The organism is Streptomyces sp. NPDC002209 (assembly GCF_042890265.1).
Classification (GTDB): Bacteria; Actinomycetota; Actinomycetes; order Streptomycetales; family Streptomycetaceae; genus Streptomyces.
Genome location: NZ_JBIARX010000010.1, coordinates 171,796 through 278,423 on the forward strand (window position 1 = coordinate 171,796; position 106,628 = coordinate 278,423).

Sequence of the window (106,628 nt, forward strand, 5' to 3'; positions counted from 1 at the left end):
TGCGGGCGGCCTGGCCGGGGCCGACGGTGGGCAGCTCGCCGCTGCCCGCCGCCACGTCCCCGATGACCGTCAGCACCGCGGGGAACTCCTCGCTCGCGCCCTGGACATCGGCCGTGCGGACGGCGTACCCGTCCATGGAGCTGTTGTCGAAGGGCGGGAGGGCGACGGGCACGGTGACGTCCTCGACCAGGACACAGCCCTGGGCGTCGAGCAGCTGGAGCTCGATGGGCTCCAGCGGCCGGATGGCGGCGAGGACGTCCGCGAGGTGCTCGTCGACCGACCACAGGCGCTGGGCGCCGTGGCCGGTGTCCTGCGGTGCGCGGCTGCTCAAGGTGCTACATCTCCTCCGTGACGTAACGGTGAAGCCAGGTGCGGAACTCCGGGCCCAGGTCCTCACGCTCGCACGCGAGGCGGACGATGGCCCGCAGGTAGTCGCCGCGGTCTCCGGTGTCGTAGCGGCGGCCCCGGAAGACCACGCCGTGCACCGGGCCGCCCACGCTCTCGTCGGCGGCAAGCTTCTGCAGGCCGTCGGTGAGCTGGATCTCCCCGCCGCGGCCCGGCTCGGTCTCCCGCAGTATGTCGAAGATCGCGGGGTGGAGGACATAGCGTCCGATGACCGCGTAATTGCTGGGCGCGTCCGCCGGGTCCGGCTTCTCGACGAGGCCGGTGATCCGGACGACGTCCTCCTCGTCCGTGGCCTCTACGGCGGCGCAGCCGTAGAGGTGGACGTTGGCGGGGTCGACCTCCATGAGGGCGATGACGGTGCCGCCGGTACGGGCGTGGACGTCGGTCATCTGGCGCAGCAGCGGGTCGCGCGGGTCGATCAGGTCGTCGCCGAGGAGGACGGCGAAGGGCTCGTCGCCGACGTGCGGCTCGGCGCACAGGACGGCGTGGCCGAGGCCGCGCGGGTCGCCCTGGCGGACGTAGTGCATGGTGGCCAGGTCGCTGGACTCCTGGACCTTCTTGAGCCGGTCGTCGTCGCCCTTGGCGATGAGGGCCGATTCCAGCTCGTAGTTGCGGTCGAAGTGGTCCTCGAGTGCGCGCTTGTTACGCCCCGTGATCATGAGAACGTCGTCCAGGCCGGCCGATACGGCCTCCTCGACGACGTACTGGATGGCCGGCTTGTCCACGACCGGGAGCATTTCCTTGGGCGTCGCCTTCGTCGCCGGAAGGAATCGGGTGCCGAGACCCGCGGCCGGGATGACGGCCTTCTTGATCACAGGGTGCAACTGAGTCATGGGCAGAACGATAGTGGGTCGAACAGACCGCCCCGGGCTTGATTCCGGTAAATAGATCCAGCTTCGCCCCGATTTGAAGGGAAATCAGAGTCAGCTGTGGTATGGAACCCGCCGAACCCGTCCGAAAAGGCCGGACTGCGCCGAGAACTCCTGGCCGCCCGCCGCGCCTTGTCCCCCGCGTTCCTGCGCACGTCGGCCCTCGCGCTCTCCCGCTCCGCTCTCGAACTGCCCGAACTGGCCGATGCGCACACCGTGGCCGCGTACGTCTCCGTCGGCTCCGAACCCGGCACCCGCGATCTGCTGGACGCCCTGCGCGCGGCCGGGAAGCGGGTGCTGCTGCCCGTCCTGCTGCCCGACAACGACCTCGACTGGGCGGCGTACGAAGGCCCGGGCAGCCTCGCCGAGGCCGCCCACCCCGGCAAGATGCGGCTGCTGGAGCCGGCCGGGCCCCGGCTCGGGCCGGACGCGGTCACCGGCGCCGACGCCGTCCTGTTGCCGGGACTGGCCGTGGACGGCCGCGGGATGCGCCTCGGGCGCGGCGGGGGCTCGTACGACCGGGTGCTGGCGCGCCTGGCGGGCGCCGGGGCCGATCCCGCGCTGGTCGTGCTCCTCTACGACGAAGAGGTGGTCGCGCGGGTCCCGGAGGAACCGCACGACCACCCCGTTCAGGCGGTGGCCACCCCGTCGGGGGTGATCAGATTCACGGCTTGAGGGTCAGCGTCTCCGCGTTCGCCTTGTCCACCGCGTCCTTGCCGAAGGGCCAGTCCAGCAGCTCGCCCTTGGCCCACATGTCCGTCTGGTCGTAGTAGTTGTCGTGGTACGCGTGGCCCGAGGCGCCGGTCAGGTTGATCCAGCGGGACTTGTCCAGGTCGCTGAGGTTCACGATCATGCGCATCGACGGGACCCAGGTGACCCCGTACCCGCTGGAGGCGTTCCAGCCGGTCGCGTTCACGGTGGCCTCGCCGCCGCCCAGGTTCCACGGGCCGCGGTTGAGGAGCCACTGCATGAAGCCGGGGCCCTCGGTGCCGATGGTCTGGTTCTTCAGCGTCAGCTGGTGCAGGCGGCCCCAGCTCCAGGTGGACTGGTCCTTGCCGAGCTTCGCGGTCAGCTCCCAGCGGGCGTCCTTCATGGCCCGCGCGAACAGCTGGTCGCGGGTGGCGGTCGCCGGCTGGTTGCGGGCGGCGGGCGTCTGCCACCAGGCCGACTTCTCGTCCTTGACCAGGCGCCGGACCACCTCGAACCAGCGGTCGCCGCCGTCGGGCTGCGCCGAGTCGGAGTCGCGCGTACCGCACTCGCGGACCGTCTTGGCCAGGTCGTCGACCGGACCGCTGCTCGCCTCCTGGACGTTCATGCAGCTGCCCTCGATCCGCAGCTCCTTCGGCATCTTGTCGCCGAAGGACAGCTTGAGGATGTTGCGCCAGACCGCGTTGAAGTACGCGGCGGCCGCCGAGTCGGGCTCCTGCGTGTAGTTCCAGCCCTCCAGCAGCTTCTGCGCGGAACGCACGTCGGGGTCCGAGACCTCGATCTTGGCCAGCATCGGGGTGAGCAGCGCGGCGATCTCGCTGCTGTTGTCCATCTGCATGGTGCGCATGTCGTCGGTGGAGATCTTGCCGTTGTCCTTGATCTTCGCCTCGATGAGGTCGTTGATCCGCTGGCTGCGGGCGCCGTAGCCCCAGTCGGTGGTCAGCACGTACGGGTACTTGCCCGCGCCGGTCCCGCTCTCCACGACGGCCTGGTTCGCGGTGACGATGTAGCCGCGCGCCGGGTTGTAGTCGTACGGCATCTCGTCCTGCGGGACGTAGCCCGCGTTGCCGTCCTTGCCGCCCTTCCAGGCGTACTTGGAGTCCCAGCCCGGGGCCGGCATGCGGCCGTCGCCGGCGCCGCGGACCGGGATGCGGCCCGGCGCCTGGTAGCCGATGTTGCCCTTGGTGTCGGCGTAGATCAGGTTCTGGGACGGCACCTCGAAGTCACGGGCGGCGGCGCGGAAGCCCGCGAAGTCCTTGGCCCGGTCGATGCCGAACACGGCGTCCATCGACTTGCCCGGGTCCAGGGCCGTCCAGCGCAGGGCGACGGCGTAGCCGTTGCCGCGGTCGGGGGCCGAGCTGGAGACGGGGGCGCGGCTGCCGACCGTGCCGAGCTCGTCGCTGCGGTCGGAGATCAGCGGGCCGTTGTTGGTGGTGCGGACGGTGATCTTCTTGCTGGTGCCGCCCGCGATCTTGATGATCTCTTCACGGGTCGTGAAGGGGACCACCTTGTTGTCGTAGACGTAGCCCTCGGGCTTGACCTGCTCGAGGTAGAGGTCGGTGACGTCGGCGCCGAGGTTGGTCATGCCCCAGGCGATGTCGGCGTTGTGGCCGATGACCACGCCGGGCATGCCGGAGAAGGTGTAGCCGGCGACGTCGTACTTGCACTGGTTCGAGACCGCGCGGCAGTGCAGGCCCATCTGGTACCAGACCGAGGGCAGCTGCGGGGACAGGTGCGGGTCGTTCGCGAGCAGCGGCTTTCCGGTGGTCGTGTACTTGCCGGAGACGACCCAGGAGTTCGAGCCGATGCCGCTGCCGTTGGGGCCGAGGATCGCGGGGACCTTGTCCAGGGTGGCGGCGAGCGAGGTGAGGGAGGTCCGCAGGCCCGCGGTCGCGCCCTGGGCGCTGGCGTTGTCGGCGAGGCCGCTCGCACCGGAGGCGCCGGGAGCCGGGGCCGTCGAGGCCTGGGAGCCGGAGCCCGTACCCGATCCCGTGCCCGATCCCGTGCCGGATCCGGAACCCGTGCCCGTGGAGCCGGCGGCCGCGCCGCCGCCCTGCGGCGTGTACTTCCCGCCGTCGACCTTGCCGCCGTCGACGATCGCCCTGTTCCGGTCGAAGGGGTACGGCGGGTAGAGCTCGTCGATCTGCGCCTGCGTGAGCTTGTTGGACATCAGCGCGCGGTCGATCTCGTCCTGCATGTTGCCGCGCAGGTCCCACGCCATCGCCTTGAGCCAGGCCACCGAGTCCACCGGGGTCCACTGCTCGGGCTCGTAGTCGTCGCTGAGCTTGAGGGCGGAGTGCTCGACGGAGAGGTCCTTGCCGGACTTCCCCTTCAGGTAGGCGTTGACCCCGTCGGCGTAGGCCTGCAGGTACTTCTTCGTCTCGGCCGAGAGCTTCGTGTCGTACTCGGCCTGCGCGACCTGGCGCCAGCCGAGCGTGCGCAGGAAGGCGTCGGTCTCGACCTGGCCGGACCCGAACATCTCGGAGAGCCGGCCGGAGGTCATGTGGCGGCGGACGTCCATCTCCCAGAAGCGGTCCTGGGCGTGGACGAAGCCCTGCGCGCGGAAGAGGTCGTCGTCGTTGTCGGCGTAGAGCTGGGGAATGCCGTGGGAGTCGCGCTTGACCTCCACGGTCCCGGTCAGGCCGGGCACCTTGAGGGTGCCGGTGGCCTGGGGGAACGAGGCGCGGACGTTGTCCATGCTCCAGTACGTCCCGTACCCGAAGCCCGCGAGGAGCGCCAGGACCAGCACGAGCACGATCAGACGGGCGCGTCGTCCCTTCTTCTTGACGGAAGGGGCGGTTTCGTTGGCGGGCATCGCTGTCCTTAGAGGGGCAGGGTGGTCCTGGGAGTGCTGGGAGCAACCATAGGCGCAGGACCGGGTCCGTTGATCCGCCAGGGGTCGAGGTGACGAGGACAGGGCCTAACAGGCGTTTCACAATGTGGTTATCGCGTAAAGGACGCGTCAAATATTAGGTAAGGTAACGAAGTACCTGCCGATCTTGCCGGACTTGTCGCCTGGAGGAACGTTCCGCCTGGCGCCTTGAGGAAAGGGCCGCCCGCTGACCGTCCACACGCTCAATGAGCTCCTGCTGGTCTGCTCGCTCGTGCTGCTCGTCGCCGTCGCGGCGGTACGCATCTCTTCACGCAGCGGCCTCCCCAGCCTGCTCATCTACCTCGGCATAGGCATCGCGATAGGGCAGGACGGCATCGGCAACGTCGTCTTCGACAACGCCGAACTGACTCAGGTCATCGGTTATGCCGCGCTCGTCGTGATCCTCGCCGAGGGTGGTCTGGGCACCAAGTGGAAACAGATCAAGCCCGCTCTGCCGGCAGCGATCGTCCTGTCGCTGGTCGGGGTCGCGATCAGCGTCGGCGTCACGGCGGCCGGCGCGCACTACCTGGTCGGACTGGAGTGGCGCCAGGCCCTGCTGATCGGCGCGGTCGTCTCCTCGACCGACGCGGCAGCCGTGTTCTCCGTCCTGCGCAAGGTGCCGCTGCCCGCGCGGATCACGGGCGTGCTGGAGGCCGAGTCGGGCTTCAACGACGCCCCCGTCGTGATCCTGGTCGTGGCGTTCGCGTCCGTCGGCCCCGTGGACCAGTGGTACGTCCTGATCGGCAAGATCGCCCTCGAGCTGGCGATCGGCGTCGCGATCGGCCTGTCGGTGGGCTTCCTGGGGGCGTACGGCCTGCGGCACGTGGCCCTGCCCGCCTCCGGCCTCTACCCGATCGCCGTGATGGCGATCGCCGTGACGGCGTACGCGGCCGGCGCGATGGCGCACGGCTCCGGCTTCCTCGCCGTCTACCTGGCGGCCATGGTGCTCGGGAACGCGAAGCTCCCGCACTGGCCGGCGACCCGGGGGTTCGCGGACGGGCTCGGCTGGATCGCGCAGATCGGCATGTTCGTGCTGCTGGGCCTGCTGGTGACCCCGCACGAGCTCGTGAACGACTTCTGGCCGGCCGTGGTCATCGGCCTGGTGCTGACGATGGTGGCGCGGCCCCTGGAGGTCTTCGTCAGCCTGCTGCCGTTCCGGATCCCGTGGCAGGAGCAGGCCCTGATGTCGTGGGCGGGGCTGCGCGGCGCCGTGCCCATCATCCTGGCGACCATCCCGATGGTGACCGGGATCGAGGGCAGCGACCGCGTCTTCAACATCGTCTTCGTGCTGGTCGTCGTCTACACCCTGGTCCAGGGACCGACCCTGCCGTGGCTCGCGCGCAAGCTGGAGCTCGGCGCCGGCGACGAGGGGGCCGCCGACCTGGGGATCGAGTCGGCACCGCTGGAGAAGCTGCGCGGGCACCTGCTGTCCTTCGCCATCCCGGACGCCTCGCGGATGCACGGCGTCGAGGTGAGCGAGCTGCGGCTGCCGCCGGGGGCGTCGGTGACGCTGGTGGTCCGCGACGCGAAGAGCTTCGTACCGCTGCCGTCGACCGTACTGCGGCGCGGGGACGAGCTGCTGGTGGTGGCCACGGATCCGGTCCGCGACGCGGCGGAGGCCCGGCTGCGGGCCGTGGCCCGGGGCGGCAAGCTGGCCGGATGGCTCGGCACGGGCTCGAACGGGGCTTGAGCAGGGCCCGCGCGGGGCTGGAACAGAGAGTTAGAGCGTCGTTCTAATTCTATGTTTTCGGGGGTTTGCGGACCGTTTCACCCTGTTTTAGAGGCGCAAGGAAGGCGAACTTCCAGTTAATCGCAGGTGAAGGCACATTCTGTCACCGGAATCACAGGACGCTACGCGCGTACTACCTGTACGATAAAGGCACACCACATCGAACCAACTCTGCCTGACGCAGAGCTGGCGCGACCGCAAAGCGGCCGTGGCACCCTCCCGCAGTGGGCGCCCAGGTATCACTCGGTTCTGCGCAAGAGGACAGCTCTCGGGGCTCCCACATGTACGGGTGCGGTCGCTCACGAGGCGGCACACCGTCCGCAGACGGGGACGCTCTACCAGGCAGCGGAAAGGCCAGGCCGTGACATCCGCGGTCACGACCGACAAGTCCGCACGCCCCGGTTACGGGCAGCTCCTGCGCACGCCCGGCGCCATCGGCTTCGTTCTCCCGGGATTCGCCGCCCGGCTCCCCTTCGGCATGCTGACCATCAGCATCCTGCTGCTCGTGCAGCACACCACCGGTTCCTACGGCAGCGCCGGCATCGTCGCCGCCGTCACCGGCATCTCGATGGCGCTGTCCGCCCCGGTGATGGGCAAGCTCACCGACCGCCGCGGCCAGAGCGCCGTCCTGGTCCCCGTCGTCCTCATGCACTCCGCCGCCGTCAGCACCCTCGTGGCGCTCGCGCTGCTGGGCGCTCCCGTGTGGGCGCTGGCGCTGGCCGCCGTCCCGGCCGGTGCCTCCGTCCCGCAGGTCGGACCGATGGTCCGGGCCCGCTGGGCCGCCAGGCTGGAGGGCTCCCCGCTGCTGCCGACGGCCGCCGCGTTCGAGTCCGTCACCGACGAGTTCACCTTCGTCGTCGGCCCCGTGCTGGCGACCGCCCTGTGCACCGGCGTCCACCCGGCCGCGGGCCTGATCACCGAGGCCGCGCTGACGCTGGCCGGCGGTCTGGTCTTCGCCGCGCAGCGCGCCACGCAGCCGAAGCTGCACGCCCCCGCGGCCGCGGGCGAGAAGCACGCCTCCGCGCTGTCCTTCCCGGGCCTGCGCGTCCTGATCGTGGCCTTCCTCGGCATCGGCGCCGTCTTCGGCGGGATGCAGGTGTCGCTGGCCGCCTTCTCGAACGAGATCGGCAACCCGGGCGCCAACGGCTTGCTGTACGGCGTCTTCGCGGCCGGCAACATGACCGCGGGCATCGCCTGCGGCGCCATCGCCTGGAAGATCGGCCCGCGCCGCCGGCTGCTGCTCGGCTACGCCGGCCTCACCGTCGCCGCCTCGGTCCTGTGGACCGCCCACTCCATGATCCTGCTGGGCGCGCTCGGCCTGGTCGTCGGCCTGTGCATCGCCCCGGCCCTGATCACCGGCTACACGATGATCGAGTCGCTGATCCCGGCGAACGCCCGGACCGAGGCCTTCACCTGGCTGACCGGTGCGGTCGCCTTCGGTCAGGCCACCGCCGTGACCCTGGCCGGCCGCCTGACGGACGCGCACGGGTCCTCGTACGGCTTCCTCGTGCCCATGGCGGGCACCGTGCTGGCGCTGGCGACCCTGCTCGCGCTGCGCTCGAAGCTGGCCCCGAAGGCCCCGAGCCGGATCATCAGCTCGTCGCCGGGATCGGCGGCCTCCGTCGCGGGCGAGCAGGCCCCGGCTCCGCGGGCGAACGAGCGTGGTCTCGGTCACCGCGTGCCGGTGACGGTGGACTGATCGGCCGGAATACGTCACCATGGAACGTCGTTAGCACTCATAGAGTCAGAGTGCCAGGAGGAAATTCGTGCCGACCTACCAGTACCAGTGCACCGAGTGCGGTGAGGGCCTTGAGGCCGTGCAGAAGTTCACCGATGACGCACTGACCGAGTGCCCGAACTGCAACGGACGCCTGAAGAAGGTGTTCTCCGCGGTCGGCATCGTCTTCAAGGGATCCGGTTTCTACCGGAACGACAGCCGTGGCGCTTCGTCGAGCAGCACCCCTGCCTCGAAGCCGTCGACGCCTGCCGCCCCGGCCGCTTCGTCGACGTCCAGCACGTCTTCGACGTCGAGCTCGAGCAGCAGCTCCACGTCGGCTGCCTGATCTCCGGTCCCGCCCGTTCTTCGCAAGGCCCCGTCGCCCCTTCCGGGCGGCGGGGCCTTGTGCACGCCCGGCTAGGGTGGCCGCATGGCTAACGCAGAGATCGGTGTCATCGGCGGTTCGGGCTTCTACTCCTTCCTGGAGGACGTCTCCGAGGTCCGGGTGGACACCCCGTACGGGCCACCGAGCGACTCCCTCTTCTTCGGCGAGCTGGCCGGGCGGCAGATCGCCTTCCTCCCGCGCCACGGCCGCAGCCACAAGGTCCCGCCCCACAAGATCAACTACCGGGCCAACCTGTGGGCGCTGCGTTCGGTGGGCGTGCGCCAGGTGCTCGGCCCGTGCGCGGTCGGCGGGCTGCGCACCGAGTACGGTCCGGGCACGCTGCTCGTTCCCGACCAGCTGGTCGACCGTACGAAGTCCCGGGCGCAGACCTTCTTCGACGGGGAGCCGCTGCCCGACGGGACCGTGCCGAACGTCGTGCACACCACGTTCGCCGACCCGTACTGCCCGGTGGGCCGCTCGGTGGCGCTGGCGGCGGCGCGGGGCCGGGCGTGGGAGCCGGTGGACGGCGGCACCATGGTCGTGATCGAGGGCCCCCGGTTCTCGACCCGCGCCGAATCGAAGTGGCACGCGGCGATGGGCTGGTCGGTCGTCGGCATGACGGGCCACCCCGAGGCGGTCCTCGCGCGCGAGCTGGGGCTCTGCTACACGTCGATGGCGCTGGTCACCGACCTGGACGCGGGCGCGGAGACGGGTGAGGGCGTGTCCCACACGGAGGTCCTGAAGGTGTTCGGCGAGAACGTGGGCCGCCTGCGCGAGGTCCTGTTCGACGCGGTGGCCGCGCTGCCGCCGACGGAGTCCCGCGCCTGCCTGTGCACCCACGTCCACGACGGCTGGGACCTGGGCATCGAACTCCCGTAACCGGCCGCGGCGGCGGAATCCGGTGCGGGAAATCCGGTGCGGGCTGTCACGTTCCGGAGGGCTGTCCGGTCTCGGCTGGTGAAGGACCGACGAGACCGACCGACCGTCCAGGAGGCGACCGCCATGTCGCGCATTTCGCTCACCCCGCCCCGCACCCTCCTCATGCGCATCGGCGCCTGGTACTCGCGCCGCAGGTACGGCAAGGTGCTCGACCCCGGCCAGGCGTACGGGCACAATTCGCGCGTGCTGTTCACGTACGTACGCCTCGAGCAGCAGGCGGCGAAGTGGCACGCCCTCGACGCGGGGCTGGGGCACCTCGCGGTGATGGCGGCGGCGGCCCGGATCAACTGCTCGTGGTGCATGAACTTCGGTTACTGGGAGGGCCTGGAACGCGGGCTGTCGGCGCAAAAGATCGGGCAGGTGCCGCGGTGGCGCGAGAACCGCGGAGCGTTCACGGAGCTGGAGCTGCTGGTCATGGAGTACGCCGAGGCCATGACCGAGACCGAGCCGACGGTCACGGACGAGCTCGCCGCGGAGCTGATCGCGCGCCTGGGAGAGGCGGCGTACGTCGAACTCACCGCGCTGGTCGCGCTGGAGAACTGGCGCTCGCGGGCCAACCGCGCCTTCGGCCTGACCAGCCAGGGCTTCTCGGAGGCCTGCGAGGTCCCGCCCCGGCCGTGAACCGCACGATGGCGGGATGATCAGCGACAGCAGCCGGTAGCCGCCGCGGACCGGCCTCACTCCCCCGCGACGCGGAGCAGCAGCTTGCCGGTGGTGGTGCGGGTGTCCATCAGGCGGTGCGCCTCGGCGGCCCGGCCGAGCGGGAACTCGGCGGTGACCGGCAGTTCGACGCTGCCGCTCGCGGCGAGCCGGAAGGAGTCGGCGGCGAGGGTGCGCAGCGCCTCGGGGTCGTCCTGGGCGAGGGTGAGGATGGAGAAGCCGCCGACGGAGAGTCCGCGCGGGTTGAGCTCGGGCTGGCCGATCTGCCAGGGTGCGGCCCCGCCGGCGTTGCCGTAGGCGACGAGGCGGCCGTAGCGCGCGAGGGAGTCCAGGCTGCGGCGGAAGGTGTCGCCGCCGACGGGGTCGAGGGCGAGGTCGACTCCACGGCCGCCGGTGGCGCGGAGCACGTCCTCGGTGAATCCGTCGCCGACGAACACCTCGTCATAGCCGTACTTGAGGGCTTCCGCGGCCTTTTCGGGGCGGGAGACGACGCCGTAGACGGCGCGGGCTCCGGCGAGCCGGGCGACCTGGGCGGCAACGGTTCCGATGCCGCCGGCCGCGCTCTGGACGAGCACGCTCTCCCCGGCGCGCAGCCGGCCGACCGCGTGCACGAGCCCCTGGACCGTGGGCAGGACGGTCGGCAGGGTGGCGGCGGTGCGCAGGGAGATGCCCTCGGGGAGCGCGAAGACGGTGGCGGCGGGGGCGACGGCGACCTCGGCGTAGCCGCTGTGCGAGGTGAGGGCGGCGACCTCCTGGCCGGGCCGCAGGCCCTCGACTCCGGGGCCGACGGCCCGGATGCGGCCGGAGATCTCGAGGCCGGGGCGGAAGGGCAGGGCCGGGACCCGGTAGCCGTGGGCCCGGGCCAGGACGTCGGCGAAGTTGACTCCTGCGTAGGCGACGTCGACGCTCACCTCGCCGTGGGCCGGCTCCGGTACGGGGACCTCGGTGGTGTGGAGGACCTCGGGTCCGCCGAACTCGTGGAACTCGACTGCGTGCATGACTGGTACCCCCGGCTAGACTGTTCAATGAAAAGCGAACAATGCGGTGACGCGACTGTACGGTTTTCATCGAACATTCCGCAAGAGCGCGAACGCTGCAGGAAGGACCCGCGATGGGACACCGGGCCGAACCCGAGCACACCCACCCCGACGACGTGCCCGTCCAGGCGGCCCTCGCCGCACTCGCCGACCCGGTGCGGCTGCAGCTCGTACGGGAGCTCGCGGGTGCGGGCGACTGGGAGCGCAGCTGCGGCACGTTCGACGTACCCGTGGGCAAGGCGGCCCTCAGCCACCACTTCGCGGTGCTGCGCGGCTCCGGGCTGCTGGAGCAGCGCGACCAGGGGCGCGGGCGCGTCAACCGGCTGCGGCGCGCGGAGTTCGAGGCCCGCTTCCCGGGGCTGCTGGCACTGGTCCTGCGCGAGGAGAGCACCGAGGCCTGACGGGCCCTCACCCCTGCGGGTGGCGACGTTGTCCACAGGCTGGGGACCGTCCACAGGCGCGGGCGGGATTCGGCGGGGCGGCGGATCGTGAGGGGTGTCCGGGCACTGGGCCCGGGCACCGGAACTCAGCTCACTGGTGGTGGCCGTCATGTCCAGGACCTCGCGCGTCCCTTCCCTCTCGACCCCTTCCGCGCCTTGCTCCCTTTCCGCACCTTCCTCCTTTTCCGCACCTTCCTCCTTTTCCGCTCCCTCTACGTGTCCCCCTGCGCGCCCGGTCCCGTCCTTTCCCCCGCTGCGCGTCGGTCGGGGCGGGGACCGGCTGCGCCGCGCGGTGCGACGTCGGCGGCGGGCCGCGTCGGCCGGGCTGGCCGTGCTGGCGGCCGCCCTGGCGGTGGTGGGCGGGACGGAGGCCCAGGCTTCGCGGGGCGCCGCGCCGCCGGAGGTGAAACCGGCGCCCGCGGCGGTGCGGTGGGTGTCGGCGCCGGTGCGCATCGCGGACGCGGCGACGGTGCGACTGCTGCGGTCCGGGGACCGGGTGGACGTGGTGGCGGCGGAGCGCGCCGGCCCGCCGCGGGTGGTGGCCGCGGGGGCCCGGGTGGTCGAAGTACCCGATCCGGAGAAGGGCGTTGGGGACGGCGGGGCCCTGGTGGTCCTGTCGGTGCCCCGGGACACCGCGCGGGCTCTCGTGGGGGCGGGCGCAGTGGCACGACTGGCGGTGACGTTGTGCTGAATCGGACGGGAGTGCCGTCAAGTCACCACAAGACGGGCTCCGATTGGACACGCCGGGTCCGGACTGCCGTAGCTTTCGGAACCGTTGGCTCCATGTTCGGCGGATTCGAAGAAAGGCTCAGTGGTGAGCGAGATGAAGAAGGAGAGCGTCCTGGCGGGCTTCAAGGCCTTCCTGATGCGCGGCAACGTGGTCGACCTGGCGGTGGCGGTCGTCATCGGCGCCGCGTTCACCAACATCGTGAACTCGGTGGTGAAGGGGATCATCAGCCCGCTGGTGGGCGCCGTCGGCACGAAGAGCCTGGACGGCTACACGTCCTGCCTGAAGGGCCCCTGCGGCGTCGACGCGAAGGGGGACGCCATCGGCGTCAACATCCTCTGGGGATCGGTGCTGAACGCCGCGCTGACCTTCCTGATCACGGCGGCGGTCGTCTACTTCCTGATGGTGCTGCCGATGTCGAAGTACCTCGCCAAGGTGGAGCAGCGCCGCCGGGCCAGGGAGGGCGTCCAGGAGACCATGGAGATCACCGAGCTCGTGGTCCTCAAGGAGATCCGGGACGAGCTGGTCGCCCAGCGCAGCCGCAATGGGCAGGGCGGTCAGGGCGGGTACGGCGGTCAGGGTGGCCAGGACGGATATGGCGGTCAGGGTGGCCAGTACGGTCACCCCGGCTCGGGGTACTAGCAGGTCAGAGGTGGTGCGGCGGCTTCTCGTCGAGGAAGCGGGCCAGGTCGGCGGCGCTCCCGCCGGCGGGCGGCCGCTCGCCCCACCCGCGGTCGGTGTCGTCCGAAGACTGCTGGTCCAGCGGGTCGTCGAAGACGAGCCGGGGCCTGGGCTTCGCCGCGGGCGCGGCCTCGGGCCGGGATGCGGGCTGCGAGGACTGCGGGTCGGAGGCGGGGGCGGTGCTCATGCCTCCAGGGTACGGCCGCCCCCGGCCCGCCCCGCGGCCCCGCCCTGTGGCCCCGCCCTGTGGCCCCGCCCTGCGCCCGGGCACCGGCGTCGCGCAGCCGACGGGGCACGGTCCCGCCGCCCGCAGTCCCCGGGGCAGAAGGGTGCGTAGGTCAGAGGGGTCCGCAGCCCGCCGGCCGCGCGCCTCGCCTGCCGGCCGGCGTACGGCTGGTGTCCTGGCGGTATGACGTACGTACCGATGACCTCCCGCAGCCGGGACGAGGGCCACCGGGCCGCGACCCCGCTGGAACTGTTCTTCGACCTCTGCTTCGTCGTCGCGGTGGCGCAGGCCGGCCGGCAGCTCGTCCACGCGCTCGCCGAGGGCCATGTCGGCGCCGGCATCGCCGGCTACCTCTTCGTGTTCTTCGGCGTGTGGTGGGCCTGGATGAACTTCACCTGGTTCGCCTCCGCCTACGACGTCGACGACGTGCCGTACCGGATCGCGACCCTCGTGCAGATCGCCGGTGTGCTCATCTATGCGGCCGGGATCCCGCGCGCGTTCAACGACAACGAGTGGACCATCTGCGTCCTCGGCTACGTGGTGATGCGGCTCGCGCTCACCGTGCAGTGGCTGCGCGCCGCCGCCGGGGAGCAGGGTCCGGCCCGGCGCACCGCCCTCACGTACGCGATCGGGCTGGTGCTCTGCCAGGCGGGCTGGGTGGCGCTGCTCGCGGCCCCGGAGCACTCCCGCAGGTGGCTCTTCCTGGTCCTCGTGATGGTGGAGCTGCTTGTTCCGCTCCTGGCCGAGCGCAGCTACCAGACGCAGTGGCATCCGCACCACATCGCCGAGCGGTACGGCCTGTTCACCATCATCGTGCTCGGTGAGACCATCGCCGCAAGCACGGTCGCGGTCCAGTCGGCGATCGACGAGCACGAGGCGCTGGGCGAGCTGCTGCCGATCGCGGCGGGCGGCCTGCTGCTGGTCTTCGCGGCCTGGTGGATCTACTTCGCCGTCCCCGCGCACGACCGGCTGCAGGGCAACCGTCAGGCCATCCCCTGGGGGTACGGGCACTACGTGATCTTCGCGTCGGCCGCGGCCATCGGGGCCGGCATCGAGGTGGCGATCGAGCACGCGGTCGGCAAGGCCCACGTCTCGGCCCTGACCGCCAACCTCTCGGTGTGCATCCCGGCGGCGCTGTTCCTGGCCTTCGTCTGGCTGCTGCACTCACGCCACTTCAAGCGGGGTACGGCCCAGCAGCTGGTGCTGCCGCTCACGGCTCTGGCGATCCTCGCCTGCGCGTGGACCGGCGCGCAGGCGGTGCTGTGGGCCGGGCTGGTCGCCGCGGCCGCCGTCGCGGTGGGCGTGACCTTGGCCCACCGGGAGCGTTCTGGTGCGTGAGGACGGCGGGCGGCGACGGCCGCGGCGGCCCCGGCGAGCACGCCGGCGACAGGAAGAAGAAACGATGAAGGTCCCGGTACAGCGGTACGCGGACACGGGCTCGGGCCCGGCGGTGGCGGAGTACGGGGAGCTCGCCGACCCGGCGTTCTGGCAGCAGCCCCCTGCCGCGCGGCTCGCGGCGTTCGCCCGGCTGCGGGCGCTGGAGTCCCCGGTCTACGTGCCCGAGGGGAAGGGCCGCGGGCACTGGGCCCTCGTACGGCACGCGGACGTGCAGGAGGCGAGCCGGCTCCCGAAGGTGTTCGCCAGCGCGCCCGGGGTGACCACGCCCGAGCCGGCCCGGTGGGTGCGGGCGCTGTTCGGGGACTCGATGGTCAACCTGGACGGTGCCGACCACGCGCAGCTGCGCAAGATCGTGCAGCGGGCGTTCACACCGCGGCTGCTGGCGGCGGCCGAGCAGGACATCCACACGGTGGCCGCCCGGATCGTGGACGACGTGCTGGAGCACGAACCCGACGAGTTCGTCTCCGCCGTGTCCTCGCGGCTTCCGCTCGAGGTCATCTGCAACATGATGGGCATCCCGGAGCGCTACCGCGCCGAGATCGCCGACCGCGTCAACCACGCCTCGGAGAACATCGGGGTCGAGCGGGGCCTGGCCTCGCGGCTGCGGATGCCCGGGCGCGGCCTGCGGGCCCTGGCCCGGATGCAGCGGATGGTCGCGGGCATCGGGCGGGAGCGGCGCAAGAACCCCACCGACGACCTGATCTCGGCCCTGGTCACCGCGAACGTCAACGGGGCGGCCGGAGACCAGGCGCTGAACGCCCGCCAGCTGGGGGCGTTCTTCTCGCTGCTGATGGTGGCCGGCGTGGAGACCACGCGCAACGCGATCACCCACGGGCTGACCCTGCTGACCGACCATCCCGACCAACGCGACCTGCTGCTCGGTGACTTCGAGGCGTACGCGGACGGGGCGGTGGACGAGATGATCCGGCACTCGACGCCGATCATCCAGTTCCGCCGGACGGTGGCCGCCGAACACACCCTGGGCGGGCACCTGTTCCGGCCGGGCGACAAGGTGGTGCTCTACTACGCGTCCGCCAACCGCGACGAGGCCGTCTTCCCCGACCCCGACGCCTTCGACATCACCCGCTCGCCCAATCCGCACCTGGGCTTCGGCGGTGGCGGCCCGCACTTCTGCCTGGGCGCGCACCTGGCCCGGGTGGAGATGAAGGCCCTGTTCCGCGAGCTGCTGACCCGGCCGGTCGGGCTGCGGGCGGTGGGGCTGCCGGACCTGGCGGGATCGAACTTCGACAACCGCGTCCGCTCGCTCCGCTTCGCCTTCGAACGCCCGTCGGACTGATACGGCGCCCGGGACGGGGAAACCGGCCACCGGGCAGGCTGGGAGCCCGGCGGCCGGAGCGGGGGCTCGGTCCCCGGGGGCCTGCTACTGCAGGCGCCGGACCGCCAGCACGCAGTGGGCGCTGCCCGTGAGCACGGCCTCGTCCCCCGCGAACTCCTGGAGGGTCTCCGGCGCGACCGGCTGGCCCGGGACGGCCTCGGGCCAGGCGCGCGTGGCGAACAGGAAGTAGGCCTGGCCGCTCTCGTTCGCCGCGGCGACCCACTCGTCCGGGGCGGTGCAGGTCGCGTTCAGCCCGGGCAGGGTCAGCGCGACCTGGTTGTCCGCCAGCACGATCTGCACCGGGAAGGCGGCCGGGTTGCGGGTGCCGTCCATGACCACGTCACCGATGGGCAGGCCGATCTCCTCCAGCAGCCCGCGGGCGGCCTTCTCCCCTGCCTCCCGCCCCTGCGGACCGTCGCCGAGGGTGTAGGCGAGCAGGTACGGGATGTCGTGGCCCTCGGAGGGGTCGCCGATCCAGGCGAGCACGGAAAGGGTGCCGAGCTGGGACCGGTCGATTTCGGCTTGAGTTGAAGTCATGCGCCGCACCCTAGTGGTCTCTCCCGCGGCCCTTTCCGGCCTTTCACCCGGGCGGGCTAGACGGCCCAGAATCCCTCTCCGGAATTCGCCTGCATGTTCGCGTCCTGGTACTGGAGCCGCACGATGCGCGCCTTTTCCGGGATTTCGAACACCACCCACCCTTCGGCCCGCTCACCGACGGCGAGGGAATCGAAGACGAGCGGTTTGCCGGTGGTCAGTTCACCGGTCGGCACCACCGGGTGGCGACCCCCCGCGCTGTCGTACGCCCACATGCGCCCGAGGGCCCCGTACGAGGCCCCGCCGACGTTGACGAACGACATCGAGGCGGCCACCCAGCGCTTGCCCGCGGGCGGTGCGTAGTTCTTCTCCACGCTGACCGCGGGGTCGACGTACGCGGTGAGCACGGCCTGGAGGTGGCGGCCCACCTGGCGGCCGCGCACCCGTACGGAGTCACCCACATGGGCATCCTTCGCGGCGGCCGGCACCGCCCCCGGGGCCGCGGCCGCCGGATCCTCCTCGGCGCCCGGCGCGCCGTCGTCCACCGGGACGGCGGGCGCCTCGGCCGGGGCGAGCGCCGCCCCCTCGGGGGCGCCGGAACAGGCCGTGGCACCGAACAGCAGGAGGGGCAGGAGAGCAGCGGCGAGGACGGAAGCGGACTGGCGCATGCGTGATCCCTTCGGGGACCTTCGGGGACGTATTCCGGCCAGTCTCACGCGCCCGAGCGGGCAATTGCACACACCGACACGGGCGCGCGCAAGGAGTTGCCCGCCATCTGCCAGCACAATGCGTTTCGGCGCTTTTGTGCCGACCCACCCCCATGGAGGATTCATGCGCGTTTCCACCCGCCGACTGGCCGTCACCGCGCTTTCCGCACTGGCCGCGGCCACCGTGTTCACCACTCCCGCCGGCGCCCGCGCCCACGGCGACGAGATTTCCGTACAGGAATTCGGTCACATTTCCGACGACGGCCGCGTCACCCTCTTCGGCACCTACTCGTGCCGGCCCTCGTCACCCCGTGGAGTGCAGGTCCAGGTCACCCTCGTCCAGGACGGAACCCGCCTGGGCTTCGGCGGCGAGGAGGCCGTGTGCGACGGGTACGGGCACGACTGGTCCGCGTCGGCCTCCCTGGACCTGGTGCACCTGCACCCGGGTGCGGCCGGCGCGGAGGTCACGCTCCAGTCCGCGAGCCTGCACTCCGGGTTCACCTTGCGCGTGTCCCACCTGGCCAAGACGGAGCGGGAGATCCGGCTGGAGGAGAAGCACCACTGACGCACGCACCCGGCCGTCGCCGGTAGCCGCCGCTACCGGCAGGCGGGCGCCACGCCGGTCATCGACATGAACGCGACGGTCCGGCAGCCGGTATCGGGATGCGGGCGCCCCGTCGTGCGGTGCACGGCCGTGGGGACCCCGACGGCCAGCAGGAGGAGCGCGAGCAGAGCGGTCGTGGCGCCCTTGCCCGGCCGCTTGTTCAGCCGGTGCACGGCAGGATCCGTGTCCATGCGGTCGTCCGTTTCATGGACCGCATCATCACTCCACCCCCGCGGTGCCACAACTCGGCGTGACCGTCCGCTCACCCCACGCCCCCGTCACCCCATGCTCCGGACGCTGCCCGCGACGTCGAACTCGCACCACACGGCCTTGCCGTCACCCCGGGACTCCACTCCCCAGTGCGTGGCCAGCGCGTCCACCAGCAGCAGCCCGCGCCCGGTGGTGGCGGCCTCCCCCGGGGTGCGCCGGCGCGGCCAGACACTGGAGCGGTCCTTGACCCACAGCCTGATCCGCCGGACCGGCTCGGGCAGCACCTCCATGGTCAGCACCGCCCCGCCGTCCGTGTGCAGCAGGGCGTTGACCAGCAGTTCCCCGGCCGCCAGTTCCACGTCGTCGGCGAGCTCGGGCATGCCCCAGTCGCGCAGCGCCTGGCGCAGGGCGTAGCGCGCCTCCGAGAGGCCCTCCGGGTCCGCCTGGTGGATGTACTGGTGGATCCGCGGGGCCCGGTGGGTGCCCGGGTCGGGGGCCCGGCGCAGCACCAGCAGGGCCACGTCGTCGCCGGAGCCCCAGCGTTCCCACAGCCGGTCCGAGAGGTGGTCTGCGAGTGCCCCGGCCTCCTGCGGCCCGCTGCGCACGGCGTGCGCGAGGGCCTCCATGCCCTGGGTGATGGCGGTGCCGGGCTCCTCCACCAGGCCGTCGGTGCACAGCACCAGCGTCTCCCCGGGGACCAGGTCGAGCCGGGTCTCGGGGAAGTCCTCCTGTTCGAAGACCGAGGCCAGTCCGAGCGGCAGCCCGCCGCGTACGTTGGGCCAGCCCGTACGCCCGTCCGTGTGGCGGATCAGCGGCCCGAGATGGCCCGCGCGGACCGCCCGTACGCCCCCGGTCTCCAGGTCGACCTGTGCGTACATGCAGGTCGCGAAGCGCTCGGTGTCCAGCTCGGCCAGGAAGCGCGAGGCCCGGGCCAGCACGGTCGACGGCGCATGGCCCTCCCCCGCGTACGCCCTCAGTGCGATCCGCAGCTGGCCCATGATGGCCGCCGCGTGCGTGTCGTGGCCCTGTACGTCGCCCACGACGATGCCGACCCGGTCGCGGGGCAGCGCGATCACGTCGTACCAGTCCCCGCCGACCTCCCGACCGCTCCAGGCGGAGTGGTAGCGCACCGCGATCTCGCCGCCGTTGATCTCCGGGATCCGGCGCGGGAGCATCGAGGCCTGCAGGCCCGTCGCGAACTCCCGTTCCTGGTCGAACAGGAGCGCCCGCTGGAGGGACTGCGCCACGATGCCGGCCAGGCCCAGGCACAGGTTGCGCTCCTCCGGGCTGAAGTCGGTGCGCCGCCGGTAGAACAGCACGAGCCCGCCGATGGCCTTGGCCTGCGCGATCAGCGGCAGGTAGGCGGCGGCGTCGAAGCGGATCCGGCGCAGGTAGTCCGCGAGCAGCGGGAACTCGCCGGCCAGATCGGTCAGGGAGGTGACGAAGCGCGCCTTGCGGGTCAGCACCGCCTGCGACAGCGGCAGCGAGCCGTCCAGCCGGGTGAACTTGCGCTCGCTGAGGATCTCCAGCGACTCCCCGCTCAGCGCGATGATCTTGATGGCGCCGTTCTCGACCAGCCCCAGGGCCAGCCCGTCGGCGCCCAGCCGCTCCAGTGCTCCCGCCCCGGTCAGCGTGGCCGTGACGTCGTCGACCGTCACCGCCCGCGACAGGGCCTCCGTCGTCCGCTGCACGATGGTGGCCTGCTGGGCCCGAGCCGACTCCAGCTTCCGCAGGATGGTGGCGTGCGCGAGCTCGGCCGTCGCGTCCCGCACGATCCCGACGATCCGCAGGGGCCGCCCGCCGGCGTCCCGCAGGATCCGGCCCTGCGTGTGCGTCCACTGGTCGACGCCGTCGCGCCGCTGCACCGTGAAGTACGAGCCGTACGTCTCCGCACCGCCGTCCAGGGCGGCCTGCGTGGCTTCCGCCAGCCGTGCACCGTCGTCGGCCGGGATCCGCAGCCCCAGCCCCTCCGGGGTGTCGCCGAACTCCTCCCGCTCGAGGTCGAAGACCACGAGCCCGGCCTCGTCCAGCAACAGCGTCCCGGTGTCCAGGTCCCACTCGAAGCTGCCCATGGCGTTGAGCGCGAGCCGCTCACCGGGCCCGGTCACAGGGTCCCGTCGGCCCTGCTCGGATCTGTCGCGCTCCGCCGCTGCCACGAGAACACCACCTAACGGCCGGGCCAGCACGGCTGGGAGATCAGCCGCTCCCACTCCTCGTCAGGATGCCCCGGAAGGGTGCGCCCGGCCTCCTGCCAGCGCTTGACGAGGGAGAGGTAGATGGTCGGCTGGTCCGGTGCCACATGTGCGGGAGGGGCGTACGGCGAGGCGGTCCTGGGCGCGGCGGTCCTGGGCGCGGCGGGCTGCTCCGCCCGGCTGGCGGGAATGCGCACCCAGCCACGACCCTGTGCTCGCTGCTCCGCACTCATCGCGGACCCCTCTCGACCTCACCGCAGAGACGTCTTCGGATGCCCGGCACCGGCCCGGTCTGGCCGTACGGTCCCGGCGGAGCCCGCCGGCCTGCGCCGGGCGCCGAGGCGTTTTCGGACTCCTCCGACCAGTCTCCCCGCCGTGAAGCCCGCACCGTGCACGAATCGCATGGAAGGGCCGAATGAGGGAGCCGTCAGCAGCCCCGCGAAGAACAGCCCGGGCCAGGAGGACTCGAAACCGGCGCTCAGCTCCGGCGTGCCGCTGCCCCCGACGGTCTCGAGGACGGCCCGCAGCCGGGCGTCCAGCAGTTCCAGCCGGCCCAGGTGCGGGGTGAACCCGGTGGCCGCGACGACGTGCGCGACGTCCAGTACGACGGACTCCCCGGCCGCGGTGGTCAGCCCGAGCCGGGTCCGCTCGCCGACCGGCACCGCCCGGTGCAGCCGGTGCCCCAGCAGCACGGGGACGCTGCGCTCGAAGCGGTCCCGCAGCCACCAGGCCCCGGCGGGCCCGAGCGCGGTCGCGGCGATCCGCTCCCGGGTCGGCGCGGGCAGCCGGCGCACCGCCCAGGGCAGTTCCGACCACGCCCAGCTGCGCCAGCCGGTGCCGAGGCCGCTGTGCGGATCGCGCAGGGCGCGCAGGGCGGGGCGCTCCAGCGGCTGGGGCACGGTGTTCCAGTGCAGCCGGGACCTGCGGGCGACGAGGCAGGGCCGGGCCCCGTTCTCGGCCAGCAGGGCTGCGGTCTCCAGGGCCGCCTGCCCGGCCCCGACCACGGCGACCTCCCGGCCGGCGAACCGGGCCAGGTCGCGGTGGCCGCTGCTGTGCGAGCAGTGCCCGGGCGGCAGGTCCCGCAGCGCCTCGGGCAGGTGCACGAACGGCATCACCCCGACGGCGATCGCGACCGTCCGGGCGAGCAGCGGCGGCCCTTCGGCGGTGCGGATCAGGAAGCCGTCGCCCTGCGGGCTGACCTCGGTGACCGTCACCTCCTCCACCTCGGGCGCGGCGTGCCGGGCGAACCACATGCCGTACGAGCTGAAGGTGCCGATCGGGAGCGGGCTGCCGTGCTCGGCCGCCAGCCCCCGGGTGGCGCAGTACGCGGCGAGGGTGTGCCGGCCGCCGGGCGCGGACAGGTTCGAGGACCAGGGCTCCGACTTGAGGTACATGCCCTCGGGCATGTGGTCCCGCCACGAGGCCATGGGCCGCCCGAGCACCCGTACGCCGAGCCCCGCCGCCATCGCGTGCGCGGCGATCGACAGCCCGTACGGCCCGGCGCCGACCACGACGAGATCCTCCACCTGCGTCACCGCTGTCCCTCCAGTCCCATGGTCCCCCTGCCCGTGCCACTGCCTCCGGCGGTACGTGTGACGGGCCCCCGCGGCGCCGGAGTCGGGGACGGGGGCCGGGGCGGGGGCGGGTGGCGCGGCGTCATCGGGTCACCAGTTCGTCCGGTTCGGCGGGGGCGGTCGGCGGGGTCAGGTCGCGGGCACGCTGGCGCGGGGCGCGGACCACGGCCCGGGCCGTACGGCGGCCGTGCGCCGGGACCCCGCGCAGGGCGCGCGCGCCCTTCCCCGCGCCCCGGCCCAGGAACGCGGCGAGCATCGCGAGGAACGGCATCGGGTCGTCGGCGGCGAACCAGGCCGCCTCCACCCGCCCCCGCTCCGCCCGCGGCGCCACCCGTACCGGCCCGGGCCTGCCGCCCGCGGCGCGGTCCTGCCCGGCCCCGGCGTCCTGCGGTGCCGAGGGGGACGGGAGCGCCGGGCGGGCCGGGGAGCGCCGGGGCAGCCGGCGGCCGCGGAGCGACGCCAGCAGGGCATAGTTCTCCGCGACGAACACCCGGCCCGGGCCGCCCGCGGGCTCCGGGACCCGTTGCCCCGTCAGATCCAGGTACATCGCCTGGACCACGTCCAGCCCGCCCGCGTCCGTGAACAGCCGGAACTGCGCGCCCGGCCGGGGGTTGAAGTCCACGAGCCGGAAACAGCCCGTCTCGTCCCGGCGGAAGTCCAGGTCCAAGATCCCCTGGTAGCCCAGCCGTTCGGCGAGCCGCAGCCCCGCCTCCTCCACCGCCGGATCCGGCAGCCAGCGGCCCACCGCCGTCAGCCCCGTCCGCACCGGCCAGGACAGCTCCTTGCGGCCCGACCCCGCGAGCAGCGGGCGCCCGCCCCGGGCGAAGGCGCCGTGGAAGAACCAGTCGGTGTCCGTCCCGGCGGGCAGGAAGCGCTGGAGCAGCAGCCGGCTCCCGGCCTCCGGCGTGCGCTCGTACAGGCGGCGCGCCTCGGCGGCGGTGTGGACGAGCGTGGTGCTGCGCAGTCCGCCGCCCGGGGGCAGCAGCCAGGGCCGGCTCCACTTGGCCACCACCGGCAGGCCGAGGCGCCATGCGGCCTCCGCCGCCTCGGCCCCGCTCGCCGGGATCACCGTCTCCGGGTGCGGGATGTCCCAGCGTGCGCACAGCCGCGACAGCTCGGCCTTGTCCGCCACCCGCGCCGGCAGCCCGTCGGGCTGATGGGGGACCCGGAACCGCCCGTCCAGCATCGGCGCGATCCGCGCGACGGCGATGGCGCTGAGGTCGTCCATAGCGACGAGCACCGCCGGCCGGCCGATCCGCTCCGACACCCCGACCAGGCACTCCAGCAGCGTCTCCGGAGCCTCGGGGTCCAGGCCTCCGGCCGGCCCGGGATGCACGGCGTGCAGGTAGCGCGAGCGCCCCATGGGACCTCCCCCGGCCTCGACGACGGCATGGACCTCCACGCCCCTCCGCCCAAGAGATCTGACGGCACCGAGGGTTCCGTGGTGGAACGGATTCCGATCGAGTCTGAGCACTACAGCGGGCACATGGCCGTCGAACGCGTGCATGGGAACGGTGTCTTTCACCTAGTCGGAGCAAGCGGGGAGGATGCGCAGCTGCGAATGGCCTACGCAGCGGTCACCGGACAGGCCATTCGTCAGATGTGATGCCTAACGTCTTCGACAAGCACACCGATTCAGGAAAGCTCGGGAGACGCCATGCCCAGACCACACCGCCGACTGGCGAGCACCTGCATCGGTACGGTCACGGCCGGACTGCTCGCCACCGGAGCCGCGCTCGCGGCACCCGAGGGGGAGCAGCCCAAGGGCTCCGACATCGCCATGGGCGCCTTTCTCGACTCCGGTCCGCCCGGAGTCGCCCGGATCCCGAACCTGTCGCGCTGGCTGGGCGGCAAGGAGATCCGGGTCGGCCACACCTATCTGCCCGGGGACCGCTGGGCCCGTATCGAGGGCCCCGACTTCCTGGAGCCGTGGGCCGAGTGGCGCCGCGCCAAGGAGGACCGGCTCTTCATCCTCAACGTGCCCATGCAGGAGCACAACGAGGACCGGGTCCCCGACCGCCAGGTGGCCCAGCTGATCCGGGCGGGCGCACAGGGCGAGTTCGACCGGCACTTCGAGAAGCTCGCCGAACGGCTGGTGGCACTGGGCGTCCCGGACACGGTGATCGTGCTCGGCTGGGAGATGAACGGCGCCACCTACACCCACCGCTGCGCGCCGGACCCGGAGGGCTGGAAGGAGTACTGGCGCCGGATCGTCAACACGATGCGCTCCGTCCCCGGTGCGGCGTTCAAGTTCGATTACGCCCCCAACCGCGGGTCGGACGCGATCGGCTGGACCAACTGCTACCCGGGCGACGACGTGGTCGACATCGTCGGCATGGATTCGTACGACCAGGGTCCCGGCAAGACCTTCGACGAGATGGTCAGGCAGCCGTACGGGCTCCAACAGCACGTGGATTTCGCGAAAGCGCACGGCAAAGAGATCTCGTACCCGGAGTGGGGGCTGTTCCGGCACGGGGACAACCCGGAGTACGTACGGCGCATGCTGAAGTGGATCGAGCAGCACAAGCCGCTCTACCACACCATCACGGACTACTGCCCGCACGGCGTGTGGCAGTGCAAGCAGAACCCGAGGTCCGCGAAGGCCTTCCGCGCCGCGCTCGCGCCCCAGCGTCCAAACCCGGTCCCGACGCCCGTGGTGCCCACGCCGGTCATCCCGACGCCGGTCGTGCCGACGCCCGTCGTGCCGACCCCGGTCGTACCCACGCCGGTGATCCCGACCCCGCAGATCCCGACCCCCGAGATCCCCGTGCCCTCCCCGGCGATCCCGACGCCGGACATCCCGCAGGTCCCGGTGATCCCGAGCCCGCAGGTCCCGGTTCCGGTCCCCTCGCCGGAGGCCCCGAGCCCGAGCCCCGAGCCCGTGCCCGTCCCCGAGCCCGTGCCCTCGCCCGAGGTCCCGTCGCCCGAGACCCCGGTGAACCCCAGTCCGGACCCCGTCCCGGTGCCGGTCCCCTCGCCCGAGATCCCGAGCCCGGTCCCGTCGCCGGAGATCCCGGCCCCGAGCCCGAGCCCCGTCCCGCCCCCGGTCGTGCCGAAGCCCGAGCCCGTCGAACCGCCCTCCAACAGCACGACGTGGTGCGTGCCGATCAACTTCGGCGAGTGGCTCTCCAAGCTGGTCGGCAAGCAGTCGGTCTGCGTCAAGATCGACTGGGGCAAGGACTCCGGCTTCTGGCCCTGGTAGACCCGTCATCGGACCCGCAGTTCGTTGAGCCGCGCCCGCCAGTCCCTGGCGGCCGGCAGGGCCTCGCGCAGCGCGTCCACCGCCCGCTCGCGCCCCGTCACCTGCGATTCGTGCAGGCGCAGCAGGGGCGCGAGCGCCGTCCGGGCCAGCAGGAAGCGCTGGTTGACGACGGTCTCGGGCCGCCAGTGGTTCTTGTACGGCTCGTTGCCGCGCAGGAAGCTCACCACCGGGCGGCCCTCGGCGAGGGCGCGGCCCGCTTCGTAGCGCAGCAGCAGCGTCGCCACGTCCACCTTGCGGGTCCGCAGGTCCGGGTCCGCGCCGTACAGGTAGCCGCCGCTGAGCGCCCCCGACAGCAGGGTGACGTTGGCCGCCACGACCTTCCCGTCCAGCCGGAACTCGGTCAGCCTGCCCTCGCCGACCCGCACCATCCGCCGGGTGGCCCGCGTCAGGTGCTCGGCGAACCGGGGCCTCAGGTGCTCCGGGGTCACCCCGCGGCCGCGCCACTGCTTCTCGTGGAGCCGCAGCAGCGTCCGTACGGCACGCGGCACTTCCTGCTCGGTGACCTCGTGCTCCTCGATCCCGGCCGCGTCGGTCTTGCGCAGCTTGGCCCGGACCCGCTGGGCGCCGGAGGCCGGCATCCGCTTGACCAGCTCGTCGAACGGCAGCGCGGGCAGCTCCATGCAGGTGGAGTCGGCGAGCTTGCTGCGGATCCCGGGCCACTGCCAGAACAGCGCCTCGGCGGCGGCCCCGGGCCGTACCTCGCGCAGGTCGACGACCGCGCCCCGAGCGGCCCGGTGCAGGCCGCGGGCCAGCGCCGGGACGACCTGGGCGGCGTGCTCGGCGGCCACCAGGACGTCGAAGTAGTCGGTGATGCCGCCGCCGAGCGGCACCAGGAGCGGCAGTGGCCGGTGGACGAGCATCAGCGCGCACGCGCCGACGAGTTCCTCGCCGCGCCGGACGAGCACGATCCGGAGCCGCCCGTCCCGGCCGTAGGAGAGCCACCAGGAGTGCAACCAGGCGTGGCTCTGGAAGGGGGTGGCGGTGGGACAGGCCCGGAAGAGCCGGTTCCACGGCTCTTCCAGCGCGGCGAACTGCCGGGGGTCGCGGCACAGCGTCACCGACAGGGCCCCGGCGGAGCCCGAAGTCATCGCACGGACTCCTTCTCCTTGGTCTCGTTGTGGTCGCCCTGGGCGGGCAGGGAGGCGTACTCCCCGACGGCCGGCTGCTCCTCGGGCCGCCGGGTGCGGCCGGGCCGGGCCAGCAGCCACAGCCCGCCGAGCAGGCCGCCGGCGCACAGCCCGACGGCCCCGCTGACGGTGGCGGACGGCGAGGCCGGGTCGCTCGGCGCGACGGCCTGGTTGAACAGCAGCAGCTGGACGCCGGTGTTCTTGGCGGCCTGATTGCTGCTCAGCGAGAGCGCGTCGGCCACGGCGTTGGCGATGTCGGCGGCCTCGGTCGGGCTCTTCGACGTACCGGTGATGGCGATCATCGGGGACTCGGGGGAGGTCTCGGCGCGCACGTGCGTACGGAGTTGGCGGGCGCCGATGCCCGCGCGGGGCTGGGCGTACGCGAGGGTGGAACTGCTGGTGGCGATGCGCGCGTACGCCTGGGCGAAGCCGAGGGCGGTGGCCGGCTCGGTGGTGTCGTCGGGGACGGCGACGACGTAGCTGGTGGCGGCGTACTCGGGCGCCTTGAGCACCCCGTACGCCCCGCCCGCGGCCAGCCCCAGCACGGCGGCGGCGGGCAACGGCCACCACGCGGGCGGCGGCAGCAGCCGTGCCCTGCGACGACGGCGGTCGGTCTTCTTCTGATCGGCGGTGTCAGCCATCTACGTGCCTTCCTGGAGGAATCGAGTTCTTTCGGGTCCCGCGTCGGGAACCCCTTCGGCGCTGCGTGAATCAACCGGCCGGCGGCGCTTCCAGCCCCACCGTCCGCGGCGCGGGTCCGGGGGCACTGCCCCGAACGTCCGGGCCCGGGGCCGAACCCAGCCCCGCCGGCGTTTGAGGCGCGGGATCCGGGGCGGCGCCCCGGGAGTCCGGCCCGCGGCCGGCCGCGGGCCGCACCGCAGCGGGTTCCATGGCGCAGCCCGGCAGTTCCGGCCCCGCCGGCGATCGGGGCACGGGCGGCGGGACGGCCACGCCACGGGCGGACAGCGCCAGGGCGTAGACCGCGAGGAGCCGGTCCGCGCTGCCGGCGATGTCGTAGCGGCGGACCACCGGTGGCGGCGGCAGCCGCCGCACGCCCGCCTCCATGTGCCCGCGCAGGGCGGCGACCAGCTCCTCCGTCCCGGTCCCGATCCGCCGCGCCCCCGGCGCCTGCGCAGCCGGCAGGTCGTCGATCGCCGGACAGGTGACGTGCAGGACGGGCAGCCCCGCGGCCAGGGCCTCCACGACGGCGAGGCCGAAGGCCTCCTCCCGCGACGGGGACACGAAGACGTCCATCGCGGCCAGCAGCGCCGGGATCCCCGGCGTCCGCCCGTCCGCGCTCTCGCCCAGCGGGTCCCGCTCCCCCAGCAGGTGGATCCGGCTCTGCGCGCCCAGCTCCCCGGCCAGGCTGCGCAGCGCGGCCCGCTCCGGCCCGTCCCCGGCCAGCAGCAGGTGCGCGCCCGGCAGCGCCGCCACCGCACGGACCAGCGAGTCGAACCGCTTGCCCGGCACCAGGCGCCCGACCCCGCCGACCACGAACGCCCGCTCGGGCAGCCCGCTCCGGGCCCGCGTGGCCCTGCGCACGCCCTCGTCGAAGCGGAAGCGGGCGGCCTCGATCCCGTTCGGTACGACGTGCACCCGCGCCGCCGGCACCCCCCACCCTTCCAGCCGCGCCGCCACGGTGTCCGACACCGCCACGGTCGCCGCGCCCAGCCGCTCACTGGCCAGGTACAGCGCCCGCACCCCGGCCGTCAGCCGCCGGCCCTCGATCTCGCCCTCGCCGAGGGAGTGCTCGGTGGCCACGGTCGCCCCGACCCCCGCGAGCCGGGCCGCGAGCCGCCCGTACACGCAGGCCCGGTACAGGTGCGTGTGCACGAGGTCGTACTGCTCGCGCCGGATGAACCGCACCAGCCTCGGCAGCGCCCCCAGGTCCCGGTTGCCCCGCATCCCCAGGTGCACCACCCGGACCCCGTCGGCCCGCAGCCCCTCGGCCACCGGCCCGGGGTTGGTCAGCGTCAGCACGTCGCAGCGCATCGGCATGTGCCGCAGCAGCAGCCGCAGCTGCTGCTCGGCGCCGCCGACCCCGAGCCCCGTGATGATGTGCAGCGCCCGCAGCGAGTTCACCGGTGCACCGCCCGCCGCAGCTCCCGCACCCGGTGCCGCAGCTGCTTGATCCGCAGCCGCCCGGCCCCGTCCGCCTGGCTGACGTGGGTGCGCGGCAGGGCGTGCGGGCCGGCCAGCCGCCCGGGGTCGATGGCGCACGCGTACCCGTACCCGGCGGCCCGCGTCGCCGCGACGACCCGCGCGTCGAGGTGCCCGTACGGGTAGCAGAACCCCTCCGGCAGGGTCCCGGTCAGCTCCCGGATCAGCTCCCGGCTGCCCCGCAGCTCCTGCTGGAGGATGTCGTCGGCGGCCGCGGTGAGGTCCTGGTGGAGCAGCCCGTGCGAGCCGATCTCCTGCCCGGCTGCGGCGACTTCGCGGATGCCCTCGGCGGTCAGCAGGGACTTGCGCGGGCCCAGCGGGTCCCACACGTTGTCCACCCCGAGCCGCCCGGGCAGGACGAACAGCGTGGAAGTGCAGTCGTGGCGGCGCAGCAGCGGCAGCGCCCGGGTCAGGTAGTCGGTGTACCCGTCGTCGAAGGTCAGCCCGACGAGCCCGGCGCCGCGCCCGGCCGCGTGGGCCCGGAGCAGCTCGCCGACGGACACCCCGCGCAGGCCCCGGGAGCGCAGCCACAGCAGCTGGGCCTCCAGCGTGCCCGGGGTGACGGTGATGCCGTACGGGTCCTCGGCGGGGTCGGTGAACTCGGCGACCGAGTGGTACATCAGGACCCACGGCGAGGCGGTCCGGCGGGCGGGGACCGTGGCGGCGGCCGGCGCCGTGCGGGTGTCAGCGGGCATTGCGGAACCTCTGGGTCATCTGGGTGATCTGGGCGGGCAGGGCGGTGATCTCGAGCGCACGTATGGCCATGCCGCAGGCGCCGAACATGGCCGGGACGAGCAGGCAGCCGAGCGCGGCGCTGAGCAGCGGGTCGGGGATCATCGGCCCGGCGATCCAGCCGGTGACGCAGGCGCCGACGGCGGCGACGGAGAGCCGGCCGATGCTGAGCGCGACCCGGCGGACCTGGATGGCGACGATCCGCGAGCCGAGCCCGGTGAGCAGCAGGACGGCGGTGGTGGAGATGCCGGCGGCGTTGGCCGCGGCGATGCCGTACGTGCCCCACCAGCGGACGGCGAAGGCTCCGGCCACGATGTTGACGAGGAGTCCGGCGCCCATCGCGAACGCCGGGAACCAGGTGGGCCGGGCGGTCGAGAAGAAGGGCCGGGACAGCGCCCCGACGAGGCAGTGGCCGAGGAGTCCGAGGCCGTAGACCCGCATGACGGAGGCGGTGGCCAGGGTGTCGCGGTGGGTGAAGGCGCCGCGTTCGAACAGGACCTGGATGATCTGGGGCGCGTACCCGATGACCAGGGCGCTGCCCATGAGGACGGCGAGCGAGGCCAGTGCGAGGTCCTGTTCGACGCGCCGCCGGGCCTTCTCCCGCTCGCCGCCGGCCATGGCCTGGGCGACGACGGGGAAGGTGACGGTGCAGATCATGAGGGACAGCACCATCGGCATCTGCGCAACCTTCTGCGCGTAGTTCAGGTGCGAGATGGCCCCGGGCGGCAGCGAGGCGGCCAGGAACCGCTCGACCAGCACCTGCGACTGCCGGAACACGGCGAAGAAGATCACCGGGGCGATCAGCCCGAACGCCATCAGGGTGGGCCGGTCCCGGTCACGCTGGCTGCGCGGCGCGCCCTTGGCGCGGGACGGGCCGAAGCCCACGTTCCGGATGAACGCGGGCAGTTGGACGAGCACCATCAGCAGCCCGCCGGCGGCGACCCCGGCGGCGGCGGCCCGCACCCCCCACGCCGCGTGCAGCACGACCATCGTCCCGATGATCCCGACGTTGTACGAGACGTAGATCGCGGCCGGTGGCACGAACGAGCGGTGCGCCCTGAGCGCGGCGCTGAAGTACCCCGCGATGCCGAACGACAGCACGGTCAGCGCCGTCATCCGGGTGCACTCCACGGCCAGGTCCGGGTCCGGCAGTCCGGGCGCGAGCACGGCGACGACGAGCGGCGCGGCGACGACGAGCAAGGAGGCGACGGCGGCCAGGAACACCGCCAGCCGCGGCAGGGTCGCCCCCACGAGCAGCCGTACGGGGTCCTGCGCGCGGGCCTCCTTGCGGGTGAGCCCGGCCCGGCCCGCCGCCCGCCGGGCCAGGGCGTGGCTGAACGCGGGCACCATCAGCAGCGCCATGGCGTCCTCGATCAGCAGGGTCGAGGCCATCTCGGGCACCGTCCAGGCGATCAGGAAGGCATCGCTGTCGTGCCCGGCCCCGAAGAGGTGCGCGATGGTCTGGTCCCGGACCAGCCCGAACACCGCCCCGGCGGCGGTCAGTCCGGCCGTGACGGCGGCGGCCTTGGCCAGGAACCGCCCCAGCGGAGCCGGCGCCGTGCTCCCGCCCGGGAGGCCGGCCCCCCGGGGTGGGCCGCCCGGGTCGTCCCTTCCGGGCCCCGGCCCGTCGGGCAGCTCGCGGCGGGCGGCCCGGGCGGGCGCGCCCGGGACGCGGGCGGGGCCCGCCCCGGCCGGGGGGCCGGAGGCGGGCCGCCAGGGCGTCGTATCGGTCACCGGCCGTCCGCACCCGGAACGGTGCGCAGTGCGGCCGCGGAGCCGGTGCGCCCTCCCGCGGCAGCAGCCTCGCCCGGACCGCGTCCCGCGCCGAAGGCCGGGCGTGCCCCCGGCCCGCCGGAGCCGCCGGGAACCGCATCACCCCCGGAGCGCGACGGCAGGGCCCACCAGGCCGCCAGGCCGATGATCACCCCGGTCAGGACGGTGGACGGCCCGCCGATGTCCGCGTACAGGAAGTCGGTGAGCTGCCAGACGAACAGCCCGATCGCGATCAGCCCGCAGTCCTGGAGACCGGAACCGCCCGTGGCGCACCGCCGCAGTCCCGCGACCAGCAGCACCGCCCAGCCTCCCGCCAGCGCGATCAGCCCGACCAGGCCCTGCTCGCTCAGCACCAGCAGGTACATGTTGTGCGGGGAGAGCAGCGGCTGGCGGATGTACGCCTGCCCCGCGCCGGCGGTGTCGCTGCCGGAGGACAGCCCCAGCGAGGAGTGCCCGTCCCGGTTGGCCGGGAAGCCCTTGAGGCCCACCCCGACCGCCGGACGCTCGCGCCACATCGACTCGGCGGCGGCCCACATCGTGTAGCGGTCGGTCACCGACTGGTCGGGCGCGCTGGAGACCTGGGTGATCGAGGTCAGCCGCTCCGCGACCATCTCGGATCCGACCCCGAGCCCGCCCACCAGGACCACACCGGCCGCGGCCAGCGCGAGGAGCACCCTCAGGGCCCGCCGGATCCCGGCCAGCAGCATCACCAGCACCGCCGCACCGGCGGTGGCGATCCAGGCGCCCCGGCTGAACGACAGCACCAGCGGCACCACCAGCGCCAGGGCCGCGCCGCCCGCCAGCTGCCGTACCCGGCGCGGCAGCCCCGGAGCCAGCGCCGCGGCGGTCGCCACGACCAGCCCGTACGCCACCACCGTGGCCATGCCCATGACGTCGCCGGGGCCGAAGGTGCCGACGGCCCGGACGTCCTCGCCCTGGTACGAGGCCCCGGTGTGGGTCGCGTACTGCACGACCCCGACCGCGCCCTGCACCAGCGCCAGCACCACGAAGCACCCGGCCGCCAGCCGGAACTCGTCGGCGTCGCGCACCAGCAGCACGATCGCCGCCGGGACCAGGACGAACACCTGGAGGTAGCGCACGAACCCGGGCAGCGCCGCGTACGGGTCCCCGGCCGTCGCGGTCGCGACGGCCAGCCCCACGGCGGGCACGCCCAGGACCAGCACGCCCAGCGGGCTCAGTTCCCGCACCCGCCCGCGCAGCGCCTGCACGGTGCACACGAACACCAGCAGCAGCGAGGCGGCATCGGCCGGACCGACCTTGCCGGAGGTGCTCGCGTCGCCCGCCGCGATCGGGGCGAGGAGCAGCAGGACGGTCGCGGCGAGCGGCAGCAGCGGCCAGTGCCGCCGCAGCATCGCCGCCGCACCGGGCCGGTACCCGGCCGGGGATACGGCGAGGGCCATCAGCTGCCCCCCAGCCGGAAGCGGAAGAAGGAGGCCGCCGTGCGGGCGAGGATCCACAGGTCCTGCCACAGCGACCAGGTGTCGATGTAGTGGTTGTCGAAGCGGGCCCGGTCCTCGATGGAGGTGTCCCCGCGCAGGCCGTTGATCTGGGCGAGCCCGGTGATGCCGACGGGCATCCGGTGCCGGGCCTCGTAGCCGGGGTGCACGGCGGCGAACTTCGCCACGAAGAAGGGCCGCTCCGGCCGCGGGCCGACCAGACTCATGTCACCCCGTACGACGTTCCACAGCTGCGGCAGCTCGTCGAGCGAGGACTTGCGCAGGAAGGAGCCGATGGGGCTCATCCGGTGGTCGCCCGCGACCGTCCACCGGGTGGCGGACTCGTGCTCGTCGGCGCGCAGGGTGCGGAACTTCAGCAGTGTGAAGGAGCGCCCGTACAGGCCGACCCGCTCCTGCCGGAAGATCACCCCGGGCCCGTCGGAGATCCGCACGGCGAGCGCGCACAGGCCCATCACGGGCGCGGCCGCGATCAGCGCGATCGCGGCCAGCAGCCCGTCGACGGCCCGCTTCACCAAGCGCTCCACCGGCCGGGACGGGCGGGGCAGCAGCGGCTGTACGGCGTACCCCCACAGCTGGTCGGCGGGCTGAGCCACCCGCATGCCGGTCACCTTGGCGGTGCCTGCCGGGTCGGCGAGCCAGAGCCGGCAGCCGTGGTCGTGGAAGAGCCGGACGAGGGAGGCGGTGCGCTCGTCGGCCTCCGGCGGACGGGTGAACACCGCGTGCCGGACCGAGTTCTGGATGACCGCGCGCCGGATGTCCTCGTGGGTGGCGAGCACCGGCACGCCGGCGCCGCCCTCCTCGGCGGCTCCGGTGTCGGCGAGCCCGACGGGCCGCAACCCGTACTCGGGGCGCCCGTGCAGGGCGGCGGCGACCGCACTCGCCCCGGCGCCGGGGCCCACGACGAGCGCGGAGGCGGGCCGGAGGCGGGCGGAGCGGCGGCGGAGCCGGTTGGCGAACCCGCGGCCCGTGCACGTCAGCAGGAGCTGCAGGCAGACGGCGCTCAGCAGCGCGGACCAGCCCAGGGCCTGGCCCGGTGCCGCGGCGGCCACGACGGCGGCGACCCCGCACCACAGGACGGCGGCCCGCCCGGCCAGCGCGGGCAGTTCGAACAGCGCGGAGGGCGCGAGCCGCGGCCGGTACAGCCCGGCCTGCGCGTGCAGCGCGGCGGCCAGCACGGCGATCGGGGCGGCCGCCTCGGCCGGCAGCGCCGCACCGGGCCGGGCCAGGGCCGTCGTGGTGAGGACGGCGGCCAGCGCATCGGCGGTCAGCAGCGGGAGGACCCCGTCGCGTCGCCGGACCCGCTGCGGCCGCACCAGGTGCCGGGCCGGGTCGGCCCTGGGCCGGCGTGGGGGGTGGATGGCGGTCACGGACCGTCGGACGGCTGCGGTGCCGGCGGTGCCGCCGGCGGGCCCCGTGCCGCCCTGCCCGGTGTGCCGGGCGGGTGCGCTGTCCATCGTCATCGGCTGATGCGCTCCTGGTTCAAGGGCCGGGGCCTGCCCAGCAGTTCGTGGTACAGACCGGTGACCGCGTCCGTGGTCCGCCGCACGTCGAAGTCGGTCCGGGCGTGCTGCTGGGCCTGCTCCCCGAGTTCGGCGAGCAGCCGCGGTTCGGCGAGCAGCCGTCCCAGGGCCTTGGCCAGCGCCGTCGGGTCCTCCGGCGGTACCAGGCAGAGCCGTCCCTGGCCGGGCGGCAGGCTCTCCCGGGCACCGCTGACGTCGGAGACCAGGACCGGTCGGCCGCAGGCCATGGCTTCGAGCGGGGCGAGCGCCATGCCCTCCCACCGCGACGGCAGTACAACGAGATCGGCGGCCCGAAGCCACGGTCGGATGTCGGGGGCGGCCCCCGCGAAGAGCACTCCGGGCGGGGCGGTGCGGCGCAGCCGCTCGGTGTCGGGGCCGTCGCCGACGAGCGCGAGGCGGGCTTCGGGGAGGTTGCCGAGCACCTCCCGCCAGGCCCGGAGCAGGATGTCCTGGCCCTTCTGCAGGCAGAGCCGGCCCACGCAGACGGCGAGCGGCCCGTCCCCCAGGAAGGCGGTGGGCAACGGGAGTTCGGTTCGCGCCCGGGCCCGGTCCGCGGCCCGGTCGGGACCGCCGGGGCGGAAGTGGTCGAGGTCCACGCCGTTGCGGATCACCGACCAGTGGGCGGTGATCCCCTCGGCTTCCCCGGCCCGGCGCTCGGCCTCGCTGACGCAGAGCACCCGGTCGGCCCAACGGGCCCCGAACCGCTCCCAGCGCAGGGCGAGCGCGGCGGTGGCCCCGCCGACGGCGTCGAAGGACCAGGCGTGCGGCTGGAAGACGGTGGGCACGGCCCCCCGCACGGCGAGCCGCCCGGCGAGGCCGGCCTTGGCGCTGTGGGCGTGCAGGACGTCGGGCCGGATCCGGCCGATCACCCGCCGGGCGCCGAGCACTTCGGCGGGCAGGTCGGGCCCGGGGGCCCGCCCGGCGCGCCAGGTGAGCACCTCGGCCCCGGCGGCGCGGGCGGCGTCGGCGAGCTGTCCGCCGCGCGGGCAGCCGACGGCGGTCCGCAGGCCGGCGGCCGTCTGGGCGCGGACGAGGTCGACGACGACGCGGGCGACGCCGCCGTCGACGGGCTGGACGAGGTGCAGGACGGAAAGGGGGCTGGGAATCGGGACCTGCGCACGGGAGGGCTGCGCAGGGGGAGGCTGTGTCGGCACGCGGAGCGGTCTCCTACGTTCAGCGGCGCGCGTCTGTCTGAACGAAGAGCACGCCGAGGAATTGACCCTGGCTTTCGCCCGTGAACCTGAAGCTCAGGCTGCGGGCACCACCGGACAGGGCGGGACTCAGGTCGAACACGTCCGCGTCATATCCGAGATTATTCACATGTTCGGGCTGTCGCACGAAAGAGTGATGTCCGAATTCCGTGATCGTGGAATTCATAACATCATTAAAAGGATTTTCTGCATCACTGACGTTGACCCGGCGGCCACTGTCGGCGGTCACCGTGAGTGAGTCCCCGAGGGTCCCGCGGTCGCCGTCGTACGCGACCACCCCGGCCTTCCCCGCGGACCCGGCGGCCACGTCCAGGCCGGCGATCTCGACCGTCTCGCCGGCCGCCTCGCCCGCACCCGCGGCGAGCGACTCGAAGCCGTCCCACAGCGAGATCCGGCGCACCGGCTCCTGCGGGTGCTCGTAGGCCACGACCAGCGTCCAGCCGCCCCAGGCGCCCACCTCGGAGTTGCCCATCGCGATGTTCAGCTGGGCGACCGTCCACATCCCCGCGCCGCCCTTGCGGACCAGCGGGGTGACGTCGGCCGAGGCCTGGTAGGCATCGCTGCCCTCATCCGTGCGGTGGCCGATCACGGTGTCGGCGAGGACCTCCTTGTACGCCCCGCCCGGCTCGGCGACCAGCACACGGCCGTTGTCCTGCGGCGGCTTCTGCTCGCCCACCCGCAGGTTCCCGCCCCAGTACAGGCGGGCGTACGAGACCTTGGCGCCCTGCGGGACCTTGAGCTCGGCCCGGGTGGAGTTGTAGGTGTCCGGATCCTTGTCGACCTCGCTGTAGAACATGTCGAAATCGCTGTTGACCCCGGCCGCGCCGCGCTTGACGTCGGCGCACGGCTCGGCGTCCGGCGCCTCCTGCCCGCGGCAGGCGATGGAGGAGTTGGAGGCCCGGACCAGCCCGCCGCGCTGGACGGCCTGGTAACGCTGGGTGAACGGAACCTTGGGCATCTCCCGCACGGCGGGTGCCGCGGGGCCCGGCGGGGCGGCTGCAGACGCGGCCGCGGCGGGGACGTTCGCCGAAAGTACGAGGCAGGACAGCAGACCGAGCGTGCCGAGGATTCTGCGGGACGAACCCATGACCCTGTCTCCATTTTCGATCAAGGGGACAAAACAGGAGTGAACTTTGTCAGAAGTCGGGCCCGAAATCACGCCGGACTCGCTCGTACGGCCTTTTGGGCGATAACACGCACCCTCGCAGTCGGCGGGTCGTTATGCGGTTGCACCACCGTTCGAGCCGAAAGGAAAATCGGAGATGAAGAAGAGGCTGATGCGCGGCGCCACGATGGCGGTCGCGAGCGCTGCGGTCCTGACGGGCGGCGCGGGCCTCGCCTCCGCGGACAGCGCGGCGGAGGGCGTCGCGGCGGGGTCCCCCGGCGTGCTGAGCGGCAACCTGGCCCAGGTCCCGGTCAACGTCCCGGTGAACGTCTGCGGTCTCACCGCCAACCTGGTCGGCCTGCTGAACCCGGCGTTCGGCAACACCTGCGTCAACGCCTGACCGTCACCCCAGTCGTCAACCGTGCGGCCCGAAACGACGGCATCCGGGTGAAGCCACGCAACCCGACCCGGAGCCCGGGCGTTGATCCGGGTGCTCCACTACCGGGCAATCCTGCAAAAAAGGGACGACAATGATCAAGAAGATGATGGCCACCGCGGCTGCTGCAGCCTCGGTCGTGGGCATCGGTGCCGCCATGGCCCCGCAGGCGATGGCCATCGGCAACGACAACGGCATCAACACCGTCAACGGCAACGGCGCCTCGCAGATCTACGGCAACCAGGCCACGTACGGCAACATGAGCCCCCAGATGGCGCTCATCCAGGGCTCGTTCAACAAGCCCTGCATCGCGCTGCCGGCCAAGGTCAACGCCCAGTCGATCCTCGCGCTCATCAACGTCGGCGTCCAGGACATCCCGATCCTGTCCAACCCGATGAACCAGCAGTGCACCGAGAACTCCACCCAGGCCAAGGGCGACGAGCCGCTCTCGCACATCCTGGACAACATCCCGGTCCTGTCGGGCAACGGCTCCGCCCACAGCTGACCGCACCCCGCGTCAGCGAGGCCGCCGCACCCCTCCGGGTCGCGGCGGCCTCGCCGCTTGTCGGCACCGCGAATAACGGCGTAAATTCGCCGAGAATTCCGGCCGGTGCGCGTTGGGGTGAATTGCGGAGCCGCCCGCGAAAATCTGCGGTTTCTTTTTCCGGACCCACTCGTTGTTATTTCTGCAGTGGACACGCCTCTGCGGGAAGGATCGAAAACAAATGACGTACAAGAAGGCAGTGGTGCTGGCCGCCGGCGTTCTGATGGCCGCCGGTGCCGCCTCGCCCGCCATGGCCGACTCGGTCGCCGACGGCAAGGCCATCGGCTCCCCCGGCGTCCTGTCCGGCAACCTCCTCCAGGTGCCGGTCCACGTCCCGGTCAACGTCTGCGGCAACACCGTCAACGTGATCGCCCTGCTGAACCCCGCGTTCGGCAACACCTGCGTCAACGCCTGACGAAGCGCCTGCCCGCAAGGGCAAACCTCCTCGGGGTGGCCTCGGAGTGCACGGCGGTGCACTCCGAGGCCACCTTCGATTCAAAACCGGCGGGAGCCGGTAGACAGGGAAGGACCCATGCGACAGGTACTGAGCCGACAGGTACTGGGCAAGGGGGTGCTCACGGCGGCGGCCGCCTCGAGCCTGCTGTCGATCGCGACCGGCGCGGCCTACGCGCACCCGGGGGCGGTGGCCGAGGCCTCGCATTCGCCGGGTGTGCTCTCCGGCAACAGCGTCTCGGTACCGATCACCCTCTCGCCGAACGTGTGCGGCAACAGCGTGGACGGCGGGGCGGCGCTCAACCCCTCGTTCGGGAACAACTGCGCCACCACGACCGGTTCGGACGCGCACCACGCCGACCACGACTACGGGCGCTACCTCAGCCCCGAGCACGCCGAGGCCTTCGAGCACTACCTCCAGGAGCGCCAGGGCGGCCGGCACGCGCTGCCGGAGCAGCGCCGCGAGGAGCCCCGCCACGAGGAGTCCCGCCGGCAGGCACCGCGCCACGCGGCACCCCGGTACGAGGAGTCCCGCGACGAGGGCGGCTACGGCGGATCGGGGCAGGAGGGCGACCGGAGCCACGGCGGGCCGGCCGACCACGGCGAGCACGGCGGACCGCGCGGGCAGGGCGGCTACGGCGGCCCGGACGAGGAGGAGTGCGACGACCACCCGCACGCCCTCCCGGCCCCGGCGCCCGCGGCCCACCACGCGCCCCCGGCACCCGAGCGGCCGCAGCCGAGGCCCCACCTGCAGCCGAAGCCGCACCCGAAGCCGCAGCCGGCGGCGGAGCACCCGGCTCCCAGGCCCGTCCCCCACCCGGCTCCGAAGCCCGCCCCGGCCCCCGAGGCTCCCGTGGCGCACACGCCCGCGCCGCCGCAGCCCGCGCCGGCCCCGGTCCCCGCCCCGGTGACCCTCCCGGCGCCGGTCGCGCAGACGCCCGTGACGCTCCCCGCCCCGGCTCCGGTCGCCGAGGCGCCCCGGCCGCTTCCGGCGCCCGCTCCCGTCGCCGAGGAAGGGCCCGCCCCCGCCCCGCCGCACGGCAGCCAGTTCGTGGAGCACCCGGCCCCGGCCCCCGCTCCCGAGGTCGTCCGTCCCGCCGACCAGCCGCCGGCCGCCCCCGCCGGCGACACCCCCGTCCACCTGACGCCGGCACCCGCACCGGCGCCCGTCCCCGCGGCCCCGGTCCCGGCCGCTCCCGCTCCCGCCCCTGCTCCCGCGCCGGCCCGCGTCTCCGCGCCGGCGCTCGCCGAGACCGGTGCGGGTCGGCCCGGCGCCGCGGCGGCCCTCGCCTCGGCACTGATCCTGGGCGGCGCCATTCTGTACCGGAGGTCCCGTATCGCCTGACCGGCAATACCGGTAATCAGAATAAATATCGGCCGGAGAATCCCCTGACGGGTTCTCCGGCCGTTGCCGTACGCGTTTCCGGAGCGGCGGGGAATCGTTACCCAGGGCGAAAGCGGCGCCATGGTCGCCACTGACGCCTCTGTCCACGAAAGAAGAGGATTTCGATAATGAAGCTCACGAAGGTCGCCGCGGTCATCGCCGGTTCCGTTGCCGCGCTCGGCGCCGCCGCTCCTGCCTTCGCGGCCGAAGCCCCGGCCGCGATGCCCCCCATGAGCCTGACGGGCGGGGCCACCGATGCGGTCAACTCGCTCGCCCCCGTCACCGAGTCGCTCCCGCAGACCCTGAACAACGGGGTGGCCGAGCAGGGCGAGAGCGTCGCCAAGGTCGTGGACACCGCGCAGCGCGTCAACCAGGTCCGCAACAATGCGCCGGGCGAGGTGCTCGGCGCCGCGAACGGGCTCACGCAGGCGTCCCCGCTCCTCGGTGGCGTGAAGCTCAACGGCGGGGCGCACTGAGCCGGTCGAATCACCGCCCCGGGCACACACCACTGTGGGCGCCACCGGCGAGGCCGGTGGCGCCCACAGTCAGGATCTGCCGACTGACGTCAGTCGTTGACGCAGACGTTGCCGAACGCGGGGTTCAGCGCCGCGATGATGTTCACGGTGTTGCCGCAGACGTTGATCGGGACGTGAACCGGGACCTGGGCCAGGTTGCCCGAGAGGACACCGGGGGAGCCCACGGCCGCGCCCTCGGCCGACGAGTCGGCCATGGCGGAGCCGGCGGCACCGGCCGCAGCGAGACCGGCGGAGGCCAGGACCAGGGCGGCCTTCTTGGCAGAGTTCATGGGAAGTGCACCTTCTGTTCGATGTTCTGCCCCGACGCGGGGCTCACACCGAGCGAAACGGTTCAGGCTCCCGGACGACACGGCCTGGCGCGCAATCAGACCTGTTCAGCTCAATAGTCGTAACCACGAGCGGTTTTCGGCCGTCCTCTGCCACCCCGCCTCCCCGCTACGGGAGGCCGGGACCCTCCGGCACGATCTCCACCGGGGTCAGGACCGGGTTGGCCGGTACCGGTGCGGGCGCCGGCCGCGCCGGGACGGCGGGCACCGGAAGCGCCGGCTTGGACACGGGCGCCGCGGGCTTCGAGACGGGCGCCGCCGGCTTGGACACGGGTGTCGCCGGCTTCGAGACGGGCGCCGCCGGCTTGGACACGGGGAGTTCGGGGATCTCGGGGATGTCCGGAATCTCGGGGATCTCGGGGATCTCCGGGATCTCGGGGATGGAGGGGATCGGCAGCGCCGGGATCGCCGGGATCGCCGGGAGGTTCGGCAGCGTCGGCAGCTGGATCGGCGGCAGCGTCACCCCCGGAAGCAGGCCCTGGAGGGACTTGAGGAGTCCGTCCAGGGTCGCGGTGATCCCCGCGAGGAGGTCGTCGAGCGGGCCTGCCGCCGCCACGCGGCGGTCGATCTGCTGCTGGGCGGCCGCCACTCGTTTCTTGACGGCGGCTGCCGCGTCACCGTCCGCGGCGCCCGCGGGGGCGGCCGCGCCGGTGAGTATGACGACGGCGAGGGCCGACGGGACGAGGACGCGGCTGCGGAACGGCTTCGTGCGGTGCATAGGGGTTCCTTCGGTGGTCGCACAGAGGCGGACCCGAGCGATCCGCTTCCTTACCCACCGTGCGAACACCCTGCACGGAGCGCAACCGGAGTGTGCGGGGTCCCGGTCGGCTGTGCGGGCTGCGTACGGGCTTCGTGCACGCGTCCGCAGGAGGCTCACCCGGGGCGGGGAAAACCTCGAACCGGGCGGGCCGTTTGAGTGAAGCAGCGGAACCAACCCCCTGGCAGGGCAGTTGACCAGGGCGCTCCACTAGCGGGCACTCGTGCGACAAAAGGACCAATGATGCTCAAGAAGATCATGACTGCTGCCGCGGTCACCGCCGCCGCCGTCGGCGCGGGCGCTGCTGTTGCCGCCCCGGCCATGGCCATCGGCAACGACAACGGGATCAACACCATCAACGGCAATGGTGCCCAGCAGATCTACGGCAACCAGAAGACCCACGGCGACCTGAGCCCGCAGCTCGGCCTGGTCCAGGGCACCCTCAACAAGCCCTGCATCGGTCTGCCGGTCAAGGTCAACGCGCAGTCGATCCTCGCGGCCCTCAACATCGGCGTCCAGGACATCCAGCTCCTGTCCAACCCGATGAACCAGCAGTGCACCGAGAACTCCACCCAGGCCAAGGGCGACGAGCCGCTCTCGCACATCCTGGACAACATCCCGGTCCTGTCGGGCAACGGCTCCTTCGGCAGCTGATCTCCGCTCCCCCGCCTTCTGTGGTCCGGGCCCACCCCGCCCGTGGAGCGATGTAACGAGGGCCCCGGCAGCCTCCAGCTGCCGGGGCCCTCGCGCGCGCCGGGCCGTCATCCGGTCCAGAACTCCCACCACCTGGTGAGGATCAGCATCCCGATCACGCCGATGTGCAGGGCGGGCGGGGCCCAGCCGAATTCGGTGAAGAAGGTCCTCAGCGGGCCGGGTGCGGGCAGTGCACGGCTGCTGACGTTGTGCGCGGTGACCGCCCAGAACATCAGCAGGGTGGACACCCAGGTCAGACAGCACCACAGGCAGAGCGCGTTGATCTCGTACAGGGACTGCACCATCAGCCAGCTGCAGAAGCCGACTCCGAAGAGCGTGCCGGCGTTCAGTCCCAGCCAGAACCAGCCGCGGTAGCGGGCGCCGGCCAGCAGGCCCGCGCCGACGCACACGACGGCCCCGTACGCGACCAGTCCCAGCAGGGGGTTGGGGAAGCCGAAGGCCGCCGCCTGGTCGCTCTTCATGACGCTGCCGCAGGAGACCACGGGGTTGAGGCTGCAGGCGGGCTTGAAGTCCGGGTCCTCCAGCAGCAGGAACTTGTCGAGGGTGATCACCCACGAGGCCAGCACCCCGGCCGCCCCGGTCAGCGCCAGCAGCCAGGCCAACGCCCGCGGGGTGGCGGCCGGTTCGTCCTCGTGTCGACTGCGGGGCCGCTCCTGCTGGCGGGGAAGGCCCACTGTTTTCGTTGCCATACGGCCCATGCTCCCCCTCTCCGGCACAGACCCGGGCGAACCATGCTCATCCATGCGCAAGTTGACCTGAAGGGGTGGGGGAACCCCTGATGCTTCCCGGACGTTTTACCGAACCCCGGACGTGATGTCAGAGCCAGGGGCTACGTTGAGCTTCCGCGAAGTCACTAGCTGCGACGGCCTGGAGACCCACCTTGAGCGATCCGTACGAGACAACCGAGGCGCACCTCGAGCGACTCCTGGGCCGCGCCCTCAACTCCTTCGACCTGCCGGACCGGTTGGTCGAGCGCCTCGGCACGGCGCTCGCCCACAGCTCCTCCCTGTACACCACCCACCACAGCCCGGCGGCGGGTCGCTGGCGGGAGACCCACCGGCACACCTACCTGCTGTCCGACGGCGGTTCGGCTTCCCTGTGGGAGCTGGTGTACCGGCTGGAGGGCGACCGGACGATCCGGCACGAGGTCTTCGTCAGCAAGGCGGAGACCTGCCTGGCCGTGGCCCGGCTGTTCGGCGACGCCCCGGCGGAGGCCGCGTTCGACCCGGAGCTGGACCCGGCGTTCGCCGCCGCCGAGGACGAGCCGGACACCGACGTGCCGGTGCTGAGCGCGCTGTTCGCGGCCGGTGCGCCGGCGCACCGCCGCCGCGAGTACGCGGTGGAGGAGTCCGCCGACCATGCCCGCAGGGTGCTGCGGCGCGCGGAGAACCCGGACCGGCCGGGCGAGCGGACGGCGCAGTTATTGAGATCGGCGTACGCACACCAGATCACGCAGGCGTTCGGCACCCGGCCGTGCAGGGCGGACGGGCGGAGTGCCGGATTCAGCCTGTACGAGCACTCGTTCGTGCTGCTGGACGGGAGCGAGGTCAGCCTGTGGGAGGTCGAGCACACGGCGACACCGGACGGGCGGCACATGTGCGAGGTATACGAGAGCGAGTCGGCCGCCCGCGGGGCGATGGAGCTCCGCGCGCGGGTGAGGTAGGCCCGCCCGGCGCCGCCTCGGGGCGCCGCCCCGGAGCGCTGCTTCACGGCGCGGCGGGGGTGGACAGGCGCAGGTCCGGGGGCGGGTTCTCGGTGACGCGGACCGCCTCCGGACGCAGGTCCGCGGGGACCGGCACGGCGCTGCCGGGGAGCTGGACCGCGGCCGCGCCGTGGGCCAGGGCCGAGGCGAGGGCCCCGGGGCCGGTCCCGCCCGCGATCAGGAAGCCGGCCAGGGAGGCGTCCCCGGCACCGACGTCGCTGCGTACGGCGGCCACGGGGGCGGTGCCGTGGAACGTGCCCTCGGCGCTCACCAGCAGCTGGCCGTCCGCGCCGAGCGAGGCGAGCACCGCACCCGCGCCCCGGGAACGCAGCTCCTGGGCCGCCCGGGCGACCTCGCCCAGGGTGGCCAGCGGGCGGCCGACCGCCTGGGCGAGCTCCGCGGCGTTGGGCTTGATCAGGTCCGGGCCGGCCCGCAGTGCGGCGGTCAGCGCCGGGCCCGAGGTGTCCAGCGCGACCTTGGCGCCGGTCTCGCGGGCGCGGGCGACCAGGTCGGCGTACCACTCGGGCGCCAGGCCGCGCGGGAGGCTGCCGCAGGCCGCGATCCAGGCCGGGTCTCCGGTCGCGGTACGGACGCTCTCCAGCAGGAGGCGGGATTCCTCGGCGGTGAGTTCGGGGCCGGGCGCGTTGATCTTGGTGAGGGTGCCGTCGGGTTCGACGAGCGCGATGTTCGACCGGGTCTGACCGGCGACCGTCACCGCGGTGACGTCCACGCCCTGTGCGCCCAGCAGTTCGGCGATCAGCGTGCCCGAGGCGCCGCCGAGCGGGAGGACCGCCGTCGTGAGGACTCCCGCGGCGGCCACCGCGCGGGAGACGTTGACCCCCTTGCCGCCGGGGTCGACGCGGTCACCGGTGGCGCGCAGCACGGCGCCGCGGCCCAGCGAGGGGACCTCGTACGTCCGGTCGAGGGAGGGGTTCGGAGTGACGGTGAGGATCATACGAGCACGACCTCTGCGGATCACGCGCCTACCGTACGCCCGTTCCGCAGCAAACCAAAGCAAACGGGCATGTCCGCCAACAGAAGCGGACATGCCCGTCAGGGGAACGGCGCGGGGCTACCCGGCGGGGACGGCCTCCGGAGCGGCCGCGGGCTCGGCCTGGCTGCCGCCCTCGCGCTGCTCCACCGGGACCGACTTGCGCGGCAGCACGAACATCACCGCGAAGATCACGAGCATCACGGCCACGATCCACCACAGCGCACCGTGGAAGGCGTCGACGTACGGCGGACCGAAGACGCGGTCGTCGTCCATCAGCCCGAAGAAGACGACGGACGTGAGGCCGAGGCCCAGCGCGTTGCCCATCTGGCCGGTGGTGTTGATCAGACCGGACGCCGAACCGGCGTGCTCGCGCGGCACCTCGGACAGCACGGTGTCGTTCAGCGGCGCGACGATCAGCCCCATGCCCGTGCCCATGAGGATCAGCGGCGCGGCCATCTGCCAGGAGGCGATCTCCATCCCGTAGCGCTGCGCCTCCCAGATGTAGAGGAGGATGCCCGCGGCCATGATGAGCGCGCCCGCCTGGAGGACCTTGCGGCCGAAGCGCGGCACGAGCTTGCCCACGGACATGCCCGCGGCGGCCGAGACGGCGAGGGAGAAGGGGATGCCGGTGGCGCCGGCCTTCAGGGCGCTCCAGCCGAGGCCCATCTGCATGTACATCGTCCAGACCAGGAAGAAGATGCCGGTCGCGATGCCGAAGGTCAGCTGGACGGCGATACCGCCCGCGAAGCTCTTGACCTTGAAGAGGGAGAGCTCCACCAGCGGGGAACCGTCCTTGCGGATCTTGTACTTCTCGTACGCGATGAAGGCGGCGAAGACGAACGGCGAGGCGATCATGCAGACGAAGCCCCAGAGCGGCCAGTCGTTCTCGCGGCCGTGCGTCAGGGGGAAGATCAGCATGACCAGGGCGAGAGTGGCGAGCACGACACCGATCACGTCGAGGCGCAGGGCCTTGGGGGCCTTGGACTCGGTGATGAACTTGCGGCCCAGGATCACGCCGGCGATGCCGACCGGCAGGTTGATCAGGAAGATCGGGCGCCATTCGAGGCCGAGGAGGTTCCACTCGGTGAGCAGGGCGCCCAGCATCGGGCCGGAGACGGCGCCGAGGCCGACGATCGCGCCGAACATGCCGAAGACCTTGCCGCGCTCGTGGGGCGGGAACGTCACGTGGATGATGGCCAGCACCTGCGGGACCATCATCGCCGCCATGCCGCCCTGGAGGATGCGGGAGGCGACGAGCATGTCGGGGTTGGCGGCGATGCCGCAGAGCAGCGAGGCGGCGGTGAAGCCGGCGATGCCGACGAGGAACAGGCGCTTGCGGCCGTAGATGTCACCGAGACGGCCGCCGGTGATCAGGCCGGCGGCGAAGGCGAGCGCGTAACCGGCGGTGATCCACTGGATCGCGCTGGTGGAGGCGCCGAAGTCCTCGCGCATGCGGGGTATCGCTATGTTGACGATCGTGACGTCGACCAGGTCCATGAAGGCCGCGGTCATCACGATGGCGAGCGCCAGCCAGCGGCGGCGGTCGGCGGGCGAGCCGGAAGCTGCTTCGTCGAGGACGGCTTCGTTCCGCTCTTCTTGTGCGGGCCCGTTCTCTCTCTCGGGCGATGTCTTGGACGTCTCGGTGCTCATGGAGAGAAACCTAGACGGGATGTAGGTCAGTTGGTGTCCTATTTGACTGGCAACCTGGATTCCATGACGGACACCCCGGCACGGCTGCTCACCCTGCTCTCCCTGCTCCAGACCCCGCGCGAATGGCCCGGGAGCGAGCTGGCGGAACGGCTGCGGGTGAGCGCGAGGACGATCCGGCGCGACATCGAACGCCTGCGGGAGCTCGGGTACCCGGTGGAGGCCACGCTGGGTGCGGAGGGCGGGTACCGGCTGGTGGCGGGGGCCGCGATGCCGCCGCTGCTGCTGGACGACGAGGAGGCCGTGGCGATCGCGGTGGGGCTGCGGGCGGGTGCCGGGCATGCGATCGAGGGGGTGGAGGAGGCCTCCGTACGGGCCCTCGCGAAGCTGGAACAGGTCCTGCCGGGGCGGCTGCGGCACCGGGTGGGCGCGCTGCAGTCGGCCACGATCGCGGTGACCCGCGGGGACGGGGCCAGCGTGGACCCGCGGACGCTGACGACGATGGCGTCGGCGGTGGCGGGGCCGGAGCGGCTGCGGTTCGCGTACCGGGCGCGCGACGGGGCGGACTCGCGCCGGCTGGTGGAGCCGTACCGGCTGGTGAGCACGGGGAGCCGGTGGTACCTGGTGGCGTACGACCTGGACCGGGAGGACTGGCGGACGTTCCGGGTGGACCGGGTGGCGGAGCCGTTCGCCACCGGCGCGCGGTTCACTCCGCGGGAGCTGCCGATGGAGGCGGCGGAGTTCGTACGGCGCGGGCTTCGGGTCGGGGAGACGTACGCGGTGGAGGCGTCGTTCGCGGGCCCGGCGGAGGCGCTGCCGGGCTGGCTGCGGGCCGATGCCGAGCCCGTGGACGGGGGCTGCCGGGTGCGGTTCTCGAGCGCGGACTCCCCCGAGTGGGTGGCGGCCCGTCTGGCGCTGGTCGGCATGCCCTTCACGGTCCACGCCCCGGACGTCCTGGCGGCGGCGGCCCGTGCGCTGGCCGCCCGCCTGGCCTCGGCTACGGCGCCGTAGCCGGGAGCGGCCGGGAGTTCCGCCGCACGCGGGGGCAGAAGGGGAGCCCCCGGCGTCTGGGGGGGGTAGACGCCGAGGGCTCGTTCGAGGGGGCTGCGCGCGGGCCGGGTCAGGCCACGGCGTCGAAGCCCGTGTCGCGGGCCATGCGCTTCAGCTCGAGGAGCGCGTGCTTCTCGATCTGGCGGATCCGCTCCCGGGTCAGGCCGTGCTGCTTGCCGACCTCCGTCAGGGTCCGCTCGCGGCCGTCGTCGATGCCGTACCGCATCTTGATGATCGACGCCGTGCGCTGGTCCAGCTTGCCCAGCAGGTCCTCCAGCTCCTCGCTGCGCAGGAGCGAGAGCACGGACTGCTCGGGGGAGATCGCGGAGGTGTCCTCGAGGAGGTCGCCGAACTGCGTCTCGCCCTCGTCGTCCACGGACATGTTCAGGCTGACCGGGTCGCGGGCCCAGTCCAGGACGTCTCCCACGCGCTTCTCCGTCGAGTCCAGCTCGGCGGCGATCTCCGCGTGGTCCGGGTCCCGGCCGTTCTCCCGGTTGAACTCCCGCTGGATCCGCCGGATCCGGCCGAGCTCCTCCACCAGGTGGACGGGGAGGCGGATGGTGCGGGACTGGTCGGCGATGGAGCGGGTGATGGCCTGGCGGATCCACCACGTGGCGTACGTGGAGAACTTGAAGCCCTTGGCGTAGTCGAACTTCTCGACGGCGCGCACCAGGCCCGCATTGCCCTCCTGGATCAGGTCCAGCAGGGGCAGGCCGCTGCGCGGGTAGCGGCGGGCGACGGCCACGACGAGGCGGAGGTTGGAGCGGATGAAGATCTCCTTGGCGCGCTCTCCCTCGGCGGCCAGTGCTTCCAGCTCCTCGCGCGACGGCGTCTCGCCCTCGCGCCCGGTCTCGCCGTCGAGGATCTGCTGGGCGTACACGCCCGCCTCGATGATCTGCGAGAGCTCCACTTCCTTGGCCGCGTCGAGCAGGGGGGTGCGCGCGATCTCGTCCAGGTACATGCCCACCAGGTCGCGGTCGGCGATCTCCCCGCCCACAGCGCGGGCGCTGCTCCTGGACTGACGACGGGCGACGGCGCGGGTTGCCATGCGTGCTCCCTTGCAATGAGTTAGGTCGCGGTGCGGCTGCTGGAACGCGGCTCTGCGTCCCTGGACACTCTCCCGAGTGCCCGCTTCCGAAGGAAACAACGACTGGAATCGGGACAGAATTCCCACGCCGATCCCTCTTTTTCGAGATCTTGCAGTATCCTGCCCCGCCATCCCTCGCGCAGGGGGCGGGGCAGGACGCCGCCAGGGCTCGAAGAGGTGCAGGTCAGGCCCGCGTTCCCGGCCGGCCCGGAAGCCTTCGCCGACCCGTACGGGCGTCACGTCCGTGAGACCGCCGTCACACGCCGCGACGCGCGCCGTGGCTGCACTTCACCCCTGAAGACGACCCCCGCCCGTTTCCGGTTGCCTGGACAACCGACCCATTCCCAGCCGAACCGGTACGGGGCCCGACACAAGACCGACCCCGTGTCGTTCAAATTTGAACGACACGGGGTCGGCAGTCATTCCCGGGGTACCCCGAGCCGCGTCAGTGGGCGATCACCGGAACCTTCACCTCGGCGTCGGCGCCCGCACCGTCACCGGAGGCGACGGGACCGCCGGCGCCCGGACGGCCGGTGTTGATCAGGGTCAGGGCGATGGTCGAGCTGGCGACGAGGATGCCGACCGCCCACCAGATGGCGCTGGAGTAGCCCTCCACCATCGCCTGGGCCTGGATCAGCTTCGCCGCCGGACCGCCCGCCGCGGCCTCGGCCGCGTGGTCGGTCAGGTACGCGGTGGTCGCCGAGGCGGCGATCGTGTTCAGCAGGGCGGTGCCGATCGCGCCGCCCACCTGCTGCGAGGTGTTGACCATGGCGGAGGCGACACCGGCGTCGGCCGGGTTCACCCCGTGCGTGGCCAGCGACATGGCCGGCATGAACGCCGTACCCATGCCGAGGCCCAGCAGCAGCTGCGCCGGCAGGATCAGCGCCGGGTACGAGGACCCGACCTCGAGCTGGGTCAGCATCAGCATGCCGGTGGCGGCGAGCAGGAAGCCCGGGCCCATCAGCAGCCGGGGCGCGACCCGGGTCATCAGGCGGGCACCGATCTGCGTGGAGCCCGTGATCATGCCCGCGATCATCGGCAGGAAGGCGAAGCCGGTCTTGACCGGCGAGAAGCCCTTCACGACCTGGAGGTAGTACGTCAGGAAGAGGAACAGGCCGAACATCGCGATGACGGCGAGACCCAGGGAGAGGTAGACACCGCCGCGGTTGCGCTCCAGCAGGACGCGCAGCGGCAGCAGCGGGGACTTCACGCGGGACTCGACGAACACGAAGGCCGCGAGCAGCGTCGCCGAGGCGATGAACATGGCCACGGTGACCGCGTCGGACCAGCCGGCCGACTCGGCGCGGGTGAAGCCGTAGACCAGCGCGACGAGGCCGAGCGTGGACAGGACCACGCCGGGGATGTCGAGCGGCGCGCGGTTGCGGCCGCCGGCGGGCTCACGGATGACCAGCCAGGCACCCACGGCCGCGACGATCGCGAACGGGATGTTGACGAAGAAGGTCCAGCGCCAGTTCAGGTACTCGGTGAGGAAGCCGCCGAGGATCAGGCCGACGGCGCCACCGCCGCCGGCGATCGCACCGTAGATGCCGAAGGCCTTGGCGCGCTCCTTGGCGTCGGTGAACATGACGGCCAGCAGGGAGAGCGCGGCCGGGGCGAGCAGTGCGCCGAAGGCACCCTGGAGGGCGCGGGCGCCGAGCATCATCGCCTCGCCGTTGGCCGCGCCGCCGAGCGCGGAGGCCAGGGCGAAACCGATGAGGCCGACGATGAAGGCGTTCTTGCGGCCCCACTTGTCGGCGATGCGGCCGCCGAAGAGGAGCAGCCCGCCGAAGGCCAGGGCGTACGCGGTGATGACCCACTGGCGGTTGCCGTCGGAGATGCCGAGGTCGGTCTGCGCGGACGGGAGGGCGATGTTCACGATGGTCGCGTCGAGGACGACCATCAGCTGCGCCAGGGCTATGAAGACGAGCGCCTTCCAGCGACTGGGATCGGCAGCCGGCGCGAGGGTCGCGGCCGTTTTTGGCATGGGGGTACCCATTTCATATGCGGAATGACTGAAAAAAGAACGTTCGAGACGTTTGATCCGGGTTTACGACGCTAGTGGGCGCGACCCAGGGCGTCACATGGTTTTCTGCCTCAGGTCCTCGAGGGTGGCCGCCGCACCGGGCAGCCGGGAGCGGGCCGGGGCCCGCAACCCGTCCAGGAACAGCTGGAGATGGCGGTGGACGAACCCCTCCACCTCGGTGCAGCTGATGCCCGGCAGGGGCCGGCTGAGCTGGGAGAGGGCGACCATGAGGTCGCCGACGCCGATGTCCGTGCGGATCAGGCCGGCCTCCTGGCCGGCGGCGACCAGGGCCTCGACGGCTTCCGCCAAGGCCTCGCGGGCCGCGACGAGTTCGGGGTGCTCGCCGTCGAAGTCCCCGGCGAGCATGGGACACAGGGCCCCGATCCGCTCGTCCGCGGCGGCGTGCGTGAAGCGGCACAGCGCGGCGAAGGCGTCGGGCTCCTCGGCGAGCGAGTCCTCGGCCTGGGCCGTGACCCGGTCCATGACGAAGAGCACCACGTGGTGGACCAGGGCGGCCCGGTCGGGGAAGTGCCGGTACAGCGTGGCGTTGCCGATGCCCGCCCGGCGGGCGACCTCGTCGAACGGTGCGCCCGAGCCCAGCTCCACGAGCACCTCGCGCGCCGCCACCAGGATCCGCTCGCGGTTGCGGACGGCGTCCGCGCGCGGACGCGGGACGCGCGTGGGAGCGGGCTCCGGGCCGACCGGGTCCACGGCCACGGCCGCCTCCGGGGCGGCCGTGGCCGCCGCGAGGGTGGTGGAGCGCGTCATGCGAGGCCTCCCTGGGCCTGGACTCGTACCCGCCCCCTTCAAACGGGGAGCCGGTCCCCGCTTTGCGGGACTCCCGTACAAACGGGGATTGCGTCCCCGGTTATTTCACCCTCATGTGTGACCTGAGTCACATCGCGGTTCCCGTTCGGACGCACCCGACGCGCGGGCGCGCCGCAGCCGACGGAGGGTGATCGCACAGAGCGCAGTCCGGGCCCGGCCGGCTGCCGCGGACCCGAAGGCGATCTCCATGCCGCAGACCCGCCACCGGATACGCACACCACGCCGTGCCGGCGCCTACATCGGCCTCACCGCGCTGGCCCTCGGTGTCACCGCCACCGCGAGCACGGGGATAGCCGACCGCAGCCACTCCACGGCCGGGCCCGTGGCCACGAGCGCCGAGTCCGCACTGGCACCCTGCCGGATCACCGGCGCGATGGGCGTGCAGATGTCCGAGGGCATGCCGACCCCACCCGGGTACTCCCGCTCGACCGGCGAGGTCCGGGCGCTGAACCTGATGATCGACTTCCCGGACGCCAAGGGCGAGGGCACGGCACTGGACCGGCTCGCGGAGTTCTTCCCCCAGACCTCCGACTGGTTCCGCACCAGCTCCTACGGCCGCCTCACGTACCGCGCCGAGGCGCCGATAAGGACCTGGCTGCGGATGCCGATGCCGTTCGCCGCGTACGGGATCGAGCGCGGCTCCGCGTACGAGCCGGGCTACCGGCAGCTCGTCGAGCACATCGCGAAGGCCGCCGACCCCGAGGTGGACTTCAGCCGCTACGACCTGGTCAACGTCCTGGTCACGCCGAACGCCGGACCGTCCGCCCTGGACACCGTGCTCTCGGTGACCTTCTCCGGCAACGGCGAGGCCCCCATGGCCGACGGCGTGCCGCTCGCCAACACGTCCTTCGTCTACAGCCGCCAGGACGACGGCTCGGGCTCCTACCGGGAGACCGGCTACCGGGTGCTCCCCCACGAGAACGGGCACGTCTTCGGACTGCCCGACCTGTACACCGCCGACGGCGGGGGCGCGGTCGGGCACTGGGACATCATGAGCGAGGACTGGGGCGCCAACAACGACCTGCTGGGCTGGCACAAGTGGAAGCTGGGCTGGCTGGACGGCTCGCAGATCAGCTGCGCCTCGAAATCCGGCGTCAGCGACCACACCCTGACCCCGCTCGGGGTGGAGGGCGGCACGAAGCTGGCCTTCGTGCCGGTGTCGGAGAGCGCCGGGTACGCGGTGGAGGTGCGCACCCGGGCCGGGAACGACGAGGCCGTCTGCAAGCCCGGCGTACTGATCTACAAGGTGGACTCCGAGGTGGACACCGGGCGCGGTCCCGTGACCGTCTCGGACAGCGCGAACGGCAGCGGCGGCTGCACCCGGCGGCCCAACGTGCACGGGGAGCTGTCGGACGCGCCGTTCCGGCCGGGCGAGACGTTCACCGACGACAAGGCCGGCATCAGCATCTCGGTGGTGGGCGAGCTGCGCGACGGCAGCTTCCAGATCCGGATCACCCGCCCCTGAGCCGGCGCGGCGCGGTGGCCACAACGCGCGACCACAAGACGACATGACCTGATGTGACCGTGAGACGACGAGACCGAGGAGACACAGGATGACGACCGGCACCCCCGAAGAGCGGCTCGCCGCGGCCGGGCTCAGCCTCCCGAAGACCCTCGCCCCGCTGGGCGCGTACGTGCCCGCCCTGGTCAACGGGCACTACGCGTACACCTCCGGCCAGCTCCCGATGGTCGACGGCGCACTGCCGCTGACCGGCAAGGTCGGCGCCGAGGTCAGCGCGGAGCAGGCCAAGGACCTGGCCCGGCTGTGCGCGCTGAACGCCCTCGCCGCGATCGCCTCGGTCGCCGGTGACCTGTCCGCCGTCAAACGCGTGGTCAAGGTGGTCGGCTTCGTGGCCAGCGATCCGGGGTTCACCGGCCAGCCGGGCGTGGTCAACGGGGCCAGCGAGCTGTTCGGCACCGCCTTCGGCGACGCCGGCATCCACGTCCGCAGCGCGGTGGGCGTGGCGGTGCTGCCGCTGGACGCGCCCGTGGAGGTCGAGGTCACCGTGGAGCTGCACACCCCGATGGGCGTCTGAGGCACCGGCTCACGCGGCTCCGCCGGCCCGGTACTCCTCCCAGGTCCACAGGAGTTGGCGGCGGGCCAGGACGCCGACGGCGTGGCGGCGGTAGCGGGCGGTGCCCCGGATGTCGTCGATCGGGTTGCACGACGCGGCCGCGAGGTCCCCGAACTGCTTCGCGATCGACGGGGTGATGAGCTTGCGGGACTCCCAGAAGCCGCCCTCCTCCAGGGCCGCGGCCAAGAACTCCTCGGCCGTCTTCGCCCGGATCGGCGTGGGGGCCGCCGAGCCGATGCCCGTACGGACGGTCCGGGTCGCCGGGTGCAGGGCCAGGCCGAAGGCGCAGACGGCGATGACCATGGCGTTGCGGGTGCCGACCTTGGAGAACTGCTGGGGCCCGTCGGCCCTGGCCACGTGGACGGCCTTGATCAGCTCGTCGGGCGCGAGGGCGTTGCGCTTGACCCCGGTGTAGAACGCGTCGATCGGGATCAGCCGTGAGCCCCGTACGGACTCCACCTCGACCTGCGCGCCGGCCGCGAGGAGCGCCGGGTGCGCGTCGCCCGCAGGGGAGGCCGTACCGAGGTTGCCGCCGACGCTGCCGCGGTTGCGGATCTGCGGTGAGGCGACGGTGTGCGAGGCGAGGGCCAGACCCGGGAGTTCCGTACGGAGGTGCTCCATGATCTCCGTGTACGGGACGGACGCGCCGATCCGCACGACGTCCTCGCCGACCTCCCATTCCCGCAGCAGCCCGATGCGGTTCAGGTCCATGAGGTACTCCGGCCGGCGGTGGTCGAAGTTGATCTCGACCATCACGTCGGTGCCGCCGGCGATGGGCACGGCGGTGGGGTGCTCGGCCTTGGCGGCGAGCGCCTCCTCCCAGCCGGCGGGGCGAAGGAAGTCCATGGGTGTCCCATGGACCGGGCTGTTCGACCTCAAACCGAATCAGCCGGAATTCGGCCATCCCGGTTCTGCGCGGCACGAACGTCAAGCGACCAGGCCACGTCACCGCCGAGTTGCGACCGCCGGTACGAAACACCGGTCGCCCTCCGAGCGGTTGGGCGACGGCGAGACCCCCTCGCCGGTGTTCTCCCCCGGCTCGTCGGCCGTGCCGGTCATCGCCGTGCGGATGCTCGCGCCTCGATGCGGGAACGGCCACCGGCGCGGCCCGTCACGTCCCGCTCCGGACGCCCGGCACGGGTCGCACACAGGCCGGAGTCGAGGCTCGCTTATGAAGGCGCATCCGCGCAGGACGATCCGCTAGGCTGTCGGAGGTCAGGCCTTCGTAGCTCAGGGGATAGAGCACCGCTCTCCTAAAGCGGGTGTCGCAGGTTCGAATCCTGCCGGGGGCACAAGACGAAGGGCCAGCTCACGGGGACATTCCCCGGGGGCTGGCCCTTTCGCATGATCACGGCCATGCCATCTACGTGCCAGAAGGCTCCGGACCGGCTTCACCCCGGCTGTGCCGGATCATCTCGCCGAGCTTGCCCGCGATGTGCTGATCACGATCACTCATCATGTGCTGATAGATCAGCGCGGCCCGCGTGGTGCTGTGTCCCATCCGCGTCATCAGCTCCCGGGTGCTGGCCCCCGCACTGGACGCGAGTGTGTTGCCCGTGTGCCGCAGGTCATGAAAGTGCACCCCGTCATGGACGCCGGCCTTGTCCCGGGCCGTGATCCAGTCGTCGCGGAAGTTGCTCCGCCGTAGGAGGCCGCCACGGGGGCCCTGGAACACGTGGCCATCCTGTCCGGCACCGGCGAAGTACTCCAGATGGTGGGTGACGTCGGGGATGAGCTCGGCCGGGAAGGCCACGGAACGGACGCCAGCCCCGGACTTCGGCGCCTTGTCGGCGAGCTTGCCGTTCTGCAGCTCGGACTGGGCACGGCGGACGAAGACGACGCAACGGTTCAGGTCCACGTCCCGGCGCCGCAGGGAGGCCAACTCGCCGAACCGGAACGTGGTGAACGCGGCGAGCAGCACGAGCAGCCGGTAGCGCGCGGGCATGGCGTCGGCCACCGCGTACACCTCTGCCACGGTCAGGATGGGCCGCTCGGGTACGTCGTAGCGGTCGGCGCCCTTGATGCGGCACGGATTGCGCCGGATCAGTTCGTCATCCACAGCCGTGTTCAAGATGGCTCGCAGGAGCTGGTACGCCTTGACCACGGTCGGCTCGCCCACACCGGCGTCCAGGAGGCCGGTACGCCATGCCCGCACCCGGGGCGTGGTGATCGCGGCCACGGACCCGGCCCCGAAGATCGGCTTGATGTGCAGCCGGATCACGCCCTCGCTCCGCTCCCGGGTGCGGTCCTCGAGCCTGCGGTGCTTCAGCCAGTCGTCCGCGTACTGCCCGAAGGCAACCTTGCCAGCGTCCGGAGCCTGGTATGTGCCCCGGACGATCTCCGCCTCGATCGTGGTCAGCCACACCTCGGCATCCGTCTTCGTGGAGAAGGTCTGCGGCGCCGACTTCATCTCGCCCGACAGCGGGTCCCGGTAGCGGGCCTGCCAGCGGCCGGACGCAAGCTGTCGCACACTGCCGAACCGGCGACGCCTGCCCTTGCGGTTCGCCATCAGACCACCGCCCCGATGCGACGCTCAACGGGCTGCACGGTGTGGGTCTCTATGTACGCCTCGACAACGGGCTCCGGGATACGGACGTGCCGGCCGACTTTAACGAAGGTGATGCGCCGTTCCTCGATCAGGCGCCGGGGGAACCGGACCGAGGTGCCGAGAAGTTCGGCGACCTGGTCAACGGTGAGCAGACGTGCGGACATGGTCACCACTCCTCTTCAGTGGCCGCTTCGAGCTGGGCTCGGATCTCGTGGGCGTGTTCGCGGTTGTGCTGGAGGTCCCGGCGGATGTTGGCGGCGAGCCAGGATTCGCCCGGTGTGTGGCCGTTACCGGCGTAGGCCCAGTGGGCGATGACGAGGAGAGTGGCCTCGGGGTGGTCGTCGGGGTTGGGCAAGCCGAGGGAGGCGCGTTGCTGGGCGGCGCGGTAGTCGGCACGGACCTGGCGTAAGGCGCCGAGGGTGGTCGAGTAGCTGCGGGACTTGGTGGAGAAGTGGCCGCGGAAGCCGAGCATGTGAGCCCAGGCGGCGAGGCGGCGGGTCGGATAGGACGCTTGGAGGCTGATGCAGGCCGCCATGAGGCGGCGGACGTGATCGGGGACAGGCAGCCTTGCGAGGTCGTCGCGGGTGCCCGTTCCTTGGCAGCCAGCACAGCGACTCAGGGCGGACCCCGGACGGTCGTACCGGTCGGACACCCCGGTTCCCCCGCACTTTCGGCAGTGCACGGCTGTATCGGTGGCGCCGGTGCTCTCGGCTGCCTTGGTCGCGTACTTGGCAACGTAGGAGGCAACGGCCTGTTCGGTCAGCTCCTCGTGCCCGAGTCCACCGATGGGCTGGACGTCGAGTTGGTCTCCCCAGGTGAGGGTGCGGGCGGGGAAGTCTCCGGCGGCGGGAAGGTTCACCGCGACGCGGCGCGCGGCGGCGCGGATTGCGTCATCGAGCAGGCTGACCGATGCCCACGACGGTGGAGACGTATTCGGTCCGGCGGGCCCATCGAGGCGTACGACGGCATGGAAGTGGACCGCTCCGCGCTTCTGGTACTCGGCGACCTTTCCGAATGAGACCCGGCATTCCTCCTTCAGCTCCACCTGCGTGATCCCGGCGCGAGCGGCGATCTCTCGGCGGAGGTAGATCGTGAAGTAGCGCCACAACTCGGAGGCGTGGTTGTTCCACAGCACCGCGCCCACGTAGTCGTACGTGGACGGGTCGAGCGCCGTGCCCAGTTCGGACGCATTCTCGTCGTGCCGGATGCCGCAGCGGCAGGGGCGGGTGCCGGGGCGGTTGTGGACCTGTCCGAAGGACGGGGCGGTCAGGGTTGCGAAGACGCGGGGGTGGTCGCGGATCGTCTCGGGGGTGCCCTTGGCGGGATCACCGATGAGGCCGGCGCGGATCAGGTGGTAGGTGTCTCCGGCGTACGTCCAGGCGCAGGCGGGGCAACGGGAGGCCCGGCGGTTGCCGCAGGCGACCCGGAGCACGCCGCCGGGTTCGGTGCTGGTGTTGTACGAGTGGAGCAGGGTCCCGGTGCCCGGGTCGACGAGCTTGGTGCCGCCGGAGAGGCGGATGGGTGCGGTGCATCCTCCGGTGCGGCGGATCTGTTCGTGGAGGCGGTCGAAGCCGGGGGACCCAGCCACCCGGAGCAGATCGCTCAGGGTGGCCGGGTCCAGGCCCGCCGCAGTGACGGTGTCGGTCACGTGCTCACTTCCCGTGTGCGGAGCCGTGGTTGGCATTCCAACCGGAGACCAGGGCCCTGACCTGGGCGTCTCCCCTGGCGGCAGCAGTGGCACCGCAGTGGCAGACGGCGGAGGCGGTGGCGGGCTCGGACGGGGAGGGCTTGCTCACGTGCAGATCGGGGGTGCTGGCCGTGGGCGCGAGGTTCGGCACGGGGCTCACCTACCGATCCGGACGAGGACGGCGGGAGCGATGCGGCCGAGTCCTCGGCAGGTGGGGCAGTGGACGCGGACGGTGTCTCGGGCGCCGTCCGGGTTCCGGGTTCCGGTGGTGATCGTGGCGGTGGCGAAGCCGTCGCATTCGCGGCAGACGGGCTTGGTCTGGGCGTGCTGGGGCATGATGAGGCTTCCCTTTCGGGTCCGTTGGATCTGGAGGGGGTTCAGGCGCCCGGGGCGGCGGAAGTTTGGCGACCGAGGCCGCTCCGGGGGCCGCTTAGCGTGTGTGGCGCCTGCCGTGGCCCTTGGCCGCGTACATCGAGGAGTCGGCGGCGGAGAGCGCGTCGGTGAGCGTGGGCACCGGGAGGTTCGCGCGGTGGCAGTGGCCGACCGAGGCGGAGACCGGCAGGGTGCAGCGGTTGTGCGGGACGGGCTGGTCCAAGGCGGCTCGGAGGGCGGGAAGGCCCGGGGTGGCGGCGGGGTCGGTGACGACGGCGGCGAATTCGTCTCCGCCGAGCCGGGCGGCGATTCCGTGGCGGCCGCACCAGATGGACAGGCGGCGCGCGGTTGCGGTGAGGACCGCGTCCCCGGCGGCGTGACCGTGGGTGTCGTTGACGGCCTTGAAGTCGTCCAGGTCGATCAGGAGGACGAGGGCCCCGGGGTGCTTGGACACCAGGTGTTCGGCGCGGGCGGTCCATCCGGCGCGGGTGTGCAGGCCGGTCAGGGGGTCTCGGCGGGCGGTGGCCAGGCGGCGCAGGAGTATCCCGCCGTGGAAGGCCCAGCCCAGGGCCGGTAAGCCCGCGGCGATGACGTGCGTGTCCATCTGCGTCACCGCCCCTTCTGGAGGTCCTTGACCAGCAGGCGCAGGACCACCGCGATCACGGCCACGGAGACGCCAGTGATGGCGACGGCGAGCAGCATCGAGACGAGGATGGCGCCGACCACGAGGACGACGGCACCACCGCCGGCCGCGAGGGCGAAAGCGCTGCCCGGGGTGAGCTGGGCCGTGGCGCGGGCCGGTGCGGCCGGGGCGTCGTGTTCGCAGGACTTCAAGGAAGGCTCACGGCGCGGCTCGGCTTCGGGGACGACGACGACGTGAGCGAGTGGAGCAACGGTGCCGGTCGGGAGCGGGTTGACCGGGATGCGCGGTCGGAGCATGGCGGGTCTCCCTACTTGATGATCGGGGCGAGGAACGGGGCAAGAGAGCTTTTGGCGAGCAGGAATCCGCCGAGGAGGATCACGGCCACGAGCCACAGCGGCGGGCGGACGAGCTTGTAGCCGAGGACGCCGACGGCGATCAGGGCGAGCCAGAGAGGTACGTCCATGACGCGGGTCTCCTTCGTGATCAGCGCGGGTTGCAGCGGTGGGTTCGGGCGGCGAGTTCGGCGGCGGCCCGGGTGAGGTAGTCGGCGGAGAAGTCGCAGCCGGGCGCGGTGCACACGGCGGTGTGCTTCGTACGGCCCCGGCCGTCGTTGTGGCTGCCGACCTGCACCGGGCCGATGCGGATGACGTTGTAGAAGCGATTCGGGCGCATGGATCTGTCCCCTTTCGTGTCAGGCGAGTTGGAGGGCGATCGAGTCCGCCAGAGCGGCGGGAACACCGAGGCGAGCGCGGAGGGTCCCCGCGTCGATCGGGGTGCCGGTCTGGGCTCGGTGGGCGTCCGCGATCTTCCGGGCGTGGTCGAGCAGCGCGGGCGGAACAGGCACGGCAGGCGCCGTGGGTGTCAGCTGCGGTGCGATGTCCTGCGGGGCGGGCGCGGCCGGGGGCAGCTCGGGAGCCGGTTCCGGGGCGCGTTCCACGGTCAGGTCCGGCAGGACGGGTTCCTCGGCGGGCTCAGGCTCTGGCGCAGGCCGTGGATCCGGGGACGGGGCGTGGGCGAGAAGGGTGCCGCCGAGGAAGGCGAGCGCCGGCCATCCGGCGACGAGGATGCGCAGCCACGGCGGGACGTTGTGCAGGTCGAGCATCCCGGCGGTGGCGACATTGGCGCCGAGTGAGGCGATGAGCGCGATGGCGAACCACAACCACGCGTCGCGGTTGGCAGTGTCCGTACGCATCCGGCGCCAGGCGGCGACCAGCAGCAGGTCCACGCTGACCGGGTAGGCCCAGGCCTTCCAACCGTCCTGTCCGGCTGCGGCGGCTAGATCGTGCAGGTGGGCGAAGGACAGGGCACCGGCGATGACGGCTTGGACGAGCACGGCGTCAGGGCGGAGATTCCGGAACACGAGCCACCTCCTTTCTGGGGAAGTCGCTAGTTCGTGGCCGGAGTCGGCTTCGCCAGCGGTGTGGACCCGGTGGAACCCGTCGGGGTCGGGGCCACGGGCCGGTACGGGGCGAGGGCCGGGAGATCCGGGGTCCGGTGCGCGAACTGGGCACAGATCGCGGCGGCCTCATCGGCGCTCATCTCGGGCGTGCGGATGCGGGACCAGCCGCCGGAGGTGTCACCTGCCACGGCGACGCCGGGACGGTCGGGCGGGATCGCGGTGACCGCCATGACGGCGTCCGGGGCGATGTCGCCCAGGCCCATGTCAGCGGTCTGCTTGTCGTTGACGCGGTGGACGACACGGCCGGTGAGCTGGGCGCGAAGCGTCGTGGCCCCCTTGCCTAGATCGGAGCCGAATCGCTGGCCGCAGATCTCCAGGTACATTCCGGCCGCCCGGGCCATCTGTCCCAGCCGGATCATCTGCATGACCATCCGGTCCCGGCGGTCCTCTTCCTTCTTGCTGGCCACCAGGAACAGCTCCGCGACCTCGTCCACGAGCACCACGACGGGAACCGGCCGGACATCATCGGGCAGGCCCCACAGGTCGGCGGCGCCGTAGTCGCTCAGCAGGTCGAAGCGGGTCTCCATCTCGTCTACGAGCGCGTCCAGAAGCCCGGACGCTTCCTCGGGTGTTACGGCCAGCGCCGACAGCCGGGCCGCGTAAGCCTGCTGCTCGACACCGCGTTTGCAGTCGATCCCGACCAGGGCGACCGGCAGCCGGGCTAGGCCCGCGATCAGGTTGCGCTGGTACATGGACTTGCCCGACTGGTTGGCGCCGAGCGTCAGCGCGTGAGGCACCTTCAGGTAGTCCCGTACGAAGGCGGTTCCGTCCTCCCGGAGTGCGACCGGCACGGTCATCAGGCCGGAGGGACGCCGACGCGGCATCTTCACCCGCCGCAGTACGTCGTAGCCGGTCATCCGCAGTTCCACGAACCCGGGCTTGGTTGCGACGACGTGGACGGAGTGGACGCCCCAGGCGTGCCGCAGCCGCTCGGAGGCCGCCATCACGTCCGCAGGCTCCAGTCCGGCCGGAAGCCGCAGGGTCACCCGCATGCCGGTGGAGGACCCCCGTACCCGGCGGATCTTCGGCGGTACGGGCTGCACGTCGCTACGGCGGGCGATGTTACGGACAAGGAACGCCCGCAGGCGGGACGGCTGGACCGTCAGCCCGCACACGTCCATCGTGGCCCGGTACGTCACCGCGAATCGCACCCGCGCCACCGGCAGACCGGCTACGGACCAGAACGCCCGAGGCGCACGCAGCTGGGCGTATCGAAGACCGCCCGCACCGGCAGCCAGTGGGAGGCCTACCTCCCATAACGTCGACAGGTCGGTCATGGTCAGACCCCGACCGAGGTGAGGGCGACGGCACGGAACGAGATGCCGTGCCGGGTCTGACCGTTGAACGTGTTCTCCCAGTCCCGCGCCTTCAGACCGATCACCGACACCGGCATGCCCGGCGCCAGCCCCTCGGGAAGCCCGGTCTCCGGCACGGTCACCTGGTAGAGGTTGCCCTCCCCCTCGTCCGAGATCAGCAGGCCCACCGTGGACAGCGGGGCGTTGGTCTCCCGGTCCATGGCGCGCTCACCGGTCTGCTTGCTGACGAGCTTCGGGACGGGAGCCGTGGCCACGAACACCACGGCGGTCGACGTGTCCACCTTGAACGACGGCATGGATTCTCCTTCAGAGATGCCAGCAGGAAGCTAGATGACCAACTTGGCTATCCCGGTTGGTCACATCTCGAAGGTAGGAGAGATGGCTAGCCATGTCAACAACATGACTGGCATGGCTGTCCCGCTTGGGTGGTGTCGCCTAACATCGACCGCATGACCTTTGTCCCCGAGCCCCTCGACCCAGACGACGACCGAGCCCCGTACGAGCAGGTGGCGAGCAGCCTCAGTGCCGCCATCCGCACTCGGAAGCTGGGCCCAGGCGAGAAGCTCCCGTCTCACGCAAAGCTGACGGAGCACTACGGGTTCGCTCGGGCGACGATCCAGCGCGCGCTGCGCGACCTCGAAGACGAGGGCCTGGTGGTCTCCCGCAAAGGCAGCGGCGTCTATGTACGCAACCGGACCGAACGGCCGGCGGGCCTGCGCCCGTACGTCGAGCAGGCCTTCGCCAAGGACCGCGTGACGATCGACTTCGCAGGCTTCTCCAGCGAGACGCTGCACGGGGCGCTTCAGGAGCCGCTCGACAAGATCCGGGTCGGTCGGCTCACGCCTTCGAGCATCACCATGCGGATACTCGTCCCGGACATGTCGGTGCCGCAGGCGGCGCCGGTGCGGAAGGACGACGGCGCGGACGACAAGCGGCTCCGCGACCGCATGCACGACATCATGGTCAGCTACACCCGCAGCATCCGGGACGCCATCGCCGAGCTGGAGCACCTTGGCCTGGTGGCTCAGACGCAGATCAGCGTCCGGGTCCACAGCGGTACGCAGTTCTTCAAGCTCTACGTGATCAACGACGAGGATGCGTTCTTCGGGTACTACCCGATCCGCCCCAACAAGGTCGTCGCCCAGGGCGAGACGATCGAGATCTACGACCTCGTGGGCAAGGACGCCACGCTCTTCCACCACTCGGTCAATGACGGCGAGTCCTCGAGCGGAGCGCAGCAGGTCCAGCAGGCCCGCATGTGGTTCGACAGTGTGTGGGAGACCATCGGAAGGGACTTCGACCTTGATGCACGATGACCGCCTCCCGGGAGTCCTCGCGAGCGCTCGCGTGATCTTCTTCGACTTCGACGGGCCTGTCTGCGACGTGTTCGCCGGGCTTCCCGCCCCGGAGGTCGCCAAGCAGCTCACGGCACTGCTCGTAGTCCAGGACGACGCCGCCGGAGCCAAGGCCGCCGAGACCGACGATCCGATCGAGGTCATGCGCATCGCGTACGAGGCCGGTGACGAGGTAGGCCGGACGGTGGAGCAGGCACTGACAGCGGCCGAGGTTGAAGCCGTGGCGGTGGCCGGCCCGCCGACCCCGGGGGCGGTGAAAGCTCTTCAGGCCGTACGTGGCTCGGGGCGGGCGGTGGCCGTGGTGAGCAACAACTCCGCGGAATGTGTCCAGCGCTTCCTGGAGGAGCACGGGTTGGGGGAGTACGTAGCGAAGGTCATCGGCCGACCCCACGGGGAGCCCCACCTGATGAAGCCGAACCCGTTCCCGCTGATCGGGGCGGCGGAGCAGATGCAGATGGACGTGACGCACTGCGCCCTGATCGGTGACTCACTCACGGACATCCAGGCCGCTCACGCCGCCGGTTCTATGGTGATCGGCTACGCCAACAAGCCTCACAAGGCCGCCCTGTTCGCGGACGCGGGAGCCGATGCCGTAACGGACGACATGCAGGCCATCGCCGACGCACTCACCACGGCGTAGCCGAGGATCAGCGGGGGACCTGTTACAGGTTTCTCTACCTCATCAAGCACCCGGCTGCGCTCCGCTCCGCCGGGCGGGCTTCCCGGCTCCGCTCCGCGCGACGCTCCTGCCTTCGGCCCGCTCCGCGCGCGCTGCGCCGACGCCCGCCCCTGCAAGACGGGATAGGCCCAAGGGCATGAGTCGAGCCCCGACCGGCCGTCGATTCCATCCCTCACCGACATGCCTCCGGCGGGGGCCTCAGGCTCCGGGATGGCGGGGGCGCCGTACGCGAGTGCCGGCCCGTGGTGGGTTGAGGCGGGGAACTCCCATCCCGTCTGCCATCGGCCCAGGACAAGCCGAGCAGACGCGGCACCGGGCGTCCAGGTCGTTCGTACAGTGGCGCGCTCCACCTGGACGCCCGGCACCGCGTCCGCTCCACATGCGTGTGGGCCGACGGCAGACGGGATGGGAGTTGGGGGCGTACAGGCAGGAGGACATGGCCAGGGCAGCTTTCGCCCGAAGACCTCGACTGATTCCGCGAGGTTGTGACTGGGGTAGCCGCTGTCCCAACACGCTCGACCCCCACCCGGGCACACGGCGGCGAGAGCAGCGCTGCCAACCGATCTCGCCTGATCCGCCAGACGGTCTTGACTCCTCAAGAACGACGGTTTTCAGCCGTCTTTCGGCCCGTGCTGGGTGTCGCAGCGACTAGAGCTATCTCGACCGTCCTGGAGCTTTCTAGAGATTCCCCCTCGCAACATGCCTGTACGGGGATGTTGTTGCTAGGTAATGCGGTGTCCGAGTTTCAGAGATCGAAAACGGTGCCGCGCCATTTTCAGTCGAGCGGTTGCTACGGTCCGTGGCAAGAGAAATGCCCCCAAACCGCGAGTGCTTGGCCGTGCGCGCGGTTTGGAGGCCCAAGCCAAGTGGAGGCTCGTCAATGAGTGTGACCCTTCCCCTGGGGGGCCTGTCAAACCCCCTGTCCAGGCCATGGGTTATCGCGGTGGTCGTCATCGTCCTGATTCTTCCCTCAGCGGCCACGCAGGCCCTTGGTGCGTACCTTGACTCGCTGGCACTGCTGGCGACTCTGTCAGGAGTTGGTACAGCAGCCGCGTACTGCAACCACAGCAACCGCACCTAACCGGCAGCGGCTCGGCAAGGCCTTGCAGTGGCCGGAATGACCACCGTTGACCGGTCTGGCTAGAGCTACGGATCAGAGGGTCTCCGTGCCACAACCGCGCCAGATTGGGCGGGGACTCACGGGGAACCGCAGTTCCTGGCGGAGCACTTGGGCTGATGCCGTCCAGGCCGGGACGTCGCAGGTCAGGGCGCAAGTCGTCCCACCGCTCTCCTAAAGCGGGTGTCGCAGGTTCGAATCCTGCCGGGGGCACGCGGCTGAGGGCCGGTTTCGAGGAGTGATCCTCGGGACCGGCCCTTTCGCGTGCGTGCAGCGGCTTCTCGGGGGTGGTGCCGCGCGCCTGACGGGTCATGGGATCGGTCACGGAGCGGGCGGTCAGGGGCTGCGGCGTCGGCGGGTCAGGGCGTCAGGTCGGCGTAGAAGATGATGTTGTTCGTGCGGTGGCCGTCCTTGATCTCGCCGCCGCAGGTCAGCAGGCGGAGTTCGGGGCGTTGCGTGTCCCCGTAGACCTTGCCGGTCGGGAAGTCCTTCTTGTCGACGTCCTCGATCTCGCGGATCTTGAACTTGGCCGTCCTGCCGTCCTCGCGCGGCACCTCGACGAGATCGCCGAGTTCGATCTTCTTGACGTCCTTCATCAGGGCCGGGCCGTGCTTGGTGTCGAAGTGCGCGACGAGGACGGAGACGCCCTTCTCGCCCGGGGTGACGCCCCCGGTCCACCAGCCGGGATGGTTCGCGTCGGTGTCGGCGTCCGGTACGCCGAGCTCGCCGGTGGCGGCGTCCACCTCGAGGTCGACCATCTTCTTCGCGTCCACGCCCGCCGCGTCGATCTTCATGCCGGTCGGCTTCGACGGAGGGAGGGCGGTGGCGGTGGCGGTGCTCGCGACCGGAGCGGCGGAGGTGCTGCCGACCTTGGGGTCCGGGGGCGGCTCGGCAGCGCAGGCGGCCAGGGCGGCCGTGAGGGACGCCGCCAGGGTGGTCGCCACGATCACGCGGCGCGTGCGCCGCATGAGGGTGCTGGGCATGGTGTTCTCCTGGCAGGGGCGGGCCGCCGGGCGGGTGCCCGGCGGCCGAGGGGTGGGCGGGATCAGCCCTCGCTGCGGCGGCGGCGGCGCATCGTGAAGCCGAGGCCGGCGGCGCCCGCGGCGGCCAGGCCGGCGCCGCCCGCGATCAGCGCTGCACCGTCACCGGAGGTGCCGACCGCCTCGGCGCCCGCGCGGACGGCGCCCTTCGGAGTCACCTTCCCGGGCTCCGGCCCCGGCTTCGCCGCGCCCTCGTACCGGGCCGGCTCGTAGACCCTGCCCGACCAGCCCCTCTCCAGGTGCGCGGTGCGCAGCGCCTCGCGCGTGACCGGCTCGGCCTGCGGGGAAGGGGCGGCGGGGGCGGCGGGGGTGTCGGCGGCGAAGGCCGGGGCGGCCGGGAGGGCCAGTGCGGTGACGGCACCGGCGGCGACGGCTGCGGTACGGAAGGTGGCGCGCATGGGTGGTTCCCCTCGGGTCGAAGTCGCCTCCGGTCTCGGTCCGGGCCGACCGCACGCGGTGGGGGCGGCCCTGGCGACAACCCCGACGCTACGAGGGTCATGTTCTGGTAATCCGTCGACAATGTAACAGTTGTCCGGATCCTCACCCGCGGACCCGTCAAGGACCGAAGTCCCTGGTCGGAGACGCACGAAAGCCCTTCCGGCCGTAACCGGAAGGGCTTTCTCCATCGACTGGCGCCGTGGGCGTGGGATCAGCTCAGGCCTCTGCTGCGTTCGCCGATGCGGTCACCCTGCGGAGTGCCGGCCCGCTTGAGGGCCGCCTTCGTGTGCGCTCCGCCCTTGACCTTGCTCCGCACCAGACCTTCGAAGCCGTGGCCTGCCGGGCGCGGCGGCCGATCCGGCTCCTGGGCCTGGAAGGCCTCTCGGAAATCCTGCTTCTGCTGCTCTTTGCTCATCCCGTCGTCAACTCCCTCGGGAAGCACCCAATCGGACTATTGGGATCGTATGCAGATATACGGAGCAACGCACCCGGACGGCACGTAAAAACTCCCGATCCACCCGCCCGGTCCGCTCCCGGTCAGGGACGCGGCGGCGCCGGACGGTGCGCCGCCCCGGCCGCCCAGCGGGTCAGCTCCTCCGGGCACGGCGTCCCCCGCGGCAGCTGGTACTTCGCCGCCACCCGGTACACCCCGGGGCCCGGCGCCAGCAGCTCCGTCCACACATCGCCCGCGGTGTCCGGAGCCGCCTTGAACAGGCACCCGGCCGTGTTCGCGTACTCCTTCGGCAGCGTGCCCGAGCCCTGGCCGCCGCCCCCGCTGCGCGCCTTCGAAGCGAACGTCTCCTGCGGCGGCGGCACCGGCTTGCCCGCGCCGTCCACCAGCCCCAGCCACGGCGAGTGCGGGATCCGTACGAGCACCCGTCCGGCCGCCTTCACGTCGACGACCAGCTGGTCCGCACCCGCCCGCACCACCGTGGCCTGCCCGGACACCAGGTCGGTCGGCGCGTCCACCTTGAAGAGCCGCCAGTTCGCGTCGCCCCACACCTGCTGCAGGTACGGGAGCCCCGCGCGCACCAGCTTCGCCTCGTCCTCCCCGCCCGAATCGGGTTTGTCGGCGGGCAGCACCACGTAGTGCACGGCCCAGCGGTCCAGCCACTCCCGGTAGCTGTCGGCCGTGAGGGTGTCGTCGTAGAAGAGCGGGTTCCGCTCGAGGTCCGCCTGCCGGTTCCAGCCGCGCGCGAGGTTCACGTACGCGGGGAAGGCCGAGGACTCGCGGTGGCTGCTGGCCGGGACCACCTCGACCCGGCCGCGGTCGGCGCCCTCCTTCTTCAGCTGGTCCACCAGTGGGGCCAGCTCCCGGTTCCAGGCGGCCACCGGGGTGGTGCGGACGATGTCCGTGATGCTGTTGGCGGTGATCCAGATGTTGATCCCGGCGAACGCGAGCAGCACGGCGTACCAGTGCCGGGTGCGCGGGACCGCGTACGGGAGGGCCGCGAGCAGCACGGCCCCGCCGAACAGCATGACCAGCCGGGTGACGTTCGAGCCGACCTGCGAATCGATCGCCCAGGTCAGCAGCACCCCGAAGGCGTAGACGGCGGAGGCGATCCGGACCGTCTTCCACCGCTTCGGTACGAGGAACAGGATCGCCAGCCCGAAGAGGAACGGCGGCGCGGCCGAGCCGAGCTTCATGGGCTGCGTCCCGGAGAACGGGAACAGCCAGGCCGACAGCCCGACGACCGCCACCGGGGCCAGCCCCAGCGCGTACGCCCCGGGGCGCCGCCCGGACAGGAACAGCGCGGCCGCGATCACCCCGAGGAAGAGCCCCGCGACAGGGCTGGAGGCGGTCGCGAGCCCGGCCAGCGGCGCCGCCACGGCCGCCTTGGCCCAGCGCCGCTCCGCCCATTTGCGGGGCCAGCAGAAGACGGCGGCGACGGCACCGAGCGCGAACATCGCGCCGAGGCCGAAGGTCACCCGGCCGGACAGGGCGTTGCAGAGCAGTCCGTACACCCCGGCCAGGGCCGGCCACAGCGGCTCGCGGACCGTGCCGCGGCAGCGGGTCAGGATCAGCGCGAGCAGCCCGGCCGAGACCGTGCCGGCGACCATCATCGTGGTCCGCACGCCGATCATGTACATCACGTACGGGGACACCACGCTGTACGAGACGGGGTGCATGCCGCCGTACCAGGCGAGGTTGTACGCCGAATCCGGATGGCGGCCGACGAACTCGGCCCAGGCGTCCTGCGCGGCCAGGTCGCCGCCGCTGTTGGCGAAGCTGAAGAACCAGACGACGTGCAGGACGGCGGCGAGCACGGTGGCGACCAGCACCGGGTGCCGGCGGGCCCGGCCGAGGACCCCCAGTGCCCCCGTGCCGCCCGGCGCGGGAGCCGGAGCGGGCAGGGAACCGGGAGCGGGGAGGGAGCCGGGAGCGGAGCCCGAGGCCGGGCCGGCCCCGGACGCACCGGATCCGCCGGCGGCGGCTGGTGCGCTCCGGCTCTGGCTCTGGCTCTGCTGTTCAGCAGTGGTCACTGCCGTACTCCCCGGACTTCCCGGCACGTCGATCGGACATCTGCGGCCCCTTCCCGGGACCGGCTCCCGCGTCGCTAGACGCGCGACGGCGCCCCGGGGTTGCCCGGGGCGCCGAATCACGCGGTCAGCTCACCGATGCCGGCGATCAGCCGACACGGGTCAGTTTGCTGCCGATCCCGGGCGCGGCGAGATCGCTCTGCAGCGCCACCGGCACCTTCACCTGGCTGGCCCCTTCACCGACGGTCAGCACACCGATCTCGGTGCCCGCCTTGGCGCTCTGCGGAAGCTTGCCGTCCCCGCCGGCCAGCTTGATGGTGACCGTGAGCGAGGGCCAGCCGACCGCCGCCACGTCGCCGGTCGCGATGACCGGGGTGCGGCCGCCGAGGCCGTCGTCCACGTACCCGACGACGTCGCCCTTCTTCACGACGGGCGCGCTCACCAGCATCTTCTGCGTGGCCAGCATGACCTGCTTGCTGGCCGCGATGGCGGTGTCGAGGATGGGGACGCCGTGCTGGCCGAGCACCGCGCCGACGATCAGCTGGTTGGTCTTGCCGACCTGCTTCTCGGCCGCGAAGAGCAGGTTGCCGCCGGCCTTGGTGGTGGAGCCGGTCTTGATGCCGAGCGCGCCGTTGAACGGGATGAGGGTGTTGTAGTTGCGCCACTTCTTGCCGGACGGGTCGGTCCAGTCCGGCAGCTTGGTGATCGCGATCAGCTCCGGCATCTCGACGATCTTGAGACCGAGCTTGACCTGGTCCTCGGCGGTGCTGACCGTCGTCGCGTCCAGACCCGAGGGGTCGGTGTACGTGGTGTTGGCCATGCCGAGTTCCTTGGCGGCGTCGTTCATCTTCTTGACGAACGCCTCCTGGTCGCCGCCGGCGTCCCAGCGCGCGAGCAGCCGCGCGACGTTGTTGGCCGACGGGATCATGATCGCGGCGAGGGCGTCGTACTCCGAGATCTTGTCGCCCGCCTTGAGCGTGTTGACCGTGGACTCGCCCTCGGAGTCCTTGTTGCCGTCGTCGACCGCGGTCTTGTCGACGTCGATCATCGGACCCTTCTCCCCCTTCTTGAGGGGGTGGTTCTTCAGGATCACGTACGCCGTCATCGTCTTGGCGACGCTGCCGATCGCGATCGGCTTCTGCTCGCCGAAGCTGCCGACGGTGCCGAGGCCGGCCGCGGCCATGTGGGCCTGGCCCTCCTTCGGCCAGGGCAGGACCGGGTTGCCGCCGTCGAAGGTGTACGAGGACTTCGCGGTCATCGTGAGCTTCGGCTCGGGCAGCGGGCGCACGAGCTGGACGACGGCGAGGATGATCACGAGGAGCGCGACGAGCGGGGCGTAGATCTTGACCCGCCGCACTGCCGTGCGCAGGGGGCTCGGCGGCGGGGGCGGGTTGTTGGTCAGGTCCGCGAGCATGTCGAGCGGCGGCTTGGGCGGCAGCGGCTGCTGCGTGGTCCGCTCGCTCCGCTCGGACACGACCGGCTTCGGGGCGGCGGGCGCCGGGGCCTGGGCCTGGGCGGCCGACGGCGCCGAAGCCGCGGGCTTGGCCGCCGTGCCCCCGTCCTTGCGCAGCGGCACGAACGTACTGGCCCGCTCACCGCCGACCGCCTTCGGCGGCACGGGGCGGGGGGCGGCGGGCTTCTCCGGGGCCGGAGCCGATGCCGATGCCGATGCCGATGCCTTGGGAGACTCCTTGGGCGACGCCTCGGGCGACTCCTTTGGCGATGCCTTGGGCGACGCCTTCGCGTCCGGCTTCACAGCCCGGAAGACCGCGGTGCGCTCGCTGTCGCCCTGCTCCTCCGCGGGCTTCCCGGCGGTCGCCGGGGCGGCCTTCGCGGCACCCGAACCGGAATCCACCTTGGGAGCCCGGAACACGGCGGTGCGCTCGCTGTCGGCCGGCTCGTCGGAAGCCTTGCCGGCTGCCGGGGCCTTCGCGGCACCCGAGGCGGAATCCAGCTTCGGAGCCCGGAAGACGGCGGTGCGCTCGCTGTCCCCCGCATCCGCGGGGGCCGCGCCCTTGGCGTCACCGGAAGCGGAACCACCGGCAGGGCTTCGGTCGCCGCCGGCCGGCTTCTCGGCGCCGGACGCCGGGGCACCCGTACCGCTCCCCGGCTTCACGGCGCGGAAGACCGCGGTGCGCTCGCTGTCGGCGGACGCCTGGGCCGGCTTCTCGGCGGCAGCCTGCTTGTCAGCGGCCTCCGTACCGCCCTTGGCCGAAGCGGAAGCGGACGCAGCGGCCGAGCCCGGCTTCACGGCGCGGAACACCGCGGTGCGCTCGCTGTCGGCCGGCTTCCCGGCAGCAGCCGGCTTGTCCGCGGCCGACGCCGAACCGGAATCCGCGCGCGCGGATTGGGCAGGCTTGTCCTTCGCGGAGTCGTCCGAGCCCGGCTTCGCGGCCGATGCCTCTGCGGCAGCCGGCTTCGCCCCGGCGGGAGCGGAGGCGGTACCCGGCTTCGGGGCGCGGAACACCGCGGTGCGCTCACTGTCGGCCGCCGGCTCGCCCGCGGAAGCGGAATCCGAGCCCGGCTTCCCGGCCGACGCCCCGGCGGAGGCCGGCTTCGCAGCCGCGGACGCGGGGGCATCCGTACGGCCCTTGGCGGAGGCCGGTGCCGAGCGCGGCTCCTCGGCGTCCGACGGCTCGTCCACAGAAGCGGAAGCCGAGTCGGAAGCGGAACCGGAACCGGAACCGGAACCGGAACCGGAGTCGGAGTCGGAGTCGGAACCAGAATCCGCATCGGAGCCCGAACCGGAGCCCGAACCGGCATCGGAGGCGTCCGTACCCGGCTTCGGGGCGCGGAAGACCGCGGTGCGCTCGCTGTCGGCCGCGGGCTCGGCCGCAGCCTCGGAGTCCACCCGTCCGGAGGACCCGGCGCCCGGCGCCGACTCCCCGGCGGAGCCATCGGCTTCCGCGTCGGTCGTCGCCACCCATGCCGCCACCGCCTCGCGCAGCGGATCCCGGCTCTTGCCCTCGCCGGAGCTGGAGCCGGAGCCGGAGGCAGAGGCGGTCCCGGACTCGGGTTCCCGCGGCCGGAACACAGACAACCTCGGGTCACGCTCCGCGGAGGACATCGCCGCCCCCGACGCTCCTTCATCAACCGACTTGTCGGGGGACTCGCCCGCCACCAGTTCCTCCTCGATCGCCACCACGTCCGGCTGTCCGAATGTCTAACAGTGTCCCGTCTAGGGAGCATCGCCCCCGCGCTAGACGAGAACGACATAGTTGCCGGTTCCCCCACAAAGCGACCAGGCGCTCTCGACAGATGAATGTGAGAGGCGTCACCCTGTCACTCATCCACGCGGGGAGGCATGGATGGGCAGGAGCCGCAGAACAATTCCGGAGGAGCTTCTGCTGCTCGCTTTGGACCCGACCACGGGTACCACGGCGCAGCCGCAGTCGCTCGACCTCGGCCTGGCCGGGGCACAGCTAGTAGAGCTGGCTCTGGCAGGACGGATAGCCCCTGACGGGGATCGTATCGCCGTGGTGATGCCACGGCCGACAGGAGATCCGACTCTGGACTCCGCACTGGAACTGCTGCGCAGGCGCGGCAGCCCGGTACGGGCCGTCCACTGGATCGGTGGACCCCGATTGGGGCTCCGCCAGATTTACCTCGCTCATCTGGAGCGCTGCGGCATGGTGCATGCCGTCGCGGGACAGATGTGCGGAGTGCTGCCGACGACTCGCTACCAGGCGACCGACACGGCGATCAGCCGGGAGATCCGCGCCCGGCTCGACAGTGCGATCCGCACCGGCGTACCGCCGGACCCGCGGACCGCGGCGCTCGCCGCACTGGCCCACGCGGTCGGACTCGGCAAGCACCTGTACCCCGGCAACGAGGGGCGGTCGTCCAGGTCCCGGCTGCGGGACCTGATCCGGCACGACCCGATGGGCGGACTCGTGGCGCATGCCGTCATGGACGTTCAGAACGGTGTGGCTGCGCAGCCGCGCCGTGATCGCGCACCGGCGCCGCCGCCGCCCGCCCGGGCCACGGCGAACGGCGTTCCGATGCAGGCACGCCGGACGGGCGCGATGGCCCGCGCGGCCGCGCACTGATCCACGGCTTCACCGATCCACGGATTGACGGATTCACCGATTCACGGCACCACGGCACCACGGATTCACCGCTCCACCGAACCGCCATCGCCGCAACCGGCGTCCCCGATGACCCGGTTCGGGAGCCGCCAGCGCGCGGGATGGCGAGGCCGGTCCGCCGGCCCCGCCGTCCCGCGCGTCTGCATTTCCGGGCCGTTCTCCGGCGCCGCCCCGCCCTTCGGTGGCAGTCTGCTCACCAGCAGACACGCAGAGAGACAGAACCAGAAGAAGGCGGAGGTGCCGTTCAAGTGGCGTCCAATGTCAATCCCACCGTCCGACGCCGCCGACTGGGCATGGAGTTGCGCAAGCTCCGCGAAGACAAGGGCATGACGGCCGAGCAGGTCGCCGAGCGCCTGCTCGTCTCCCAGTCGAAGATCAGCAGGCTGGAGAACGGCCGCCGTTCCATCAGCCAGCGCGACGTCCGCGACCTGTGCGACGTGTACGAGGTCGAGGACCGCCGGCTCGTCGACTCCCTCATGCAGATGGCCAAGGACTCCCGCCAGCAGGGCTGGTGGCACGCCTTCGGCGACATCCCGTACAGCGTCTACATCGGCCTCGAGACCGATGCCGCGAGCCTGCGCACCTACGAGCCCCAGATGGTGCCCGGCCTGCTCCAGACCCCGGAGTACGCCCAGGCCCTCATCCGCGGGGCGCTGCCCGAGACGGCCCCGGTCGACGTGGAGAAGCGCGTCCAGGTGCGGATGCACCGGCAGAAACGGCTTTCCGAGACGGACAACAACAACCCCGAGGTCGGGCCGCTGCGGTTGTGGGCGGTCATCGACGAGGCCGCACTGCGGCGGCACGTGGGCGACCCCCAGCTGATGATCAGGCAGCTCGAGTACTTGATAGAGCAGTCCGAGCAGCCGTACATCACGGTGCAGGTGATGCCGTTCTCGATGGGCGCCCATCCGGGCGTGAACGGCCAGTACGCCATCCTGGAATTCCCGGATGCGTCCGATTCGACGGTCGTCTACATCGAGGGCGTGACGAGCGATTTGTACCTCGAGAAGGCCAACGACGTTCAGAAGTACAGCGTGATGTACGAGCACCTGCGCGCGCAGGCGCTCAATGTGGAACAGACACGTCAGTTCATCGCCGAGATCATCGGCGAGTATGCGGGCAAGGGGAAGTAAAAGCGGAGGCAGCGGACACCGCGTTGGCGGGCACGTGGCGAGGGGGCCGGTACGGTACACCGTCGCTCCCCGGCCACAGAAGTCCTGAATGGAATATGCCACTCGGTCGGGTGAATGACCCCTTCAGCCGTCGGAAGGTGCCGGTAGCGTCGATCACGTCGGTCAGGGAAACCGAAATGACCGACACATCACTGGCACAACTCGCTGAACCGGAGAGAAACATGGCTATTCGTCAGGGCGCCACGGACAACTGGACCAAGTCCTCCTACTCCGGCGGAAACGGCGCTTGCGTCGAGGTCAAGTCCCCCGTCATGGAGGCCATCGCGGTGCGCGACTCGAAGGTGCAGGACGGTCCGTCCCTCACCTTCGCGCCGGGCTCCTGGACCTCGTTCGTGGCCGACGTCACCGAGGGCCGGCTGGGGCGCCTCGCCTGAACGTCAGGGCGTACGACCCCACCGATCCTCCCTCTGCACCACGCTCGACAACTGCGTTACAGGAACCACCCGCACCACCTGCACCACTGACTGAAGCCCTCTCGACTGGCCCGCCGTCCCGGCCGAGGGGGCTCGGCCATGTCCCGGGCCCGGCTAGCGGAGCTCGTTCACGTACCGGTCCGTCCCCGGCACCGTCGGGATGAACGGCGCCACCAGCTCCACCCGCCCCAGCCCGGCCTCGGCGACCTCGGTGTCCAGCCCCCGGAACCGGTCCCAGCAGGTGCGCGGATCGGCCTCCAGGAACCACAGCAGGGTCAACCGGGTGTCGACCCCCTCGACCTGCTTGACGTACGTCATCCGGTCGCCGGGCAGCGGGGTCGGCCGGAAGGCCGTCACCATCGCGGCCGGCGAGCCGTGCAGCCGCTTCGGGAGGGCCCGCGAGCGCAGCCACTCCAGCAGCTCCGCCCGCTGTTCGGGCCCGTCGGCGTCGACGACCTGGACGACGAGGCCGGCGTACGGGTGGTCGAGGGCGTGGAAGTCCCGAGGCCCGGCGGCCCCGTCGCGGTAGACGGTGGCCTCGTGGTCCTGGAAGGACGTGAAGACGTGCGTGCGGTCCTGGTAGACCCGGCCGTCGCGGTTCAGGCGCTTGTTGATGCCGACGGTCCACTTCATGTGCTCGTCGTAGCGGCCCTCGGTGACCCAGTACGTGGAGATGTAGCACCCGGCGGTGACGGGCTGGGCGACGGCCGACTTCTCCGGGTAGCGCAGTTCCTGGAGTTCGCGGGTGGCGACCCAGCGGCGGCCCGCGTACATCCACGGCATGGCCATGGCACCGGCGTAGTAGTGGTCGTCCTCGTACCAGCGGTTGTACGCGTACTCGTGACCCGGGTGCGGTTCGACCATGGTGATCAGCGCATGGCCGGGCCGGACGCCGTACGGGCCCACGGCCGCCAGCTCGGCGTAGGTGTCGGGGCGGGTGTCCTGGCTCTCTCGGTTCTCCGTCGTCATGGGGAACGGTCTAGCTGATGCTGCGTCAGTTGGGGAGGGGGTGCGCCGTGTTCCACTCCGCGACATGTAGGTGCCTCATGCATCTTTTCGCGGTTAGGATGCGCCCCACCCGCCCGCCCCCCAAGGAGCCACCGTGCCGTCTGCCGCCGCCCTGCCCTCGCCGCCACCCGCCTTCGCCGCCCGCGCCCGCGCCGTCGCCGGCTCGCCCATCCGCGAGATCCTCGCCCTGACCGCACGCCCCGGGGTGATCTCCTTCGCCGGCGGCCTGCCCGCCCCGGAGCTCTTCGACACCGAGGGCCTGCGGGCCGCGTACGACGCCGCCTTCACGGTGTCGGCGAGCCGGGCGCTGCAGTACTCGACCACCGAGGGCGCGCCGGAGCTGCGGGAGGCGGTGGCCGCGCGGGCGACGGCCCGGGGACTGGAGACCGGCGCGGACGACGTACTGGTCACCACGGGGTCCCAGCAGGCCCTCTCGCTGATCACCTCGGCGCTCGTCGAGCCGGGAGACGTGGTCCTCGTCGAGAACCCGACGTACCTGGCGGCGCTCCAGTGCTTCGGGATGGCGGGGGCGCGGGTGGTCCCCGTCCCCTGCGACGAGCAGGGCATCCTGCCCGATGCGCTGGAGGAGATCGTGGCGCGGGAGCGGCCCAAGCTGCTGTATTCGGTGCCGACGTTCCAGAACCCCACCGGGCGCACCCTGCCCGGCGCCCGGCGGGCGGCGGTGGCGCAGATCGCGGCGCGGCGCGGGCTGTGGCTGGTGGAGGACGACCCGTACGGAGACCTCCGGTTCGAGGGGGCCGAGGTCCCGTGGCTCGCGGCGCACCCGGGGGCGGAGGACCGTACGGCGCTGCTCGGGAGCTTCTCGAAGATCATGGCTCCCGGACTCCGGCTGGGCTGGCTCCGCGCGCCGGCCGCGCTGCGGCGGGCGGCGGTGGTGACCAAGCAGGCGGTGGACCTGCACACGTCGACGGTGGACCAGCTGGCGGCGGCCCACTACCTGCGCGAGGTGGACCTCGACGCCCACGTCGCCACGGTGCGTACGGCCTACCGGGCCCGGCGCGACGCCCTGCTGGCGGGCCTGGGCGCGGCCTTGCCGGCGGGCTCGGCCTGGAACCGGCCGGAGGGCGGGATGTTCGTGTGGGCCCGGCTGCCGGAGGGGCACGACGCGACCGCACTGCTGAAGGAGGCGATATCGCATGACGTGGCATTCGTTCCGGGAGCACCGTTCTACACGGGCACGCCCGACCCCCGTACGTTGCGCCTGTCGTTCACGACGCACACGCCGGAGGAGATAGCGCAGGGGCTGGGGCGGCTGGCCCGGGCTGCCGTCGGGGGCGGCGCACGGCCCTTCCCTCCGGCGGCGGGACGGCGCTAGCCTGACGGACCGTCAGATACACCCCTCGCCGGGAGGCCACGCGCATGCTGCTGCAAGGGAAGACCGTCATCGTCTCCGGCGTCGGGGCCGGCCTCGGGCACCAGGTGGCTGCGGCCGTGGTGCGGGACGGGGGCAACGCCGTGCTCGGGGCGCGGACCGAGGCCAATCTCGCCAAGTCCGCCGCCGAGATCGACCCCGAGGGGCTCCACACGGCGTACCTGCCGACGGACATCACGGACGAGGGACAGTGCACGGCCCTGGCCGAGCTGGCGCGGGCACGGTTCGGCGGGATCGACGCCGTGGTGCACGTCGCCGCCTGGGATTCGTATTTCGGCGGGCTCGAGGACGCCGATTTCGGGACGTGGTCGCAGATCATCGACGTCAATCTGCTGGGGACGCTGCGCATGACCCGGGCCTGCCTGGACGGGCTCAAGGTGGCGGGCGGGTCCGTCGTCATCGTGGGGACGCAGTCTGCCGTTGCCGCGCCCAACGAGGTCCAGCAGGCCGCCTACGCCGCCTCCAAAGGGGCGCTGACGTCCGCCATGTACTCCATGGCCCGCGAGCTCGGACCGCACCGGATCAGGGTCAACACCGTGCTGCCCGGCTGGATGTGGGGGCCGCCCGTCCAGGCGTTCGTGACCTTCACCGCGCACACCGAAGGCGTCCCCGAAGCCGAGGTGCACGCCCGGCTCACCGACCGGATGGCGCTGCCCGACCTCGCCACGGACGGGGACGTGGCCGACGCCGCCGTGTTCCTCGCCTCCGACCGGGCGCGGGCGATAACCGGCCAGTCGCTGCTGGTCAACGCCGGTGAGCTGATGCGATGAGCCACCTCGCGGCCGGGGCGTCGGATCGTATGCTCACCGCATGACGACTCCGACCGAAAACGCGATGCGCCGCGCGCTCAGGCGAGCCCGCGACGGCGTCGCGCTCGACGCGACCGAGGCGGCCGTACTCCTCCAGGCGCGCGGCGCGGACCTGGAGGACCTCGCCGCCTCCGCCGCCCGGGTCCGCGACGCCGGCCTCGCGGCCGCCGGGCGGCCCGGCGTCATCACGTACTCGAAGAGCGTGTTCATCCCGCTGACCCGGCTGTGCCGCGACAAGTGCCACTACTGCACCTTCGCGACCGTCCCCGGCAAGCTCCGCCGGGCGGGGCACGGGATGTACATGTCGCCCGACGAGGTGCTCGACATCGCCCGCCGCGGCGCCGCGCTGGGCTGCAAGGAAGCGCTCATCACGCTGGGCGACAAGCCCGAGGACCGCTGGCCCGAGGCGCGCGAGTGGCTCGAGGCACAGGGGTACAGCGACACGATCTCCTACGTGCGGGCCATCTCGATCCTGATCCTGGAGGAGACGGGGCTCCTGCCCCATCTGAACCCGGGTGTGATGTCGTGGGCCGACTTCCAGCGGCTCAAGCCGGTCGCGCCCTCGATGGGCATGATGCTGGAGACCACGGCCACGCGGCTGTGGTCCGAGCCCGGCGGCCCGCACTTCGGCTCCCCCGACAAGGAGCCGGCCGTACGGCTGCGGGTGCTGGAGGACGCCGGGCGCTCCTCCGTGCCCTTCACCTCCGGGCTGCTCATCGGGATCGGGGAGACGTACGAGGAGCGCGCCGAGTCACTGTTCGCGCTGCGCCGCGTCTCGCGCTCGTACCACGGCGTGCAGGAGCTGATCATCCAGAACTTCCGCGCCAAGCCGGACACGGCGATGCGCGGCATGCCCGACGCCGAGCTCGACGACCTCGTCGCCACGGTCGCCGTCGCCCGGCACATCATGGGCCCCTCCGGCTGCCTCCAGGCGCCGCCCAACCTGGTCGACGGGGAGTACGCCCGGCTGATCCGCGCGGGCATCGACGACTGGGGCGGCGTCTCGCCGCTGACCCCCGACCACGTGAACCCCGAGCGGCCCTGGCCGCAGATCGACGTGCTGGCCGAGCAGTCCGCGGCGGCCGGCTTCGCGCTGCGCGAGCGGCTCTGTGTGTACCCGGAGTTCGTGCAGCGCGGCGAACCGTGGCTGGACCCGCGGCTGCTGCCGCACGTACGGGCCCTGGCCGATCCGGAGACCGGCCTCGCGAACCCGGACGCCGAGGTCGTCGGCCGTCCCTGGCAGGAGCCGGAGGAGGGCTTCGCCTCGTACGGGCGCACCGATCTGCACGCCGCCATCGACACCGAGGGCCGGACCTCGGACCGGCGCGAGGACTTCGACCACGTCTACGGGGACTGGGAGGCCCTGCGCGAGGCGGCCGCCCCCGGCATGGTCCCCGAACGCATCGACACCGACGTACGGGCGGCGCTCGCGCAGGCCGCCGACGATCCGACGAAGCTGAGCGACGCGCAGGCGCTGGCGCTGCTGCACGCGGACGGGCCGGCGCTGGACGCGCTGTGCCGGATCGCGGACGACCTGCGCAAGTCGGTGGTGGGCGAGGACGTCACGTACATCGTCACGCGGAACATCAACTTCACGAACGTCTGCTACACCGGCTGCCGCTTCTGCGCCTTCGCGCAGCGCCGTACGGACGCCGATGCGTACACGCTGTCGCTGGAGCAGGTCGCCGACCGGGCCGCCCAGGCCTGGGACGTGGGCGCGGTCGAGGTGTGCATGCAGGGCGGCATCCACCCGGACCTGCCGGGGACGGCTTACTTCGACATCGCGCGCGCGGTGAAGCAGCGGGTGCCGGGGATGCACGTGCACGCGTTCTCGCCGATGGAGGTCGTCAACGGCGCGACGCGGACGGGGATGTCCGTGCGGGAGTGGCTGACGGCCGCCAAGGAGGCCGGGCTGGACTCCATCCCGGGCACGGCGGCGGAGATCCTGGACGACGAGGTCCGCTGGGTGCTGACCAAGGGCAAGCTGCCGACGGCGGACTGGATCGATGTCGTCACGACGGCGCACGAGCTGGGGATCCGGTCCTCGTCGACCATGATGTACGGGCACGTGGACCAGCCGCGGCACTGGCTGGGGCACTTCCGCACGCTGGCCCGCATCCAGCAGCAGACGGGCGGTTTCACGGAGTTCGTGACGCTGCCGTTCATCCACACCAACGCGCCCGTGTACCTGGCGGGCATCGCCCGGCCCGGCCCGACGGTCCGCGACAACCGTGCCGTCACCGCGATGGCCCGGATCCTGCTGCACCCGCACATCACCAACATCCAGACGAGCTGGGTGAAGCTGGGGGCCGAGGGCGCGGCCGAGATGCTGCGGTCCGGGGCCAACGACCTCGGCGGCACCCTGATGGAGGAGACCATCTCCCGGATGGCGGGGTCGAGTTACGGCTCGTACAAGTCCGTACGGGACCTGATCGCCGTCGCGGAGGCCGCCGGGCGGCCCGCGAAGGCCCGTACGACGCTGTACGGGGAGGTGCCGCAGGAGCGGCAGCGGGCGGCGCGCGCCTCGGACGGGCACCTGCCGGAGCTGCTGCCCGTGCTGGACTGAGGGGAGTACGTACGAAGGCCCGGCCGGGAGCGCTCCCGGCCGGGCCTTCGTCGTGCCGGGATCAGCCGACGAGGAGGTCCTTCTTGAGCTGCTTCAGCTCGCGGGCGTCGATGCCGAGCCCGTCCTTCAGGTAGCGGTCGAAGGTGCCGTACTTCGCCTTGACCTCGTCGTAGCCGGAGTTCAGGTACTCGGGGCGCACGTCGAGCATCGGCTTGTAGACGGCGGCCTGCGGGGCCGGCAGGTGCGACAGGACGGCGTCGTTGGCGGCCTTGCGGTAGTCGTTGCTGGCCAGGTAGTCGGCCATGACGGTGTCGCCCGGCACGCCGAGGGCGGTCAGCAGGGAGGCGTTCGCCCAGCCGGTACGGTCCTTGCCCGCGGTGCAGTGGAAGAGGACGGCGCGGTCGCGGTCGCGCTCCAGGCCCCCGAAGACCTGGCCGTACGCCTTCTTGCCGCCCTCGCCGCCGACCATCGCCTTCTCGGCGTCGACCATGGCCTTCACCGCCTCGTCCGGCGACTTCGGCAGCGTCTGGAAGGAGCCGGAGCCGGCGAAGACGTCGGCGACGGTGTACTCGGCGCCGGCCGGGACCTTGTCGGGGGCCGTGGTGCGCTCGCTCTCCATGCGGAGGTCGAAGACGGTCTTCACGCGCAGGCGCTGGAGCTTGGCCAGGTCGGCCGCGGTCAGCTTGTCGAGGGCGTCGGAGCGGTAGACCTCGCCCATCTTGACCCACTGGCCGGTGGTGGTGCGGTAGCCGCCCGCGTCGCGGAAGTTGACCGCCCCCTCCAGCTTGATCAGGCGGTCGGCGAGGCGCAGGCCCTCGCCGCGGTCGGGCCGGAAGTCGAACCACTGGCGGTCGGCTGCGGGCAGCCCCGACACCACGGCGGTGCCCTCGGCGCCGCCCTTGGCGACGACCTTGCCGTTGGCCTTGATCTCGACCCGCTTGGCGCCCTGGGCCTTCCACTTCAGGGTGAACGCACCGTCGGCGCCGGCCGTGACGGTGGCCTCGGTGAAGGGTATGGCGGTCCGGCTGTGGTGGTGGCCGGTCCAGGGGAGGTCCCAGCCGGTGCCGGCCGGGGCGGCGGTGGCGGCGGGGGCTGCGACCAGGGAAGCGGTGAGCGCGGAGGCGACGACGGTCGCGGCGAGGAGTGCCTTCTTCATGCCCTCGAGGCTGTTGGCCGCCGAAGAACTCTGCATGAACGAGACATGGCCGAAACCGACCGGCTCCAAGGCGAGTGGCAAAACGTGCCACTTGTCGATCAAGGCGCGCCACCTGCGCTTCTGCCGACCCTTTCCGACCGGATGTGAACGAGATGTCTACAGGTCGCTGCGCGCATTCCGGCCTTTCTGCACCCGCGTACGCGTCACTGGACCGCCTCCCTCCGGATTCGATCGGACGTGTCCATTACAGTGCGCGCCAGAGCATGCCGGGGCGGGGCAGGGGGATCGCGATGGACCGCACGACGACCGAGAAGCCGGCCGGAGAACACCCGGCACCGGCCGGGCCCGGCACCGGGGCACGACCCGGCGAGCCGCTCGGCGCACGCTCCGGCGGGACCCTCGGCGGACGCTCCGGGACCCTCGGCGGGCGCTCCGGCGCGGCCGTGGGGCTCTGGGGGCGCGCCGAGCAGCAGGACTTCCGCAGCCGCGTCCGCGGCACCCTCCTCGGCTCCGCCCTCGGCGACGCCTTCGGCGCCCCCCTCGCCGACCTCCCCCTCGACGCCGTACGCGAGGCGCACGGCCCCCAGGGCCTGACCGAGCCCGCCCCCGCGTACGGGCGCCGCGGCACGGTCACCGCCGCCACGCAGCTCACCCTGTTCACCGTCGACGGGCTGATCCGGGCCCACGTCCGCCGGGACACCGGCGCCTGGCACCCGCCCACCGACATCCACCGCGCACACCTGCGCTGGGCCGCCACCCAGCACGACTGGGGCCCCGACGAACGCCGCAAGGACAACGGCTGGCTCGCCCGGCAGGAATGGCTGTACGCCCGCCGCGGCCCCGCGCGCGCCTGCATGACCGGCTTCGCCGACGACGTCCTCGGCACCCTCGACCGGCCGAAGAACCCCACCGCCCGCGACGCGGCCGCCGCCACCCGTTCGGCCCCCTTCGGCCTGCTGGTCGGCTGGGATCCCGCCCTCGTCCTCCAACTCGCCACCGAATGCGCCGCGCAGAGCCACGGCCACCCCGCCGCGTACCTCTCCGCCGGGGCCTTCGCCGTCATCGTCCACGGCCTCACCCGCGGCGACTCCCTCGACGCGGCCATCCAGCGCACCCTCGGCCTGCTCGGCGCCCGCCCGGGCCACCAGAACGTCACCGACGCCCTCCAGCGCGCCGTCGCAGCGGTCCCGCAGGGGCCGCCCACACCCGAGGCCGTCGCCTCCGTCACCGCGGGCGAGGACCCCGACGGTGGCGGTGGCGCCGAGGACGCCCTCGCCGTCGCCGTCTACTGCGCCCTGGTCGCCGAGGACGTCGCGCACGGCCTGCGCCTCGCCGTCAACCACGGCGGCGACTCCACCGCCGCAGGCGCCCTCTGCGGCGCGCTGCTCGGCGCCCTCCACGGCGAAACCGCCCTCCCGGGCGCCTGGCTCGCGGACCTCGAAGGCCGCGCCACCCTGCTGGAAATCGCCGACGACTTCGCCCTCGAGATGACCCAGGGCCCCACCCTGCACGGACCGGCGGTCCCCGCCTCCGGCTGGCCGGCCCGCTACCCCGTCGGCTGACGCCCCCTCAACAATCCGACCCGCAGGCCGTAGCGTGACCTTCGCCGGTCCCGGGCGCCACGGACCACCCGTACGCCAGGGGGAACCCGCACACCCGGACAGCCCGAAGAGCCACGGAGGTGCCCTCAGCCATGCGGATCGCCACGACCATCTTCCTGACCGACCACACCGTCTCCCCCGTCCGCCTCGCCCGCTCCCTCGAGGAGCGCGGCTTCGCCGGGCTCTACCTCCCCGAACACACCCACATCCCGGTCAGCCGCGACACCTCCGCGCCCATGGGCGGCGAGCTCCCCGAGATGTACGGGCGCACCCTCGACCCCTTCGTCGCCCTGGCCCAGGCCGCCGCCGTCACCGAACGCATCACCCTCGGCACCGGCATCACCCTGGTCGCCCAGCACGACCCGATCGACCTCGCGAAGCGGATCGCCACCCTGGACCACCTCTCCGGCGGCCGCTTCACCCTCGGGATCGGCTACGGCTGGAACGTCGAGGAGGCCGCCGACCACGGCGTCGAGTGGCGCACCCGCCGCGAACTGGTCCGGGACCGGATGGCCCTGATGCGCGCCCTGTGGGCCCCGGAACCCACCGCGTACGTCGGCGAGTTCTCCTCCGTCCAGGCCAGCGCCGCCCACCCCAAGCCGGTCCAGCCCCCGCGCGAGCTCGGCCCCGGCCACCCCCTGCACGGCCCCCGCACCCTGATCGGCGGCGCGGCCGGCCCGAAGCTGTTCGCCGCCGTCGCCGACCACGCCGACGGCTGGCTCCCCATCGGCGGCGGCGGGCTCTCCGAGTCCCTGCCGGTGCTGCGCCAGGTCTGGGAAACCGCGGGCCGCGACCCGAAGAACCTCCAGGTGGTCCCGTACGCGGTCCAGCCGAACCCGGGCAAGCTCGCCCACTACGCGGACCTGGGCATCGAGGAGGTCGTCCTCCAGCTCCCGTCGGCGAAGGAGGCCGAGATCCTCCGGGTCCTGGACGACTTCGCGCAGTACCTCTAATTCGGTCGACGCGGGCGGACGGCCGGCCCCACGATGGCCCCCGAAAGGGGGCTGATCCACTTGCCGGGCCAGCAAAAGCGCAAACGAAGCCGGGAACGCGCCCACCGCCGGGCCGCAGCCGTACCCGGCCACTGGGAACCGCTGTTCTCCACGCAGGTGCACGCGGAGATGAAGGAGTACATCCGCCACCTCTACACCGAGCGCGAGATCGCACCCGAGTGCGTACGGATCGACCAGTTCTGCGGCCGCCTCACCCATCCGACCACCTACCAGGTGAGCATCTTCGTCCCGGAGGGATCCGCATGAACCACCAGTGGGAGAGCCTCCCGGCCGGCATCCGAGAACAAGCTGACGGGTACGTCCTCCAGGACCGCCTGATGTACGCGGTCCGGACCGTCCGGGAGGCGGGCCGCGCCCAGGGCCTCGGCCTGAACGAGGCCCAGGACCTGATCGCCGCCCGCTACGAGCACTTCGGAGACCGGGTGGCCCGCACCCCCGACTCGCCGGTCGACCTCGACTCCCTCGCGGCCCGCGCCGCCGGCCTCCCGGGCCGCGTGGTGGCGGTCGAGGCCGTCTGGGACGGCGACACCGTCCACGACTGGTTCGTGGAGCTGCTGGCCATCACCGACGCCCCCGCCGGGGAGCACCGCCTGGCTACCATCTACTGGGGCACGGCCGTCCGCGCCCTCGGCGACACCGTTTCGGGCCCCCTCGACCCGCATGCCGCCCTGGCCACCCGGGCGGGCTCGGCCCTCGCCACCCACCTCGGCGTCCCGTTCCACTTCGCGAGTCCGGCCAAGCCGGACGACGAGGCCCCCCGCTGGCGTCCCTGACGGGGCGGCGCGGCGCGCTCTCCGCGCCCCGCCGTCACCCGACGCCTCGCGGATCGGGCACCGGGCCGTAGTCCGCATCGTGGTCCGCAGTCAGCGCGTCGAGCAGTTCGGGGTCGGAGTGGACCTCGGCCGTGTGCTGCCATGCGACGAGCAGTTGGGCGACGGACGCACGGCTGCCGGCCGAGTCAGCGGCGCGCAGGGCGTCGACCAGTTCGACAGCGAACGCACGGATGTCGGGCTCGGGGAGGAAACGCACCCAGGGAAACACAGCCGACAGTACTGCCGAGGAGCGGCTCCACACCGCCAGGCTCCCGCCGCTCCATCACCCGCCAGAGGGATGACGGGCCGCCCCGAGGGCCAGCTCGGCCCAGACCGTCTTGCCGATCACGCGGTCCGTGACCCCCCAGTCGACGGCGACGGCATCGACGATCCGCAAGCCGTAGCCACCCTCGGCCTGGTACGCGTGCGGTTGCACGACGGGCCGCCGCTCCCGCCGGGCATCGGACACCTCGATCCGGAGCACGCCCTCGAGGAGCGTCAGCTTGAGCTCGAAGTCCCGCCCGGCGGCGCGCCCGTGGATCACGGCGTTGGCGGTGAACTCGGCGACGATCCGCTCCGCGTCCTCGGACAGGGGGCTACGGTGCGGGATCCCCCAGTCGTGCAGCTCGCCCATGGCGAGACACCGCGCGAGGCGGGCCCCGCGCCGGGTGCTGCTGAAACGCTGAGTGAACACGCGTACGAGGGTCTGGGCGGGGCCAGAGGGTGCGGTCATGGGAGCAACGTGCCGGGTGGACAGGGCAGTTCCCAGAAAGCCGACCGCTACTTTTCATCTGTACGAGTTCACGCTCTGGACAGTGGCGGTCACCGCCCGTGAACCTGAACGCGGGAGGTGACCGCGATGGTGAGTCACGAAGAGAACGGTGACGGCGAGGTCGAACCGGACAGCGACCTGCGCAACTTCGGGGAAACCGTGAAGGCCTTCCGCAAACGCGCGGAGCTCACCCAGGAGCAACTGGCCGAGCGGGTCGGGTACTCGGTCCAGTACGTCGGCTCGGTCGAACAGGGCCGCCGACACCCGTCCGTGAAGTTCGTGAACCGGTCGGAGGAGGCGCTGGACGCCTTCGGCGTCATCCGTATCGCCGCGAGGCGGCTGAACCGCAAACGAGGACTGGCGACGTGGTTCAAGAGGTGGGCGGAGCTGGAGCAGGAGGCAAGCGCTCTCGACACTTACGAATGCCGCTCGGTTCCAGGACTGTTACAGCCTGAGTCGTACGCACGTGCGCTGATAGGAGACGTTCTGCCGCTCCCCACCCAAGAGGAGGTGGAGGCCCGCGTCACCGCCCGCCTGGAGCGTCAGCAAATTCTCCATCGCACTCCGTACACGATCTTCAGTTTCATCCTCGACGAGATCGTGATCGAGCGACAGACCGGCGGACCGGAGGTGACGCGTCAGCTGATCGACCACTTGGTGGAGTGCGCACGGCTACCAAACGTCGACCTGCAGATCATGCCGAAGGTAAGCCCCCACCACGCGGGCCTCGGTGGCCCCTTCTGCCTCCTCGAAACCGAGGACAACGAGTGGCTGGGCTACAGCGAGGGGCAGCAGTCGGGCCGGGTTCTATCTGACCCAAAAGACGTCAGCCTCCTCCATCGGCGGTATGCCAAACTTCGTATCCAGGCCCTCAATCCGGCGGACAGCACGGGCCTGTTGATGCGAATGCGAGGATCCCTGTGAACAGCTCTCCGTTGCGGTGGTTCAAGAGCAGTTACAGCAGCGGTGACGGCGACAACTGCGTGGAGGTCGCCCTCTCCTGGCACAAGTCGACGTACAGCGGAAGCCAGGGCGACGACTGCGTCGAGGTCGCGGCATGCGCCGACGCCGTCCACATCCGGGACTCGAAGCTGGCGGCGAGCCCGGAACTGGCCGTGCACCCGACGACCTGGACTGCCTTCCTCGGCGGGATCACCGGAGCCTGAGCTCCGGCCCGACGGCGTCGGAAGAGGTGCCGGGGGCTGCCCGTCAGTCTCACTGTCCTTCCGTGTCGTGCCGGTCCCTCAAGGGCGCTCCTTCGTCGCGTCGCTACGCGATGGCCTACGGCCACCCTTGACCGACCGGCCCGCCCCGGAATGCCAAAGACTGTCGGGAAGCCCCCGAAGGAACGGCATGGGGGACAGATGCGCAAACGGGCCCATCAGAGATGCCCGACCCCGCCTCCCGGTCAGCCGCAGCCCGCCCACCAGGACCACCAAGCCCAGCCGGTCATGGTGAAGCCTCCCCCAAGGGCCCATAGGCACCCCTTCCGGGTCCGGGCAGGGTCAACCTGCACCGAACAGCGAAGAGATGGCCATGCAGTGCCGACTGCCCCGTGGACGCATCGAATCGCTACGCGCTCCGCCCGGCTTGGCGTCCTCGCCCCGCCTTTGGCTGGGCATAAGCCGCCCACGACCGGCCGAGGCCCGTCCAGGCATGCGACTGCGGGTCGTTTGCCCCTTTTGCGCGCCAGTTGAGCACCAGAAGACGCCCTACCGGAGTGAGAGGCTGAGAAGACCGGCATCAGGCTCCGTCTGGCCCTCTTTTCGCCGCATATGGCGTGCAGGCGCGCGAGAAGCTGCCCATGGAAGTGTCTGGGCGGTCTATGTCCAGCCCCGGACGGCCGCCGGACGCCGAGCAGAGAGAAGCGCGTAGCGATCGGGGGCGTGTGCGGGCCCACCCCTCACCCCATCGTCATCCCTTCGCTGTCTGGTGCAGGTTGACCCTGCCTGGACCCGGAAAGGGCTTCCTCTGGGCCCTTCAGGGGACCGTGCCCTCCCCCTGGCCCCGTCACCGGCCGGGATCGCTGGTCCTGGTGAGCTGGGGGCGGATGGGCAGGGGCTGCCGCTCGGGATCTCTGATGGGCCCTCATCGGAACATGAACCCCCTGACCGTTCCTTCGGGGGCTTCCCGGCAGTCTTATGGCATTCCGGGGCGGGCCGGTCGGTCAAGGGTGGCCGAAGGCCATCGCGTAGCGACGCGACGAAGGAGCGCCCTTGAGGGACCGGCACGACACGGAAGGACAGTGGACTGCCGGGAAACCCCCGGACACTCCCCCGACCCCGGACGCGGGGATCCCGCCCCTGGTGCCCCGGTCGGCCCTCCCGACACCGAGTACACAGACCCCGACCCTTGTGCCCCGGTCGGCCCTCCCGACCCCGCGCACACAGACCCCGACCCTTGTGCCCCGGTCAGCCCTCCCGACCCCGCGCACACAGACCCCGCCCCCGGACTCCCCGCCCGCCCTCCCGACCCCGAGTACACGGGCCCCGCCTCCCCACCGCCCCGCCCCCTCGTACCCTCACCGCATGATCACTTCAGGTACCCACGTCCGCATCGCCCGGCCCTCCCTCGACCTTGCCGCCGCCGAGCGGTTCTACGTCGACGGGCTCGGGCTCGGCGTCCTGTGGCGGAGCACCGACATCGCGCCCGGGGAGCACGAGCTGGTGATGGTCGGCCCCGTCGGCGGGGGCTGGCATTTCGAGCTCACCCGGGACCCCGAGAACCCCGTCGCGCCCTCCCCCACCGTCGACGACCTGTTCGTCGTCTACCTCGGCGCAGCCCCCGACGAGGCCCTCGTCCAGCGGCTCGTCGAGCACGGCGGGACCCGGGTCGCCGCGCACAACCCGTACTGGGACGAGTACGGGGTCACCGTCGCCGACCCCGACGGCTACCGCCTCGTGCTCTGCTCCCGCACCTGGGGCTGACGCTCTAGGAGGCGGGCCAGAACCGGGCCAGCGCCGCCTCCTTGTACGGGGCCGGGGTCACGCTCAGGTCGCCTGCGAACGGGCGGTCCAGCGCCATCACCAGCAGCAGGCTGAAGCCGATCAGCCCCGCCACCGCCGAGACGAACAGCAGCTGCATCTTCAGGCTGCGCAGCCCGAACAGGAACGTGAGCGGGAGGATCACCAGAGCGCCCCCGTACACCAGCACCTGGAGCAGCACCGGCAGGGACGTTTCCGCCATCGTGATGCGGGCCCGGCGCTGCGCGGCGACGTCGTTGAGGCGGCCGGCGGCCTCCCCGTAGAAGGTCTCGCTGCGGGCGCCGGTGGGCTCGTACGCCTGGAGGGCCTGGTACAGCCCGTGCGTCTGCTCGGCGGTGGCGTCGTAGCTCGGCCTGCCCGCGCGCATGAGCGGCCACTGGGTTTCGACGACGGCGTGCACGTAGTCGCCCACCGCCCGCTCCACGCGGGCGCGTTCGGCCGGCGGGAAGGCTTCGGCGCTGCGGACGACGAGGGCGAGGTCGGTGGCCTCGGTCGCGACGACGGTCTGGGTGTTCTCCAGCTGGGTCCAGAGCGTGACGACGACGAAGGCGAGGATGATGCCGTAGATCGCGCCGAACATGCCGAGGGCGACGCCGACCATCTCGTTGTGCTCGCCGCCGGCCAGGTGCGGGAAGCGGCGGCGGGCGGCGAGGCTGCCACCCACGGCGAGGGCGACGAAGCCGCCGACGAGGAGGACGCCGAGGGTGAACGTGCTGAAGGTGTTGAGCAACCAGAGGATCATGGCCTGCTCAACGATCGACTCCCGCCGAGGGTCCGACCGCGAGCCCCGTCTCCCGGGCGTCGATGAGCTCGTCCCAGTGCTCGCGCGTCCAGTCGCACGCCGCGTCCAACGGGCCCAGCAGGCCGCGGCCGAGCGGGGTGAGGGCGTACTCGACGCGGCGCTCCGGCGGCGCCTGCTGCGTCCGCACGACGAACCCGTCGCGCTCCAGGGCGCGCAGCGACTGGGTGAGGGACTTGGACGTGATGCCGGGCAGCGGGACCTTGAGTTCCGAGAAGCGGCGGGGCCCGCCTTCGAGGCAACGCAGGATCATCGAGGCCCACTTGTCGCCGATCCGGAACGGGACCAGTGGGGACGGACAGACGGGGTCGAACATCTCCGGGTCCAGCGGCTCCCGTTCCGGCTCCGGTTCTCGTTCTCGTTCTCGTTCCGCTTCACGCATGATCCACACGGTAGGCCGGTATCCGATCGGTAACCAGGCCCTTTCCTAGGGTCGCCCCATGACGAACAACGGCAGGGGAATCAAGGTCATCGTGTTCGGCGCCCGCGGGCGGGTCGGCCGGGCCGTCGTGGCCGAGGCGCGGGCGCGCGGGTACGAGGTCACGGAGGCGGGGCGCGGCGACGGGGACCTCACTTCGGCGGCCGAGGTGGCGCGGCTGGCGGCGGGGCACGATGCGGCGGTCGTGGCGGTGTACGACGCACAGGCGGCTCCGGGGGTGTTCTTCCCGGCGGTGGCGCGGGCGCTGGCGGCGGGCCTCGGGGAGGCGGGGGTCGGGCGGCTCGTGTCGGTCGGGCTGGCCTCCGTACTGGCCACGCGGTCGGGGGCTGCGCTGATGGACACACCGGGGTATCCGCAGGAGTGGCGGGAGTTCTACGTCGGCCACGGCGCCGGGACCGATGCCCTGCGGGCGGCTGCGCCGGCGGGGCTGGACTGGGCGGTGCTGAGCCCGGCCGGGGACTTCGCTCCCGACGGGGAGCCGGGAGGCGGCTACGGGTTCGGCCCGGCCGACGCCGCCGGCCGGATCACGCACGCCGACTTCGCCCGGGCGGTACTGGACGAGGTCGGGACCCCGACGGTCCACCGCGCGCACGTGGGGGTGACGGCGGCATGACGGCCGGTGCGACCCGCCCGGCCGACGCGGCGGACGACGCCACGGGCACCGGCGCGACGGCCACCGACAGCCCGAACCCCTGGGTCGCCGAGCACATCCGCCGCTTCGAGGAGACCGCCGGGCAGCCGCGGCCGGGCATCTCGGACCTGCTGCTGACCACGCGGGGGCGGCGGTCCGGGCTGCTGCGGCGCACGGCGCTGGCTTACGTACGGGACGGGGAGGGGGAGGGTGCGGCCTACGTCCTGACGGCGTCGAACGCGGGCGCCGACCGGCACCCCGCGTGGTACCTGAACCTGGCGGCCGACCCCGCCGTCACGCTCCAGGTCGGGACCGGTACCTTTCCGGCGATCGCGCGCCGGGCCACCCCGGCCGAGGCGGAGCGTCTGTGGCCGGTGGTGGTGGCGGCGATGCCCTCGTACGCGACCTACCGGGCGGCGACGGACCGCGAGATCCCGCTGGTGCTGGTCACCCGTACGGGCGCCTAGCCGCGTCAGCGGATCGCCGGGGCCTTCGGCAGCCCCTGCAGGGCACCGCCCGCGCCCGCGAGCGAGGTGTCGGTGGCCTTGGTGGCGGACCCGGCGGCGGAGGCGGTCACGGCGACGGCGGTCTTCGTGTCCTGCACGGCCTGGCCCGGGTGGTTGGCGATGTCGCCGACGCGGTGGGCGAGCGGGGCGGCCGCCTCGAGGGTGGGTCCGTCGGCGTGGGCGGCGACGGGGGTCAGGGCGAGGGCCCCACCGGAGAGGACCAGGGCGGCGAGGCTGCGCTTCATGGCGTTCATGCCGTGCAGAACGACCCGCCCCGGCCCCGGTCACCGGGCACGCCCACTTTGGGGTGACGGTCCGGGCTCAACGGCGCCCGCGCAGTGGTCCGGGGCCGGGTCAGTCCTCGGCCAGCAGGGCCGGGGTGGACTTCGTCAGGATCTCGCCGCGGAAGAAGGCCGGGCTGCGGCGTTCCGTGACCAGCATGATCACCAGGCCGAGGGCCAGCAGGCCGACGCCGATGACGAAGACGCTGCCGACGCCGAGGACGGTGGAGCCGGAGCCGTACGAAGGGTTCCACATGTCGATCAGCGTCTTGAGGAAGACGGCGGCGAGCAGGAGGCCGCCGAGGACCGGGAAGACGCCCTTGAAGAACAGGTCCCGCGCGGAGCGGCGCAGCTCGCCGCGGAAGTACCAGGCGCAGGCGAAGGCCGTCAGGGAGTAGTAGAAGCAGATCATCAGGCCGAGCGCGAAGATCGTGTCGGTCAGGACGTTCTCGCTGACGAGGGTCATCACGGTGTAGAAGGCGCCGGTCGCGGCGCCCGCCATGACGGTGGCGCGGCCCGGGGTCTTGAAGCGCGGGTGGACCTTGGCGTAGGAGGCCGGCAGGGCCTCGTACGTGGACATGGCCAGGACGGTGCGGGCGACCGGGATGAACGTGGTCTGGAGCGAGGCGGTCGCCGAGGCGAGGACCGCGACGAAGAGCAGGATGCCGAGCACCGGGCCCATGACCGGCCCGGCGAGGGCGGCGAAGACGTTGCCGGAGGTCTCCGGGTTGCCGAGGCCGAGGCCGGTGGTGCCGGAGCCGACGGCCATCTGGGCGGCGATGCCGGTGGCCAGGTACGAGCCGACCAGGACGACCATCGCGATGAGCGAGGCGCGGCCGGGGGTCTTGGCGGAGCCGGTGGTCTCCTCGTTGGTGGCCAGGCAGGCGTCCCATCCCCAGTACATGAAGATCGAGAGGGAGAGTCCGGCGGTGAAGGCGCCCATGGACTCGACCGCGAAGGGGTTCATCCACTGCCAGGTGAAGTCCAGGCCGGTGCCGAAGGCGCCGGCGCCGGCCGAGGCCTTCTGGAAGGCCATCGCGACGAAGATGGCGAGGACCGCGAGCTGGAGGCCGACCAGGGTGTACTGGACGCCCTTGGTGGCGGTCATCCCGCGGTAGCTGATGGCGGTCGCGGCGGCGATCAGGGTGAGGCAGGTGGCGATGTGGACGAGCTTGTCGTCGTCCAGGGCGGCGATCGACGGATTGCCCGTGATCTCGCCGGCCAGCAGCCAGAAGTAGGAGGTGGCGACGCCGGCCAGGTTGGAGAGCACGATGATCGTGGCGATCACCAGGCCCCAGCCGCACATCCAGCCGATCCGCGGGCCGAAGGCCTTCACGGTCCAGGTGAAGGAGGTGCCGCAGTCGGGCACGGCCTTGTTGAGCTCGCGGTACGCGAAGGCGACGAGCAGCATCGGCAGGAAGCCGGCCAGGAAGACCGCGGGCATCTGGACGCCGACCTCGCCGGCGGTGGAGCCGAGGGTCGAGGTCAGGCAGTAGACGGGGGCGACGGTGGAGATGCCGATGACGGCGCTGCCCACCAGGCCCACGGAGCCCTTGCCGAGGCCCTTGCCGCGTACGGCGCCGTCGCCGTCGCCGCCCTCGCCGCCGGCGGCGCCGCTCACTGTCTCTCCGACCCGAGGCCGTACGTCCAGCTGTGTCATGAGTCAGGACGTTAGAGGCTGCGTTTTCCATATCCGGAGGGATTGAGTCCGAGCGGCTACCGGCGGGAACACCTTCGAATCCAGAGCTTACGACTGTTCATTAACCTGTAATGAAAGGTTCATGCGCGCGTCCGCCCCCTGCTCAACAGGGAGCGGACAGCCCGTTCCGGAATGCGGAAACCGCAGCGGTACCCCTTTTATACCGCTTTGAACTTTCCCGTGTGACCTGGATCTCAGCCCTCAGCCCGCCCGGACGCCTTTCACGTCGTCCAGACGATCGACTGCATCTCGCTGTACGCGTGCAGCGCGTACGAGCCCACGTCCCGGCCGACGCCCGAGCGCTTGAAGCCGCCGAACGGGGCCTCCATGTTCCGGCCGATCGTGTTCACGCCGACCCCGCCCGCCCGCAGCCGGCGCGCCACCCGGAAGGCGCGCGCCGCGTCCCCGGACCACACGTAGCTCAGCAGGCCGAAGTCGCTGTCGTTGGCCAGGGCCACGGCCTCGTCCTCGCCCCCGTCGAAGGGGACGACCACGACCACCGGGCCGAAGATCTCCTCCCGGACCACCCGCATGTCGTTCGTGCAGTCCACCAGCAGCGTCGGCGCCACGTAGAAGCCGCGGCCGTCCCCCACCACCGGGCGCTCGCCGCCGTGCGCGATGCGCGCGCCCTCCTTGCGCCCGAGCTCGACGTACGACTCCACCCGGTCCCGGTGCGCCGCCGAGATCACCGGGCCCACCACGGTGCCGGCCACCGCCGGGTCGCCGACCTTCATGAAGGCCAGGTAGCCGGTCAGCTTCTCCACCAGCTGCCCGTACACCGACCGGTGCACGATCACCCGGGTCGGAGCCGTGCAGATCTGGCCGGAGTAGAAGGAGAAGGTGGTGCCGATCCCCATCACGGCCGCGTCCAGGTCGGCGTCCTCGAAGACGACCGCCGCGCCCTTGCCGCCGAGCTCCATCAGCTGCCGCTTCATCGAGCGGCCGCAGACCTCCGCGATGCGCTGCCCGACGCCCGTGGAGCCGGTGAACGACACCATGTCCACGTACGGGGAGTCCACCGCGGCCTCGCCGACCTCGACCGAGGCGCCGCAGACCACGTTCACCACGCCGGCCGGGGCGCCCGCCTCGTGCAGGGCCTCGGCCATCTTGAACACCGACAGCGGGTCCTGCGGGGCCGGCTTCACCACCACCGTGTTGCCCATGGCCAGCGCCGGGGCCACCTTGCCCGCCGGATTCGCCCACGGGTTGTTGTACGAGGTGATGCAGGTGACCACGCCGACCGGCTGGCGCACCTCCAGCGCCCCCAGGACGCTCGCCTTCCCCATCGGGCCGGCCTCGGTGACCTGCGGGGGCAGCCCGCGCTCCACCGGCTCCAGCGCGCCCTTCGCGTACCGCCGGAAGCGCGCGACCCCGACCCCGACCTGCATCCCGCGCGCGATGCCGGCCGGTGCGCCCGTCTCGGCGCGGGCCAGGGCCGCCCACGGCTCGTACTCGCGCTGCATGATGTCCGCGGCCCGGTCCAGGACCGCCGCCCGCTCCTCGGGAGTGGTACGGGACCAGGTCTCGAAGGCCTCCGCCGCCGCGCGCGCCGCCTCCTCGACCTGGGCGCGCGAGGCCTCGGGCGCGAGCCCGACCACCGATTCGTCCGCCGGGTTGACCACCTCGTAGTGCCCGGCGGCCGGTTCCACCCACTCGCCGCCGATGTACAGCCTCTGCTGCAGGGGCTCGCTCAACGGGTGCTCACCGTCCTGGTGTCGCGGCCGGAGCGGAGCACGATCCCGGGGATCGCCCCCGTGACCTGGTCGTCGCGGATGGTCTCCACCCCGTTGACGCGTACGGACACGATCCCGATCGCGCGGGCGTCCAGCCGCGGGCTGTCGCCGGGCAGGTCGTGCACGAGGGTCGCCGGTCCGGCCTCGATCCGCTCCGGGTCGAACAGCACCAGGTCCGCGTGGAACCCCTCGGCGATCCGGCCCCGCTCGCGCAGTCCGAACAGCTGCGCCGGGTCGTCGGTGAGCATCTTGACCGCCTGTTCCAGCGGCACCAGCTTGCGGCCGCGCAGGCAGTCCCCGAGGAAGCGGGTCGTGTACGGGGCCCCGCACATGCGGTCCAGGTGCGCGCCGGCGTCGGAGCCGCCGAGCATGACGTCCTCGTGCTGCCAGGTCTCGGCGCGCAGCGCCCAGCTCGCCGGGTCGTTGTCGGTGGGCATCGGCCACAGCACGGTACGCAGGTCGTCGTTGGCGCAGATCTCGACGAGGCACTGGAAGGGGTCCTGGCCGCGCTCGGCGGCGATGTCGTTCACGACCCGGCCGGACAGGCCCTCGTTCTCCTTGCTGTACGTGTCCCCGATGACGTAGCGGCCGAAGTTGGCCAGGCGCCGGAAGACCCCGGCCTCCTTGCTGTCGGCGCGGCGCAGCATCTGCGCCCGTACGTCGGCGTCGCGCAGCTTCGCGATCCGCTCGGGCACGGGCAGGGCGAGGATCTCGCCCCAGCCGGGGATCAGGTTCAGCGCGCAGAAGGTGCCGAGGGACATGTTCATGGGGGTGAGGATCGGCATGGTCAGCGCGACGATGCGGCCGCCGGCCTTGCGGGCGCGCTCGCTCGGTATCAGCTGGCGCGGGACCCGTTCGGGGACGGCGGCGTCGATGGTGAGGACGTTCCAGTTCAGGGGGCGCCCGGCCGCGGCGCTCATGTCGACGAAGAGGTCGATCTCCTCGTCGGCGAACTGGTCGAGGCAGCCGGCGACGATGGCTTCGAGCTGGGTGCCCTCGTGTTCGGCGACGGCCTTCGACAGCGCGATGAGCTCGGCGGGCTCGGCGTGGCGGGAGGCCACGGGGGCGCCGTCGCCGTCGGAATGGGTGGCGGACTGGGTGGTGGACAGGCCCCAGGCGCCGGCGTTCATGGCGTCGTGGAAGAGGTCGAGCATCTGCTGCATCTGCTCGGGGGTGGGCTGTCCGCCGACGGCGTCGGCGCCCATGACGTGCCGGCGCAGGGCGCAGTGGCCGACCATGAAGCCGGCGTTGACGGCGATCCGCCCTTCGAGGGCGTCGAGGTACTCGCCGAAGCCGGACCAGGTCCAGTCGACGCCTTCCTCGAGGGCCTTGAGGGCCATGCCCTCGACCTTGCTCATCATGCGGCGGGTGTAGTCGGCGTCCTCGGGGCGGTCCGGGTGCAGCGGGGCCAGGGTGAACCCGCAGTTGCCGCCGGCGACGGTGGTGACGCCGTGGTTCATGGAAGGGGTCGCGTACGGGTCCCAGAACAGCTGGGCGTCGTAGTGCGTGTGGGGGTCGACGAACCCGGGGCACAGCACGAGCCCGTGCGCGTCCTCGCCGGTCCGGGCCTCTTCGGTGACGGTTCCCGGCGGGGCGATGACGGCGATCCGGCCGTCCCGGATCCCGACGTCGGCGGTGAACGCGGGGCCGCCCGTCCCGTCCACGACGGTGGCTCCCTTGATCAGGTGGTCGAGCATGACTCCCCTTCTGCGTTGCGGAACGTGGTGCGGTGCGCGCCGTCGTCCCGGGGCTCCGCCCCGGACCCCGCGCCCCGGCCGGTGGCCGCCCGGCCGGGGCTGGTTTCGGGACGGCGGTCCGGGAAGACGCCGCCCCTGTTCCCCCGCCGGGTCAGACGGCCTGGCGGAAGCGGGTGGTGCGGTGGACCGGGTCCGTGTCGATCTTCGGGATCACGTGCTCGCCGATGAGCTTGATGGTGGTCATCGTGTCCTCGTACGAGACGCCGGTCGGCAGGCCGAACGACAGCTGGTCGGCGCCCGCCTGCTCCCAGCGCTTGCACTGTGCGAGCACCTCGGACGGGTCTCCGCAGATCAGCAGTTCCTCGGCGATCAGCAGCTCGATGATCTCCGCGTTGTACTCGGGGAGCGTCTCGGGCCACTGCGGGATCGCCTCGGGGCGCGGGAAGGTGTCGTGGTAGCGGAAGACGAGCGACTGGAAGCGGTTCATGTTCGCGTTGACCGCGATCTCCACCGCCTTGTCGTGCGTCTCGGCGCATATCGCGGTGGAGGTGACCATCACGTTGTCGTTGACGAACGCGCCGATGGCCTTGGCTTCCTGGATGGCCGTCTTGTACTGCTCCAGCACCCACTCCATGTCGGAGACCTTCTGGACGCTGAACCCGAGGACGCCGAGGCCCTTCTTCGCGGCCATCGCGTACGAGGAGGGGGAGCCGGCGGCGTACCACATGGCGGGGTGGGCCTTGCCGTACGGCTTGGGGAAGATCTTCCGCGGCGGCAGCGACCAGTGCTTGCCCTGGAACCCCTCGTACTCCTCCTGGAGGAACATCTTGGGGAACTCGGCGATGGTCTCTTCCCAGATCTCCTTGGTGTGGTTCATGTCCGTGATGCCGGGCAGGAACCCGAGGATCTCGTGGCTGCCGGCGCCGCGGCCGGTGCCGAACTCGAAGCGCCCCTTGGAGAGGTGGTCGAGCATGGTGACCTTCTCGGCCACCTTGACCGGGTGGTTCACGGGGGCGAGCGGGTTGAAGATGCCGGAGCCGAGGTGGATGCGCTCGGTGGCGTGGGCGAGGTAGGCGAGGAACACCTCGTTCGCCGACAGGTGCGAGTACTCCTCCAGGAAGTGGTGCTCGGAGGCCCAGGCGTACTTGAAGCCGGACTTGTCGGCCTGGATGACGTACTCGGTCTCCTCGACCAGCGCCTTGTGCTCTGCCTCGGGGTCGACCTTGGACCGCGCCTCAGGCACGTATCCCTGCACGAAGAGCCCGAATTCCAAGGGGGTTCACCGTCCTTTGATTTCTGACGTGTCGTCAGATTCGATGAGTCGACTGTTCCACCGCGGAAGCGGGAGCGTCAATACCTGACGCTCCATCAGATGAGGTGGGCGGGAGATCTAGAGGATGCTGACGCCCGCCATCCAGCCGCCGTCGATCACGAACGGCTGGCCGGTGATGTACGAGGAGTCCTCGCTGCTCAGGAACAGGGCCAGCCTGGCGACCTCGTCGGGCCTGCCCACCCGCCCCATCGGCACGACCCGCCGGTAGAGCTCCGCCATCGCGTCCCGGGCCTCGTCGCTCATGTTGGCCGGGTCCAGCAGGCCGGGATTGGCCATCGGGGTGTCCACGGCGCCCGGGCACATCGCGTTGACCCGGATGCCCTTGGCGGCGAGCTCCAGCGCGGCCACCCGGGTCAGGCCGACGATCGCCGCCTTGGTCGCCGCGTACGAGCCGACGTACGCCATGCCCGTCAGGCCGGTGTACGAGGAGGTGTTGACGATGGTGCCGCCGCCGGCCGCCTCGATCTCGGGGGCGACGGTCTTGATGCCGAGGAAGGCACCGACCTGGTTGACCTGGACCAGCTGCTGGAACTCCTCCAGCGGGGTGGAGACCAGCTCGTTGAAGCGCAGGATGCCCGCGTTGTTGACCAGGCCGTCGATCGGGCCGAAGGCCTCCTTGGCGGCGGCCACGGCGGCCGCCCAGTCCTCCTCCCGGCTCACGTCCATCCGTACGTACCGGGCGCGGTCCTCGCCTATCTCCTTGGCGACGGCGGCGCCCTGCTCGTCCAGCACGTCGCCGAGGAGCACCTTGGCGCCCTCGGCGGCGAAGAGGCGGGCCTCCTGCTCGCCCTGGCCGCGCGCCGCACCCGTGATGACGACGACGCGCCCGTCCAGCTTGCCCATGTGTTGCCCCCTGAAGGCCTAGTCGTTGAGGAGCGGGCCGACCTCGGCCCCGAAAGCGGTGATCTGGTCGGTCAGTTCGGCCCGGTCGCGGCTGCGGAAGCGGACCTGGATCTGGTCCACGCCGAGCGCCCGGTACTCGCGCAGGGACTCGGCGAGCGACTCCGCCTTGCCGGTGAGGGTCCGGCGGCCGGTGTCCCAGCCGGGCTCGCCGACGTACAGCGCCTCGGTGATCGCACCGAACTCGATGGGGTCCGCGACCCCGGCCGCGGCACGGAGCTCCTTGATCCGGGCGATCTGGCCCGGCAGCTTGTCGCGCGGGTCCCCTTGCGGGAGCCAGCCGTCGCCGCGCACGGCGGCCCGGCGCACGGCGGCGGGCGAGGAGCCGCCGACCCAGACGGGGACGCGGGACTGGGCGGGACGGGGCAGCTGGCCGAGGTCCTTGAAGGAGAACAGCCCGCCCTCGAACTCCGGGTACTCCTCGGGCCCGAGGGCGGCGCGCAGCGCGTCCAGGGTCTCGTCGAGGACGGCCCCGCGGCGGGCGAAGTCGGCGCCGAGGACCTCGAACTCCTCCTGCACGTGGCCCGCGCCGACGCCGAGGATCAGCCGCCCGCCCGAGAGGTGGTCGAGGGTGGCGTACTGCTTGGCGCTCAGCAGCGGGTGGCGCAGGCCCAGGATCGCGACGTGGCTCAGCAGCCGTACGCGCTCGGTGATCCCGGCGAGGAAGGCAAGGGTGGCCACCGGGTCGTACCAGACGGTGCTCATGGGGCCGGCGAGCCGGCGCGGGATGGCCACGTGGTCGCAGGTGGCGACGTACCCGAAGCCGGCCCGGTCGGCGGCCCGCGCCACCTCGGCCAGGTCCGCGGCGGTGGCCGCGGCCTCCCAGGGTTCGGCGTAGATGGTGCTCTGCGACTGGATCGGGAGCTGCATCCCGTAGACCAGCCGGCCCTCCGCAAACACGCGCGCCATGCCGCCACCGCCTCCGCTTCGTCTTCGACCGTCGCCTGCGGCTGCCGATGTCGCGACCCGTCGGCGCCGGGGGCCATCGTCGTAGCTGACGGACCGTCAGGCAAGGGGTTCGACCCGGCCACCCGCCGGGTGGGCCGTGCGCAGGGGATGTGTGAACGGGGGTGCGTTGACTAGGGTGCCGCGCGTGGATCTCTTTCTGACGCTGGTCAGCGGGGTGGCGTGGACCGTCGTGTACATCGAGGCGATCCGGGTCGGGCTGCGGGACCGGACATACGCGATGCCGGTGGCCGCGCTCGCGCTGAACTTCGCGTGGGAGGTGACCTACGCCGCGGGCGAGTTCGCGACCGGGATCTCCGCGCAGGGGGTCGTCAACGTCGTGTGGGCGGTCGCCGACGTCGCGATCATCTGGACGTACCTGCGCTTCGGTCGCGCCGAGCTGCCCGAGTTCGTGACGCCGCCGCTGTTCGCGGCGTGGAGCGCACTCGTGTTCGCCACCGGCTTCGCCGTGCAGTGGCTGTTCGTCGCGCACTTCGGGACGCACGATGCGAGCCGGTACTCGGCGTTCCTGCAGAACCTGCTGATGTCCGGGCTGTTCATCGCCCTCTACGCCGACCGGCGCGGGCCGCACGGGCAGTCCCTCGTCATCGCCGTGGCCAAATGGCTGGGGACGCTCGCCCCGACCCTGCTCTTCGGGGTCCTCGAGGACTCGCCGTTCATCCTCGGGCTCGGCGTCATGTGCAGCGTCTTCGACCTGGCGTACATCGGGCTGCTGCTGCGCGGGCGCGCCGCACCACCGGTCGGCGACCGGCCGGTCAGAAGCCTGCCGGTCCCATCACGATGACCGGCTTCGCCGCCGGGTCCAGGGTGGCCAGGAGCTTCTTCATGGCCTCCTTCGAGATGCCGATGCAGCCCTGCGAGGGGCCGTCGTGGTCGACGTGGAGCCAGATGCCGCCGCCCTTGTCCTCGCCCTCCGGCTTGAACAGGTCCAGCGGGGAGACCCCCGTCCGGCGGTTGTAGTCGATCGCGACGACGTACTCGAAGGCGCCCGCGAGGGACTCGCCGTTCACGCCCCGGCCGGTGGGGACGAAGAGCCGGTTGTGGTCGTACGGGAACTTCGTTCCCGGCGGCTTCGGCAGCAGACCGCCGGCGTCGGACAGGGTGAACACGCCCACGGGGGTGGTGAGGTCCCCGTCCTCGCGTTCGACGGACGACCAGCCGTTGGCGCCGTTGTGCGCGGGCCAGCTGCCGGCCCGCACCCATGCGGCGCCGGCCGCCGGCCGGGTGTAGAGGGACGCCGTGGACTCCGAGGAGTCCCTCGCCTTGCCGGCGACCAGGAGCAGCTGGCGGCTGGCGGCCGGGATCTTGGCCAGGGTCTCGTCACTGACGTCGGCCAGGCCTTGGGCGGGGTCGTCCGGGGCTGCGGAGGCCCCGGGCGCTCCCGGGGCTCCTGAGGCTGCGGGGGCTCCGGGCGCTCCGGGCGCTCCGGGCGCTCCGGGCGCTCCGCGTACCCCGCGGGTGGCGCGGGGTACGCCGGCGGGGCTGGTGGGGTTGGTGGGCTTGTTGGCGCCGACCGCACCGGCCGCTTCCCTCGGGCGGTCGCCGCTGCGGGCCTGGGTCGTGGCGCCGGAGTCGTCGCCCTGGGCCGTGTACACCCATCCGGCCCCGAAGGCCAACAGGCCCAGGGCGGCTGCGACGGCCACCCGTCGGGGCGAGCGGATGGCGCGGGACGTGCGGGAACTGCTGGAGCGGTCGCGGGGGTGCTTGCTCATGCCTCCGACGGTACACACGGGATCACTCAGGACTCCTGAGGCGGCGGCCGGAGCGGCGCGGGTCCCACCGGAAAGCGGACCCTGACGGTCAGTCCGCCGCCCGGAGCGGGATTGGCCCGCGCCACCAGCTTCGCGCCGTGGGCCCGCGCGATCGAGGCCACGATGGAGAGCCCGAGGCCCGCGCCCTCGCCCGCGGTGTGCTGCCGCTCGGCCCGCCGCCGGAACGGCTCCAGCAGCCGCGGTACGTCGGCGGGGTCGATCACCGGGCCGGTGTTGGACACCGTCAGCACCCCGTCGGCGGAGGTCGCCACGCCGATCCGGCCGCCCGGCCGGTTGTGGCGTACGGCGTTGACCAGCAGATTCCGCACCAGATGGCCCAACAGCGCCCGGTCGCCGGTCACGGCCAGCGGCGCCAGGTCCCGCACGACGACGGGCCGCCCGGCGCCCGGGGCGGCGGCCGGGCCCGCCTCGGCCTCGGCGGGATCCGAGAGTTCGCTCTCGACCAGGGCCGCCAGGTCCACGGGGGCGGTGGTCTCCAGGCCCTCCTCCGATACGGCGAGCAGCAGCAGCGACTCGATGAGGTGCTCGCTGGACTCGGCGACGCCGATCAGCTTGGAGCGGATCCGGGCCACCTTCTCCGGCGGCGGGTCCCCGGCCAGCCCGATCTCGGCGGCCGCCCGCTGGACGGCGAGCGGGGTGCGCAGCTCGTGGGCGGCGTTGGCGGCGAACCGGCGCTGCGCGCCCACCAGGCTCTCCATCCGGTCGAGCATGCCGTCGAAGGTGTCGGCCAGCCGCTTGAGCTCCCCGGGCGGTGCCTCGAGGCCGATCCGCTCGTGCAGGTTCTCCCCCGAAAGGCGGCGGGCCGTCTCGGTGATGACTCCGACGGGGCGCAGCACGCGGCCCGCCATCCACCAGGCCAGCCAGATCGACGGTACGGCGAACACGGCGAGGGCGATGAGGGAGACGATCAGCAGCTCGTGGAGGGTGGCGGACTCGACGGCGGTGGAGAGGTTGCGGGTGGCGGCCCACGTCTGGAGCTGCTCCTGGGTGGGCGTGGCGGCGCCGGGCGGGAGCCGCTGGGCGGGGACCGCCTTCAGCGGCCGGCCCTCGACGGCGGCGCGCTCGAACGCGGTGCCGGGGACGGCCGTGGTGACGGCTCCGCTGATGCGGGTGTAGAGGCCGCCCCGCAGCAGGATGTTGATCAGGGCGATCAGGCCGCCGCCGGCGAGGACGAGCAGCGAGCCGTAGAGCGCGGTGAGACGGGCGCGCTCGGAATGGAGCACTGCTCTCATCGCGGATCGGTGATCGGATCAGCAGGCCCGCCCGTGGCCGGACCCGCGGCCGGACCCGTGATGCGGTAGCCGGCGCCCGGCACCGTCTCGATCAGCGGCGGCTCGCCCAGCTTGGCCCGCAGCTTGCTGAGGGTCACCCGTACGGCATTCGTGCTGTACGAGGTGTCCTCCTCCCACACCTGCTCGATCAGGTCGTCATTGCCGAGCACGGCTCCCTCGGCCCGCAGCAGCGCCTCCAGCACGGCGAACTCCTTGCGCGACAGCGCGAGCCGGTGCCCGTCGCGGGTCGCGCTGCGCCGGGCCGTGTCGACGGCGATCCCGCAGCGCTCCAGCACGGGCGGCAGGGCCGGCCGGGTCCGCCGTCCCAGCGCCAGGACGCGGGCGAGGAGCTCGTCGTACGCGAAGGGCTTGGTGAGGTAGTCGTCGGCGCCGAGGCCGAGCCCCTCGACCCGGTCCCGTACGGTCCCGGAGGCGGTCAGCATCAGGACGCGGGTCAGCAGCCGCTCGCGCACCACCTGCCGGCAGACCTCGTCGCCGTGCAGGCCGGGCAGGTCGCGGTCCAGGACGAGGACGTCGTACTCGCCGAGGCGCAGGCGCCGCAGGGCCTCGAGGCCGTCACCCGCCTCGTCGACGGCCAGCGCGTCGCGGCGCAGCCCGTCGGCGATCATCTCCCGGAGGAATTCCTCGTCCTCCACCACCAGAACTCGCATGCCGCCCTCTTTACCGGAATCTCGTATTTCCTCGTCGTAAGCAAGATCGGAGAGAGAAGCGAAACCCGCCTCGCGTGCAGGGTCGGCCGCATGAATCGATCCATGACCATGACCACGGCCGCGGCCCTCACCGGGCTGACCCTCTTCGTCACCGCGTGCACGGGCGGTGTCGGTCCGGACGGGAAGGACGGGAAGAAGGACGGCTCCGCCAAGAACAGCGCGTCCGGCGGCGGTAACGGGACGACCAGCGGCGCGGACGCCGACAAGGCGCTCAAGACGCGCAAGTGCCTGCGCGAGCACGGCATCGACGCGCCCGACCCGGCGCCCGGCCAGGACCCGCGCGGCATGACGCTCGGCTCGGGCAGCGAGGACCCGGAGGCGCTGAAGAAGGCCTTCGAGGCGTGCGGGCTGCAGGCCCCCGGAACGGGCCAGGTGTCGCAGGCGGACAAGGACAAGGCCCTGAAGTGGGCCAAGTGCATGCGGGACAACGGCGTGAACATCCCCGACCCGGAGTTCAACGGGAGCGCGATGAGCGCGACCAAGATCCCCGAGGGTCAGGAGAAGGCCTTCGAGGAGGCCCAGAAGAAGTGCGAAGCCGCGTGAGGCGGCGCGGCAGGTGGCTGCTGGGCTCGCTGGCCGTCGTACTCGCCGTCTCGGGCGGCGGGTACGCGGTGACGGCCCAGCCGCGGGGGGACTCCGGCGGTGCGAAGGACCGGCGCGCGGACGGGCTGCCGCAGCAGACGGCTCCGGTCACGCGCGGGGACCTCAGCTCGGGCCTCACCGTCGAGGGCACCCTCGGCTACGCGCAGGAGCGCAAGCTCGCCGCGGGCGGCCCCGGGGTGCTGACCTGGGTCGCGGGCGCCGGCACGGCGATCGAGCGGGACGGGAGGCTGTACGAGGTCAACGGCAAGCCGGTGCGGCTCATGTACGGGAGCACGCCCGTGTACCGGCCGATGAAGACCGGGGACAAGGGCGAGGACGTCAGACAGCTCAAGCGGAACCTCCAGGCCCTCGGGTACGGGACCGGGCTCGACCCGGAGGACGGCACCTTCACGGCGGGCACGGCGACGGCGGTCAAGCGCTGGCAGAAGGCGCACAAGGCGGCGGAGACGGGCGAGGTCGGCAGGGACGACATCGCCTTCGCGGCCGGGCCGCAGCGGGTGCAGAAGAACGACACGGCGGTCGGCGACGAGCCGGGGCCGGGCAAACCGGTGCTGACCCTGACCGGAACAGAACGGATGGTCCGGTTCCAGTTGGATGTGGCCAAAGCGGGCGCGGCGAAGACCGGCGACAAGGTGACCGTGAACCTGCCGGGCGGCGGCGCGGCCACCGGGAAGATCGACTCGGTGGGCAGCACGGCGAACCCGGACGACCCGAACGGCGGCGGGGGCGGCTCCGGAGGCGGGGGCGGCGCGGGCGGTGGCGGGAAGCCGAAGGTCGAGGTGAACGTCTCCCTCGACAACGCCTCCGAGATCAAGGGCCCGGACCAGTCCCCGGTGACGGTCCGGCTGACCGGCGAGACCCGCAAGGGCGTGCTCTCCGTACCCGTCAACGCACTCCTCGCACTGTCGGGCGGCGGCTTCGGCGTACAGGTCGTCGAGAACGGCGCGGTCCGTGACGTCCCGGTCGAACTCGGCATGTTCGGACAGGGCCGCGTCGAGGTCAAGGGAGACGCCCTCAAGGAGGGCATGCAGGTGGGGATCCCGAAACAGTGACGACGACAGCAGCCACCGCAGAGAACCGGCACGCGCGCGCCGTCGTGGAGCTCGCGGGCGTCACCAAGGAGTACCCCGGCGGGGTCAAGGCCCTGCGCGGAGTGGACCTCACCGTCCTCAACGGCGAACTCCTCGCCATCGTCGGCCCGTCCGGCTCCGGGAAGTCCACCCTGCTGCACATCGTCGGCACCCTCGACCGGCCGAGCGCCGGCGCCGTCGCCATCGCCGGGCACGACATCGCGAGCCTCTCCGACCGCGCCCTGTCGGCACTGCGCTCACGCCATGTCGGCTTCGTCTTCCAGTCCTTCCACCTCGTACCGGGCATCAGCGCGCAGGCGAACGTCGCCGAGGGGCTGCTGTACTGCGGCCTCTCGCGCGCCGAGCGCGGCCGCCGGGCGGCGCGGGCGCTGGAGCGGGTCGGCCTCGGGGACCGGACGGAGCACCGGCCGCACGAGCTTTCCGGCGGGCAGAAACAGCGCGTGGCGATCGCCCGGGCGGTGGCCGGCGAACCGGACCTGCTGCTGGCCGACGAGCCGACCGGCGCACTCGACTCGGCGTCGGGACGGTCGGTGATGGAACTGCTGCACGAGCTGAACGGGGACGGGGCCACCATCGCCGTGATCACCCACGACCAGGAGATCGCGGCGAGCCTGCCGCGGCAGGTGCGGATCCGGGACGGGGAGATCGTCGCGGACATGTGGAACACGGCGGGGGCGAGGGAGCAGTGAGGGCCTCGCGAAAGCTGACCCCGTCCCGCCTCGGCCCCCGCGACGTCCTGCACGTCGGCTCGGCGGGGCTGCGCTCGCGCCCGATGCGGGTGTTCCTGTCCGCGCTCGGGATCGCGATCGGCATCGCGACGATGATCGCGGTGGTCGGGGTGTCCTCGTCCAGCCAGGCCAAGCTGCTGCGCGAGCTCGACGAGCTGGGCACGAACATGCTGGTGGCGACCCCGGGCCAGTCGATGTTCTCGGGGCAGGACACGAAGCTGCCGAAGGAGGCCCCCGGCATGATCTCCCGCATCGAGGGGGTCGAATCGGTGGGTACGACGGGCGACGTTGCGCAGTCCGTACGGCGATCGGAGAACATCCCCAAGGAGGAGACGGGCGGGATCGGCCTCAAGGCGGCGAAGGACGACCTGCTGGAGGTGCTGCGCGCCCGGATGCAGAAGGGGACGTGGCTGAACGGGGCCACCGGACGCTACCCGTCGGTGGTGCTCGGGAACGTCTCGGCGGAGCGGCTGGGCATCACCGGGCCGGGGCAGCAGGTGTTCATCGGCGGCCGGTACTTCACGGTCATCGGCATCCTGGACCCGATCCCACTGGCCCCGGAGATCGAGCGCTCGGCGCTGATCGGCTGGGAGGCGGCGCAGCAGCTGCTCGGCTTCGACGGCCACCCGACGGCGGTGTACGAGCGCTCGGCGGACGACCGCGTGGCGGCGGTCCGCAGCCTGATCGCCCCGACGGCCAACCCGCAGTCCCCGAGCACGGTCTCGGTGACGGACCCGTCGGCGGCCCTGCAGGCGAAGGCGGCGACGGAGGGGGCCTTCAGCACCCTCCTCCTCGGCCTGGGCGGGATCGCCCTGCTGGTGGGCGGGGTCGGCGTCGCGAACACCATGATCATCTCGGTCCTGGAGCGCCGCCACGAGATCGGCCTGCGCCGTTCGCTGGGCGCGACCAAGGGCCAGGTGCGCATCCAGTTCGTCACGGAGTCCCTGCTCCTGTCGGGCCTCGGCGGCCTGGCCGGCATCGCCCTCGGCGCGGCGGCCACGGCGGCGTACGCCCGCGCGGGCGACCTCCCCTGGGTGGTCCCCCTCTGGGCGGTGACGGGCGGCTTCGCCTCGACCCTGGCCATAGGCACCCTGGCAGGCCTCTACCCGGCAGTCCGCGCAGCCCGCCTGTCCCCGACCCTGGCGCTCCAGGCGGGCTGAGGGGGGCGGGGGCGGGGCGGGACGGGGCCGGAGAGCCGGACCGGAACACCGGGGGCGGGGGCCGGGCGGGGGGCCGGAGAGGCTGGCGGGGACACCGAGGCGGGGGCCGGGTGCGCGGGGCCGGAGAGGCCGGCCGGGACACCGAGGCGGGGGCCGGGCACACGGCGCCGGAAGGTCGGGCGGGATGCCGGGGCGGGGGCCGGGTGCGGGGCCGGAGAGGCCAGCAGCGGCGCCCGTGGCGGGGGCCGGGTACACGGCGCCGGAGAGGCCGGCCGGAACACCCGGGCCGGAGTCCCTGCACTCCGCGTCGGGAGGGTCGGGCGGGATGCTGGGGTCGGGGTCTGTCGACTCGGGGTCGGTGGAGTGTCCGGGGGCTTCCCGTCAGTCCACTGTCCTTCCGGTGCGGTCCGGGCCGTCAAGGGCGCTCCCTGCGGTCGCGTCGCTTCGCGATGGCCTTCGGCCACCCTTGAC

General features: G+C 72.2%; 108 protein-coding genes and 2 tRNA genes (1 of these 110 running past the window's edge). 47 read left to right on the plus strand and 63 right to left on the minus strand.

The window, feature by feature from the left end:
* Together glp and galU are read right to left on the minus strand one after the other, a co-directional pair.
* Nucleotides 1-331, minus strand: partial view of a gephyrin-like molybdotransferase Glp gene (gene glp / locus ACFYXK_RS21335; protein ID WP_389412540.1) — the 5' portion only. 1,010 nt of this gene lie to the left of the window's left edge; 331 of the gene's 1,341 nt are visible here — the first part of the coding sequence; its start codon is at nt 329-331; its stop codon lies off the left edge, out of view.
* Between the two features lie 4 nt (nt 332-335).
* Nucleotides 336-1,238: a UTP--glucose-1-phosphate uridylyltransferase GalU gene (galU, locus tag ACFYXK_RS21340; protein WP_383514882.1), complete on the minus strand. Its 903-nt coding sequence runs from the start codon at nt 1,236-1,238 to the stop codon at nt 336-338.
* A gap of 96 nt (nt 1,239-1,334) precedes the next feature.
* Between galU and ACFYXK_RS21345 the strand changes: the two genes are divergently transcribed.
* A complete protein-coding gene (locus ACFYXK_RS21345) occupies nt 1,335-1,949 on the plus strand; it encodes a 5-formyltetrahydrofolate cyclo-ligase (protein WP_389412541.1) in 615 nt (204 codons plus the stop codon).
* On the opposite strand, the gene ACFYXK_RS21350 is transcribed toward ACFYXK_RS21345, so the two are convergent.
* Nucleotides 1,939-4,797, minus strand: a complete 2,859-nt coding sequence (locus ACFYXK_RS21350; RefSeq protein ID WP_389412542.1) for a penicillin acylase family protein — start codon at nt 4,795-4,797, stop codon at nt 1,939-1,941. The two genes, ACFYXK_RS21345 and ACFYXK_RS21350, sit on opposite strands and share 11 nt — an antisense overlap.
* A 289-nt stretch (nt 4,798-5,086) precedes the next feature.
* On the opposite strand from ACFYXK_RS21350, the gene ACFYXK_RS21355 reads away from it, so the two are divergent.
* From ACFYXK_RS21355 to ACFYXK_RS21375, 5 genes are all read left to right on the plus strand, one after another.
* On the plus strand, nt 5,087-6,544 hold the full coding sequence (locus ACFYXK_RS21355) for a potassium/proton antiporter (RefSeq protein ID WP_389412543.1): 1,458 nt from the start codon (nt 5,087-5,089) through the stop codon (nt 6,542-6,544).
* A gap of 400 nt (nt 6,545-6,944) precedes the next feature.
* Entirely contained in the window at nt 6,945-8,282 is a 1,338-nt protein-coding gene (locus ACFYXK_RS21360; protein WP_389412544.1) for an MFS transporter, read from the plus strand.
* A 67-nt stretch (nt 8,283-8,349) separates the two neighbouring features.
* Nucleotides 8,350-8,646, plus strand: coding sequence for an FmdB family zinc ribbon protein (locus ACFYXK_RS21365; protein WP_383514893.1), 297 nt, complete (start codon nt 8,350-8,352; stop codon nt 8,644-8,646).
* A gap of 84 nt (nt 8,647-8,730) precedes the next feature.
* Nucleotides 8,731-9,564, plus strand: a complete 834-nt coding sequence (locus tag ACFYXK_RS21370) for an S-methyl-5'-thioadenosine phosphorylase (protein ID WP_383514896.1) — start codon at nt 8,731-8,733, stop codon at nt 9,562-9,564.
* A gap of 123 nt (nt 9,565-9,687) precedes the next feature.
* Nucleotides 9,688-10,245, plus strand: coding sequence for a carboxymuconolactone decarboxylase family protein (locus ACFYXK_RS21375; protein ID WP_389412545.1), 558 nt, complete (start codon nt 9,688-9,690; stop codon nt 10,243-10,245).
* Nucleotides 10,246-10,301: 56 nt separating this feature from the next.
* Here the strand turns inward: ACFYXK_RS21375 and ACFYXK_RS21380 are convergent, their stop codons facing one another.
* Nucleotides 10,302-11,282 carry a zinc-binding alcohol dehydrogenase family protein gene (locus tag ACFYXK_RS21380; protein ID WP_389412546.1) on the minus strand — a complete coding sequence of 327 codons (981 nt, stop codon included), beginning with the start codon at nt 11,280-11,282 and terminating at the stop codon, nt 10,302-10,304.
* A 113-nt stretch (nt 11,283-11,395) separates the two neighbouring features.
* Here ACFYXK_RS21380 and ACFYXK_RS21385 point away from each other — a divergent pair, with 113 nt between their 5' ends.
* From ACFYXK_RS21385 to mscL, 3 genes are all read left to right on the plus strand, one after another.
* Nucleotides 11,396-11,722: an ArsR/SmtB family transcription factor gene (locus ACFYXK_RS21385; protein WP_389412547.1), complete on the plus strand. Its 327-nt coding sequence runs from the start codon at nt 11,396-11,398 to the stop codon at nt 11,720-11,722.
* A gap of 331 nt (nt 11,723-12,053) precedes the next feature.
* Entirely contained in the window at nt 12,054-12,452 is a 399-nt protein-coding gene (locus tag ACFYXK_RS21390; protein WP_389412548.1) for a hypothetical protein, read from the plus strand.
* Between the two features lie 132 nt (nt 12,453-12,584).
* Nucleotides 12,585-13,130: a large conductance mechanosensitive channel protein MscL gene (mscL, locus tag ACFYXK_RS21395; RefSeq protein ID WP_389412639.1), complete on the plus strand. Its 546-nt coding sequence runs from the start codon at nt 12,585-12,587 to the stop codon at nt 13,128-13,130.
* 4 nt (nt 13,131-13,134) lie between these two features.
* Here mscL and ACFYXK_RS21400 read toward each other — a convergent pair whose 3' ends face one another.
* Nucleotides 13,135-13,356, minus strand: a complete 222-nt coding sequence (locus ACFYXK_RS21400) for a hypothetical protein (protein ID WP_383514915.1) — start codon at nt 13,354-13,356, stop codon at nt 13,135-13,137.
* Nucleotides 13,357-13,578: 222 nt separating this feature from the next.
* Between ACFYXK_RS21400 and ACFYXK_RS21405 the strand changes: the two genes are divergently transcribed.
* Together ACFYXK_RS21405 and ACFYXK_RS21410 are read left to right on the plus strand one after the other, a co-directional pair.
* Complete coding sequence (locus tag ACFYXK_RS21405; protein WP_389412549.1) at nt 13,579-14,733, plus strand: low temperature requirement protein A; 1,155 nt, start codon at nt 13,579-13,581, stop codon at nt 14,731-14,733.
* A gap of 64 nt (nt 14,734-14,797) precedes the next feature.
* Nucleotides 14,798-16,090, plus strand: coding sequence for a cytochrome P450 (locus ACFYXK_RS21410; RefSeq protein WP_389412550.1), 1,293 nt, complete (start codon nt 14,798-14,800; stop codon nt 16,088-16,090).
* Between the two features lie 84 nt (nt 16,091-16,174).
* Here the strand turns inward: ACFYXK_RS21410 and ACFYXK_RS21415 are convergent, their stop codons facing one another.
* Together ACFYXK_RS21415 and ACFYXK_RS21420 are read right to left on the minus strand one after the other, a co-directional pair.
* Nucleotides 16,175-16,666 (minus strand): DUF5949 family protein, encoded by a 492-nt coding sequence (locus ACFYXK_RS21415; RefSeq protein ID WP_389412551.1) that lies wholly within the window; start codon nt 16,664-16,666, stop codon nt 16,175-16,177.
* 56 nt (nt 16,667-16,722) lie between these two features.
* Entirely contained in the window at nt 16,723-17,331 is a 609-nt protein-coding gene (locus ACFYXK_RS21420) for a hypothetical protein (RefSeq protein ID WP_389412552.1), read from the minus strand.
* Between the two features lie 163 nt (nt 17,332-17,494).
* Here ACFYXK_RS21420 and ACFYXK_RS21425 point away from each other — a divergent pair, with 163 nt between their 5' ends.
* Nucleotides 17,495-17,935 carry a DUF6299 family protein gene (locus ACFYXK_RS21425; RefSeq protein ID WP_389412553.1) on the plus strand — a complete coding sequence of 147 codons (441 nt, stop codon included), beginning with the start codon at nt 17,495-17,497 and terminating at the stop codon, nt 17,933-17,935.
* Nucleotides 17,936-17,967: 32 nt separating this feature from the next.
* On the opposite strand, the gene ACFYXK_RS21430 is transcribed toward ACFYXK_RS21425, so the two are convergent.
* From ACFYXK_RS21430 to ACFYXK_RS21450, 5 genes are all read right to left on the minus strand, one after another.
* Complete coding sequence (locus tag ACFYXK_RS21430) at nt 17,968-18,165, minus strand: hypothetical protein (RefSeq protein WP_383514928.1); 198 nt, start codon at nt 18,163-18,165, stop codon at nt 17,968-17,970.
* A gap of 87 nt (nt 18,166-18,252) precedes the next feature.
* Nucleotides 18,253-20,340: a SpoIIE family protein phosphatase gene (locus ACFYXK_RS21435; protein WP_389412554.1), complete on the minus strand. Its 2,088-nt coding sequence runs from the start codon at nt 20,338-20,340 to the stop codon at nt 18,253-18,255.
* Nucleotides 20,341-20,351: 11 nt separating this feature from the next.
* Nucleotides 20,352-20,609: a hypothetical protein gene (locus tag ACFYXK_RS21440; protein WP_389412555.1), complete on the minus strand. Its 258-nt coding sequence runs from the start codon at nt 20,607-20,609 to the stop codon at nt 20,352-20,354.
* Nucleotides 20,610-20,627: 18 nt separating this feature from the next.
* Nucleotides 20,628-21,902, minus strand: a complete 1,275-nt coding sequence (locus ACFYXK_RS21445; protein ID WP_389412640.1) for an NAD(P)-binding domain-containing protein — start codon at nt 21,900-21,902, stop codon at nt 20,628-20,630.
* A 130-nt stretch (nt 21,903-22,032) separates the two neighbouring features.
* Nucleotides 22,033-23,457, minus strand: a complete 1,425-nt coding sequence (locus tag ACFYXK_RS21450) for an ATP-grasp domain-containing protein (RefSeq protein ID WP_389412556.1) — start codon at nt 23,455-23,457, stop codon at nt 22,033-22,035.
* Nucleotides 23,458-23,607: 150 nt separating this feature from the next.
* On the opposite strand from ACFYXK_RS21450, the gene ACFYXK_RS21455 reads away from it, so the two are divergent.
* Nucleotides 23,608-25,152 carry a glycoside hydrolase family 26 protein gene (locus ACFYXK_RS21455; protein ID WP_389412557.1) on the plus strand — a complete coding sequence of 515 codons (1,545 nt, stop codon included), beginning with the start codon at nt 23,608-23,610 and terminating at the stop codon, nt 25,150-25,152.
* Nucleotides 25,153-25,157: 5 nt separating this feature from the next.
* On the opposite strand, the gene ACFYXK_RS21460 is transcribed toward ACFYXK_RS21455, so the two are convergent.
* The 9 genes from ACFYXK_RS21460 to ACFYXK_RS21500 form a co-directional block, all read right to left on the minus strand.
* Nucleotides 25,158-26,300 carry a GNAT family N-acetyltransferase gene (locus ACFYXK_RS21460; RefSeq protein WP_389412558.1) on the minus strand — a complete coding sequence of 381 codons (1,143 nt, stop codon included), beginning with the start codon at nt 26,298-26,300 and terminating at the stop codon, nt 25,158-25,160.
* The gene (locus ACFYXK_RS21465) at nt 26,297-26,980 is read right to left on the minus strand and encodes a lipopolysaccharide biosynthesis protein (protein ID WP_389412559.1); all 684 of its coding nucleotides are present in this window, start codon (nt 26,978-26,980) and stop codon (nt 26,297-26,299) included. Before ACFYXK_RS21465 ends, ACFYXK_RS21460 begins: the two co-directional genes overlap by 4 nt.
* A 70-nt stretch (nt 26,981-27,050) precedes the next feature.
* Nucleotides 27,051-28,412, minus strand: a complete 1,362-nt coding sequence (locus tag ACFYXK_RS21470; RefSeq protein ID WP_389412641.1) for a glycosyltransferase — start codon at nt 28,410-28,412, stop codon at nt 27,051-27,053.
* 5 nt (nt 28,413-28,417) lie between these two features.
* Nucleotides 28,418-29,194 carry a polysaccharide deacetylase family protein gene (locus ACFYXK_RS21475; RefSeq protein ID WP_389412560.1) on the minus strand — a complete coding sequence of 259 codons (777 nt, stop codon included), beginning with the start codon at nt 29,192-29,194 and terminating at the stop codon, nt 28,418-28,420.
* On the minus strand, nt 29,184-30,965 hold the full coding sequence (locus ACFYXK_RS21480; RefSeq protein WP_389412561.1) for a lipid II flippase MurJ: 1,782 nt from the start codon (nt 30,963-30,965) through the stop codon (nt 29,184-29,186). The genes ACFYXK_RS21475 and ACFYXK_RS21480 overlap by 11 nt, the downstream gene beginning before the upstream one ends.
* Nucleotides 30,962-32,425, minus strand: coding sequence for an O-antigen ligase family protein (locus ACFYXK_RS21485; RefSeq protein ID WP_389412562.1), 1,464 nt, complete (start codon nt 32,423-32,425; stop codon nt 30,962-30,964). Before ACFYXK_RS21485 ends, ACFYXK_RS21480 begins: the two co-directional genes overlap by 4 nt.
* Entirely contained in the window at nt 32,425-33,942 is a 1,518-nt protein-coding gene (locus ACFYXK_RS21490) for an exopolysaccharide biosynthesis polyprenyl glycosylphosphotransferase (RefSeq protein ID WP_389412563.1), read from the minus strand. The genes ACFYXK_RS21485 and ACFYXK_RS21490 overlap by 1 nt, the downstream gene beginning before the upstream one ends.
* Nucleotides 33,939-35,108: a glycosyltransferase gene (locus ACFYXK_RS21495; RefSeq protein WP_389412642.1), complete on the minus strand. Its 1,170-nt coding sequence runs from the start codon at nt 35,106-35,108 to the stop codon at nt 33,939-33,941. The genes ACFYXK_RS21490 and ACFYXK_RS21495 overlap by 4 nt, the downstream gene beginning before the upstream one ends.
* A gap of 67 nt (nt 35,109-35,175) precedes the next feature.
* Nucleotides 35,176-36,372 carry a DUF3344 domain-containing protein gene (locus ACFYXK_RS21500; RefSeq protein ID WP_389412564.1) on the minus strand — a complete coding sequence of 399 codons (1,197 nt, stop codon included), beginning with the start codon at nt 36,370-36,372 and terminating at the stop codon, nt 35,176-35,178.
* Between the two features lie 103 nt (nt 36,373-36,475).
* Between ACFYXK_RS21500 and ACFYXK_RS21505 the strand changes: the two genes are divergently transcribed.
* From ACFYXK_RS21505 to ACFYXK_RS21525, 5 genes are all read left to right on the plus strand, one after another.
* Nucleotides 36,476-36,718 carry a chaplin gene (locus ACFYXK_RS21505; RefSeq protein WP_389412565.1) on the plus strand — a complete coding sequence of 81 codons (243 nt, stop codon included), beginning with the start codon at nt 36,476-36,478 and terminating at the stop codon, nt 36,716-36,718.
* Nucleotides 36,719-36,848: 130 nt separating this feature from the next.
* On the plus strand, nt 36,849-37,259 hold the full coding sequence (locus ACFYXK_RS21510) for a rodlin (RefSeq protein WP_389412566.1): 411 nt from the start codon (nt 36,849-36,851) through the stop codon (nt 37,257-37,259).
* A gap of 220 nt (nt 37,260-37,479) precedes the next feature.
* On the plus strand, nt 37,480-37,713 hold the full coding sequence (locus ACFYXK_RS21515) for a chaplin (RefSeq protein WP_389412567.1): 234 nt from the start codon (nt 37,480-37,482) through the stop codon (nt 37,711-37,713).
* Nucleotides 37,714-37,830: 117 nt separating this feature from the next.
* The gene (locus ACFYXK_RS21520; protein ID WP_389412568.1) at nt 37,831-39,096 is read left to right on the plus strand and encodes a chaplin; all 1,266 of its coding nucleotides are present in this window, start codon (nt 37,831-37,833) and stop codon (nt 39,094-39,096) included.
* A gap of 167 nt (nt 39,097-39,263) precedes the next feature.
* The gene (locus ACFYXK_RS21525) at nt 39,264-39,611 is read left to right on the plus strand and encodes a hypothetical protein (protein WP_389412569.1); all 348 of its coding nucleotides are present in this window, start codon (nt 39,264-39,266) and stop codon (nt 39,609-39,611) included.
* An 89-nt stretch (nt 39,612-39,700) separates the two neighbouring features.
* On the opposite strand, the gene ACFYXK_RS21530 is transcribed toward ACFYXK_RS21525, so the two are convergent.
* Nucleotides 39,701-39,940: a chaplin gene (locus tag ACFYXK_RS21530; RefSeq protein WP_389412570.1), complete on the minus strand. Its 240-nt coding sequence runs from the start codon at nt 39,938-39,940 to the stop codon at nt 39,701-39,703.
* 166 nt (nt 39,941-40,106) lie between these two features.
* Entirely contained in the window at nt 40,107-40,715 is a 609-nt protein-coding gene (locus tag ACFYXK_RS21535; protein WP_389412571.1) for a hypothetical protein, read from the minus strand.
* 282 nt (nt 40,716-40,997) lie between these two features.
* Here ACFYXK_RS21535 and ACFYXK_RS21540 point away from each other — a divergent pair, with 282 nt between their 5' ends.
* On the plus strand, nt 40,998-41,408 hold the full coding sequence (locus ACFYXK_RS21540; RefSeq protein ID WP_389412643.1) for a rodlin: 411 nt from the start codon (nt 40,998-41,000) through the stop codon (nt 41,406-41,408).
* Nucleotides 41,409-41,515: 107 nt separating this feature from the next.
* Here the strand turns inward: ACFYXK_RS21540 and ACFYXK_RS21545 are convergent, their stop codons facing one another.
* On the minus strand, nt 41,516-42,157 hold the full coding sequence (locus ACFYXK_RS21545; protein WP_389412572.1) for a vitamin K epoxide reductase family protein: 642 nt from the start codon (nt 42,155-42,157) through the stop codon (nt 41,516-41,518).
* Between the two features lie 191 nt (nt 42,158-42,348).
* Between ACFYXK_RS21545 and ACFYXK_RS21550 the strand changes: the two genes are divergently transcribed.
* On the plus strand, nt 42,349-43,131 hold the full coding sequence (locus tag ACFYXK_RS21550) for a DUF6227 family protein (protein WP_389412573.1): 783 nt from the start codon (nt 42,349-42,351) through the stop codon (nt 43,129-43,131).
* 43 nt (nt 43,132-43,174) lie between these two features.
* Here the strand turns inward: ACFYXK_RS21550 and pfkB are convergent, their stop codons facing one another.
* Together pfkB and ACFYXK_RS21560 are read right to left on the minus strand one after the other, a co-directional pair.
* On the minus strand, nt 43,175-44,125 hold the full coding sequence (gene pfkB, locus ACFYXK_RS21555) for a 1-phosphofructokinase (RefSeq protein ID WP_389412574.1): 951 nt from the start codon (nt 44,123-44,125) through the stop codon (nt 43,175-43,177).
* Nucleotides 44,126-44,242: 117 nt separating this feature from the next.
* On the minus strand, nt 44,243-45,814 hold the full coding sequence (locus ACFYXK_RS21560) for an MFS transporter (RefSeq protein WP_389412575.1): 1,572 nt from the start codon (nt 45,812-45,814) through the stop codon (nt 44,243-44,245).
* Between the two features lie 63 nt (nt 45,815-45,877).
* Here ACFYXK_RS21560 and ACFYXK_RS21565 point away from each other — a divergent pair, with 63 nt between their 5' ends.
* Nucleotides 45,878-46,822 carry a helix-turn-helix transcriptional regulator gene (locus ACFYXK_RS21565; RefSeq protein ID WP_389412576.1) on the plus strand — a complete coding sequence of 315 codons (945 nt, stop codon included), beginning with the start codon at nt 45,878-45,880 and terminating at the stop codon, nt 46,820-46,822.
* Nucleotides 46,823-46,931: 109 nt separating this feature from the next.
* On the opposite strand, the gene ACFYXK_RS21570 is transcribed toward ACFYXK_RS21565, so the two are convergent.
* The 3 genes from ACFYXK_RS21570 to ACFYXK_RS21580 all read right to left on the minus strand — a co-directional run bounded on the left by ACFYXK_RS21570 (nt 46,932) and on the right by ACFYXK_RS21580 (nt 50,739).
* The gene (locus ACFYXK_RS21570; RefSeq protein WP_389412577.1) at nt 46,932-47,909 is read right to left on the minus strand and encodes a sigma-70 family RNA polymerase sigma factor; all 978 of its coding nucleotides are present in this window, start codon (nt 47,907-47,909) and stop codon (nt 46,932-46,934) included.
* Between the two features lie 484 nt (nt 47,910-48,393).
* Nucleotides 48,394-49,932, minus strand: coding sequence for an MFS transporter (locus tag ACFYXK_RS21575; RefSeq protein ID WP_389412578.1), 1,539 nt, complete (start codon nt 49,930-49,932; stop codon nt 48,394-48,396).
* 93 nt (nt 49,933-50,025) lie between these two features.
* Complete coding sequence (locus ACFYXK_RS21580; protein WP_389412579.1) at nt 50,026-50,739, minus strand: TetR/AcrR family transcriptional regulator; 714 nt, start codon at nt 50,737-50,739, stop codon at nt 50,026-50,028.
* A gap of 247 nt (nt 50,740-50,986) precedes the next feature.
* Here ACFYXK_RS21580 and ACFYXK_RS21585 point away from each other — a divergent pair, with 247 nt between their 5' ends.
* Together ACFYXK_RS21585 and ACFYXK_RS21590 are read left to right on the plus strand one after the other, a co-directional pair.
* The gene (locus ACFYXK_RS21585; protein ID WP_389412580.1) at nt 50,987-52,264 is read left to right on the plus strand and encodes a M6 family metalloprotease domain-containing protein; all 1,278 of its coding nucleotides are present in this window, start codon (nt 50,987-50,989) and stop codon (nt 52,262-52,264) included.
* 88 nt (nt 52,265-52,352) lie between these two features.
* The gene (locus ACFYXK_RS21590; RefSeq protein ID WP_389412581.1) at nt 52,353-52,835 is read left to right on the plus strand and encodes a RidA family protein; all 483 of its coding nucleotides are present in this window, start codon (nt 52,353-52,355) and stop codon (nt 52,833-52,835) included.
* 9 nt (nt 52,836-52,844) lie between these two features.
* Here ACFYXK_RS21590 and ACFYXK_RS21595 read toward each other — a convergent pair whose 3' ends face one another.
* The gene (locus ACFYXK_RS21595; protein WP_383514999.1) at nt 52,845-53,720 is read right to left on the minus strand and encodes an FAD binding domain-containing protein; all 876 of its coding nucleotides are present in this window, start codon (nt 53,718-53,720) and stop codon (nt 52,845-52,847) included.
* A gap of 373 nt (nt 53,721-54,093) precedes the next feature.
* Here ACFYXK_RS21595 and ACFYXK_RS21600 point away from each other — a divergent pair.
* A tRNA-Arg gene (locus ACFYXK_RS21600) sits at nt 54,094-54,166 on the plus strand.
* A 71-nt stretch (nt 54,167-54,237) separates the two neighbouring features.
* Here the strand turns inward: ACFYXK_RS21600 and ACFYXK_RS21605 are convergent.
* The 12 genes from ACFYXK_RS21605 to ACFYXK_RS21660 form a co-directional block, all read right to left on the minus strand.
* Nucleotides 54,238-55,383 carry a tyrosine-type recombinase/integrase gene (locus ACFYXK_RS21605; RefSeq protein WP_389412582.1) on the minus strand — a complete coding sequence of 382 codons (1,146 nt, stop codon included), beginning with the start codon at nt 55,381-55,383 and terminating at the stop codon, nt 54,238-54,240.
* Entirely contained in the window at nt 55,383-55,586 is a 204-nt protein-coding gene (locus ACFYXK_RS21610) for a helix-turn-helix domain-containing protein (protein WP_389412583.1), read from the minus strand. Before ACFYXK_RS21610 ends, ACFYXK_RS21605 begins: the two co-directional genes overlap by 1 nt.
* Nucleotides 55,587-55,588: 2 nt before the next feature.
* Nucleotides 55,589-57,070, minus strand: coding sequence for a replication initiator (locus tag ACFYXK_RS21615; protein WP_389412584.1), 1,482 nt, complete (start codon nt 57,068-57,070; stop codon nt 55,589-55,591).
* A 4-nt stretch (nt 57,071-57,074) separates the two neighbouring features.
* Nucleotides 57,075-57,260: a hypothetical protein gene (locus tag ACFYXK_RS21620; protein WP_389412585.1), complete on the minus strand. Its 186-nt coding sequence runs from the start codon at nt 57,258-57,260 to the stop codon at nt 57,075-57,077.
* Between the two features lie 5 nt (nt 57,261-57,265).
* Nucleotides 57,266-57,445 carry a hypothetical protein gene (locus tag ACFYXK_RS21625; RefSeq protein ID WP_389412586.1) on the minus strand — a complete coding sequence of 60 codons (180 nt, stop codon included), beginning with the start codon at nt 57,443-57,445 and terminating at the stop codon, nt 57,266-57,268.
* 94 nt (nt 57,446-57,539) lie between these two features.
* A complete protein-coding gene (locus tag ACFYXK_RS21630; RefSeq protein WP_389412644.1) occupies nt 57,540-58,085 on the minus strand; it encodes a GGDEF domain-containing protein in 546 nt (181 codons plus the stop codon).
* 5 nt (nt 58,086-58,090) lie between these two features.
* Nucleotides 58,091-58,420: a SpdD-like protein gene (locus ACFYXK_RS21635; protein ID WP_389412587.1), complete on the minus strand. Its 330-nt coding sequence runs from the start codon at nt 58,418-58,420 to the stop codon at nt 58,091-58,093.
* Nucleotides 58,421-58,431: 11 nt separating this feature from the next.
* Nucleotides 58,432-58,587: a hypothetical protein gene (locus ACFYXK_RS21640; protein WP_389412588.1), complete on the minus strand. Its 156-nt coding sequence runs from the start codon at nt 58,585-58,587 to the stop codon at nt 58,432-58,434.
* 20 nt (nt 58,588-58,607) lie between these two features.
* Entirely contained in the window at nt 58,608-58,796 is a 189-nt protein-coding gene (locus tag ACFYXK_RS21645; RefSeq protein WP_389412589.1) for a mobile element transfer protein, read from the minus strand.
* Nucleotides 58,797-58,815: 19 nt separating this feature from the next.
* Entirely contained in the window at nt 58,816-59,484 is a 669-nt protein-coding gene (locus ACFYXK_RS21650) for a DUF2637 domain-containing protein (protein ID WP_389412590.1), read from the minus strand.
* 26 nt (nt 59,485-59,510) lie between these two features.
* Nucleotides 59,511-60,860, minus strand: a complete 1,350-nt coding sequence (locus tag ACFYXK_RS21655; protein ID WP_389412591.1) for an FtsK/SpoIIIE domain-containing protein — start codon at nt 60,858-60,860, stop codon at nt 59,511-59,513.
* A gap of 2 nt (nt 60,861-60,862) precedes the next feature.
* Nucleotides 60,863-61,195, minus strand: a complete 333-nt coding sequence (locus ACFYXK_RS21660) for a hypothetical protein (protein WP_389412592.1) — start codon at nt 61,193-61,195, stop codon at nt 60,863-60,865.
* A gap of 153 nt (nt 61,196-61,348) precedes the next feature.
* Between ACFYXK_RS21660 and ACFYXK_RS21665 the strand changes: the two genes are divergently transcribed.
* From ACFYXK_RS21665 to ACFYXK_RS21675, 3 genes are all read left to right on the plus strand, one after another.
* Entirely contained in the window at nt 61,349-62,215 is an 867-nt protein-coding gene (locus ACFYXK_RS21665) for a GntR family transcriptional regulator (protein WP_389412593.1), read from the plus strand.
* On the plus strand, nt 62,205-62,894 hold the full coding sequence (locus ACFYXK_RS21670; RefSeq protein ID WP_389412594.1) for an HAD family hydrolase: 690 nt from the start codon (nt 62,205-62,207) through the stop codon (nt 62,892-62,894). The genes ACFYXK_RS21665 and ACFYXK_RS21670 overlap by 11 nt, the downstream gene beginning before the upstream one ends.
* Nucleotides 62,895-64,180: 1,286 nt before the next feature.
* Nucleotides 64,181-64,263: transfer RNA gene (locus tag ACFYXK_RS21675), tRNA-Arg, on the plus strand.
* Nucleotides 64,264-64,409: 146 nt separating this feature from the next.
* Here the strand turns inward: ACFYXK_RS21675 and ACFYXK_RS21680 are convergent.
* The 5 genes from ACFYXK_RS21680 to ACFYXK_RS21700 all read right to left on the minus strand — a co-directional run bounded on the left by ACFYXK_RS21680 (nt 64,410) and on the right by ACFYXK_RS21700 (nt 71,154).
* Nucleotides 64,410-65,033 carry a sortase domain-bontaining protein gene (locus tag ACFYXK_RS21680; protein ID WP_389412595.1) on the minus strand — a complete coding sequence of 208 codons (624 nt, stop codon included), beginning with the start codon at nt 65,031-65,033 and terminating at the stop codon, nt 64,410-64,412.
* 62 nt (nt 65,034-65,095) lie between these two features.
* Nucleotides 65,096-65,488: a hypothetical protein gene (locus tag ACFYXK_RS21685; protein ID WP_389412596.1), complete on the minus strand. Its 393-nt coding sequence runs from the start codon at nt 65,486-65,488 to the stop codon at nt 65,096-65,098.
* 251 nt (nt 65,489-65,739) lie between these two features.
* Nucleotides 65,740-65,943, minus strand: coding sequence for a hypothetical protein (locus tag ACFYXK_RS21690; RefSeq protein WP_389412597.1), 204 nt, complete (start codon nt 65,941-65,943; stop codon nt 65,740-65,742).
* Between the two features lie 122 nt (nt 65,944-66,065).
* A complete protein-coding gene (locus tag ACFYXK_RS21695) occupies nt 66,066-68,012 on the minus strand; it encodes an MFS transporter (protein ID WP_389412598.1) in 1,947 nt (648 codons plus the stop codon).
* 145 nt (nt 68,013-68,157) lie between these two features.
* A complete protein-coding gene (locus ACFYXK_RS21700; RefSeq protein WP_389412599.1) occupies nt 68,158-71,154 on the minus strand; it encodes a D-alanyl-D-alanine carboxypeptidase family protein in 2,997 nt (998 codons plus the stop codon).
* 163 nt (nt 71,155-71,317) lie between these two features.
* Between ACFYXK_RS21700 and ACFYXK_RS21705 the strand changes: the two genes are divergently transcribed.
* From ACFYXK_RS21705 to ACFYXK_RS21715, 3 genes are all read left to right on the plus strand, one after another.
* Nucleotides 71,318-72,058 (plus strand): GPP34 family phosphoprotein, encoded by a 741-nt coding sequence (locus tag ACFYXK_RS21705; protein WP_389412600.1) that lies wholly within the window; start codon nt 71,318-71,320, stop codon nt 72,056-72,058.
* Nucleotides 72,059-72,345: 287 nt separating this feature from the next.
* Complete coding sequence (locus tag ACFYXK_RS21710) at nt 72,346-73,230, plus strand: helix-turn-helix transcriptional regulator (RefSeq protein WP_053786959.1); 885 nt, start codon at nt 72,346-72,348, stop codon at nt 73,228-73,230.
* Between the two features lie 221 nt (nt 73,231-73,451).
* Entirely contained in the window at nt 73,452-73,664 is a 213-nt protein-coding gene (locus ACFYXK_RS21715) for a DUF397 domain-containing protein (RefSeq protein ID WP_133897754.1), read from the plus strand.
* A gap of 153 nt (nt 73,665-73,817) precedes the next feature.
* Here the strand turns inward: ACFYXK_RS21715 and ACFYXK_RS21720 are convergent, their stop codons facing one another.
* Nucleotides 73,818-74,672, minus strand: a complete 855-nt coding sequence (locus tag ACFYXK_RS21720) for a hypothetical protein (protein ID WP_389412601.1) — start codon at nt 74,670-74,672, stop codon at nt 73,818-73,820.
* A gap of 133 nt (nt 74,673-74,805) precedes the next feature.
* Between ACFYXK_RS21720 and ACFYXK_RS21725 the strand changes: the two genes are divergently transcribed.
* Genes ACFYXK_RS21725 through ACFYXK_RS21735 form a run of 3 tightly spaced genes read left to right on the plus strand, consistent with a single transcriptional unit; the run spans nt 74,806 to nt 79,479 of the window.
* Nucleotides 74,806-76,047: a PLP-dependent aminotransferase family protein gene (locus ACFYXK_RS21725; protein ID WP_389412602.1), complete on the plus strand. Its 1,242-nt coding sequence runs from the start codon at nt 74,806-74,808 to the stop codon at nt 76,045-76,047.
* A 44-nt stretch (nt 76,048-76,091) separates the two neighbouring features.
* Nucleotides 76,092-76,874 carry an SDR family oxidoreductase gene (locus ACFYXK_RS21730; protein WP_389412603.1) on the plus strand — a complete coding sequence of 261 codons (783 nt, stop codon included), beginning with the start codon at nt 76,092-76,094 and terminating at the stop codon, nt 76,872-76,874.
* A 40-nt stretch (nt 76,875-76,914) separates the two neighbouring features.
* Nucleotides 76,915-79,479, plus strand: a complete 2,565-nt coding sequence (locus tag ACFYXK_RS21735) for a bifunctional FO biosynthesis protein CofGH (RefSeq protein WP_389412604.1) — start codon at nt 76,915-76,917, stop codon at nt 79,477-79,479.
* A 61-nt stretch (nt 79,480-79,540) separates the two neighbouring features.
* On the opposite strand, the gene ACFYXK_RS21740 is transcribed toward ACFYXK_RS21735, so the two are convergent.
* Nucleotides 79,541-80,635, minus strand: coding sequence for a tyrosine-protein phosphatase (locus tag ACFYXK_RS21740; RefSeq protein ID WP_389412605.1), 1,095 nt, complete (start codon nt 80,633-80,635; stop codon nt 79,541-79,543).
* 290 nt (nt 80,636-80,925) lie between these two features.
* Here ACFYXK_RS21740 and ACFYXK_RS21745 point away from each other — a divergent pair, with 290 nt between their 5' ends.
* The 4 genes from ACFYXK_RS21745 (at nt 80,926) to ACFYXK_RS21760 (ending at nt 84,022) form a co-directional block, all read left to right on the plus strand.
* On the plus strand, nt 80,926-82,197 hold the full coding sequence (locus ACFYXK_RS21745; RefSeq protein WP_389412606.1) for an ADP-ribosylglycohydrolase family protein: 1,272 nt from the start codon (nt 80,926-80,928) through the stop codon (nt 82,195-82,197).
* Nucleotides 82,198-82,328: 131 nt separating this feature from the next.
* Nucleotides 82,329-83,189 carry an LLM class F420-dependent oxidoreductase gene (locus ACFYXK_RS21750; RefSeq protein ID WP_383515032.1) on the plus strand — a complete coding sequence of 287 codons (861 nt, stop codon included), beginning with the start codon at nt 82,329-82,331 and terminating at the stop codon, nt 83,187-83,189.
* Nucleotides 83,190-83,249: 60 nt separating this feature from the next.
* The gene (locus ACFYXK_RS21755; RefSeq protein WP_389412607.1) at nt 83,250-83,495 is read left to right on the plus strand and encodes a hypothetical protein; all 246 of its coding nucleotides are present in this window, start codon (nt 83,250-83,252) and stop codon (nt 83,493-83,495) included.
* Nucleotides 83,492-84,022, plus strand: a complete 531-nt coding sequence (locus ACFYXK_RS21760; RefSeq protein WP_389412608.1) for a hypothetical protein — start codon at nt 83,492-83,494, stop codon at nt 84,020-84,022. The genes ACFYXK_RS21755 and ACFYXK_RS21760 overlap by 4 nt, the downstream gene beginning before the upstream one ends.
* Nucleotides 84,023-84,056: 34 nt before the next feature.
* Here the strand turns inward: ACFYXK_RS21760 and ACFYXK_RS21765 are convergent, their stop codons facing one another.
* On the minus strand, nt 84,057-84,278 hold the full coding sequence (locus ACFYXK_RS21765; RefSeq protein ID WP_389412609.1) for a hypothetical protein: 222 nt from the start codon (nt 84,276-84,278) through the stop codon (nt 84,057-84,059).
* 66 nt (nt 84,279-84,344) lie between these two features.
* Complete coding sequence (locus ACFYXK_RS21770) at nt 84,345-84,794, minus strand: ATP-binding protein (protein ID WP_389412610.1); 450 nt, start codon at nt 84,792-84,794, stop codon at nt 84,345-84,347.
* A gap of 126 nt (nt 84,795-84,920) precedes the next feature.
* On the opposite strand from ACFYXK_RS21770, the gene ACFYXK_RS21775 reads away from it, so the two are divergent.
* The 3 genes from ACFYXK_RS21775 to ACFYXK_RS21785 all read left to right on the plus strand — a co-directional run bounded on the left by ACFYXK_RS21775 (nt 84,921) and on the right by ACFYXK_RS21785 (nt 87,760).
* Nucleotides 84,921-85,757: a Scr1 family TA system antitoxin-like transcriptional regulator gene (locus ACFYXK_RS21775; RefSeq protein ID WP_389412611.1), complete on the plus strand. Its 837-nt coding sequence runs from the start codon at nt 84,921-84,923 to the stop codon at nt 85,755-85,757.
* The gene (locus tag ACFYXK_RS21780; protein ID WP_389412612.1) at nt 85,754-85,999 is read left to right on the plus strand and encodes a DUF397 domain-containing protein; all 246 of its coding nucleotides are present in this window, start codon (nt 85,754-85,756) and stop codon (nt 85,997-85,999) included. The genes ACFYXK_RS21775 and ACFYXK_RS21780 overlap by 4 nt, the downstream gene beginning before the upstream one ends.
* Nucleotides 86,000-87,361: 1,362 nt before the next feature.
* On the plus strand, nt 87,362-87,760 hold the full coding sequence (locus tag ACFYXK_RS21785; RefSeq protein ID WP_389412613.1) for a VOC family protein: 399 nt from the start codon (nt 87,362-87,364) through the stop codon (nt 87,758-87,760).
* A 4-nt stretch (nt 87,761-87,764) separates the two neighbouring features.
* On the opposite strand, the gene ACFYXK_RS21790 is transcribed toward ACFYXK_RS21785, so the two are convergent.
* Nucleotides 87,765-88,559 carry a DUF4239 domain-containing protein gene (locus tag ACFYXK_RS21790; RefSeq protein WP_389412614.1) on the minus strand — a complete coding sequence of 265 codons (795 nt, stop codon included), beginning with the start codon at nt 88,557-88,559 and terminating at the stop codon, nt 87,765-87,767.
* Nucleotides 88,560-88,566: 7 nt separating this feature from the next.
* Nucleotides 88,567-88,998 (minus strand): winged helix-turn-helix transcriptional regulator, encoded by a 432-nt coding sequence (locus ACFYXK_RS21795; RefSeq protein WP_389412615.1) that lies wholly within the window; start codon nt 88,996-88,998, stop codon nt 88,567-88,569.
* Between the two features lie 58 nt (nt 88,999-89,056).
* On the opposite strand from ACFYXK_RS21795, the gene ACFYXK_RS21800 reads away from it, so the two are divergent.
* Nucleotides 89,057-89,668 carry an NAD(P)-dependent oxidoreductase gene (locus ACFYXK_RS21800; protein ID WP_389412616.1) on the plus strand — a complete coding sequence of 204 codons (612 nt, stop codon included), beginning with the start codon at nt 89,057-89,059 and terminating at the stop codon, nt 89,666-89,668.
* On the plus strand, nt 89,665-90,153 hold the full coding sequence (locus ACFYXK_RS21805) for a nitroreductase/quinone reductase family protein (protein ID WP_389412617.1): 489 nt from the start codon (nt 89,665-89,667) through the stop codon (nt 90,151-90,153). The genes ACFYXK_RS21800 and ACFYXK_RS21805 overlap by 4 nt, the downstream gene beginning before the upstream one ends.
* A 5-nt stretch (nt 90,154-90,158) precedes the next feature.
* On the opposite strand, the gene ACFYXK_RS21810 is transcribed toward ACFYXK_RS21805, so the two are convergent.
* The 7 genes from ACFYXK_RS21810 to ACFYXK_RS21840 all read right to left on the minus strand — a co-directional run bounded on the left by ACFYXK_RS21810 (nt 90,159) and on the right by ACFYXK_RS21840 (nt 98,744).
* Complete coding sequence (locus ACFYXK_RS21810; RefSeq protein ID WP_389412618.1) at nt 90,159-90,446, minus strand: hypothetical protein; 288 nt, start codon at nt 90,444-90,446, stop codon at nt 90,159-90,161.
* A gap of 100 nt (nt 90,447-90,546) precedes the next feature.
* Entirely contained in the window at nt 90,547-92,133 is a 1,587-nt protein-coding gene (locus ACFYXK_RS21815) for an APC family permease (RefSeq protein WP_389412619.1), read from the minus strand.
* Between the two features lie 260 nt (nt 92,134-92,393).
* Nucleotides 92,394-93,866: an aldehyde dehydrogenase family protein gene (locus ACFYXK_RS21820; RefSeq protein ID WP_389412620.1), complete on the minus strand. Its 1,473-nt coding sequence runs from the start codon at nt 93,864-93,866 to the stop codon at nt 92,394-92,396.
* On the minus strand, nt 93,863-95,602 hold the full coding sequence (locus ACFYXK_RS21825; RefSeq protein ID WP_389412621.1) for an amidohydrolase family protein: 1,740 nt from the start codon (nt 95,600-95,602) through the stop codon (nt 93,863-93,865). The genes ACFYXK_RS21820 and ACFYXK_RS21825 overlap by 4 nt, the downstream gene beginning before the upstream one ends.
* A 151-nt stretch (nt 95,603-95,753) precedes the next feature.
* Nucleotides 95,754-96,875, minus strand: a complete 1,122-nt coding sequence (locus tag ACFYXK_RS21830) for an LLM class flavin-dependent oxidoreductase (RefSeq protein ID WP_383520833.1) — start codon at nt 96,873-96,875, stop codon at nt 95,754-95,756.
* A gap of 117 nt (nt 96,876-96,992) precedes the next feature.
* Nucleotides 96,993-97,778: an SDR family NAD(P)-dependent oxidoreductase gene (locus tag ACFYXK_RS21835; protein WP_389412622.1), complete on the minus strand. Its 786-nt coding sequence runs from the start codon at nt 97,776-97,778 to the stop codon at nt 96,993-96,995.
* An 18-nt stretch (nt 97,779-97,796) separates the two neighbouring features.
* On the minus strand, nt 97,797-98,744 hold the full coding sequence (locus tag ACFYXK_RS21840) for an LLM class F420-dependent oxidoreductase (RefSeq protein WP_389412623.1): 948 nt from the start codon (nt 98,742-98,744) through the stop codon (nt 97,797-97,799).
* A gap of 184 nt (nt 98,745-98,928) precedes the next feature.
* Between ACFYXK_RS21840 and ACFYXK_RS21845 the strand changes: the two genes are divergently transcribed.
* Nucleotides 98,929-99,585, plus strand: a complete 657-nt coding sequence (locus tag ACFYXK_RS21845; protein ID WP_389412624.1) for a hypothetical protein — start codon at nt 98,929-98,931, stop codon at nt 99,583-99,585.
* Here the strand turns inward: ACFYXK_RS21845 and ACFYXK_RS21850 are convergent.
* The 3 genes from ACFYXK_RS21850 to ACFYXK_RS21860 are packed head-to-tail and all read right to left on the minus strand — an operon-like array spanning nt 99,557 to nt 102,515.
* Entirely contained in the window at nt 99,557-100,513 is a 957-nt protein-coding gene (locus tag ACFYXK_RS21850) for a L,D-transpeptidase family protein (RefSeq protein WP_389412625.1), read from the minus strand. The genes ACFYXK_RS21845 and ACFYXK_RS21850 overlap by 29 nt on opposite strands.
* Before the next feature lie 26 nt (nt 100,514-100,539).
* Nucleotides 100,540-101,805: a sensor histidine kinase gene (locus ACFYXK_RS21855; RefSeq protein WP_389412626.1), complete on the minus strand. Its 1,266-nt coding sequence runs from the start codon at nt 101,803-101,805 to the stop codon at nt 100,540-100,542.
* Nucleotides 101,802-102,515, minus strand: a complete 714-nt coding sequence (locus ACFYXK_RS21860; protein WP_389412627.1) for a response regulator transcription factor — start codon at nt 102,513-102,515, stop codon at nt 101,802-101,804. The genes ACFYXK_RS21855 and ACFYXK_RS21860 overlap by 4 nt, the downstream gene beginning before the upstream one ends.
* Before the next feature lie 102 nt (nt 102,516-102,617).
* On the opposite strand from ACFYXK_RS21860, the gene ACFYXK_RS21865 reads away from it, so the two are divergent.
* Genes ACFYXK_RS21865 through ACFYXK_RS21880 form a run of 4 tightly spaced genes read left to right on the plus strand, consistent with a single transcriptional unit; the run spans nt 102,618 to nt 106,157 of the window.
* On the plus strand, nt 102,618-103,118 hold the full coding sequence (locus ACFYXK_RS21865) for a hypothetical protein (protein WP_389412628.1): 501 nt from the start codon (nt 102,618-102,620) through the stop codon (nt 103,116-103,118).
* The gene (locus tag ACFYXK_RS21870) at nt 103,103-104,230 is read left to right on the plus strand and encodes a peptidoglycan-binding protein (RefSeq protein WP_389412629.1); all 1,128 of its coding nucleotides are present in this window, start codon (nt 103,103-103,105) and stop codon (nt 104,228-104,230) included. The genes ACFYXK_RS21865 and ACFYXK_RS21870 overlap by 16 nt, the downstream gene beginning before the upstream one ends.
* Nucleotides 104,227-104,958, plus strand: coding sequence for an ABC transporter ATP-binding protein (locus ACFYXK_RS21875; protein ID WP_389412630.1), 732 nt, complete (start codon nt 104,227-104,229; stop codon nt 104,956-104,958). The genes ACFYXK_RS21870 and ACFYXK_RS21875 overlap by 4 nt, the downstream gene beginning before the upstream one ends.
* Nucleotides 104,955-106,157, plus strand: coding sequence for an ABC transporter permease (locus ACFYXK_RS21880; protein WP_389412631.1), 1,203 nt, complete (start codon nt 104,955-104,957; stop codon nt 106,155-106,157). Before ACFYXK_RS21875 ends, ACFYXK_RS21880 begins: the two co-directional genes overlap by 4 nt.
* The last annotated feature ends 471 nt before the right edge of the window (nt 106,158-106,628 follow it).

What these genes read in the sequence shown, in the direction of transcription:
- ACFYXK_RS21440 (WP_389412555.1), bottom strand. Translation starts at nt 20,609, where the DNA reads ATGAGTGCGGAGCAGCGAGCACAGGGTCGTGGCTGGGTGCGCATTCCC.
- ACFYXK_RS21625 (WP_389412586.1), bottom strand. Translation starts at nt 57,445, where the DNA reads ATGCCCCAGCACGCCCAGACCAAGCCCGTCTGCCGCGAATGCGACGGC.
- ACFYXK_RS21515 (WP_389412567.1), top strand. Translation starts at nt 37,480, where the DNA reads ATGACGTACAAGAAGGCAGTGGTGCTGGCCGCCGGCGTTCTGATGGCC.
- ACFYXK_RS21705 (WP_389412600.1), top strand. Translation starts at nt 71,318, where the DNA reads ATGGGCAGGAGCCGCAGAACAATTCCGGAGGAGCTTCTGCTGCTCGCT.
- ACFYXK_RS21590 (WP_389412581.1), top strand. Translation starts at nt 52,353, where the DNA reads ATGACGACCGGCACCCCCGAAGAGCGGCTCGCCGCGGCCGGGCTCAGC.
- ACFYXK_RS21520 (WP_389412568.1), top strand. Translation starts at nt 37,831, where the DNA reads ATGCGACAGGTACTGAGCCGACAGGTACTGGGCAAGGGGGTGCTCACG.
- ACFYXK_RS21805 (WP_389412617.1), top strand. Translation starts at nt 89,665, where the DNA reads ATGACGGCCGGTGCGACCCGCCCGGCCGACGCGGCGGACGACGCCACG.
- ACFYXK_RS21415 (WP_389412551.1), bottom strand. Translation starts at nt 16,666, where the DNA reads ATGACTTCAACTCAAGCCGAAATCGACCGGTCCCAGCTCGGCACCCTT.
- ACFYXK_RS21790 (WP_389412614.1), bottom strand. Translation starts at nt 88,559, where the DNA reads ATGATCCTCTGGTTGCTCAACACCTTCAGCACGTTCACCCTCGGCGTC.
- ACFYXK_RS21835 (WP_389412622.1), bottom strand. Translation starts at nt 97,778, where the DNA reads ATGGGCAAGCTGGACGGGCGCGTCGTCGTCATCACGGGTGCGGCGCGC.
- ACFYXK_RS21455 (WP_389412557.1), top strand. Translation starts at nt 23,608, where the DNA reads ATGCCCAGACCACACCGCCGACTGGCGAGCACCTGCATCGGTACGGTC.
- ACFYXK_RS21465 (WP_389412559.1), bottom strand. Translation starts at nt 26,980, where the DNA reads ATGGCTGACACCGCCGATCAGAAGAAGACCGACCGCCGTCGTCGCAGG.
- ACFYXK_RS21545 (WP_389412572.1), bottom strand. Translation starts at nt 42,157, where the DNA reads ATGGCAACGAAAACAGTGGGCCTTCCCCGCCAGCAGGAGCGGCCCCGC.
- ACFYXK_RS21405 (WP_389412549.1), top strand. Translation starts at nt 13,579, where the DNA reads ATGACGTACGTACCGATGACCTCCCGCAGCCGGGACGAGGGCCACCGG.
- ACFYXK_RS21610 (WP_389412583.1), bottom strand. Translation starts at nt 55,586, where the DNA reads ATGTCCGCACGTCTGCTCACCGTTGACCAGGTCGCCGAACTTCTCGGC.
- ACFYXK_RS21720 (WP_389412601.1), bottom strand. Translation starts at nt 74,672, where the DNA reads ATGACGACGGAGAACCGAGAGAGCCAGGACACCCGCCCCGACACCTAC.
- ACFYXK_RS21410 (WP_389412550.1), top strand. Translation starts at nt 14,798, where the DNA reads ATGAAGGTCCCGGTACAGCGGTACGCGGACACGGGCTCGGGCCCGGCG.
- ACFYXK_RS21760 (WP_389412608.1), top strand. Translation starts at nt 83,492, where the DNA reads ATGAACCACCAGTGGGAGAGCCTCCCGGCCGGCATCCGAGAACAAGCT.
- ACFYXK_RS21580 (WP_389412579.1), bottom strand. Translation starts at nt 50,739, where the DNA reads ATGACGCGCTCCACCACCCTCGCGGCGGCCACGGCCGCCCCGGAGGCG.
- ACFYXK_RS21525 (WP_389412569.1), top strand. Translation starts at nt 39,264, where the DNA reads ATGAAGCTCACGAAGGTCGCCGCGGTCATCGCCGGTTCCGTTGCCGCG.
- ACFYXK_RS21640 (WP_389412588.1), bottom strand. Translation starts at nt 58,587, where the DNA reads ATGGACGTACCTCTCTGGCTCGCCCTGATCGCCGTCGGCGTCCTCGGC.
- pfkB (WP_389412574.1), bottom strand. Translation starts at nt 44,125, where the DNA reads ATGATCCTCACCGTCACTCCGAACCCCTCCCTCGACCGGACGTACGAG.
- ACFYXK_RS21795 (WP_389412615.1), bottom strand. Translation starts at nt 88,998, where the DNA reads ATGCGTGAAGCGGAACGAGAACGAGAACGAGAACCGGAGCCGGAACGG.
- ACFYXK_RS21540 (WP_389412643.1), top strand. Translation starts at nt 40,998, where the DNA reads ATGCTCAAGAAGATCATGACTGCTGCCGCGGTCACCGCCGCCGCCGTC.
- ACFYXK_RS21535 (WP_389412571.1), bottom strand. Translation starts at nt 40,715, where the DNA reads ATGCACCGCACGAAGCCGTTCCGCAGCCGCGTCCTCGTCCCGTCGGCC.
- ACFYXK_RS21450 (WP_389412556.1), bottom strand. Translation starts at nt 23,457, where the DNA reads ATGCACGCGTTCGACGGCCATGTGCCCGCTGTAGTGCTCAGACTCGAT.
- ACFYXK_RS21630 (WP_389412644.1), bottom strand. Translation starts at nt 58,085, where the DNA reads ATGGACACGCACGTCATCGCCGCGGGCTTACCGGCCCTGGGCTGGGCC.
- ACFYXK_RS21560 (WP_389412575.1), bottom strand. Translation starts at nt 45,814, where the DNA reads ATGAGCACCGAGACGTCCAAGACATCGCCCGAGAGAGAGAACGGGCCC.
- ACFYXK_RS21730 (WP_389412603.1), top strand. Translation starts at nt 76,092, where the DNA reads ATGCTGCTGCAAGGGAAGACCGTCATCGTCTCCGGCGTCGGGGCCGGC.
- mscL (WP_389412639.1), top strand. Translation starts at nt 12,585, where the DNA reads ATGAAGAAGGAGAGCGTCCTGGCGGGCTTCAAGGCCTTCCTGATGCGC.
- ACFYXK_RS21430 (WP_383514928.1), bottom strand. Translation starts at nt 18,165, where the DNA reads ATGGACACGGATCCTGCCGTGCACCGGCTGAACAAGCGGCCGGGCAAG.
- ACFYXK_RS21475 (WP_389412560.1), bottom strand. Translation starts at nt 29,194, where the DNA reads ATGCCCGCTGACACCCGCACGGCGCCGGCCGCCGCCACGGTCCCCGCC.
- ACFYXK_RS21595 (WP_383514999.1), bottom strand. Translation starts at nt 53,720, where the DNA reads ATGGACTTCCTTCGCCCCGCCGGCTGGGAGGAGGCGCTCGCCGCCAAG.
- ACFYXK_RS21490 (WP_389412563.1), bottom strand. Translation starts at nt 33,942, where the DNA reads ATGACGATGGACAGCGCACCCGCCCGGCACACCGGGCAGGGCGGCACG.
- ACFYXK_RS21585 (WP_389412580.1), top strand. Translation starts at nt 50,987, where the DNA reads ATGCCGCAGACCCGCCACCGGATACGCACACCACGCCGTGCCGGCGCC.
- ACFYXK_RS21775 (WP_389412611.1), top strand. Translation starts at nt 84,921, where the DNA reads ATGGTGAGTCACGAAGAGAACGGTGACGGCGAGGTCGAACCGGACAGC.
- ACFYXK_RS21505 (WP_389412565.1), top strand. Translation starts at nt 36,476, where the DNA reads ATGAAGAAGAGGCTGATGCGCGGCGCCACGATGGCGGTCGCGAGCGCT.
- ACFYXK_RS21670 (WP_389412594.1), top strand. Translation starts at nt 62,205, where the DNA reads ATGCACGATGACCGCCTCCCGGGAGTCCTCGCGAGCGCTCGCGTGATC.
- ACFYXK_RS21850 (WP_389412625.1), bottom strand. Translation starts at nt 100,513, where the DNA reads ATGAGCAAGCACCCCCGCGACCGCTCCAGCAGTTCCCGCACGTCCCGC.
- ACFYXK_RS21810 (WP_389412618.1), bottom strand. Translation starts at nt 90,446, where the DNA reads ATGAACGCCATGAAGCGCAGCCTCGCCGCCCTGGTCCTCTCCGGTGGG.
- ACFYXK_RS21380 (WP_389412546.1), bottom strand. Translation starts at nt 11,282, where the DNA reads ATGCACGCAGTCGAGTTCCACGAGTTCGGCGGACCCGAGGTCCTCCAC.
- ACFYXK_RS21570 (WP_389412577.1), bottom strand. Translation starts at nt 47,909, where the DNA reads ATGGCAACCCGCGCCGTCGCCCGTCGTCAGTCCAGGAGCAGCGCCCGC.
- ACFYXK_RS21575 (WP_389412578.1), bottom strand. Translation starts at nt 49,932, where the DNA reads ATGCCAAAAACGGCCGCGACCCTCGCGCCGGCTGCCGATCCCAGTCGC.
- ACFYXK_RS21785 (WP_389412613.1), top strand. Translation starts at nt 87,362, where the DNA reads ATGATCACTTCAGGTACCCACGTCCGCATCGCCCGGCCCTCCCTCGAC.
- ACFYXK_RS21680 (WP_389412595.1), bottom strand. Translation starts at nt 65,033, where the DNA reads ATGCCCAGCACCCTCATGCGGCGCACGCGCCGCGTGATCGTGGCGACC.
- ACFYXK_RS21825 (WP_389412621.1), bottom strand. Translation starts at nt 95,602, where the DNA reads ATGCTCGACCACCTGATCAAGGGAGCCACCGTCGTGGACGGGACGGGC.
- ACFYXK_RS21350 (WP_389412542.1), bottom strand. Translation starts at nt 4,797, where the DNA reads ATGCCCGCCAACGAAACCGCCCCTTCCGTCAAGAAGAAGGGACGACGC.
- galU (WP_383514882.1), bottom strand. Translation starts at nt 1,238, where the DNA reads ATGACTCAGTTGCACCCTGTGATCAAGAAGGCCGTCATCCCGGCCGCG.
- ACFYXK_RS21460 (WP_389412558.1), bottom strand. Translation starts at nt 26,300, where the DNA reads ATGACTTCGGGCTCCGCCGGGGCCCTGTCGGTGACGCTGTGCCGCGAC.
- ACFYXK_RS21370 (WP_383514896.1), top strand. Translation starts at nt 8,731, where the DNA reads ATGGCTAACGCAGAGATCGGTGTCATCGGCGGTTCGGGCTTCTACTCC.
- ACFYXK_RS21375 (WP_389412545.1), top strand. Translation starts at nt 9,688, where the DNA reads ATGTCGCGCATTTCGCTCACCCCGCCCCGCACCCTCCTCATGCGCATC.
- ACFYXK_RS21770 (WP_389412610.1), bottom strand. Translation starts at nt 84,794, where the DNA reads ATGACCGCACCCTCTGGCCCCGCCCAGACCCTCGTACGCGTGTTCACT.
- ACFYXK_RS21420 (WP_389412552.1), bottom strand. Translation starts at nt 17,331, where the DNA reads ATGCGCCAGTCCGCTTCCGTCCTCGCCGCTGCTCTCCTGCCCCTCCTG.
- ACFYXK_RS21690 (WP_389412597.1), bottom strand. Translation starts at nt 65,943, where the DNA reads ATGAGCAAAGAGCAGCAGAAGCAGGATTTCCGAGAGGCCTTCCAGGCC.
- ACFYXK_RS21800 (WP_389412616.1), top strand. Translation starts at nt 89,057, where the DNA reads ATGACGAACAACGGCAGGGGAATCAAGGTCATCGTGTTCGGCGCCCGC.
- ACFYXK_RS21715 (WP_133897754.1), top strand. Translation starts at nt 73,452, where the DNA reads ATGGCTATTCGTCAGGGCGCCACGGACAACTGGACCAAGTCCTCCTAC.
- ACFYXK_RS21425 (WP_389412553.1), top strand. Translation starts at nt 17,495, where the DNA reads ATGCGCGTTTCCACCCGCCGACTGGCCGTCACCGCGCTTTCCGCACTG.
- ACFYXK_RS21660 (WP_389412592.1), bottom strand. Translation starts at nt 61,195, where the DNA reads ATGCCGTCGTTCAAGGTGGACACGTCGACCGCCGTGGTGTTCGTGGCC.
- ACFYXK_RS21865 (WP_389412628.1), top strand. Translation starts at nt 102,618, where the DNA reads ATGACCATGACCACGGCCGCGGCCCTCACCGGGCTGACCCTCTTCGTC.
- ACFYXK_RS21605 (WP_389412582.1), bottom strand. Translation starts at nt 55,383, where the DNA reads ATGGCGAACCGCAAGGGCAGGCGTCGCCGGTTCGGCAGTGTGCGACAG.
- ACFYXK_RS21840 (WP_389412623.1), bottom strand. Translation starts at nt 98,744, where the DNA reads ATGGCGCGCGTGTTTGCGGAGGGCCGGCTGGTCTACGGGATGCAGCTC.
- ACFYXK_RS21645 (WP_389412589.1), bottom strand. Translation starts at nt 58,796, where the DNA reads ATGCGCCCGAATCGCTTCTACAACGTCATCCGCATCGGCCCGGTGCAG.
- ACFYXK_RS21855 (WP_389412626.1), bottom strand. Translation starts at nt 101,805, where the DNA reads ATGAGAGCAGTGCTCCATTCCGAGCGCGCCCGTCTCACCGCGCTCTAC.
- ACFYXK_RS21385 (WP_389412547.1), top strand. Translation starts at nt 11,396, where the DNA reads ATGGGACACCGGGCCGAACCCGAGCACACCCACCCCGACGACGTGCCC.
- ACFYXK_RS21565 (WP_389412576.1), top strand. Translation starts at nt 45,878, where the DNA reads ATGACGGACACCCCGGCACGGCTGCTCACCCTGCTCTCCCTGCTCCAG.
- ACFYXK_RS21530 (WP_389412570.1), bottom strand. Translation starts at nt 39,940, where the DNA reads ATGAACTCTGCCAAGAAGGCCGCCCTGGTCCTGGCCTCCGCCGGTCTC.
- ACFYXK_RS21635 (WP_389412587.1), bottom strand. Translation starts at nt 58,420, where the DNA reads ATGCTCCGACCGCGCATCCCGGTCAACCCGCTCCCGACCGGCACCGTT.
- ACFYXK_RS21750 (WP_383515032.1), top strand. Translation starts at nt 82,329, where the DNA reads ATGCGGATCGCCACGACCATCTTCCTGACCGACCACACCGTCTCCCCC.
- ACFYXK_RS21665 (WP_389412593.1), top strand. Translation starts at nt 61,349, where the DNA reads ATGACCTTTGTCCCCGAGCCCCTCGACCCAGACGACGACCGAGCCCCG.
- ACFYXK_RS21510 (WP_389412566.1), top strand. Translation starts at nt 36,849, where the DNA reads ATGATCAAGAAGATGATGGCCACCGCGGCTGCTGCAGCCTCGGTCGTG.
- ACFYXK_RS21860 (WP_389412627.1), bottom strand. Translation starts at nt 102,515, where the DNA reads ATGCGAGTTCTGGTGGTGGAGGACGAGGAATTCCTCCGGGAGATGATC.
- ACFYXK_RS21400 (WP_383514915.1), bottom strand. Translation starts at nt 13,356, where the DNA reads ATGAGCACCGCCCCCGCCTCCGACCCGCAGTCCTCGCAGCCCGCATCC.
- ACFYXK_RS21735 (WP_389412604.1), top strand. Translation starts at nt 76,915, where the DNA reads ATGACGACTCCGACCGAAAACGCGATGCGCCGCGCGCTCAGGCGAGCC.
- ACFYXK_RS21485 (WP_389412562.1), bottom strand. Translation starts at nt 32,425, where the DNA reads ATGGCCCTCGCCGTATCCCCGGCCGGGTACCGGCCCGGTGCGGCGGCG.
- ACFYXK_RS21685 (WP_389412596.1), bottom strand. Translation starts at nt 65,488, where the DNA reads ATGCGCGCCACCTTCCGTACCGCAGCCGTCGCCGCCGGTGCCGTCACC.
- ACFYXK_RS21740 (WP_389412605.1), bottom strand. Translation starts at nt 80,635, where the DNA reads ATGAAGAAGGCACTCCTCGCCGCGACCGTCGTCGCCTCCGCGCTCACC.
- ACFYXK_RS21655 (WP_389412591.1), bottom strand. Translation starts at nt 60,860, where the DNA reads ATGACCGACCTGTCGACGTTATGGGAGGTAGGCCTCCCACTGGCTGCC.
- ACFYXK_RS21745 (WP_389412606.1), top strand. Translation starts at nt 80,926, where the DNA reads ATGGACCGCACGACGACCGAGAAGCCGGCCGGAGAACACCCGGCACCG.
- ACFYXK_RS21815 (WP_389412619.1), bottom strand. Translation starts at nt 92,133, where the DNA reads ATGACACAGCTGGACGTACGGCCTCGGGTCGGAGAGACAGTGAGCGGC.